The following is a 115343-nucleotide window of genomic DNA, read 5'->3' on the forward strand; positions in this document are numbered from 1 at the left end:
GAAGCAGGAACCCACCGAAGCGACGCACAGCAGCCTTGCGCCGCTGTGAGCGCCGTAGGAATCCCCTTTCTTTAGGGAGGGGAGGATGTCAACGACAGCGTAAGCTGATACGTGTCCGCGGTTGCTGATCGCATCAACTGGCCAACAACGATTTCGTAGGTTTTTTTCTGAGTCTTGAATTCGTACTTGTCACGCGCGTCCACCACGCCTGGTATGGAAAACATCGTGTTCCGATCCGTGGACGTGATGGCGACGCGTACGATTTGACCCTTGCGTGTCGAGAAGCGAAAGCATGCAGTTGCATCGGGATCAACCGAACCGGAAACGATTGCCGACGAAGCACCCGTCTTGAATTGAATGACTTTACAGGGTGCATCCGCCCACGCTGGCTGGCCGAGTGTTGAGGACGTAAATACGGCAACCATAATGGCCAGCGCGCGCGGGAGGGTTGCGCCGAATGCGGGTACTCGTGCATTACAAGTAGATCGGTGCGAAGGCGAGGGGGATTCGCGTTCAAACATAAAGGCACCTTCTGGAGCAGTGATTTTTCATGAGTGGCGGCAACGAAGTTTGTCTTGCTTTTCGTTTATTTGCCTGGCACAGGCCACCACCAAGCGACCGACGAGGCTTTGGATTCGGCAATTTCTTTGCAGTAGTCCGTCCCCGCAAACTTGCCTTCCGCGTTTTGCACCCGCACATTCCGCCATACAGCCGTAATATGCATGTGCCGGTTTGTCTCTTTGACTGCGTAGCTGGCGTCCTCCCGCTCCGCGTACGCTTTGATAGGTGGCCCGGATATTTTTCCATTATCAATTGGCCAGGCGCAGATCATTGCATAACGGGGCAGGTCTTCAATTTCAATGGGCAGTTTCACCGGGCGTAGCGCTCTGTGGGTCTGGGCAAACTGGATCGACGGTAGATACTCCACATATTGCAGTAGCCTGATGTCGCCGGAATCGAACCAGCCAAACGCTGCTGTGCCGCCCGCCGGTGCGTTCTGATCGGGCACCACAATATGTGATGACAGCGAAAAAGTATCGGTAGTTGGAACGGAGCGATGCTTCGTTTTCCAGTACGACACCAGAAGATGCATTTGCGCTCGCGGCTGATATACGGCGTGAGGAGAGTCACGCGCCGGTTCAGCACCGTATGCAGATGTGCCAAGCATGATTGCCGTGCAAAATAAGACGCCCCGAAGCGGATAGCGTCTTGTGTGGCCGGTTGCGTTGAAGCTCCGCATTGCGTGCATGGCCGCACCTCCTTGTCTCAGGCCCATGAGGGTGTCAGTCAGTCACATGACCAGGGTGTCGCGAAGCCATTTGTGAGCTGGTGCTGACGAGCATTATTTCTTCCTCGTACTGGTCTGGCGGGCGCCGCCGAAACGATGGACGCAGCCCTGTGCGCGCTCTGGCCCGAACTCCCCGCGCCGGGACTACGCGGCGGCAGCCGCGTAGCGGGAGGAACATTGTTGCCGCCGCCCACGGAGGCATATGCTTTGTCGCCTGTGGCCAACGCACCGCAGGAGTTGACATACCAGATCACCGCTTTGCATAGGCACGAGGCTGGTCGTGTATTTGTTGGCTGCGTGCACCAAGTATTTTTCATACCGTTCCGTTCTCCGGATGAAGCACTTCGCGACGGCGAAGGAGGGGAGCTTTGTCAATATAGTCGTGAGCCTGATCGCTGACCATCGGCTTAATGGGTGAAGCCGCCCATTCGCAAGATTGACCCGCCGCCGTCCTGCTGCTAGTGCACAGGCGCCCGATCGCGGCGTGGGTTTCAAGCGCCCGTTGTCGGGAAGCAATTGGTCGGCATTGCGTGGCAGACGAGAGGGCTTCAGGCCACCTAGGGCGCGTTCCTGGATCTTGTGGCCCAGTCGGCTCTCCAGCCACGTCCGATGATGATTGCCGGAGCGCATAAAAATGCTCATCCCGCAGCGCCCAGAGGTTTTCGGTGAGCAGGTCGGAAGTATAAGGTGGGTTCGTTTGTAGTATGGCCAGTATTCCAAGGAGAGAACACTTGCTATGCTATGGTTGACCGTTACGTACAGTAACGGGTTTGGGCGTGCTACGGGAGACTGCTGCGGCTCCTCTCCTCACGCCGTCTGGCGGTGATCGCCAGTAGCGTCCTGGGGCCTTTCAAGTAGTGGGAAGATGCATCATGGCTGATACAACCTCGAAACTCAATGTCGCGCTGTTTATCGATGCCGACAATGCGCCTTATGGCAAGCTTGAAAGCGTTTTGGCAGAATTGGCTTCGTTTGGCGCGGTGTCAATCCGTAGGGCCTATGGCAATTGGAGAAAGCCGCATCTGGATGCGTGGACGCAGGGGTTGCATGAACATGCGATTCAACCTGTACAGCAGTTCGATCTGATCAAAGGAAAGAATGCTACTGATATGGCAATGGCAGTTGATGCAATGGATGTATTGTTCAACAAGCCTGTAGACGTATTTTGCATTGTTTCTTCTGATTGTGACTTCACCCCCTTGGTTATGCGCTTGCGCGCTGAGGGCAAACAGGTTTTCGGTTTTGGTGAACGCAAGACACCAGAACCATTCGTGAATGCCTGTTCAAGATTCGTCTATTTGGATCCGCCAATTACTGCTGGTCAGGCCGAGATGCTGCAGCCTGCTCAAGATGGGATGCCAGAGGAAAAAGCGGCCTCCCATACCGGGGAAACGAAGCGTCCGGGGAATGCACTGAAGGGCGACACAAAGTTAATGAATTTGTTGCGCAACGCCGTGGCGTCGGCGGAAAACGAAGATGGGTGGGCTTCGCTTAGTGTGGTTGGGAGCCGCATTGGCAATCAGGCGTCTTTCGATTCGCGTAATTATGGCTACACTAGGCTCAGCGACCTCTTTGCTGCCATTGACCTGTTCGAGATGAAGAAAGTCGGCAATCATCCTCTGGTGAAGTATAAGCGCCGAGCGAACGGGGGATGATCATTGCTACTTTGTTTAATGATTCCTGAATTTTTCCGGTCGCTTTCCCATTTTTCCATCTGATTTTTCACGCTGGCGGTTCCGCCATTTCGAAAAACATCAAGGTCAACACCGGATCTCGATCCGTGTGGCTGCGCCATTGGTAATTCAGGAAGCCGTTGTCCCAATGAATCAAAATTACGCGCTGGTGTATGTTGAAAGAGTGCGATCAGCTCTACAGGGATGCGCCGAGCAGGGTTCCCGACACACGCGACGACAATCAGCCTATGCAATCCCACCCAAACCACGCGTCAACTGGCGTTCCACAAACAAAAACGCCTGACCGATCATGAAGGGTCAGGCGAAATTGAATGGTGGAACGAGGAGGATTGAACTCCCGACCTTCGCATTGCGAACGCATGAACCCCACTTCTATCTGAATTGCTATAGTCTATGCGTATCAACGGTTTAGGTGCGTATGTGGTACTGGCGTGGTGAACTCCAATAGCAAGCTTGGGGCGTCCATGTACGAGGGGATACCCACTAGTAGGTCCGATGTGTCAAGATCGTCTGCTTGTGGTGGTCTTGTGGGCAATCTGGAAAGTTACGGCCGATAGCGCAAGGCGGGAACGAAGCACTTCTTCACGACAGCTCCAGTTCTTCGATCAAGGCGGCCAGCTTCTGCCGCCCAGCGTCGTCCACGGCCTTGATCGGCAGGGGTAAGCTGGGGCTGTTGACCAGTCCCAGTATCTCTGCCGCCGCCGCTGTGGTGCGTAGACTCCCACCGTATTGGCGGAAAAGTGCCCAAAGGGGTGCCAGGCGTTCAGAAAGTAGTGTTGCGTCCTTGGTGTTTCCTGCTTGAGCGGCGCGCACGATGTTGAGCGCAGTCTTGGGAAACAGCCCACCGATTACCGAATACCAGGCCTCACAACCAGCATTCAGGCCTGTGCTGGCGAAAGCATCGCCGCTGACGCCAATCGTCACATGAGCGGGAATCAGCGCGCGCAAACGCTCAACCCTCGCGCGTGCAGCGTCAGGATCGGCTGGAACACCCGGAATTTTTATCGAAGCAACGTTGGGAAGCTGCGCAATCCGGCCGTGCAGTTCGTCACTGAACTCGAAATGCGTGGTGGAGGGGTTGTCATACACCACAAGCGGCACCGACAAGTGGCGCGTCACTGCATCGTAGAGGCCGAACACTTCTTCATCCGACAACTTCTGGTACGACACCGGTGCTAGCAAAACGCCATCCGCGCCGGATTTCTGCGCATCATCAGCCATTGCCAGCACATCGCGCGTACGTAATGCACCGATGCCGATGATGATCGGGACATCGCCTGCATGCTCGACTGCGATCCGTGCAACATGCAGTCGTTCCTTCAAGGTTAGATAGGCGTAGTTACCTGTCGAACCCAGTGCGCCGATGGAATCGACCCCTGCTGCGACGAGGCGCTCGATCAGTCGGATGAACGAGGCCTCATCAATGCTGGCCTCGTTCATTGGAGTCAGGGGAAAAGCACTTAAGCCGGATAGAAACATCATTGATCCTTTCATGTAGAAAACCTCTTCGTCTGGTCAGTACAGCGGAGATGCCAGCGGATGCGGATGTGTTGTCACGGACGCATTTCTTCGGATAGTCGTGCCCCTTGAAGGCCGCATCAGTCCGCTTCGCTATCACCAGAAGGCGGCCAGTCGTGGAAGTCAGGTGTATCTCGCGCACTGAAGATGGCTTCTCCGGCGACGACGACGGCCGCACCTTCCTCGATGGCGCTCGTAGTCGCCAGACATGTCCATCTACATGATCATAAAGCGCAACTCCATACGGGGCTTCTTGACGCAGGCGGTTGCGCAGCTCGCGTAGGAGCGCGAAGCAACGACGCACGCGCCAAATGGGGTAGAGCCGCAACGACGCACGCGCCAAATGGGGTAGAGCCGAGCCTGCAAGCCCACCCGAACCCCGCGCCAGCTGGCGCTCCACAAACAAAAACGCCTGACCGATAATGAATGGTCAGGCGAAATTGAGTGGTGGAGACGAGGAGGATCGAACTCCCGACCTTCGCATTGCGAACGCGACGCTCTCCCAGCTGAGCTACGTCCCCGAAAGACGATTATTCTAGCAAAATAAAAAAGCTGTTGTCCAGCACCGCTTTAGTCGTGATCGGGAGGGCGAACCGAACTCCCTCCAGCACCATACCGCCAGAAATGCAAGCGCTGCAGCAAGGCTGCGACCGCCACCATGGCACTGTCATCATGGCCCCATTTGCTTCGCCGAACTGACGGTGAACCAGGGCACAAGCTGATCCTGAAAGGATTGGTACAGACCGGCGATCGGTACGCTGACCATAAGGCAGGCCCCATCAACGCCCTTCCCAGAAGTAGGCGTTTCCACGCACCAGGACGACTGGCAGCGTACGCTCACGCTCCGACTCATGGTAATTCACACTTCTCTTGGATTTCTTTGTGTCGGTCACATGTTCCTCATGCGCCGGCGGTGGGCGGCATATAATGATGGGTTGCACGTGTACTTACCTACAAGGCCTTACACCCCCATGACAACCATTCTCGAAGACGTTCCCGTCGGCCAGAAGGTCGGCATCGCTTTTTCCGGCGGCCTGGACACCAGCGCGGCCCTGCTTTGGATGCGCAACAAGGGCGCCATCCCCTACGCCTACACGGCCAACCTGGGCCAGCCCGACGAAACGGACTACGACAGCATCCCCCGCCGCGCAAAAGAGTACGGCGCCAAGGACGCACGCCTGGTTGACTGCCGCGCCCAATTGGTGGCCGAAGGCATCGCCGCGCTGCAGTGCGGGGCATTCCATATCTCGACGGGCGGTGTCACCTACTTCAATACCACGCCTATCGGCCGTGCGGTCACCGGCACCATGCTGGTGGCGGCAATGAAGGAAGACGACGTCAATATCTGGGGCGATGGCAGTACGTTCAAAGGTAACGATATCGAGCGTTTCTACCGCTATGGCCTGCTCACCAACCCCGCGCTCAAAATCTACAAGCCCTGGCTTGACCAAGCCTTCATCGACGAGCTCGGCGGTCGCGCCGAAATGTCCGAATACATGCGCCAGAACGGCTTCGACTACAAAATGTCGGCGGAGAAGGCGTATTCCACCGATTCGAACATGCTGGGCGCCACGCACGAAGCCAAAGACCTCGAGCACCTCGATTCGGGCATCAAGATCGTGCAACCCATCATGGGTGTTGCCTTCTGGCGCGACGATGTCGCGGTCAAGGCTGAAGAAGTGCGCGTGCGCTTCGACGAAGGGCGCCCAGTGGCGCTCAACGGCGTTGAGTTTTCCGACCTGGTCGAGCTGATGCTCGAAGCCAACCGCATTGGCGGGCGGCACGGCCTGGGCATGAGCGACCAGATCGAAAACCGCATCATCGAGGCCAAGAGCCGCGGCATCTACGAAGCCCCGGGCATGGCGCTGCTGCATATCGCCTACGAGCGCCTGCTTACCGGCATCCATAACGAAGACACCATCGAGCAATACCGCATCAATGGCCTTAAACTTGGTCGCCTGTTGTACCAGGGCCGCTGGTTCGACCCGCAAGCCATCATGCTGCGCGAAACCGCCCAGCGCTGGGTGGCCGGTGCCATCACGGGCGAAGTCACGCTCGAACTGCGGCGTGGCAACGATTACTCCATTCTCAATACCGAGTCTGCCAACCTGACGTACAAGCCCGAGCGCCTGACGATGGAGAAGGGCGAATCGATGTTCTCGCCGCGCGACCGCATTGGCCAGCTCACCATGCGCAACCTGGATATCGTCGACACGCGCGAAAAACTGTTTACCTATACCAAGGCGGGCCTGCTGGCCCCCGCTGCGGGCGCCGCGCTGCCCCAGCTCAAGGGCAAGGGCGACAAATAAGCATTCGTGCGGGCGGGCGTTGCCCCGCCCAAGTGCGACAGGCAAAAAGCTCGGCCGATCTTTACAGATCGGCCGAGCTTTTTTTGGGGGTTATGTGCCTGGCGCGCTACACGGCTGCCCAGCCATCAAAAGCATGCGCATTGGCAGCGCAGCGCTGCGGCCGGTAATTGTGTTGGCAAAGCGCCCCGGGCTGCTTGTGTGCGAGGCCCGGATGATTGATCGTGGGATCAGCTTGCAACCTGCCCCAGCAGCAGGAACTCCATCAGCGCCTTTTGTACGTGCAGACGGTTCTCGGCCTCGTCCCATACCACGCTTTGCGGGCCGTCGATGACGTCGCCGGTAACTTCTTCGCCGCGATGCGCTGGCAGGCAATGCATGAAGACGGCATCTGGTGCGGCAACGGCCATCATGTCAGCGTCGACGCACCAGTCGGCGAATGCCTTTCGGCGTTCTTCGTTTTCGGCCTCGTAGCCCATGCTGGTCCAGACGTCTGTGGTGACTAAATGCGCCCCTTTGCAGGCCTGCATTGGGTCGGAGAACTCTTGCAGCGTATCAGCCGACGGCTGGCCGATGCGGTCGCGTTCGAGGCGGTAGCCGCTGGGTGCGGACACATGCAGCCTGAAGCCGAGCAACTCGGCAGCCTGCAGCCAGGTATAGGCCATGTTGTTGGCGTCGCCGATCCAGGCCACCGTTTTACCCTGTATGGGACCGCGGTGTTCGATGAATGTGAAGATGTCGGCCAGGATCTGGCAGGGGTGGAATTCGTTGGTGAGACCATTGATGACCGGCACACGCGAATGCGAGGCAAAGCGCTCGATGCGGGTTTGCTCGAATGTACGGATCATGACCAGGTCGACCATGCGCGAAATTACGCGCGCGGTGTCTTCGATGGGCTCGCTGCGGCCTAGTTGGGAATCGCCGGTGGTGAGGTGAATGACGGCGCCGCCCAGTTGATACATGCCAGCTTCGAACGATACGCGGGTGCGGGTGCTGGCCTTTTCAAACACCATGGCCAGGTTGCGGTCGTGCAGGGTGTGATGCGGCTCGTAGCGCTTGAACTTGTTTTTAATGAGCCGGGCGCGATCCAGTACATACTGGATTTCATCCCTGGTGAGGTCGCGAAATTGCAGGAAATGCCGCAGGGGGCCCGTTTGCGTCGAGGCGGACATAATAACCCTTGGGTAAAAGAACAATCTTACCTTGTCGGCTCCACACTGGCAAAGTTCGCGTTCCCGTATTCTGCACATTCAGGGGCGATCGGATACAATGCGGGCCGCAGCGATTGTTTTGGCGTGCCCCGGTTTATGGCGGTAAACACTCCGCGAATCTTTATGACACAACGTGTGCAGCAATTGGTTATTCATGGCATGACGCTCGAAGGTCAGCGTTTTCGTCCCAGCGACTGGGCCGAACGTCTGGCGGGGGTCATGTCCCAGTTCCGGCCCTCCGGCTCAGTGGGCAGCCCTCTCACCTATTCGCCTTATGTCGTGCCCGTCGTGATCGACGGCATCCGCTGCGTGGTCGTCGACCATCGCCTGCGCGAACTCGAGCCCCTGGCCTGGAAGTTCGTTTGCGGCTTCGCCGACGATAACCACTTACGAACGTCAGAGCAGTCTGTCGAGACACCGCCCCGCTCTTAGGGGCTTTTTTATTTTTGAGCCTAAAGTAGTATCCCCGTCGCGTCCAGCATCGCTGGCACAGCGCTTGCTGCCCCTTTGTCATCGCAACAGATCAGTGGGGAGGCCAGCAGTGTGGCAAAAACTATTCGGCGAGACGGCTACCACTAAAATCGGCGCTATCTTCCAGTCTGAACAGACAGCGCTTGATGCGGCCGCATCCATCAAGGCTGATGCAGGCTTGCAACCCGATCAGGTGCGTATTGTCCACCCGTTCGAAGGCGGCTACGACCGCAAGCTTGAACCCGAGGTTCGCGGGGTTGCACGTACCGCCGTGCGATCGCACCTGATACTGGGTGCCGCCGGCCTGCTGGTTGGCTTGGCTGCGTGTGCGGTGTTGTTTATGGCGGGGGTGGCTGCCATTGTTTCGTCACCCATGTTCAGCTTGGGCGCATTCCTGTTCTTTGGCGCCATTGGCGGCTTGCTGCTGGGCGGGCTGGTCACCGCCCGGCCTGATCACCAATGGGTGATCCAGCGTGTACAGGATGCCGCCAAGACTGGGCAGTGGGCGCTGGTCATCCACCCGCGCAACCCGACGCAGTGCGATGCAGTGCTGCGGGTTTTGTCTGAGCTCGACGTGGCGCCGATACGCAGCATCTAGGCAGGTTCAGAACAAGCCCAGCGCCCGCGCCATGATCACCAGAATGAGCACAGGCGACACGTACTTGAGGATGACAAAGGCCGTCATGCCCAGCCCGCGATTGGTGAGTGCGCCGTGATTGGACAGGGCTTCGCGGAATTTGCCGGCGCCCCAGACCCAGCCAATAAACACCGCGACCAGTATGCCACCCAGGGGCAGCACAATATTGGATGATACGTAATCGTAGAAATCGAACAGGCTCAGGCCGCCAAGTGTGACGCCGGCCAATACATTCTGGCTGAGCGCACCCGTTGCGCTGGGCAGGGCGAGCGCGGCAATAGTCAACCCCGTTGCGCGGCGGCGCGAGATGGCAAACCGCTCACTTAATATCGCCACCGGCACTTCAACGAGCGACAGCAGCGCACCCGTGGCCGCCACCGCGGTAAGAACAAAAAATATCGCCATCAGCGCCTGACCCAGCGGGATCTGTGCAAACACAGCGGGAAGGGTAATGAACACCAAAGAGGGCCCCGCCTCGGGGGCGAAGCCAAAGGTAAATACCGCCGGAAAGATCGCGATGCCCGCCAGCATGGACACGCATAGATCGGCGCACATAACGCGTACTGCTGTGGCGGGTATATTCTGGCCGCCCCCAAAATAGCTGCCGTAGGTGATCATGGTGCCCATCCCCAGCGACAGCTTGAAGAAGGCCAGTCCCATAGCCGTAAGCACCGCACCGGTGCTCAGTTTGCTCAATTCGGGCATGAACATGAAGGCCAGGCCCTCACCGGCTTTGTCCAGCGTGAGGCTTACCCCGCACAGTACAAGCAAGAGCAGGAACAGAAGCGGCATCAGGCGCTTGGTGACCGCTTCGATGCCTTTGGCCACTCCCAGCGCCAGAATGACGCCGATCATGGCCAACACTAGCCATTGCCACAGCAGCGATTGCCATGGGTCGCGGATAAGCGCCTCGAAAGCGGCGGCTGTTACTTGCGGATTGCTGCTGAGCAGGCCGCCACCCGCCGACTTTGCGATATAGGCAAACACCCAGGCGGCGACTTCGGAGTAAAACGACACAATCAGCATACTGCCCGCCATGCCCAGCACGCCCACCAGCCACCACGGGCCCGGCTTGGGCGCAAGCCGCTGCATCGCAGTCACCGGATTGGCATGCGCCTCCCGGCCAATTGCCAGCTCCGCCATCATCACCGGCAGGCCGATCAGCAACGTGGCGGCCAGGTACAGCACCAGGAAACCCGCGCCGCCGTTGGCGCCGGTGAGATACGGAACTTTCCAGATATTGCCCAGTCCAACCGCAGAACCGAGTGTGGCCGCCAATACGCCGAAACCGGAACTGAAGCCATCGCGTTTGGGGGCGGAAGTTGTTGTCATGATCTGTGCGGGCGTTTAAGCGCTGTCTGGGGCAATTGGCCAATTTTAATGTGCAGCGTTAATGTGCCGCGCGCCCCGCGTTCTGTTGCACATTTATGCTGCGTTTAGTCGCAGGCCCAGGCCTGTGTTCCCGGTGTTGTCATTCAGGCTTTGTCATCCTGCAACGCCATTCAACAGTTTCATAATCCGAAAAATTGCTGTATAATTTCATTATCTGGGGTCGATCCGGCTTCGACGTGGGTTTGAACCAGAGCAGGGCATGTCGAGCACCAGTAAGCTCGTAAATCCACTGGAAAACCATAAACGCCAACGACGAGCGTTTCGCTCTGGCCGCTTAAGCGGTGAGCCGCTGCACTGATTTGTCTTTGGGTCAGGTAGGGTAAAACTTACAGCAGCGTCATTTACAAAGAATCGGGTCTGGCCAGGTCACTGGGCCAGCTCTTAAATCCAAAGTGAATCGCCAAGGCAGGGCCAGTCGGCCGGCATGCGCCAAGGTTAAAACTTAAAATAGTCCGACTAAACATGTAGAACTGCCTGCAGATGGCTTGCGGACGCGGGTTCAATTCCCGCCGACTCCACCAATACTGAAACCCCAACCGTTCTCGGTTGGGGTTTTTTATTGCCTGATCGCGCCGCCTCCCGCGTGTTGTTGGGGCTTCCTGCGGAAGCCTGCGGACTTCGCCGGTCCGCTCTCGACCCGTTTCTGGGCATTTTCCACTCTCTCCGGGCCATTCCTCGCTCCGACCTCGCTCCCTGAAACTAGCCCGAAGTCCGCAAAGGCCGAAATTCAGACCTATACAGATCAAAGAGTTACGCGCGGACGAATCAAGCGGTTGGATTGCGGCATTGGTGGCAAAAGAAACAAAGACTGTTGTATTTCGTCGGTACTTATTGACTACTACCGACAAAATACAACATCATGGCGATATGGAAAGCTCTCACCAGACTATTCTGGATCTCGCTGCCCAACGTGGCCTTATACGCCCGCGCGATCTCAATAAACGCGGGCTGCCGACTGTCGCCCTGACGCGGCTAGTGCGCCAAGGGCTACTGCAGCGGGTGGGGCGTGGTCTGTACGCGATTCCGAACCGGCCCGTCTCGGAACACGGTGCGCTCGCCGAGTTAGCCCGAACGCATCCGCAAGCCATCATTTGCCTGCTATCAGCTCTGCGGCTACATGAACTCACCACGCAGTCGCCTTTCGAGGTCTGGCTGGCGATTCCAAATAAGGCGCGTGCACCGAAGATGGACCACCCACCGCTACGCATAGTCCGTTTCTCTGGCGCCGCACTGACGGAGGGGATCGAGGAGCGCGTCATAGATGGTGTGCTGGTTCGCGTGACCAACGTCGATCGGACGGTGGCCGATTGCTTCAAATTCCGCAAGAAGATCGGCCTTGATGTCGCTCTGGAGGCGCTACAAGAAGGCTGGCGCGCCAAGCGCTTAAGTATGAACGAACTCTGGCGCTATGCCACCCTGTGCCGCGTGGCCAATGTGATGCGCCCATATATGGAAAGCCTGTCATGAATCAATTCAATGTGGCGATCAGACCGTCGGCCACTTGCTGGATGCGAACGGCCCGCAGTGACGAAGCTTCGCGCAGGAGTCCATGAAGGCGCTGTTCCGCCGCCAAGCCAAGGCAATTCCCGAAGATCGGCCTACCCTGGTGAGTCGTTCAGCTCGTAGCTGGTGCTGCGTCCACCTGCATCTGATTTCCGCAGGACGCCACGGGCCAGCAGTTCAGTGATGTCTCGCAGCGCGGTGTCCGGCGAACACTTGGCGATCGCCGCCCATTTGCTGCTGGTGAGCTTGCCTTCGAAGCCATCAAGTAGCCGATTGACCAGCTTCACCTGTCGCTTGTTCAGCGGCGCTGAACTGGGTGCAGCCCAGCGCTGCCAGAACCGCGTCTTGGCCAGTACGGCGTCGAGCGTGTGCTGTGCCTGATCGACGGCCCGATGCAGGGTTTCAAGAAACCAGGCAAGCCACTCGGTGACATCGAGTGATTGCTTCTGGGTGCGTTCCAGGATGTCATAGTAGGCCTTGCACTCCCGCTGGATCTGCGCCGACAGGCTGTAGAAGCGCTGGGGGCTGCCATCAGCGCGGGCCAGGAACAGGTCGCCGACGGCGCGTGCGATGCGGCCGTTGCCGTCGTCGAACGGGTGCAGGGTGACGAACCACAAGTGCGCAAGCCCGGCCTTGATCAGCGGCGGCTCGTTTGACGCGCGGTTGGCCCAGTTGATAAAGCAGTCGGTCTCGGATTGAAGTCGATCGGCCGGCGGCGCTTCGAAATGCACGCGTTGGCGCCCCAGCGGGCCAGAGACCACCTGCATCGGACCGGTGGCATCGTCACGCCAGCCGCCCACATTGATCCGGACAAGGCCCGAGTAGCCGGTGGGGAAGAGCGCAGCGTGCCAGCCAAACAACCGTTCCCGCGACACCGACGCATGGCAGTTGGCGGTCGCGTCGAGCACCATCTCGACCACGCCTTCGACGTGACGGTCCACCGGGGCCAGGGCACCGATGTCGACGCCGAGGCGGCGGGCGATGGAGGAGCGCACAGACTCGACGTTGAGCTGTTCGCCCTCGATCTCGCTGGTCTTGATGACGTCCTCGGTCAGCGCCGACAGGCTGGCCTGGTCGCGCAGAGCCATTCCGACATCGGCCAGTCGTCCCATCAACAGACCCTGGGCGCGGCTGACGTCGGCCAACGTCTGGGCCAGGGCAGCCAGGTCGTAGCGCCAACTTGGCCAGTCGCTGGCCTGCCAGATGTAGGCGTAATCTCCGCTTTTCATGCGGAGATTATGGGCCATATTCTCCGCAAGCGCAAGATATTCGCCGCACATCATGCGGCGATCGACCGGCCTATTCGCCGCAGCGCTGCCGTTGCGGACACGGGTTCGATTCCGCAAAGGGGAATGAACTGACCGCATCCTCGGCAGAGTTGGGCTGCCGACATTGGCAGCCAGTCCGGCGACAAAACCGCTTGAACGTCTGCGCCCTGGAAGGGGATTCCGTTGTTTCCGCAGGAGTTCGCGCCAGCCCGCAGGGCTTGTATTGCGTACATTCAACGCGGTTTGGCACCGGTTACTATCCCACCACCAATACTGAAACCCCAACCACTCTCGGTTGGGGTTTGTTCTTATGTGCTCCCGCCAGGCCCCGCGAACATGCGCGGAACGCGCCAGCACACCAAAAGACATCTGGGTCGTCTGGGCTTTGTCTGCAATTTACGACTTGCCGCTGGGCAACACACTGACCTTCAAGGGCGGCACATCGCTGACCAAGGTGTACAAGGTCGTTGAACGCTTCTCTGAAGACATCGATCTGACTTACGACATCCGCGAGCTGGTGCCGGAGCCTGTCCAGATTCCCGGAACGCGGCAGCTAACCGTTGCTCCGAATCTCAGCCAATGTCTACTTTACAGGGGGCTTACGGTAAGACGGGCTTTATTCATGGATTTAGCCTATGCTGATAAGCAGGCGACTGCAAATGTGCTTTCGCCGAATGACACTGAGGTATTGAAATGGATAAGAAAGACAAAGCCCCCGAGAAAGCGAAGTCAGTAGCCGCGACACCAGCTCTGAAACCGGCTCGCTGGCCCGGACAGGGGACGAGTGGTGGTATTAAGAGCGCGAGGTCAGGGCACGACCGAAAGACGACAGGGCGGGGCGCCGCGCGCGGCAGGTGAGCCTCGCGGCTCATAGATGCTTTATCCATTGCTTGGGCTGATCTGGGCTTCACCATCGGCTCAAACGCTGCAACCTGACCGCCCAGCACCCGGACGACTTCATCTACTGGATCTGCACGCCGCCCGAGTGTGCGAGGCGGTTGCCAGCCATCGCCGATTGCTGAAGAACTCGCCCAAGACTGTTTTCGATTGAGTTCGCAATGGTTCGCAGCAGCCCGCAGGGCTTGTATTGCGTACATCCAACGCGGTTTTGCACCGGTTACTATCCCACACCATATTATCTGGGGTAAAAGCCTTCAAAAACCCGCATGAGCACTAGCTATGCGGGTTTTTTATTGCCAATTTCATCCAATCCAATCCATTAAAAACCAGCTAGGTTTCGGGGTCGGAATGCTCGGGAAGGCGCGCTATCGCTCGAGCCCCTGTACGATACATTTCGCCAGTTTCAGCAACGGGCGATGCAGTCTTTGCTCTACATCCATCATGGCTTCGCGACCTGACACGCTGACATTCAGTACGTGAACCGGATAATCGTCGAATACAAGCGGTGTAGCCAATGCCGATACCTCGGGTTGCCACGATGCCGCGCAGTAGCCTTGAGCGGCCACATTCTTCACTGCTTCCTTGATTTCCGCTTCGAGCTTCTTCCATTCACCGGCACGTCGGGCGCGCAGATGCGACATGATTTCTTCACGCTCCGCATTCGGTACTGCTGCAAGGTATGCCCGGCCAAGCGATGTGAGTTCGATGGGCACCCGCAGCCCCGCGACCACGTTGCGCAGCGACACCTTGCGGTTGTACCTGACGGATTCCAGGTAAATCATTTCATCGCGATCCCGGGTCGCCAGGCCGACATTAATACGGAGTTCTTCGGCGGTAGCGCGCATGAGTGGTGCGGCAATCCGTAACAAAGGCGACCCTGCCCGCATAGCCTGTCCAAAACTGAGGAGCGGAGCAGCCAGGCGGTAAGCGCGCTCGATACGATCGTAATCGAGCATGCCCGCGCGAACGAGCGTCTGCGTAAGCCGGCTGACGGTGGCAGTGGAGAGGCCCGTACGATCGGCAAGCTCGCTGTTTCCCAGCAGGCCCGCGCCAGGACGAAACGCACGCAGTATTTCGATTCCGCGCAGCAACGAACGGTTCTGGGCGGGCATTGTCAGCCGCAGCGACTCTTCTTTCCTGGCCATAACGTCCTCCTTTTCCATCAGGTTTTCAATTTCACAGAGTGAAATTGCGATGCGCTCATGCCGTAGTTTAGCTTCTACACTGAACTGACTTGATTTCGGGTCGGTGCATGCTTGCCAGGCCGAGACACCATAACTATTACCAAGGAGAAAAAACGTGAGAACGAGATTTATTTCAGTCATAGGCCGCCTTGTAATCATGGCGTTTGCGACGGCAGCATGTGCCGCGGGGGCGACGCCCGCATCCGCGGCCTTTCCCGAGCATCCGGTTCGCATAGTCGTTCCTTTCGCACCCGGCGGAGGGACGGATCTTATCTCCCGCCTCCTGGGAGATGGCATGTCCAAGGCGCTTGGCCAGCCAGTGATCGTCGAGAACAAGCCGGGTGCTGGAACAACGATTGGATCGGAGGAGGTGGCGCGCAGCAAGCCTGATGGCTACACCCTGCTGATGGCCACCTTCGCTCATGCAATCAACCCTAGCTTGCGCACTAACCTGCCCTACGATACGAACAAGGCATTCGCGCCGGTGATTCTGGTGGGGCATTCGCCCAGCGTGCTAGTGGTCCGTCCGGATAGCCCCTTCAAGTCTGTTCGAGATCTGCTTGATGCGGCTAAGAAGGCGCCTGGAACCGTTACGTATGCGTCTCAGGGCGTAGGAACTTCGGCGCACCTTGCAGGCGAACTGCTTGAGAAGCTCGGCAAGGTAGACATGTCACATGTTCCTTATCGCGGCGCTGGCCCGGCGCTCAATGATTTGCTCGGCGGCCATGTCGACATGATGTTTGGCACAGCGGCAGCGGTTGGATCAGCGCTCCAGGCAGGTACCTTGCGTGCCCTGGCAGTCACAACAGCCCAGCGATCGCCCGCCCTTGCTGATATACCCACCATTGCCGAAGAGGGCCTTGCTGGATATGTGTTGGACAGCTGGTATGGCCTGTATGCGCCTGCCGGTACGCCGTCGGAAGTGATCGCTCGCCTGAACAAGGCGGCGACCGAAGCGGCTCAGGCCGATGCATTTATCAGCAAGGTACAGCATGAAGGGTTGATGGTGACCCCGGGCACCCCTGAAGAGCTGGATAAGTACGTGAAGAGCGAACAGCGCCGATGGGCTGACATCGTCGCTTCAAGCAACATTTCCTCTAATTGATCCAAACAGACGCCGCAAAAAGCGGGAAATTTCATGACTGAAGAACTAATCAAGCTGGATATACAGTCCGGCATCGCGACCATTTATTTGAACCGGCCTGGGAAACGCAATGCTTTCAGCGATGATATGCGCGCTCAATACATTGCAGTTCTTCAGGAAGTTACTACCAACCGTGCGGTTCGGGCTGTTGTCTTGACGGGCAACGGCAAGGGGTTTTGTGCGGGCGGCGATGTCGCTGGAATGGAAAAGCGCATGCAAGCCGACCCCGGCGACGTCGGCTTCAATGGATGGACGCGCCAGCAGTACGTCCATCAATGTGTTTCGCTGCTGCATTCCATGCCGAAACCAACAATTGCGGCTGTCAACGGCGCTGCCTCGGGCCTCGGGGCGGATACAGCCATCAGCTGTGATTTTGTGCTGGCCAGCGAGGCTGCTTCGTTTACCTGGTCCTACATCAATCGGGGCCTGATTCCAGATGGAGGCGGTCTTTACTTCCTGCCGCGCCGCGTAGGCTTGGCCAAGGCAAAAGATCTCATTTTCAGTGGACGAAAAGTAGATGCCGCCGAAGCCTTGCAGCTCGGGATTGCAGATAGAGTGGTCGGGCACGATGGCTTGCTGTCGGCCGCATGGCGCTGGGCGGAGGATCTAAGTAGCGGCTCGGCCACTGCGCTGGCCTTGGGCAAGACAATCCTGAACCAGACATTTGAATTGAGCGCCAACCAGGTGTTTGCACAAGGCAGCCAGGCGCAGGCGGTTTGCTATACGACGCGAGAGCACAAACAAGCGGTACAGGCGTTCCTGAAACAGAGAGATGAGCGCCGCGCAGCGGTGGCCGAAGAGAAGGCTTGACGAATATGGATGCGATTTCACACTTGATCAGCCCTCGCAGCGTCGCGATCATCGGCGCATCCGGTGATCCGGCAAAAACATCGGGCAGGCCCGTCACCTATCTGCGCAAGCATGGCTTTGGTGGTGCGATTTACCCAGTCAATCCGAAGGTCGACACAATTGACGGCCTAAAGTGCTACCCCGACGTTGCCTCGTTACCCGAAACGCCTGATGTCGGCATTGTGCTGCTGGGAGCACACCGCGCGCACCATGCTGTACGGGAGCTGTCCCGGCGCGGAACCCCTGCGGCAATTGTATTGGCCAGTGGCTATACAGAGGCGGGGATAGCAGGGGCCCTGCGCCAGCGAGAGCTTTTGGAAGCGGCGGGCAACATGCGCATCCTGGGGCCGAATACAATCGGATTGGTCAATCTGACACAAGGTATTCCGTTGTCAGCCAGCAGTGCCCTGGAAATGGATCATTTTCCTGTGGGTACGATCGGCATTGTGTCGCAAAGCGGCGGCATTATCGGTTCATTGCTATCGCGGGCGGCCACACGCGGCATCGGGCTGTCGAAACTCGTTGCTACGAGCAATGAAGCCGATCTGGATTTGGCGGACTTTATAAGCTACTTGGCGGATGATGCGACAACTAATGTTATCGCTCTCTATGTGGAAACGATCCGGAATCCAGCAAAGTTCAGGGCCGCAGCACTGAAAGCCGCCAATGTGGGTAAGCCTGTGGTTGCCTTCAAAGTTGGACGAACCGAGTCGGGTGCACGGGCAGCGGTATCCCACACTGGGGCTATGGCGGGCACTGACAAGGCGTATGATGCGTTGTTCAAGCAGACCGGTGTCATCCGCGCCGAACGATTCAGCGATCTACTGGATATGCCGGCGGCGCTTTCAACAAACCGCACGCTGCACGGCAGACGCGTCGCCATTCTTACATCTACGGGCGGAGCCGGTACGCTGGTATCGGACGCGCTCGGCCTCAAGGGTTTCGAAACGCCTGCACCCGATGCCAAAACAGCTGGCCGGTTGCGCGCACTCCAGACGGGTGACCACGCTGCGCTGGATCGCAACCCCATCGACGTGACGCTCGCGGGCTTGCAGCCGGATCTCCTGCGGGGCGCAATTCGTGCGCTCTTGGAGAGCGACAGTTATGATGCTGTTGCGGTCATTGTTGGCTCATCCAGCCTCGCCGCGCCTGAGCTGATGGCAGGCGCTATCCGCGATTGCCTGCCCGAAAGCACCAAACCTGTCATTGCGTATGTAAGCCCTCATGCTCCCCACATCATCGCACTCTTGAACCAGCAAGGCGTTCCGGCGTTTACGGAACCAGAAAGCTGCGCGGTTGCACTCGATGCCATGCTGAGAGCGGCGAGCGGCGTGAAGGCCTGGCGGTTGCCTTCTCTGTCTCCAACTGTGAATGTCCCAACGTTTTCTGACGGCTCGCTTGACGAGTCCGAGGCTAAGCAGTTGTTTGCCTGCTTCGGCATTCCGTCGGTACGAGAAGTGATTGCGCGCGATGCGGTAACGGCAAAAGCGGCAGCCAGTACGCTGGGCCCTAAGGTTGTCCTCAAGCTTCTGTCGCGCGACATTGCACACAAGAGCGACGTGGGCGGTGTTGCGCTGGGTGTAACCGCCGATCAGATGGTTGAGCATGTGCAAAGAATGCGAGAAACAGTATTGGCCTGCACCGGCAACGCACCCGAACGGTATCTCGTACAGGAGATGGTTAGCGGCGGCGTTGAACTTATACTCGGCTTGCATCGGGATCCGGTAGGGGACGCAATTTTGCTCGGCATGGGCGGCGTTACCGCCGAACTGTTCAACGACACTACGATGCGCTTGCTGCCTGAGAAAGGTGGATTGACCCGCGAGGAAGCCATCCACATGATGCGCGAACTGAAGGCATGGCCGCTGCTCAATGGCTATCGCGGCCGTCCAAGGGCCGATACGGAAGCTCTTACGGACGCGATCGTGGCATTTTCGCATATGGTCTCCCAGATGGGAGAGTGTTTGCGTGAAGCGGAAATCAATCCGCTGTTCGTTCTCCCCGATGGCCAGGGGGTAAAGGCTGCGGACGGTATTGCGATAATTGGGCAGTCGCGGGCATTGATCGACGAGCGTTCCCATGTATGTGAGTGAACAGCTTGCGCGGGGCGCGACCGTCCTGCTGGCCAGGCCTTTGCCTGATTGGGTGATGCATCATGCCAAGCGAGCTGTCATCGACTGGTATGCCTCTGTGCTTCCCGGTACCCGGAACGAGGCGATAAGGTTGCTCGAACTGGCGGTCGCCGATGATCTGGATCATGGCCGCGCGCACCTTGTTCTTGGTCGGCGAGCCACGACGCGGGCTGCGGCATTGTTGAATGGTGCCGCCGCACACGCAGCGGAACTAGATGATAGCTTCCGCGATGCCATGTATCACCCAGGTGCCGCTACCATTGCCGCTGCGCTGGCCGCAGCGCAAGAAGCTGGCATATCCGGACGGGCGTTTCTTCGCAGTGTGGTTATCGGTTACGAGTTATCAACGCGGATAGGAATGGCAATGGGGCGCGCCCATTACCGCTTCTGGCATAGCACGGGGACAATCGGCGCGTTTGGCGCGGCGGCGGCGGCCGCCGCCGCATACCAGTTGGACACAAAATCGTTTGCGCATGCGTTAGCCACGGTTGCTACATTTTCCGCCGGGCTGCAGCAAGCCTTTCGCATGGACTCGATGTCCAAACCCTTGCACGCGGGGCGTGCGGCGGAGGCAGGCATTCTCGCCGCGCAGCTTGCCCGGCGCGGTGTAACCGGATCGCTGGACATCATGGAGGGAGAAACGGGGCTGGGGCGGGCCATGAGTGACGGCCCCTCGTGGTCTGGTATCGCTGAGACGCTGGGAGAAGATTTTCACATTGCACGTCTCACAGTCAAGAATCATGTGGGCTGCGGACACGTATTCCCGGCAGTGGACGGAGCGTTGGCGTTGAAACGGCAGTATGATGTCGCGCCCGCCGACATCCGGCAAATCAATATCGCCACTTACCAGCCCGCACTGGCTATTGCCTGCCATGAGAAGCCGGCAACAGCCAACGAAGCGCGTTTCAGCATGAAATATATGGTGGCCACCGCACTTATACACGGTGATGTTCGCCTGAGCGCCTACTCCGATGCACGGCTGTCGTGCCCCGCGACGCGGCAGTTGATGGGCCGTATTACGGCAGCGATTGATCCGGAGATCGACCGCAAGTTTCCTTGCGAGCGTGCCGCACGGATTGTCTTTACGCTGACGAACGGTCGTTGCCTGTCCCACCATCAGCCTGCTCGCAAAGGGGATCCCGAATTTCCGTTGAGCGACACTGAATTGGAAGCCAAATTCGGGGAGCTGGTTGGAGGCGTTGTTGGCGATGAGAGGGCGCATCGATTGTTACAAACACTCTGGGAGATGCAGGCGCATCAGATGGTGGCTTGGTCAGTGTGATGGCATCGTCTTCCTCTACTTTCTCGTCGAAGCTAATACGTTGACGTTGCAGCAGTTGATCAGGCTATGGATTTCGCCGCGCGCCCCCTTGTCAGGATGACGTGCGTATCAAACTATTTTGCGATTCTCCGCCGGGCGCAGTATGCTGGGCTTGAGGGTTCTGAACTCTGGCCGTAACGGTTTGTCCAAGTGCTAGAGTTGGATAACGAGGGTGAGCCGCCACCATTCCATCTGTATATGGCCGATGCTGGCAGGCAGCCTGGCTTCATACTGGAGGAAGCCGTGATCGATCGCAAGCAAGAAGCCGAACGGCAACGTTCTGAGTTTGTCGAATCGCTGGCAGACTATTCGCGCAAGCAGCAGGCGCAGCGATGGGAAGGCAGCTTCAACGACTATCTACGCGACATCGTCGCCGGCAACCCGGCGCGTGCCGCCCGTTCCAGCCATCAGTACATCTGGGACATGATCTGCTGGCGCGGCCTAGAGGCCCAGAAGCAAGGCCCTACGCGCTACAAATTGTTCGAAGATGATCTGTTCGGCATCGACCAGGCACTGGAGCGCGTCGCCAATTACTTCAAGGCCGCCAGCGAAGGCTCTGAGGTCGGGCGGCGTTTGTTGCTTCTGTTGGGGCCTCCGTCAGGCGGCAAATCCAGCTTGGTTACTTTGCTCAAGCGTGGGCTCGAGGCCTACAGCCGTACCGACGAGGGCGCGTTGTATGCCATCCAGGAAAGCCCCATCCAGGAATCGCCGCTGCTGCTTATCCCGCACGGCAAACAGGCTGACTTCAAAGAGTCCTACGGCGTCGACATCCGGGGCGAGCTCTCGCCCTTCACCCGCGCGCTGCTGGATGACAAGTACGGCGGAGACTTTGCGCGCGTGCCGGTGCATCGCATCTTTATCGATGAAGCGGCGCGTAAAGCGGTGGGTACTTATGCGCCGCATGATCCCACCACTGCGGATATCGCCGACCTGGTCGGCTCGGTCGATCTGTCGAAGGTGGCCGAATACGGTGATGAGGGCGATCCGCGCGCCTGGTCGTGGTCTGGCGCCGTGTACGCTGGCAACCGCGGGCTGTTGGAAATGATCGAAATCCTGAAGGTCAAGCGCGAGTTCCTGTATTTGTTGCTGACGCTGACGCAGGAACAGGTGGTGAAGGTATCTCGGTTCCCGCTCATCTATATCGACGAGACTATTGTCGCGCATACCAATATGGCCGAGTTTCGTCGCTTTCTGCAGGAAAAGGAGAACGAGGCGCTGCTGGATCGGATGGTGATTGTGCAGGTGCCCTATACCCTGTGCTACACCGATGAGGCGCGCATCTATCATAAGCTTACGTCGTCAACACCGTCGTTCCGGCGGGTTCACCTGGATCCGCACGCGTTGCGGGTGGCGGCGGTCTTTGCAATCTTGACGCGGCTGAAACCTTCCGAGCGCGCAGACCTGGACCTGAGCAAGAAGCTGCGCATTCACGCGCACGAAGCGGTGGAGGGGGTTTCCGACGCGGAAGCAGAGCGCATCATCCGCGAGCAGCCCGACGAGGGTATGGATGGTGTGTCGCCGCGCTTTATCGTGAATGCGCTTGCGGGCGCGATCAGCCAATCTGAAAGCAAGAGTCTGACTGCGATGGAAGTAATGCTGGCGCTCAAGGATGCGATTGAGTCGGATGCGCGCATGGATGCCAAAGTCAAGAAGCAGTGGACTGATTTTCTAGTGACCACGCGCAAGGAGTTCTATAACCGCTGGGTCAAGGAGGACGTGCACAAAGCCATGTTTGTGTCCTTCCAGGACGAGGCACAGGAGCTGCTGGACAAGTACCTCGATGAAGTCGAGGCCGTACTCGAAAGCCGCAAGGTCGAAGACCCCATCACGGGTGAGGAGCGCGATGCGGATGAGCGCTTCCTGCGCAGCGTGGAAACCAAGATCAGTATTTCCGATTCGGGCAAGACATCCTTCCGCCAGGAAATCGTGCGCAAGGCTTTGGGTGCCTATAAGCGCGGCGCCAAGTTTACGCTGGCCGAGCATGCGCGCCTGCGCGAGGCGATCGAGCAGTATCTGTTCGAGGAGCGGCGCGATGTGCTGCGCCTGGTCACTTCAAGGACGCGCGCCGATGCCGAGGCCATGAAGAAAATCTCAGCTGTTGAAGAGCGCCTGGTCAACGATTATGGCTACGACGCGCACAGTGCACACGAGGCGCTCAATTATGTAACCACGCTGCTGGCGCAGGAGTAGCCAGCGCATATGGGGCGCCGCCATGACTACGCCAGTTATTCGGAAGCTTTCCAACCTGGCGCAAGCGCACCGCTGGTACGACTTGTTCTCGCGCGGTGCCCGCGATTGGCTCAGGCACAATGAAAAGGTTCGCGACGCGGTGCGCGAGCAACTCCCTGAGTTGATTGCAGGGGCGGATATCCTGAGCCGTCCGTCCAGCCATACCGTGCAGGTGCCCATTCGTTTTCTGGAGCATTATCGCTTTCGTCTGAATTCGCCCAGTGAGCAATCGGGTGTGGGCCAGGGGGGCGGCCAGCCGCACGATGTCTATCGGCAAGGGCAGGGCGACGAGGGAGGCCAGGCCGGCGCAGGGGGCAGTGGCGGCGGCGAGCTGCGCTTCCTGCTGGAACTGCGGCTCGAGGACATCGTGGACTGGATCTGGGATGAGCTGCATCTGCCCGACCTTAAGCCGCGGGCCAGCGATGCGCTCAAAGACGAGGAACTGGTGCGCGAAGGCTGGAGCCGGCATGGCCCGCACGCACGCCTTGATCGACGCCTGACCATGAAAGAGGCGATCAAGCGCCGGCATGCACAGCCTGCGGGGGCGCCGCCGTTTTCCGATGACGACTTGAGGTTCAGGCAGCTGGCGCGCCGGCAGCGTCCCGCGACCGATGCGGTGGTGGCGCTGGTTCTGGATGTCTCCGGCTCAATGGATGCGGAACGGCGCAAGCTGGCCAAATCGTTTTTCTTTTGGGTGGTGCAAGGTTTGCGGCGGCAGTACGGCAGTGCGCTGGAGATCGTCTTTATTGCTCATACCGATCAGGCCTGGGAATTCACCGAAGAAGAGTTTTTCCAGGTGACTGCGACGGGTGGAACGATTGCGTCGAGCGCCTTCAGCCTAGCCCTGGATATATTCGCCAAACGCTATCCCACGCGGTGCTATAACCATTATCTGTTTTATGCTTCCGACGGCGAGAATTTTGCCGACGATCAGGAACTGGCTGGCAGCCTGCTGCGCAAACTGGGCGATATCGTCAATTTCATGGGGTTTGTGGAGACGCCGCAGAACCCGCATGAATCGGGGGTTTCGGCAACGGGCCGGCTGTTCCGCTCGATGGAGTCGCGCGATTATCCGGCGGGCACATACACCATGCACGATCGTGGCGACGTGTGGGAAGCGGTGCGTCGCTTTTTCCAGCGTGAGGCCAAGGCCTACGCGGACGGAGGAGGCTGAGATGCAGGTTGCCTATGCGCGAGGCCTGGACCAATTGACGCGCTATATGCCGAAGCTTGAAGCCTTGGCTGTGCGCAACAGGCTGGATTTTGATCCGGTTGATTTCGAGCTTGTGCCGAACACGTTCATGATGGAGGTTGCCGTCTATGGCCTGCCCATTCGAATGCCACATTGGTCCTTCGGCGTGCGCTACATCCATCAGCATGTGCAGCACCGCATGGGCGGTTCGCATATCTTTGAGGTTGTGTTTCCGGGCAACCCCAACCGCGCCTATCTGGTCACCGATAACGGGTTGGCGCAGAATACGCTGGTGACTGCGCACGTGCTCGGGCACGCGGATTTCTCCAAGAACAACGCGCTGTTTGCACGTATCCAGCAGCAGGTGGGGTATCACATCGTGACCGAGGCGGCCGAGCGTGCGCGCAGCATACAGGCCGCGATCGAAGAACACGGCCGGCGGCGCGTGGAACAGGTGCTTGATGCGGCGCTTGCGCTGGAGCAGCATATCGATGTAGACCAGCCTATTCATCGGCCGGACTACGAACCATATATATTGCCCAACCCGGCCTTGAAGCCTACCGGGTTTCGCGCGCGCTACGCGGCATTGCCGGGCGAGACGGAAAGCCCCGTCAGACAGCGCCAGCGGGCGCCCATCCCGCCGCACCCCGAGTCGGACCTGTTGTGGTTCATTGCCCGCTATGCGCCCGATATGGAAGGCTGGGAGCGTGACATCTTTCTGGCTGTTCGCGAAGAGTCGTTTTACTTTTATCCTGTGTTCGCGTGCCAGATCATGAACGAAGGGTGGGCCAGCTACTGGCATGCGCGTCTGCTGCGCGAAGCCGATTTCCTGCCGAATGATCTGTATCTGGATGCCATCAAGTCCCACTCGGATGTCATCCGGCCCTTCGCGACCGGCAAGGATATTGCCCTGGATCTGAATCCCTATCACGTCGGCTTTTCCATGTGGGAACACATCATCGAAAACGAAGGCCTGGAAGCCGCGCTGAAGATTCGCGCCGAAGAGGATGACTTCAGCTTTATCCGCAACCATCTGAACGAGGCGCTTGTCGAGCAGCTGCAATTGCTGAATTACCGCCAGGTCCGTGATTCCATGTCGGGGTCGCGCGTCGAAATCGAAGATGTGGACATCGACGTCATGCGGGAACGGTTGATCGCGCCCAAGTTCAACTTCGGCGCGCCGCATGTGCAGGCGGTTAGCTTAAGCAACGACGGGAGCCTGATGCTGCGGCAGGACCACGTTGCCGACGGTCGCGGCCTGGACCTGGATCGTGCGCAGAAAGTGCTGGAATACATCGCGCTGGTGTGGCGCCGCCAAGTGGCCCTGGAAACGATAGACGAGAACGGAAACGCGAAGACGCTGACCGTTGGTTGAGCGGCATGTACGTGCGTGTTGCGCGTTGCGTGCGCATTCATCAACGCGGTCTGTATGGGCGTTGTTGAGCCGGAAGCGTTCGGTACAGCGCGCAACCGGCCTTGACGGCCTGTGTGCGCGCATTCCGAAGTAGTCTTGTCCGTGCGTTCGGTCTTCAGCCGTACACGGGCTCTCCCAGATTGAGCATCAAGCGATTGGCCCAGGCAAAAATGGCCACGGCGTGCAGGGCGTCCAGGATTTCGGTGTTGTTCAGGCCGGCGCTGCGCAAGGCTTGCAGAGGCGCTGCGCCGAAGCGGCTGGGGGCATCGGTGAGGGCGACGGCCGCCTGGATCAATGCGCGCTCGCGGGCATTGGTGCCGGCGCTGTGTGGGTCATCGAAGATCTGCGCGATGACGTCATTGCGCTTGGCCAACTGTTCAAAGCGCTGGGCATGGACCGAAGCGCAGTAGACGCAGCCGTTGATGCGCGAAACCACCGTGCTGACCAGTTCGCGCTCGGCGCGCGCAAGGCCTCCGGGCGCATACATGATCGCATTGAAGACCACTGAGCGTTCCTGCAGGATCTCAGGCTGATGGATCAGTGCAAGGTAATAGTCGCTGGTTTTGGCGGATGGGTGGCTGGCTTCCAGGACGCGCAACTGCTCGGGCGTGGCGGCGTCAAGCCGCACCACCGGCACCCAGGCCTTCCAGCCCAGTGTCTGGCTGGTGAAACCGTTAATGTTCAACTGCTCGCCGGGTTTAGGCAGGTGATGTGGATGCACAAAGGCTTCATCGCCCGACGCCAGAGGCGCAGGGGCAAGCAGGTCGTCGCCCAGCGCGGTCAGGGCCTGCAGGCTGGCGACGATGCGCACCTGAAAGGTGAGAAAGGCGATCAACTGTGCCAGCGTAATGATATCGGCGGGGGCGACGCCTGCGGCGCCCAGTGCATCGATGCTGGCCTGGTCGCCATCCACCGGGTTTTGTGTCAGCAGCGTGGCAAAGCGCTGCAGGGCGGCTTCGCGCGCTGGCCGGGCGATGCGCTCGTCGATTCCGGCCAAGGCGTGCGTGTAATGGTGCTCAAGCAATGTGGCCCCCGAGAGCTGTGCCACAGTTTGCGCTACCCGCAGCCGTTCGCCCAAGCTCAGCCCAGGCAGGGCGGGGTCGAACAGGCAGCGGTAGCTGCCCGCGGTGGCAGCAACCACTTTGTCGCGCTGGTGGCGGATGGCCTTGACGGCGGGATACTGCTCCAATTGAGTCAACTGGTCGATCAGATCAAGGGAATCATTCACTGGTGCGTTGGTGGTCATGAATGCCTCAAAGCGTGGAGAAAGGAGATGAAGCCCGTGCCGCATGGGCGGCGCAGGCGCGTGCCAGAAATGCCTGTACCGCAGTCCAGGATTGCTCGTCGGCCTGGGCATTGATGGCCGGTGTGCCGCCCGACGTGCTGCGCCGGCCCGAAACGGGGTGCGCGTATTCCAACTGGGTTGTAGGTACGTAGGGGAAGACGATCGCGTGCCCGCCGCCCTCCCAGTCGTGGTGTTCAACGGGGTAGGGGTGTGAAAACTCGGACAACCTGTCCTTGATCATGCGGCTGTACAGCGAGGAGGGCCAGGAGCCGTCGTCGCTCCCTGAAAGCAGCATGACCGGGCCGTCGATACGTTCCACGCGAATGCGGGCACGCTCGACCGCGTCGGCGTCCTGAAGGCCTGTGAGGATGGCATGAGTATGGCGGCGGGGCTCGGGGCCGTGGTCCCAGGGTGCCCAGGTGGCCGTACGGTTGTTCTCCCAGAGGTGGGGCAGGGCCTGGCCGCGGAAGATCCAGGCTGGGCCGTCCCGGCCGGTGGCCGGGTTGCAGGCGTTCTGGGCGCAATGGACCACGGCGCCTGGCACGTAGCCGATAACCGCCTTGACCATGTCCGGAAACAGCGAACCCAGCAGCAGCACCAACTCGCCGCCGCGAGACTGGCCGCTCAGGGCTACAAAACCATCGCGTGGCTGCAGCATGCGGTGTATCCACTGCAGGGCGGTTTCGAAATACTCGAGATGAGTATCCGAGATATAGTCGGGCCGGCCAGGGCATTTGAAATAACCAACCGCCAGGGCCGCATAGCCGCGCGACGCATAGAGGGCGGCGCGCGGCTCGTTGATGCCGCCGCCGGAGCCGTTGAGCACCATGACCACTGGATGCGGGCCGGGCGTGGCTGGGGTGAACAAGGTAGCCGACAAACCTTCCTCGCGCACCTCGCGGCGGCGCACGCCCTCGGCGGCCAGCACTTGCACCAGCTCGGCATGGCAGATCGCCTGGCCGTCGATCAGCAGGCTGACCTCTGTGCGCAGGGGGGCGCTGGGTTCCGCTGCGAAGGTGTCGCGTGAGCTGCCCGATTCGCGCGGGCATTGCGACCAGATCAGCCCCATGGGCGATACGCCGCTGTAGCTGCCGCTGATGGGCGCGTCGCGGCCTAGGTCGACCGTGCCGGCGGCATCGGCGCTAAACTCGGCCGCCGACACCCACAGGACCCCCGGCCCGCGCACCGTGCGGGTCTGCAGACTGACGCGTTGGCCCGCACACAAACCGCGCACATGAATGCGGCGCGGCACATCGATCAGCGCGGTGGCGGGTTGGATATCAAGCAGGATAGACATGGCCAGCCTTACTTGGACGCCACCGGCGTAACCTGCAGGGCCGAGGTGCGGTCGCTGAGGATGGGCACCACTTTCAGGTCTTTGCGTGAGGCCCAGATGTTCTTGTAGTGGAACAGGGGGATCTGGCCGACGTCGTCGGTCACGAGTTTGGCGGCCTGGTGGAAGATCGCTTCGCGTTTCGGTGCGTCAAATTCAACGGTGGCGGTATCCAGCGCCTTGTCCACGTCCACATTGCTGTAGCGGCCCCAGTTGTTGGCGCCGCGCCCGGCTTTGGCATCGTTGGTGGCCAGGGTCTGCAGCAGGCCGTAGCCGGCCTCGCCCGTTCCGTTGCCCCAGGCGATAACGCTGACGGCATATTCGTTCTTTGAGGCCCGGCCGGCATACACCGACCAAGGTACGACTTCCACATTGGTCTTGATGCCGATCCGCGCCCAGAACTGGGCGACGGCCTGAATCGTCTCGGGCGCTTGTGGATAGCGATCGCCCGGTACGTGCACGGTCAATTGAAAGCCTTCGGGAAAGCCTGCCTCGGCCAGCAGCTTCTTGGCCCCCGCGGCGTCGTAAGGGATGGCAGGGATATCGGGGTTGAAGCCGAAAGAGCCCTTGGGCATCCATTGGTTGGCTTCAGTCACGGTGCCTTGCAGTATGCGGTCGGTGATCGCCTTGCGATTGATGGCCATGCTCAGCGCCCGGCGCACGCGCACGTCGCGCAGCGGGTTCTCGGCCAAGGGCTTGCCTGCGTTGTCGGTGATGAATTCATTGCTGCCCTGGCGGAAGCTGGGCTGAATCAGCAGTGCACGCAGGCCGGGATATTCATAGACGGTCACCGAGGGCGTTTTCTTGAGCTTGGCCACGTCGGTCACAGCCACTTTATCGATCACATCCACGTCGCCCGACAGCAGCGCGGCGGTGCGTGCGGCCCCGTTATTGATGAAACGGAAGTTGACCTTGTCCCAGGGCAGTTGCGTGCCGTGATACTTGGGATTGCGCTCCATCAGCGTGCGGTCGCCGGGCGTGTAGGAGACGAACTTGTAGGGGCCGGTGCCGATGGTGGCCTTGCCGCTGTTGTAGTCTTCGGTTTTGGCCTGTTCGCCGATATGTTTGCTCACCACATAGATCGAGGCGATCTCCAGCGGCAGCATGGGGTTGGGCACTTTGGTTTTGATGATGACGGTGTGCGGATCCTGGGCCGTGGTCGAGGCCACGTTGCGCAGGGCGCCGCGGTACGAGGCGACCGAGCCAGGCACGCTGCCGGCGCGCGTGAAGGAGAAAACGATATCGTCAGCGGTGAACGGCGTACCATCCTGCCACGTGATGCCCTTGCGCAGCTTGAACTCCCAGGTTTTGTCGTCCAGCGTCTTCCAGCTCTCGGCCAAGCCCGGTTCCAACTTGCCGCCGTCGCGGGAGTTGACCAGCGAATCCCAGAAGTGCAGGGCCAGCGAACGGTCCCCCGCGTGGTTGTTCAACTGCGGATCCACCGATGAAACAGGGTCGGCGAAACCGATGGTGAGATCCTGGGCGACAGCACCGGAGGCGGCCAGCAGGGCGGCTGCGGCGAGTGCGGAAAGCGAGAGTGTGCGCATGGGGTAGCCTTCTTTGATGAGGTTAGGAAAGGACAGGGTTGGACGGCGTGATGCTGGGTTGCATATCGTTCAGATGACAGGCACTGAGGTGATGGATGGGTATGCCCTTGAGCTGGGGCGCTTCGCGGCTGCAGCGGGGCATGGCATGGGGGCAGCGCGGATGAAAATGGCAGCCAGTAGGTGGTGCGATAGGGCTGGGAATCTCCCCGCGGATCGGCTGGAATGTTGCGCGGCGATTTTCGATGCGGGGTATCTCCGCCAGCAGCGCTTGGGTGTATGGGTGCCGCGGGTTGGCGAACAGTTCATCGATCGGCGCGGTTTCCACGATGCGGCCCAGGTACATGACCGCTACGCGATCGCACAGATGGCGGATCACACTCAAGTCGTGGCTGATGAAGAGGTAGGACAAGTCCAGCTCATCGCGCAGATCCATGAACAGATTCAGAACCTGTGCCTGGATCGAGACATCCAGCGCGGCGACGGCTTCATCGCAGACGAGCAGCCGGGGCTGCACGGCCAGGGCGCGTGCGATACCGATGCGCTGGCGCTGCCCGCCGCTGAACTGATGCGGGTAGCGGAAACGCAGGCTCGGATCCAGGCCGGCGCGTTCGAGTTGGGTACAGACGTAGTCATCCTCGTTCGCGGCATCCACCAAGCCATGCAGTCGCGCCGCTTCTCCAACGATGCGGTTGATACGCAGCCGCGGGTTCAGACTGGACTGCGGATCCTGGAAGATCATCTGCACACCCAGGCGTGCCTGCAGCGCCTCGTTGGCATTGTGCTGGCGACGCTGCTTGCCAAAGACCGTCACCTGGCCTTCGGACGGCGTCTGTAGCCCCGCCGCGATTCGGCCCAGGGTGGATTTGCCACAGCCCGATTCACCGACCAGGCCCACCACTTCGCCGGGCATCACGTGCAGGTCCACGCCAGCCAGTGCATGGACGACCGGTTGACGGTTGCGCAGGCCCAGGCGCTGCATCAACCGGCCCCAGCGCCCGTTTGCCGGGGCTTGGCCGAAACGTTGGTGGATGCCCCGCAGATCCAGGAGGGCTTGCGTTGCGGTGGCGTGCGTCATGCTGCGCTCCGAGGTAATACGGCAGGGGCGCCGGGAAAATGGCAACGCACGCTGTGTGGGCTGCCGCCTTGCGGTGTGGTGTCGTCCACATAGGTGACGGGTGGGGTCTGCGCACAGGCCGGCTCGGCGCGTGGGCAGCGCGGCGCAAAGGCACAACCCCGGGGCAGTTCCAGCAGATTGGGAGCCATGCCGGGTATCTGGCGCAGGCGGCCGCGATGCGTGACGGCACTGGGCAGGCTCGCGATCAAGCCCTGGGTATAAGGGTGGCTGGGGTGATCCAGCACAGCGTCCACACTGCCGTGTTCGACAATCCGCCCCGCATACATGACCGCGATTTCGTCGGCCAGCCCCGCCACCACCGAGAGATCATGACTGATCCAGATCATTGATGTTCCGGTCTCACGCACCAATTGCTGCATCTCGGACAGAATCTGCGCCTGTATGGTTACGTCCAGCGCCGTGGTTGGTTCATCGGCAATGATGAGCGTTGGTTCGTTGAGCAGTGCAATGGCAATGGCCACGCGCTGGCGCATGCCGCCGGACAACTGGTGTGGATAGGACCTGAGCCGCGCCTCGGGGCTGGGGATGCCCATGCGGGCCAGCGTACGCCGGCAATGCTCCAGCGCGTCGGCCTTGAGCATCTTGCGGTGGGCGCGGATAGCTTCGAGCATTTGCGCGTCGATACGCAGCACTGGGTTCAGCGTAGCCATGGGGTCCTGGAATATCATCGCTATGCGATTGCCGCGCAGGCTTCGCAGGGCGCGGCTGTCCAGCGCAGCCAAATCCTGGCCCTGGAACAATACCTGGCCGGCGGTGATCCGGCCCGGTGCATCGAGCAGCCCCATGATGGAGAACCCGGTGACCGATTTGCCCGAGCCAGACTCACCCACTAAGCCGAGCACTTTGCCGCGCGCCAGGCGAAAGCTCACCCCGTTGACCACCGGGAGCCGGCCGGCGCGGGTTTCGAATACCGTATGCAGGTCGCGTACATCCAGGACTAGCTCACCGTCGGGCGGCGGCGCGGCGCTGGGCGCGCTTGCAGATTGATCGTATGACATGGGTAGGCGTCTCATTTCTGCAGGCGGGGGTTAAGCACGTCGCGCAATTGGTCGCCGACCAGGTTGATGGCAACAATGGTGAGCAACAGTGCAGCGCCCGGATAGAAGCTGATCCAGTATTCGTTGGACAGCAGGAACTGGTAGCCATTGGAGATCAGCAGGCCCAGGGAAGGCTCCGTGATCGGCACGCCCAGCCCCAGAAACGACAGCGTGGCTTCCAGCGTGATGGCACGGGCCACCTGCAGTGCGGCAATCACCAGCAGCGGCGGCAGGCAGTTGGGCAGGATGTGACCAACGACGATGCGCCAGCGCGGTATGCCTTGGCCATAGGCCGCGTCCACGTACTCCCTGCGTGTTTCCACCAACGCCTGGCCACGAGCCGTGCGGGCGTAGTAAGCCCATTCCACCAGCACCAGAGTCAGGATCACATTGCCAACCCCCTTGCCCATATATGCCAGGATCATCAAGGCCATCAGAATCGTTGGAAAGGACAGCAAGAGGTCGACGACGCGCATGATCGCCGCATTTATCCTGCCGCCGGCATAGGCAGCGAGCAAGCCGACGAGGGTGCCGACAACGGCTGCGATAACGGCCGAGCCTACGCCCACCAGCAAGCTGATGCGCAGCCCATACACAATGGCTGAATAGAGGTCCCGGCCTTGCCCGTCGGTGCCCAGCCAGTAGGTATAGCCATGTTCCATGCTTTGCGAGCCGGGTGGCAGCCGGGCATCGAGCACGTCCAGCTGCAGCAGGTCGTACGGGTTCTGGGGGGTGATCCAGGGGGCGGTCAGGGCGGCCAGCACGATCAGCAGCAGGACGAGCAGGCCGAATACGGCCGGCCTCGCGCGCAGAAAGTCAGCCATCAGTTGGCGCCAGATCGAGGTGCCGCGCAGCGCTTGGCGCTTGTCCTTGGCGACCGTGGTTTGAAGTGCATGACTCATTGCGCGGCCTCCAGACGGACCCGCGGGTCCAGCAGTTTGTACAGCAGGTCTACGATCAGGTTCAGCGTGACGAAGATCACCACCACCACCATCAGGTAGGCCACGACCACCGGTCGGTCCAGTGCATTGATGCTGTCCAGGATGAGCTTGCCGGCGCCGGGCCAGGCAAAGATTGTTTCCGTTACGACGGCATAGGCGATCGTGGCGCCCAGTTCCAGGCCGAGCACGGTAACCAGCGGGATCAGGGTATTGCGCAGCACGTGCATGATCATGACCCGGGTCTCGGACAGGCCTTTGGCGCGGGCGAAACGGACGAAGTCCTGGGGCAGCACTTCGCGCACGCCGGCGCGCGTCAGGCGCAGCACCAGCGAGATCTTGAACAGCGCCAGGTTGAAGGCGGGCAGCAGCATATGATGCAGGCCGTCCAGAGTCAGGAAGGACCATTGCACGCCGAGCACGCTCACTGTTTCGCCGCGGCCGCTGGCTGGCATCCAGCCTAGTTGCACGCTGAAGATCATGATGAACATCAGGGCGACCCAGAAGGCCGGCAGTGAAAAGCCCAGTATGGAAGCGCTCATCAGCAGCCGGGACAGCGGGCTCTCAGGGCGCATGCCGGCATACAGGCCCAACGGGACGCCGATCAGGATGGCCAGTATCAGCGCGGCCACGGCCAGCTCCAGCGTGGCCGGCAGCCGGTCCAGAATCAGGCCAATGGCGGGCTGGTTGTAGACGAAGCTTACGCCCAGGTCGCCGGATACGGCATTGCGCAGGAATTGCCAGTATTGCTGGACGAGCGGCTTGTCCAGGCCAAGATGCGCAATAGCAGCCAGGCGCTCCTCTTGGTTCAAGTCTTCGCCGATCAGAATGTCCACAGGGTTGCCAATTGCATGCAGGCCCACAAACACAATCACCGTCATGGCCAGCACCACCAGCAAGGCCTGGCCTATGCGGCGCAGCAGCCAGCCTGTCATGCCTGCTCCCCCTCATAGGGTGGCAGGGGCGAGCAAACCCACTCGTTGCCCTCCAGTTCAGGCTCGCTGTAGCGCTCCATGGCCGCATAGTGCAGGGCAATGTCTTCCTGGTACAGTGCACCGGCCAGCCCCTGCGCCAACTGGCGCGCGCCGTCGCTGATCTGGGGAATATCGCCGGACACCGTGCCCATGGAAAGCGCCGCAGGGTAACAGAAGCAGTGGATGCGTTCGAGGCCAGGGCAGCCGCCGGGCGTCTTTTCCTGGAACTCGAAAAGCGGACCCAAGTCAGGCGAGAGGTCCAGTTCGCTGTCTTCCATGCCGGCTGGCGGCGTGTAGCGGTCTTGCCAGAGGCGGACATGGGGCGCCAGCGGTGCGAACTCGGGGCGCAGCTGCCAGTCGGGCCGGAAGCCGGTGCAGAAGATCACGAAATCCGCCGCGATCGGCCCCTGCCGTGTATCGAGATGGAGCTTGCCGTCGCCGCGCTGGCGCGCCTGTTCGATGGCGCAGTCCAGATGGAAGTAGGCATTGGCGTGGCGTGAGACGCGCAGCGTGCTGCCCTGGGGTGGCGGCACCTGCTGGCGGTTGATGTAATTGCGGATCCGCCATTTCCATGCATCGGGAAGCTTCTGAAAACCATGCGCGGCACCGGGGCTGCCGGCACCCTTGCCTTTGTTGATCGTGGGGAGTTCAGGGCGGCGGATCAGCAGGTGCACGGCGGCTGCACCGTCTTCCAGTGCGGTGGCGGCGCTGTCCATCGCTGAGGCGCCGCCGCCTATTACGACAACATGCTTGCCGCGCAGCGCGGCGCCGTCCCAGAGATCCGACGAGTGCGCCCAGCGGTCGGCCGGCAGGCTGTGCGCCCAATCCGGCACCCAGGCGCCGCCGAGCCCGTCACGGCCAGTTGCCAGCACAATGTGACGGGCCAGCACCTGATAGGGGCGCTGCTGTTGGCTGTCATCCACCAGGTCCAACTGCGCCACGCCGTCGGCGCGGGGATGCACCGCCACGACACGCTGGCGGTTGTGCAGCACCACGCCGGTGGCGCGGCGGTACCAGCGCAGGTAGTCCATCCACTGCAGGCGCGGGATTTTGTCCAGCGCGGCCCAGGCCTCGCCGCCCCACTGGGCCTCAAACCAGGCGCGGAATGTCAGCGAGGAAAACCCCAGGGCCGGGCCGGTCAGTTCCTTGGGTGAGCGCAGCGTTTCCATGCGGGCCGTGGTGGCCCAAGGACCTTCAAAGGATTCTGGCGCCTGGTCGAAGATCTCGGCGCGCAGGCCCAGGTGAGCCAGTGCGGTGGACAGGGACAGGCCCGCCATACCGCCGCCGACCACCGCTACGTCCAGTACGGGCTGCCCCCGATGCGTCAGCGCGGGCGTCCAGGGCTTGGCAGGCAGGGCGAGCAGTTGCAGGTCGCGTCGGTAGCGGGCCAGCAGTTGGTCCAGGCCTTCTTGGTCGGCGGGGGCTGCGGTGTGCGGGGGCAAAGTTGTCATCAATGTCATCGTGTCGAGTTTCAGGGGCGGCGCGCGGTGCCGTCAGGCGTGGCGTGGGTCAACTGGCCCATGGCGCCAGGGGCCAGGATTTTGCAGCCGTTCACGCCGGCGGCGCTTGTGCGCAACGCATCGAGCAGGCCTTGGGTCTGCGGGGAAATGGTTTTACCCTGGGCCGTGAAGGCGCCAAAGTGAAAGGGGATCTCTACATCCAGCGGGCGATACACCAAACCTTCGAGCGGCGCGCCGCGCAAGGTCACCGGGTCGAGTATGGCCACGCCCAAGCCAGCGCGGACCAAAGCCTGCGCATTCATGGACGAGTTGGTTTCCACACCTATGGGGGTGTTGCCCGCCAGGCTTTGTTGCCAGGCGGCGTCTACCAGCTGCTTCAGGCGCATGGGGTTGTGCATGCCGATCAGGCGTTCGCCGGCCAGGTCGCGCAGGCGGATGCGCGGCGCGGCGGCCAGGCGATGATCGGCGGGCAACACGGCCAGGCAGGGAGCCTGCGCCACCCAGTGCAGTTGCAGCGCTTGGTGGTCCAGCGGCAGGCTGCACACGCCCACGTGGGCCAGGCCATGCAGCACGTCGTGCACGACCTTTTCGGGGCGCATGGAAAGTAGTTCAATCTTGCAGGTCGACAGTGCGCTGGCGCAGTTGGCCAGCGCGGTCGCCACCACGCCCAGTGACAACGCCTGCGTTGCCGCGATCAGCAAGGGTTGAGTTTCGGTGCACGGTGCCGATCGCGCCTGGTGCTCAATACGCCGCACGCTGCCCAGGATGCGTTCGGCTTCCTCGTACAGCGTGAACCCCAGCGGAGTGGGTGACACGCGTGGGCCATTGCGCTGCAGCAGCACGCCGCCCAGGCCTGCTTCCAGTTCCTGGATCTGACGACTAATGGCAGGTTGCGAGCGGTTTAGCATCCTGGCGGCACCCGTGATGCTTCCAATCGTCATGACCGCGACAAAGGCCTCCAATTGGCGAATTTCCATGGGTGCTCCAATCATGCAAGAAACGGATGATGACTTATCTTTTATGCTTTTAGTAAATAATAAATTTTAATTTGCTTATTTTGAAGCCTGGGCTTTCCCGATGCCCTGGGTGCGTCTTGCGTTGCGGCAAGGCCTGGCTGGCGAAACGCGGTGTCGAGAAGGTATATAGTCAGCAAGGGTGCGTATTTGCGCTGAATGCCCCGGGAGGCCTCGTGATCGAAAAACTCTTCACCGCGATTCTTCCGTCCATCGAGCACTTCCATTTGCTCGGCTATTGGGTGGGTTTTCTTGCAGCGCTGCTGGAAACCGCCTTGGGGGTGGGCCTGTTGCTGCCTGGGTCCACACTGCTGTTGGTGCTGGGCGCCTTGTCGGCCGGCGGGTATCTGGATGTTGGCGATTTGGTGTGGTTCGCAGTGGCTGGTGCGGTGCTGGGCGATAACATAAATTACTGGCTGGGTCAGCGCTATGGTCAGAAATGGGCGTGCAGCGGGGTTTGGTTTTTGACACCTGGTCATTTCGAGAAGGCGCGCTGGTTCTTCGACAGGCACGGTGCGCGCAGCGTGTTTCTCGGCCGCTTCATTCCCAGCGTCAAAGAGATCGTCCCGTTTATTGCCGGCTCGGTAGGCATGCATTACCGCACGTTTCTAATCTGGAACGTATTGGGCGCTATCGGCTGGGGGCTGCAATGGGTGGTTGGCGGCTACCTCTTCGGGCAGTCGCTCAAGCTGGCGGAAGCCTGGATGTCGCGCGCTGGCATGTTGTTGGTGCTGGTGTTGGCGGTGTGGGTGCTGTTGTGGCTGGTGCAGCGCTTCGTCGAGCGCCAGGGTCGCGAGGTGTGGCGGGTTGTGGTGTCGTTGGGCCGTTCACTGCGGGCGGCGCTGAGCCACAATCCCTATGTGCGCCGGTGGGTGCGGCGCCATCCTCATACCGTGCGGTTCTTCGCGGCGCGCGTGGACCGCTCGCACTTTTATGGTTTGCCACTGACGCTGCTTGCGCTGGCATTTATCTATGTGCTCGCGCTGTTTGGAGGTATTGTCGAAGATGTCGTCAATTCCGATCCCATCGTGGCGGTCGATCATGCCAGCGCCCAGTTGGTCGCCGCGTTCCGCGCGCCATCGGTCATTCCTCCTTTTGTCTGGATCGCCAATGTGGCGGCGATGCCGCTGGTTGGCGCTATGCTGGCTGTGGCATGCCTGCTGCTCTGGCTGCTTAACCGGGCCTATGCGGCGGCGGGCTTGCTGCTTTCCACGCTGGGCGGGGCGGCCTTCGTCACCTTGAGCAAATGGGCCTTTCATCGGCCCAGGCCGGTCGAAGCGGCGATACTTGAAACGTCCTACTCTTTTCCAAGTGGTCACGCCACGTCGGTCGTTGCCTTCTACGGCTTTCTAGGCTACCTGATGATCCGCACCACCACCCGCTGGAATGTGCGGGTGCACTTGTTCTTTGTCGTGGCGGGGCTGGTACTGCTGATCGGCTTGAGCCGCATTCTTCTGGGGGTTCATTATCTCAGCGATGTCTGGGCGGGGTATCTGGTCGGGGTGCTATGGCTGATCGCGGGCATTAGCCTCAATGAGTGGCTGGCCGTCAGCGGCCGGCTCACGTGGGATGCGCCGACTGGGCCGCGCCGAAAAATTGCGGGGCTTACGCTGGCGGCGGTTTCTATCGCAGGGTTAATCGGGTATGCCGTCACTAACAAGCAGCCCGTACGAGTGCCGCCGCCGGAGCCCAGCATGCAACTTGTTCGTTCGTTGCCGGATATTTTGCGGGCCGATGCGCTCTTGCAGACGACGACCTTGCTCGGTGTGCCTGGACAGCCGCTGGCGTTCGCCATCGTCGCGCCCGACAAGCATGCCCTGATCGTCGATCTGCGGCAGGCCGGCTGGCAGGCGGCGGATAAACCGTCCCTGCGCAACATGCTGCGCCTGATGGAAGAAGGCCTGGGCTACACCACCGCGCCGCTTGCGCCTGCCTTCTGGCGAGGCACGGTGAACGACCTGGCCTTCGAGCGACCAGTGCACGAGGCGCAGAGCAGGGCGTTGGCTACGGTGCGCCTTTGGTCCACGCCATACCGGGTCGGAAGCGATCAGGTATTCGTGGGTGTGGCGCGTGAGTATGCCGGTATTCGCTGGGGCATCGCACACACGATATCGCCCGATGTGGACGCCGCAGCGGACAGTTTCATCACGTCCCTTCATGCATTGGGGCGGCCTGTTGCCGCTTGCCGGCAGGCACTGGTTGCGCCGATGATCGGCACCTACCTGATGGGCGACCGTTTCTTCACGCGCGGAGAAATCCGGCTGGTTGATCTGAATGCCGGTACAGGTACGGGGCGGCTGTGTGGGCCTGGCGGCGCCCAGCGCCCCTCAAGCGGAGCAGGTGCGCCGTGAGAGCGAGTGCTGCCTGCTTAGCCGCGCCAGGTGCGTACGCGGCCAGTATCCACGTGTACGAAATTGCTTCCGGGGTAATAGCCTACGCCGCCGGCCTTGAGCGCCAGGGCGGCATCGCGCAGCTCGTCCAGCGGCACGCCGGGCAGCCGGATGTCGACCGCCTTGCCGTCCATATGCAGGCTGCGCCGGGCCACGCCGCCGCCGCGCGTGGTGCGCAGCCGCTCGTTGGTTTGCGGTGAACGGTAGCCCGAGATAATTTGATAGGGCGTGTGCACTTTCAGCGACGCACGAAGTGCGTACATGATGTCGTACAAGCCAGTGTCCATATTGCCGATGTGCCCCGAATAATGATCGCGCAGGAAGTGATCGAGATCGTTGAGCGCTTTGGGCACGTAGTCGGGGCCGACGGCGTAAATCAGCTCGATTTTTTCGTGGGTGTGGGTATGGTCCATCGCCAGGTTTCTGGAGGCGGACGAGATGGTTTGATAGGTGGCCCGGGCCACCGTGGGCATCGCGCCCAGAACGGCTACGCCCGAGGCGGCCGACAAAAAACGCCGGCGCGCGGCGCTGGGGGGAGTACGCATTGGCAAATCCGAAAAGTTGGTGCGGACATGGCACCCGGGAGCCGGGTGCGGCCGCGAGCCCTGGGGATGTGGCGCACGTTGCTGTGCACAGGCGCATCCGTTAGCGGGCACGACCGACATCGCGCAACGCCTGCTCGAGACGCGCATCCTGCTGGTAGATGTCGGGTAAAAAGTACACTTTACCACCATTCTTGACAATTGCTGTGCTGTAGGCGATCAGTACCGGTATTGGTTCGTCCAGTTTGATCGTGCGGGACTTGCCCGCCTGCATGGCCTGTTCGATGCGATCTACGGTCCATTCGGGGCTATTGTGCAGCACAAATAAGGCTAGCTGCACGGGTTGTTCAATGCGTATGCAGCCGTGGCTGAAGTCTCGCCGCACCTTCGAAAACAACTCTGGCGCCGGGGTGTGATGCAGGTAAATGTTCTGGTCGTTGGGGAAGATGAACTTAATGTCGCCCAGCGCGTTGCGCGGCCCCGGTCGCTGCCGGATGCGCCACTCGCCCCGCTGGGTGGCTTCAATGGCCGCGCTGCTCAGCGTGTTGACCACTTTGCCGTCGCGCGTCACAAATTCAAACCCTTGCTGCGTGAAATAGGCGGGGTTGCGGCGCAGCTTGGGCAGTGTTTCGCCGCGGGCGATCGATGGGGGTACATTCCAGTAGGGGCTGAACTCGATGAAACGCATGTCATGTAAAAAAATCGGCGTTCGGGTATCCAGCGCACTCCCAACGATTACACGCATTTCCAGGTCCAGCTTCACCTTGCTGCCTTGCGTTTCATAGGCCCGCAGCACGAACTCGGGGATGTTGACGACGACCATGCGCGGGCCATGCAGCAGAGGAGTCCAGCGCAGACGCTCCAGGGTTAGCGCCATCTGCGTTACGCGTTGTGCCGGCGTGACGTTCAGTTGAGCCAGTGTGGTCGCGCCAATCACGCCATCGCTATCCAAACCATGGCGTTCCTGGAAGCGTCGTACGGCATCGACCAACGCTCCCTCATACAGGGCGGGCACGGATGTGGATGCGGGTAGGTCTCCCAAGGCGGCAAGCCTTGCGGCCAGGGTAGGAAGGCCTGAGTACGCGTTACCCGGCTTGAGCGAGCGCCCGGGTAGCGGAGGCAGCGCGGTCTGCCAGGCCGGCGCCGGGGCCATTGCCCGGTAGGCATTCATCGCCGTGCGCAGCGACTCGTACATGGGTACTTTGGGCGCTGCGTCATCCAATGCCTGCCGCAAGCGGTTTGCCTGACGCGCGTTGGCGACCAGGCCTCGTGCGTCGAACGTGGAGAGCGGTGGCGCGTTGAAGCGATGCTGGAGCGCGTTTGGGCTTAGGCGACCCTGGCGCAGATCGCGCAGATAGTGGACGAGCGCTTCGTTAAGGGCGTTGTCCAGTCTCGCTGTAGCGGCTGCGTCGGCCGGCCTCTGTTCGGCCTGCTGGAAGGCCTGTGCCAACTCGGCAGCATGGTAATCCCGCGGGTTCAAGCCCTGCGATTCGGCGTCGGCAAGTGTCTTGAGGGCAAGTTGTGCATCGCTGCCCGGACGGCCGTTTTCGAACCAGGAGGGTATCGGCAGTTCGCGCAGTAACTCGCCTTCGAGGAGATCGGGATTGGAGATATTGATGCCCGGGATAATTTGTGGCGCTGCCACAGATGGACGCTGCGCGCCAGACGGAGCCGCAGGCGCCTGCGCGCCCGCGGACAGGGTACAGAGCGCCAGGGCGGCCCCACACAACACATTGCGACAGGCTGACTTCCAGTTTGAACGCATCATAGGCCGGGTGCGAATGGCTAATGACCCATTGTCCCATAGCTGCGTTCAGTCTGCCCGGCGCGCTGGCTGTCTTCTGTGCTCGTCAACGCCGCCGGCCCAACAGCATGCGTGTCAGGGTGTTGTCCCCCAACAGGTAATGGTGATACAGCGCGGCCAGCGCGTGCAGGCCCACCAAGGCGTAGCCGAGGGAGGCAATCGATTCATGCACGTCTTTCAGGATGTCGGCCAGCGATTCGTTGGGGTTGAGCACAATGGGCAGGGGCATGCCCCAGGCGGACACGGCGTGACCGTCCGCGTTCAATGTCAGCCAGCCGGTAACCGGCAGGACGAGCAGCATCGCGTACAGCAGCGCGTGCAAAGCATAGGCCACGCTCTGCTGCCAGTGGGGCGGCGGAGGCTCAATCGCAGGGGCGCCCAGCAAGCTGCGCAGGGGCAGGCGGATCACCGTCAGCGCGAGGATCGTCGCGCCGATCGAATAATGCAGCGTCTTCATCCCTTCGCGGCCGGCGCTGCCTTTGGGGAAGATGTCCTTGAACTCCATCAGCGCATAAGCGCTCACGACGAGGATTACTGTGAGCCAATGCAAGGCGATGAGTAGACGGCTGTAGCGGGTAGATATTGGGCTGGATGACATATACGGTCTCCACGTGCTGAAAGCGCAACAGTTGATGGTTGCATCATCCCATTCGCTTCATGAATGCAGCATGAACGCTGCACAATAGCGGAATTGGACAGTTGAATAGCCGTATACCTCTGAGTCCCGTCCATCATGAATACAGCGCCGGCATCGAACAAAGGTATAACACCCGTCAAGGTTCCACCGGGTGTCTGGATCTTGGGCTTCGTCAGTATGCTGATGGACATTTCCTCGGAGATGATCCACAGCCTGCTGCCGCTGTTCCTGGTGGGTACGCTTGGGGCAAGCGCCTTTGTGGTCGGCATGATCGAAGGCCTGGCCGAGGCGACGGCCCTGATCGTCAAGGTGTTTTCGGGCGTGCTCAGTGATTACATCGGCAAGCGCAAGGGTCTGGCGGTGTTCGGCTATGCGCTGGGCGCTGTCACTAAGCCGTTGTTCGCGCTGGCGCCCACAGCAGGCGTTGTGTTGACTGCGCGGCTGCTGGATCGGGTAGGCAAAGGTGTGCGGGGCGCGCCGCGCGATGCGATGGTGGCCGACCTCGCGCCGCCGGAAATCCGCGGCGCGGCGTTCGGCCTGCGCCAGTCACTCGATACAGTAGGGGCTTTCCTGGGTCCGCTGCTGGCGGTTGGTTTGATGCTGCTTTGGGCCAACGATTTCCGCGCTGTGTTCTGGGTGGCAGTCATACCGGGCGTGCTGGCGGTGGCGCTGCTGGTCTTCGGAGTGCGTGAACCCGAGCGTCATGGCGGCGCAAAGCGCGGCAATCCGATCCGCCGCGAGAACCTGCGGCGCCTGAGCGGCGCCTATTGGTGGGTAGTGGGCGTCGGCGCCGCCTTTACCCTGGCGCGATTCAGCGAAGCCTTCCTGGTACTGCGCGCGCAGCAAAGCGGCGTGCCGGTGGCGCTGGTGCCGCTGGTGATGGTGGCCATGAATGTTGTGTATGCGGTGACGGCCTATCCGTTCGGCAGGCTGTCGGACCGCATGAGCCACCGGACACTGCTGGCGCTGGGCCTGGTGGTGCTGATTGCGTCTGATCTCGTGCTTGCGCTGGACAGGCATTGGCTGACGGTGCTGGGCGGCGTGGCCCTGTGGGGCGTGCATATGGGCATGACGCAAGGCTTGTTGGCAACCATGGTTGCCAACACGGCGCCCGCCGATCTGCGCGGCACGGCCTTCGGCCTGTTCAATCTGGTAAGCGGGCTTGCCATGCTGGTTGCCAGCGCTGTCGCGGGCCTGCTGTGGGACAAGCTGGGCGCGTCATTCACCTTTTACGCGGGCGCCGGTTTCAGCGTGCTGGCCCTGCTGGGTTTGCTTAGAAGGGTATAGCCGGCAGATTCAACCACCGCAGATGCGTTGTGGCGCCGGCCAAACCTTACATACAGGTATGCGCGGTCATTTCCAGTATCCGTTGGCGGCGGCAATGGTCTGAAAATTGATGGCCACGACCTGCGACGCGGCAATGAGGGCATCGGCATCCTCGCCGTATTCGGGCCTCAGACGATCGCGTACCTCGGCCGAGGGCTGCGTGTATTTCACCGCCATGCGCGAGAGTTTGATGGCCAGCTCGTAGCCTTCCTGAGGTGTGGGGGTGTGAAGGGACGTAAGCCAGGTATCTGCCATCTTGGGTCTCCTTGAGTGTTGAAGTTCTATGTCGGCGGGTCATTGTGACATACGCCCGTCTCACCGCTTCAATAACCCCAATGGCGTTGCCGTCATGGGCGGATTTGATTTATCTCATCGTTCCCGTATTGGGGTGTTGTGCTTGCATAAAGATATCTTTAATATGTATCTTCAATTCATGGCGGCTGGGCGCCGCACCTTTCATGTTTGTCGATCAAAAGGAAATATAGATGGAAACCGGAATGCTGAAACTGTCTGGCCTGAAGAACACCCAGTGCGCCGAGACGATTGCGCAGGCCATCAATGCGGTGGATGGCGTGAGTGACGTCAGGGTTTCGTTTGAAGCCAGCAGGGCAACGGTAACGTATGACGAGGGCAGGGTTTCCCTCGTCGGCCTGAAGCGCGTTGTAGAAGATGCAGGCTATCAGATCGCCAAGCCGGTGCACGGCGAAGATGGCGCCTGCTGCGGCGGCTGTGGCGGCTAAGCACTCGCGCAGTCGCAGTTTTCATCGGGGCGTGGCGCCCGCGCAATGCGGGCGCCACGGTTACTGTTCCGGCGCAGTAAACTTTTATGTTTTGCGCTGCCGGGACGTGTCATGCATAAATTGCTGCCCATCGCTTTATTGTTCATGTCCAACGTGTTCATGACGATTGCGTGGTATGGGCACCTCAGGTTTCCCCACAGTTCCCTTGTCAAGATCGTGTTGATCAGTTGGTCAGTGGCGCTGCTCGAGTACTGCCTGGCCGTGCCGGCCAATCGCATTGGCCACACTGTGTATTCGGCCGCCGAACTCAAGACGATACAGGAAGTCATCACACTGATTGTGTTCGCCGGGTTCTCGGTGTGGTACCTGAAAGAGCCGCTAACCGTGAACCATCTGCTGGGGTTTGTGCTGATTTCTGCGGGCGCCTACTGCATTTTCAAAGGGCCGTTCTGAGCCGTCCGCGGGTCGTCGCATGGGCCTTGACGCTTAGCCGCTCAATAATGGGGTGGAAGCTCGTCGCGCGGGTTGCGGGGCAGGGCTGGGCCGTCTGGTACTTGCTCGCGCAACACATGCAGCTCGCGCGCCAGCCATTCAATCTGCTGTTGCTGCCTGAAAATAGTCTGGTTCAGTTGGTCGAGCAGGTCGTCTGCGTAGGCGGCCTTGACCTCCAGCTCGGTCAGGCGTTTTTCGATGCTTGTGGTGTTGTCCATGGTCGGTGCGGATGGCGGGTTTCAGGATGTGCTGCGGGGGGCGGTGCTGGCCGCTGCGCCGGGCGTAGACTGTAGCGCGGTGGCCGCGCGGGCCGCGCGTTCTCGTTCGACGCGTTCTGTAACGTCGCGTGCCATGGCGACAGACCCCACCGCGGCGCCGCTGGCGTCGCTTACCAGTGCGAACGTCATTTCCACATAAAGCTTACTGCCGTCTTTGCGCAGGCCTCGCGTTAGGGTAGGCTTGCCCTGCAGCTTCAGTGTGCCGCGCGCCATGGCTGCATCGAAGCCGGCCCAGTGCGCGGCGCGCAGATGCTCGGGGATGATGATGTCCAGGCTTTGCCCTAGGGCTTCGGCGGCGCTGAAACCGAACAGCGCACGCGCTGCGCCGTTCCAACGGCGAATTACCCCTTTTGTATCCGCAAAAATCAGGGCATCGGAGGTTTGCTCGATGATCCATTCCGCGAGAGCAGGGGCGTTTGTCATGATCAGGTCCGGGTGGTTGAGGGGCGCGCGAGCCGTGCAAAGCCAGTGTACGGCAACTCATCGCAGGGTGTGCGTATTCCCCCTTGGTGCGCATCCCTCATCGCATTCGCATTCCGCGCATCGCTTGCATGCCAACAGAATCGGATGCATTCTGTCTTTTTTGTTTGTATGCATTGCGTTCCAGGTGGCGGGGCATGTGCCTGGCCTGCGGGAGGCCTTATGCGCAGAAAATGGGTTTATGTCGCCCTGGGGGGCGTAATTGTGGTGCCACTGCTGGCGGCGCCTTTCATCCTGGCGCCCGGCCCAGTGGCCGCGGGCGCACCAGCGGCGGTGGCCGTGGGTGCGGTGGAGCAGGCCGCTCTGATCGAAGCCATGCGCCCCGTGCGGCGCGGGCGGCCTGTCATTGCACTTGTGGCCAACAACCAGGGCACAGAGGTGGCGGATTTTCTGGTGGCCTACGGTGTGCTGCGCCATGCCGATGTGGCCGACGTCACCGTTGTTGCGCAGGATAGCAGCCCGGTACAGTTGTATCCGCCCAAGATCAGTATTGTGCCGCAGACGACGCTGGCCGCCTTCGATCAGCGCTACCCCAACGGCGCCGATTACGTCGTTGTCCCGGCGATGGAGCCGCCAGACGGCGCCGGCTTGACGCGTTGGGTCAGCGAGCAATACCGCAAGGGGGCGCACGTGGTGTCGATCTGCAATGGCTCGCGCACGCTGGCGGCTGCTGGCCTGCTTGATGGTCGGCGCGCCACCGCGCACTGGTACAGCAAGCGCGCATTGCGTGAAGAGCATCCCACGATGCGGTGGGTGTCTGACAGGCGCTATGTCACAGACGGCCGCATCACCACATCAACGGGCGTAACAGCGAATGTGCCGGTGATGATGGCGTTGGTGGAGGCGATTGGCGGCCGTGAAACTGCTACGCGCGTCGCCCATGAGTTGGGCGTAGCACATTGGGATGCGCGGCACCGCTCATCGGCATTCGTGCTCACTGCGGAGCACAAGAAAACCTTCATTCGCAACACCTTGGCGTTCTGGCAGCACGAAACGGTGGGGGTGCCGCTGCAGGCAGGGGTGGATGAGGTCGCGCTAGGCCTTACGCTTGATGCCTATGGCCGTACCGCGTTGGGCAAGACGGTGGCGGTGGGCGTGGATGACGGCGCTGTGCGCAGCCGTCATGGCCTGACGATACAGCCCGCGCGCACGGACAGTGGAAAGGTGGACTACCTGTTGCCGCCTCCTAGTGATAAGGCGCCGGCGAGTGTGATGGCGGGCCTATTGCCCGATATCCAGGCCCGCTATGGGCCGCATACGGCGGGCATTGTGGCATTGACCATGGAATATCCGTGGCAGCGCAGTGCATCCATGATGCAATGAAGCGGCAAAGCGGTGAAGCGGTGAAGCCACATTACCGTCCGATTATTTCGACTCTCCGCAGCGCAACTGCTCCACGTCCACTGCCCATGTTCGGCACGGCTAAGGGGCGCCCAGCAGCGAAATAAACCGCTGCGCGCTGATCGGCAGGCGGTTGTTTTTTAGCGTGATAAGGGTGAGCTGGGTGTTGATACCCGGGTCTACCAGTGGCACTAGAATGGGCATGCCCGCTAACCCCAGTTGGCGGAAGCTGGCGGGCGCGAATGCCACACCCATGCCGCGTTGCACCATCAGCAGCATGGGCAGGGTCTCGACCCCCCAGTAAATGACATCGGGCGTGTAACCCGCCACTTGGCAGGCGGCGATCAGGCTGTCGGCAATGCCACGGCCAGGCGGGGTCGTGTGCATCAAGAATTTCTCTTCGCGCAGGTCTCCGATGCGGATGCCTGAGCACCCAGCCAGTGGGTGGCCATGCGGCAACGCCACGCACAGGGGCTCGTCTGTCAGTATGCGCGTGTCCAGGTCGCTGGCTGCATAGAAGCTGCGGCAGATGGCAAAATCAAGCGCTCCGTCGCGCAAGCGCTGCATCAACGTGGCGGTTTCGCCTTCCTGTACCCGTACGTTGATGTCCAACGCGTCGCGGGCCAATTGCGTCATCACGTCGGGGATCAGAAACAGGCTGGCGGCCGTGGAGCAGCCCACCCTGACTGTGCCGCGCGCGCCGGCATGAACTTCGCCCAGTTCGCGTTGTATTGCGCTCATGGTGGTGAGTAATTCTTTGGCGCGCAGATAGAACAGCTCACCTGTTTGCGTGGGCACGAGGCGGTTCGCCTCGCGATCGAACAAGGTCACGCCCAACTCTTGCTCCAGCTTGCGGATCAGTACGCTGAGCGGTGGTTGTGTCATATGCAATGCTTCGGCGGCGGCCGAGACGCTGCCTTTTTCAAATACTGCGATGAAGCACTGAAGGCGTCGGCGATTCATACTATATTTTTAAAGTATAGAGATGCTATAAATTATATATTGGACACTATGCTGGACGATTCCTATACTGCTTTTCATCCGCCCGGAAGAGGCCGGGCCGGCAGAACCAGGAGACACCGTTCATGCAACCCCTTCGTCGTAAAGTAGTTGGTTTGATAATCACTGGCATGTTGGCCGCCGCGGCTGGCGTGCCGGCCGCGTACGCTGCCGATGCCTGGCCGTCACGCATGATTCGCGTGGTTGTGCCGTACCCGCCCGGCGGTTCGGCTGATTTGCTCGGGCGTTTGGTCGCCAAGAAGCTGAGTGAGGCTGAACCCGGCGCCAAGGTGGTGGTCGAGAATATCTCGGGTGGCGCAACGGTGCCCGGCGCGCTTTCCGTTCTTAAAGATCCGGCCGACGGGCACACGCTGTTCATGGCCAGCGACAACACGCTCAACCTGAACCACTGGCTGCTCAAAAACCCCGGCTACGACGCCGACAAGGATTTCACCCCGGTCACGGTGCTCAATACCTATCCCCACTGGCTGATTGTGAATCCTAACGGCAAACACAAGGATTTCGCCAGCTTTGTAGACTATATCCGCGCCAATCCGGGCATGGCCTCGATCAGCGTGAATACCGTGGGCGGATCGGCTTATCTGGCGCTGGATGCATGGCGCCGCGCCAACAAGCTGGATTTCATGATCGTGCCTTATCGCGGTTCGCCCCCGGCAGTCACCGACCTGATCGGCGGCCAGACCGATGCGCACGTGGACGTGGTGGGTTCGTCGGTGGCGCTGGCCCGCGGCGGCAAGGTTAAGCCCATTGCCGTGCTCCAAACGGATCCGCTGGACGAGTTCCCCGATGCCGCCACGCAGAATTACGATGATCCCAAAGCCTTGACAGTGCGCGCCAACCTTTCTGTTGTGGTGCGTAGCGGCGCACCCCAGCCGGTCATTGACAAGATCTACGCGATTCTCAACAAGGGCGTCAAGGATCCAGACTTTGTAAAAGCGCTGGCCGACTTGAAATATCCGGCCGTAATGATCGAACCGGCAAAGGCGCAAGCGTTTGTGCGCGGGGAAACCCAGCGCTACGGCAAGCTGGTGGCGGAATCTGGGCTTGAGAAGCAATAAATAACCTCACAGGCAGGTATTTGTTTTCCCCGGGAGTTCATTGATGAAATTCGCGATCGCCCTGATTCGCCACGAGACAAACACATTTTCTCCGCTACCTACCGAGCTGAAGGACTTCTGCCGAGGCACTGGCGGCCTGGACGGCCCGGTGTATGGCGAAGCGGCGCGCCTGGCGTGTGAAAACACCAACAGTGCAGCCGCCGCCTACTTGGATTTGGCGCACGAGTTGGGTGCGCAGGCCGAGTTTGCGGTGTGCGCCAATGCCGTGCCGAGCGGCATTGTGACGCGCGACGCTTTCGAAACCTTGTGCGACGCCGTGGTGAACACTGTACAGGGTTGCGACGCTGTGCTGCTGGATCTGCACGGTGCCATGGTAGCTGAAGGGTATCCGGACGCCGAGGGCGAGTTGCTGCGACGCGTGCGCGAAGCGATTCCGCCCAGCGTACCAGTCGGCGTGGCGTTGGATTTTCATGCCAATTTCAGCCCCGCGCTGATCAAGCATGCTTCTGTGATCGCCGGGTACTGCACTTACCCCCATATCGATGTCTACGAAACTGGCGCGCGTGTCGGGCGCAGCATTGTAAAAATGCTGCATGCAGAGGCGGCGCCGGTGCTGCTGTGGCGCCGCCTGCCCATGCTGACGCATATGCTGCGCCAGACGCCGCTGCAGCAGCCGATGCAGGACATCATGGCGCGTGCCATGCAGGCCGAAGCCGACGGTCTGGTGCTGAACGCATCTGTATTCGGTGGTTTCCCCTTGTCGGACATTCCGCACGCAGGCTTGTCGATTGTGATTGTGGCCGACGAAGGTAAAACCGCCGAGGCTCGCGCGTTGCTGGATGAGCTTGCGGAAATGGCCTGGGAGCGTCGGGAACAGTTCATTTTCCCGGTCGAACCGGTTCAGGCGTCCATTGCGCGCGCCAAGGCATTGGAAGAAGGCCCGGTACTCCTGATCGATCACGGTGACAACTGCGGCGCCGGTGGCATTACTGACGTCATGGATGTGCTGGAAGAAGTCCTGCGCCAGGGCTTGGAGGATGTGGTGGCCGGGCCCTTCCGTGATCCGGAAACGGTCGATGCGCTTTTTCGCGCTGGCATCGGTGCGCAGGTCACAGTACAGGTGGGCGGCAGGACGGATATGCCGGCGCTGGGTCTGAAAGGCCGGCCGCTGACGCTGAGCGGTACGGTGCACACCTTGACGGACGGCAACTATGTGGTGACTGGCCCCATGTTTACCGGCATGAAGCTATGCCTGGGCCGCACCGCAGTGCTGAAAGTCGGCTCAGTGCTAGTGTTCATTTCAGAGCGCGCACAGGAACCCTACGATACGGGCGTTTTTACGCACGCCGGGGTGGATCCCGCTGCTTGCAAGTATGTGTTGCTTAAGTCTCGCCAGCACTTCAGGGCCGGTTTTGGGCCGTTTGCGAGGCACGTGGTGCTGGTAAGCGGGCCTGGCGTCTGCAGTTCGGATTACAGCCTGTTCCCCTTCCAGCATCTGGCTCGGCCAATTTATCCGCTAGACGCCGAGACGACGCCCGATGATGGCGAAAGCTTGGTTTCGCCATCCGGCGTGCAGACCACGGCTGAATGATAACGGCGCCGGGATAATACCCGCGTCCATCCCGTAGGGTACAGCCTCCGCGCCCTGCGAGCAGTTTACTTCCAGAACGGCGGCAGGCTGGCGAGCTGCTTGAAGGCCCGGTGCGCCCGCGCCGCCGGGGTTTCCAGGCGGGCACAGATCCAGCCTACGGCAAACCAGGCGGAGGGCGTGCTCTCGGTGAGCGCTTGGTAGCCTTCGCGTGCCACAACCAAGTCATTGATCTCGCCCAGCTCATCCTGAATAACCGCCAACTGCTTCAGATAGCGCTTCATAGGGCCGCGCCGGAACAGGCCAGCCGTAAAGGCGAGCCCGTAACGCAAGCGTTTTACCCGCTTGCGCAATGTGTGCCGGGCGTCGTCATTCATTGCTTCGATGCGGATGCCGTCGTGAACGATATGTTTGTGCAGTGCGCGCAGCGTTTTTCTGGCCCGGCCTACGATATCGACGGACGCCACGTCGGGTGACCCAGGCTCATCGCCTGTGGTGGCCTGGCAAGGGGCTGCGGGGTTGGCAAGTGCCACGGCCCATTCCAGCAGATCAAGCTGCCACACCTGAAAATCCCTGGACCTGGCCGCATCGCGAGCATTGAATGAGTCGTCCGCCGGGCGCAGCGTGACGCTCGGCATACCGGCCGCCTCCAGTCGCGGCGCAATGCTGTCGCGCAGGACGTCATGGTCGCGTGCAGCGCTGAAACTGCGGAAATGCACCTCGGCTGCATCTTGCAGGGCGGTGGAGGGAGGTACAGGCCAGCCTTCGAATAACCGCCATGCCGAACGCAGCCGTCGAATGCCTACACGCAGCTGGTGCAGGTGCTCCGGGCCCGATTGCGGCGGCTGATCGATGCCGGTATCCACCTCGGCCAGCATGGCGGCATTACGCACAATCTGGTCGTAGCAGTTGCTGGCGATACGCGCTAGCGCCCGGGCAGGCTCGTCGCGGCGCGTCCAGGTGAACGCATCCGCCTGCCGCGGCGCCCAATAGCAGGCGGCGGCCAGTTGGAATGCCGGCGCTGGGTCTGCATCCTGTTCGTCGTTGAGGCAGGCATTGGCTTCGGCCAAGCGGTCACCGCGTTCGGCCTTGCTGCGTGCATCCAGCACCAAGCCATGGCGCGCCAGCCAGCGGCGCGCCAGGTCGAACACCGCCCGCGTGCTGCCGGACATACGTTCGAATTCGAGCTCGTCGACAGGCACCGCCAACTGGCCTGACTGGATGCGGCCTGTATCGTGGGCAAGCTCCACTTGGCCATGGCGGGTGCGGATCATACGCGTCAGGCGCAGCACATCGGTTTCGTACCGTACGGCGAGCTCGCCATCGAGCTCCGCCAGTATCTCTCCGGCCGGCGAGCCCTCGTATACACTGAGATCGAGGGTTGGCCCCGCGGCAGTATGATTGAGTTCGATGCGCGAAAGCGGGTCGGCGCCCGCCATCTTGAATGTTTGCACCCACTTGCGCCCTTCGAGGCGGATTCTGAGTGCGGCGTGCTTCCGCGCCAGCATCCGCTGCGGGGTATCGAAGTACAGCGCGCGCAGATGCGTTCTGCGTGGCCCCGGAAGCGCCGCCAACTGTGCATGCACAGACTTGCGCGCAGCCACCGGAATGTGCAGCTTGATTTCTTGTTCAAGCATATAGACCTTGCTCTTCTTGCCAATGGACACGGCGTTTTGCCCACCCCCGCGTTCAGGGCACTGCCCGTTGATTGCCGGCAGTTGTGGAAGTGGAATGCGCCCGAGCACGCATAAAGATAGTCTATGTCAGTTTTGTGTCAACCGTGTGAACACTGTAACAACTGGGTTGATGAGCCCATATTAGGGCATTTGGCCGAGGCAAGTAAGCCGAAGCGCATTAACGTTTAGCGATATACCCTATATAAAACTTAAGTTTTGTTAAGTTTAGAGACTAAAGGGATACACTGAAAACGTTTTCTATTAGTCTACGCGAGTGAACTTCTAACCAAAGCAAGTGTTGCCAGGGAGGGGGTCGGGATGCCAAGCCGTCGCGTCACCTATATTTACGCCACAAAAGGAGGGCGCCTCGCATTTATTGATGTCGCTGACGTGGACGACGGTGGCAGCGTAGTGCTGTTGCAAGGTTATATCGTCGAAAATGATGGGAATCAAACAATAAAGCGGGCGCAGCGCTGGGATGCCAGCGGCAAGGTCATCGATTCGGACAACTCCGGCGATGACCTGCTGGCGCAGGTGTAGGCGCACTCAACTGGCGCGTGCCTGAACTGGCCCTTGCAGCTCTGCCAGCCGGCGCTGCTGATGGATCAGATCGACAATGCCTGATTCTGGTTGATAGCCATCCACCAGGTTGAAAAACAATGTCCGCACCGTGGGGTAGTCGTGGTGCTTGATCGCACGGTCCAGCTGCGCCAGCGCCTGTATGAGTGCTTCCCACTCCAGGCGTTTTTCGTTCGCCCGCATGATCATGGGGTGCTCGGTTTCGGTGACGTTATCGCCGATCAGCAATTCTTCATACAGCTTCTCACCCGGACGCAGGCCGGTATATTCGATCATGATGTCGCCGTCGGGCCGCTGGGGCGTGCGCACAGTGAGGCCGGATAGCTGGATCAGTTTTTCGGCAAGTTGGGCAATTTTCACGGGCTGGCCCATGTCCAGTACAAACACATCGCCGCCTGCGCCCATTGAGCCTGCCTGGATCACCAACTGGGCAGCTTCGGGTATGGTCATGAAATAGCGCGTGATGTCGGGGTGCGTCACGGTGACCGGGCCACCCCTGCGGATTTGCTGGCGAAACAGCGGGATCACCGAACCCGACGATCCAAGCACATTGCCGAAGCGCACCATGGTAAAGCGCGTGTTGTTGCTCACCGGCGCCTGCCTGGCGCTGTCGTGCAGCGTGACGCGCCGCTCGGCGGCAAGCGCCTGCAGCACCAGTTCGGCCAGCCGCTTGGTGCTGCCCATGATGTTGGTGGGGCGCACCGCTTTGTCGGTGGAAATCAGCACAAAGTTGCTGACGCCGGCTTGCACGGCGGCCTGCGCCGCGTACAGCGTTCCGAAGGTGTTGTTGACAATGCCTTCCGCAATGTTGCGTTCCACCATGGGCACGTGCTTGTAGGCAGCCGCATGGTAAACCGTATCGACATTCCAGCTCTGCATGACCTCGAGCAGGCGGTGCTGGTTGCGCACCGACCCCAGCACAGGCACCAACTGTATCGCCTTGCCGGAGTGCCGCAGGTAATTTTCCAGTTCTTGCTGGATCTGGTATAGGCCATACTCTGAATGCTCGAACAGAATCAGGGTGCTGGGGGTGTTGCGCATGATCTGTCGGCACAGTTCGGCGCCGATGGAGCCGCCCGCGCCCGTTACCATCACTGTCTGGTCCTTGATGCAGCGCTCGAACAGGGCGATGTTGGGCTGCACGGGGTCGCGGCCGAGCAGGTCGTCGATGTCGACGTCGCGCAATTCCTCGACCTTGACGCGGCCGCTGGCCAGATCCATGATGCCGGGCAGCGTGCGTACAGATACTGGATAGCGCGTCAAAGCCTCGATGATGTCGTGTCGGCGGGTGCGTGGCGCCGAGGGGATCGCAAGCAGTATCTCGTCGGCATCGGTCTCGGCCAACATGCGGCCGAGATTGCGGGGGTGGTACACGGGCAGGCCCGACATTACCCGTTTTTCCAGATCCGGGTTGTCGTCCACAAAGGCGACCGGCACCATCTCGTGCCCCGAAAGCAGTGCCTGCACCAGTTGGTTGCCCGATGCACCCGCGCCATAGATGATCACCCGTGGCCGGTTGTCCCCGCGCCGTTTGTTGCGCGGTGTGATCGCCAGCAGGGTTTGCGGATCCGCATTGAAATACTGCCGCATCAGCGCGCGCAGTCCGCCCACGAAAAGCAGGCTGAGCATCCAGTAGATGATGACCACCGAACGCGGTATGACAGCGGGCGGGTTGCCGTAGATATAGATACTCAGCGCAAGCAGGGCGGCGCTGGTTGATACGGCCCGGAAAATCACGCTGAAGGCCTGGTTGCCGAGATAGCGCGTGACGGCGCGGTAAAGGCCGAAGCGATGAAACAACGGCAGAGCCAGCACGGGGGCGAGTATGAACAGCCAAGCGTGCCCGCCGAATGGTTCGATGCGTCCGGCATCGTCCAGCCTGATGTAGAAAGCAAGCCATAGCGCCAGCCAGATCAGCGCCACATCGGCGCACACCTGCAGCAGGCATTTCTGGCCGCGAGGCATTGAGACCAGGCGCCGGCGCATGTCCGGAACACCCTTGTGAGATTGCGTAATCACGGTATTCATCCCCTATTCACTGCCGCATGCATCACTTGTTCAAGTGCTGCGCATGTGCGGGCGATCTCATCCTCACTGAGCGTGGGATGGACCAGGAACATCAGCGAGGTCTCCCCCAGCTCGCGGGCCACCGGCAGGCGTTCACGCGGCCGCCAACTGGTATTGTCGAACGCCTTCTCCAGATAGATTTCCGAGCAGGAGCCGGCGTAGCACGGTACGCCCAGGGCATTGATCTCCTGGATGATGCGGTCGCGGCTCCAACCCTCTCGCAGCGCATCGGGCTCTGCGAACACATAGCATTTGTAGGCTGCATGTTCGATGTCTGCCGGTATATCGGGTACACGAAGGCCAGGCAGGGTGCGGGCGCAGTCCCATATTCGCTGGGCATTAGCGAGCCGCGCGGCCTGCCATTGCGGCATGCGTTCGAGTTGGATCAGCCCGATGGCGGCCTGGGTTTCCATCATCCGCCAGTTGGTGCCGAAGCCTTCATGCAGCCAGCGGTAGCCGGGCGGATGGTCGCGTTCGTAGACGGCGTCCCAGCTCTTGCCGTGATCCTTGTACGACCACATGCGTTTCCACAGACTGCTGTCCTGCGTGGTGGCCATGCCGCCTTCGCCCCCGGTTGTCATGATCTTGTCCTGGCAGAACGACCACGCGCCGATATCGCCGATACTGCCGACGGGCTGCCCCTTGTAATGCGCGCCGTGGGCTTGCGCGCAATCTTCAATCACCTTCAGGCCATGTTCGCGCGCCAGTTCCATGATGGGATCCATGTCGCATGGCCAGCCCGCAAGGTGAACGCAAATAATGGCGCGTGTACGAGGCGTGAGCACGGTGCGTATGGTATCGGCCGTGATGTTCTGCGAGTCGCGGTCGATATCGGCGAACACGGGTGCAGCCCCTGCGTTGACGATGGCCGAAGCTGAGGCCAGGAAAGTGCGGGGCGTGACAACAACCTCGTCGCCGGGTCCGATTTCCAGCGCCTTGAGCGCGACATCTAGGGCGAGTGTGCCGTTGGCCAGCGCAACCGCGTGGGCGGTTCCCGTCCATGTGGCGAACTCGCGTTCGAATTGGCGGCATCGTCCGCCCGTCCAGTAGTTGACACGGTTCGACAGGATGACATCTCGCACCGCATCGGCTTCGTCCGTAGTGAAGCTGGGCCATTCGGAGAACGCGGTATTCAGCATGAGGGGTTCCTTGCAAGTAATCGAGCGGGGTTGCCGGCGACAGTAGTGCCGGGCGCGACATCCCGGGTGACGACCGCGCCCATGCCAATGACGGCGCCGCGGCCAATCACCAGCGGTGCGCCGGGGCGACCCTGCCGGATGACCGCGCCCGCACCGATATAGGCATGGTCGTGGATATGAATATTGCCGTTGCACATGACGCCTGGCGCGAAGGTGACGTAGTCGCCGATTACGCAATCGTGCTCGACGTAGCTATACAAATTGGCGTGGAAATGGCGGCCGATACGGATGTTGCTGGTGAGCGTGACGAAAGGGCTGAGTAATGCGCCTTCGTCGATCTGTACATCGTCCATGACGACTGCATTATCCGCACGCACCGACCAGGGTTGGATGCCGTCCCGCGCGCAGCGCTGCGCCAGGGTTTCGCGCACCTGCCCCGAAGCAATGGCGAGCGCTGCATGGCGCGCATTGGCCGGGGTGGCGAGAAATTGCGCATAAGTCATGCAGCGCTGGCCATTGACGATTTCCGCCGCAGGGGCGTCGTCGATGAACACCAGGTGTGCGGGGTCTACGCCCTGCGATGCAAGCAGATGGCGTGCAAGCGGCATGATGCCGCGTCCGCAGCCGCTGGCGCCATAGATGGCATAGAGCGCGTGCGTATTGAGGCGGTCGAAGGGCGCTGTCATCGGTTCTCGGCCTCCATGGCGCCGCGGCGTGAGCCGGTGAACCGGGGCATGGTCGCTTCGCCTGCGGCACTGACGCCGTCGCGTGCCAGCACCTTGGCGGCTGTCATCCACAGTATCTTCAAATCCAGCGCGAACGACCGATTGCTCACATACCAGGTGTCCAGTTCGAATTTTTCTTCCCAACTGATGGCGTTGCGGCCATTGACCTGTGCCCACCCGGTAACGCCCGGGCGTACGGCGTGCCTGCGGTATTGCACTGGGGTATAGAGCGGCAGGTACTCCATCAGCAGCGGCCGGGGGCCCACCAGGCTCATGTCGCCTTTCAGCACATTCCAAAGCTCAGGCAGCTCGTCGAGGCTGGTGGCGCGGAGCATGCGGCCAAAAGGCGTCAGCCGCTCGGCATCGGGCAGGGGCGTGCCGCTTGCGTCATGGGCGTCGCGCATGGTGCGGAACTTGACCATGCGAAATGGCTTGCCATTGAGGCCGGGTCGCTCTTGCCGAAACAGCACTGGGCTGCCAAGTTTGGTGCGCACGCGCCAGGCAATCAGTGCTATCACAGGTGACAGCACCGCAAGCAATACGGTGGATATCAGAATGTCGAAGCTGCGTTTAAGCATGGTCGTGCGTGGCGTTGAGGTTGCGGGCGCGTGCGTGGGGGCGCCGGGGTGCCGGGGCGGCGGGTACCTGCATAGCGGTCAGCATGGCGGTGTTCACCTTTCGCACGTCGTATTTTTCGCGGGCGATGGAGAGCGAGCGTGCACCCATGCGTGCCGCCAGGGTAGGGTCGTCCAGAAAGCGCTGCATGGCTTGCGCCAACTCGGCTGCGGATTTCACCGAGACCAGGTAGCCGTTGTCGCCTTCTGTGACGGTTTCACGGCACCCCGGCGCATCGGTGGTAATGATCGCGCGGCTCATGGCCATGGCTTCCAGCACCGTGCGTGGCGTGCCTTCGCGGTAAGAGGGCAGTACATATACGGTGCTGTCGGCGATGGCTGGACGCACGTCGTCGAGCCGGCCCAGATAGTCGATCACACCGGTCTGGATCCAGTTATCCAATTCGTGCTGGCCGATGGCATCGGGGTTTTCGTCTATCCAACCCACCAGGGCGAAGCGAGCGTCGGGTTGCGTTGTCCGGATCATCCGTGCGGCTTCCGCATATTCACGCACACCCTTATCGCCCAGCAGCCGGCCTATCATCAGGAAGCACGGGGCGTCGGGCAGCGGTGCGGGCGTGTATTCGCGCACATCAACGCCGGATCCGTTCACGATCTGCGACGGCACCGTATCGGGCAGGATGCCCAGGCGGCAGAACAGATCCTGGTCATCGGGGTTCTGGAAGAACACGAGATGGGCGCGCGCCAGCGCGGCGGCATACAACCCTCGTACCAGGCGCAGCAAGCGCGCGCGTCGGTCATCGCCCTCATCGTCGTGCTGGAAGGCATAGCCCAGACCTGTGATCAATGCGCAACGGCGAGGTACGCGCGCGAGCCAGGCTGCAAGCGTGCCGTAGATGACGGGTTTTATGGTGTACGACAGCACATAGCCTGGCCTGATGCGGCGCATCAGCCTGAGTATCTGCCACAGGCTGCGCAGGTCCGCACCGGGGTTCATGCCGGTGCGTTGCAGAGTGATGTCGTGCACAGTGACGCCTTTGGCTTCCAACGCCTGCCGTACCGGATGCGCTGGGTTCAGGTCAGGCGCGGCGACGTGTACATCCATTCCGCGGTCGATCAGCGCATCGATCAGCGGTCCGCGAAAACGGACGATGGAATCGGCGAAGCTGGCGAGCAGTAGGAAGGTCGAAGTTTGTTTCATAATGCTGTGGTTCCTGTCTCAGGCAGGCGGCGCGGCTGCGTGTGTGGGGTAGGGGGAGAAGGCTGGGCGTGCCGAGCCGGACGCGGTTGGCGACGTTTGCCAAGTGCCGACAACAGCAGGAAAATCAACATGGGCGTGAACATCCATTTCTGCCGCACCGAGATACCCAGGTTCGCGGTGGTGATCGCTAGGATCAACCACGACAGCAGGACATACATCCACATGAATGCCCGGTTGCCGGGCAATATCCGCCGATTCTTGAGCAGCTTGAGCAGGCCAGCCACGAAAAGAAACAGCAGGACGAGGTTGTCGAGCGATGCAGCCAGGGTGAAGATGCTGCCGGCTTCGAACGGCAGCGGCCGGAACAGATAGCTATAAAGCTGCATGGGCGGGCTCATCGACGCAATGTCGATGCTGCTGCCGCCCTGTGTGTTGAGAGACTGGCGCTGCTCGACATAGCTGAGCAGCTCGCTGGCTCCCGCGTCTTCCCCCACACCCGCGTAATTCATGGCGAAAGGCACCATTACTGCGGTTGCCGAGAGCGCAGCCAGACCAAGAAAAACGCGCTGGGCGAAGGGCAGGCGCCGCTGGACCACCAGAGATCCAGCCAGGGCGATGACCATAATGCCGGCAATATGCGGGCGAACGAGCAGCATGATCATCACCCCGAACGCCAGCAACGTATTCTTTGGTCGTGCGCCGCTCACCGCCCACAGGGATAGGCCGGCAGCGAGAAAGGCCAGCGAATCTTTGCCCAGCGCGGACGACCAGAAGCTGACGGAAGGCAGAATCACGATCAGCGTCGCAAAGCGGCGCATCAGGCGCGATTTGTCGGCGGTGGCGGCCTGCAGCGCGGCGTCCATTGCCAGCAGGCCGACGCTGCCAAAGATGTTGAACAGCAGGCATGCGCCCAGGAACGACAGATTCAGGCTGGTGACGAACAGCGTGGCCAGGCTGACCACCGCACCCGTGCCGACCGACAACATCAGCTCACCGGCCTGTGCCTTGGCGTAGTACACCAGTGCGTCTGCGCCATTGGCGATCGCATATGACGCATAGGCGACACAGAATAGCGTGTGCCAGCCGTACAGTACCACCGTGCGCCGCGTTCCTGTGCCCAGCTTGCGGCCCGCATACAAGGCGGCGAACAGGCCCGCCAGCACCACGAACACCGCGCTGGCAAGTTGGAAAGGTGATCCGATCAGATTCATAGCCGATCTCAGGCGGCCTTCAGAGCCTGAGCCTGCATTTGCTCAGGTTTGAGGCGATTCTTGACGATCCGGAACTTGCCGCTAGCCTCGCGAGGGATGGCGTCCACCAGATTCAAGTTGATTGCCATCCGGCTACCCACACGCAGCCTCAAGGCGTTCACGAAGTTCCGCTGCTGCGTGGCGTCGAAGGCCTTGCCGGCAACCACAGAAAGCGTGATCACGTCGGGCTCATCCTGCACAACCTGGAAGCAGATGATGCCTTCGATATCCTTGGTGCTATTGCTCAAGTTGCCCAGGTTGACGCGGCCGTTCTCGGGCGACCACACGAAATCCGAGGTTCGGCCATCGATATATTCGACGACGGGAAAGGGCGAGCCGCATGGGCAGTGAAACGATTCATTCGCAAGCTTGATGCGGTCGCCGATGCGATAGCGGATGAGTGGCGTGCCGGTCGTGGTGAAGGAGGTTACCAGGATCTCGCCTTCCCTTGCCGGCTGCATATTCTCGTCCACCACTTCGAAGATGCCCGTCAACGGGTGGATGTGCAGATGGCCGTGTGGGCATTGCAGAATGAAGGGCGCGCCTTCCGAGGCTGCGTACTGGTCCACGACCTGGCAGCCCATCACGCGTGGGATAACATCGCGATACTCGGGTATCACCGTTTCCGCTGTTGGAAAGAAGGCGGTGACTTTACCCGGATACGTCAACCCGCGTTCCAACGCCATGACGCACAAGTCATAGACGCTGGACGGAAACCCCACCATATAGTCGGGCAGGAAATCGCACATCGCCCGCCAATAGGCGTCGAAGTTGGACTGGCTGATATGGAAGGTGGATAGAAAGCGGATGCGGTTGATGTAGTCGTCGCGATGTATGTTGCCGCGTGCAATATCCTGCGGTCGTACCAGGCCCTTGCCGCTGAACCATGCTGCTTTGCGGCCCAGGTGGTAGCCGTAGCGGCCACGAAAATGATCCTTGAGTGCAAAGCGCTCCTGCATATCGTTGTGCGCGTAGATCACTTTCATGGACGCGCCCGTCGTGCCGCCGGTCAGGCTGATGATGCCTTCCTTTTCGCCGATTGTACGGATGCTGTCCATGTGGGCCAGCAGCTCAGCTTTCTCGAGAATGGGAAACTCGCTCAACGGCTTGCCGCGGTGTTTTGCGTACCACGGCGAGTGCTGTGTGGCGTGTGCGAGAAAGGCCGCCAGGCGGCGTTTCGCTTCAGCGCGGACCGCGCCGGCGCCAGCGCGCTCGAACTTCTCGTAATACGCGCGCCAGTTGCGGTATTCGCCGTTATGCCGCTGGCGGTACAGCATTGTGTTGTAGACGCTGATCCCAGCGTTCTGGACGGGGACAGGGGCGTAGTTCAATATCAAGTCTTTCAGTGCCATGTCGGGTACTCCGCTTTCGTTGCGTGGTGAAGGGCCCGTCAGGCCCGCTCCATGTACAGGGCCTCGAATTTGCCCACGGCGTGGGCAAGCGTGAAGTTATGCTCAATGCGCCGGCGCGCGGCCTGGCCCAGCGCTTGCAACTGCTCGAGGTCGTGGGCAGCCAGTGCGTCGATGGCCTGCGCCAGGGCTTCGGTATCGCCAGGCGCCACCACCTTGCCGGTATCGCCGACCAGCACACGTGCGTCGCCCACGTCAGTGGTCACGCAGGGTAGGCCGACACTCATGGCTTCGCCCAGCACGTTCGGAAAGCCTTCAGTTCGCGAATGCAGGCAGAACACATCCAGCGCGCTCATGCACGCGGGCACGTCGGCCCGTTCGCCCAAGGTGAGAAACCGCTCCGGGAAACCGCTGGCCTGTATCAGCGTCATGATTTCCTGGTTGTCCGACGTCAGGTCGCGTCCAATCAGCACAAACCGCAGGCGCTCGTTCCGCCGACCAGCAAGGGTGGCAGCGCGGATGAAGCTGGCCTGATCTTTGGCGGGGCTGTAGCGGCCCACCGACCCCACTAGCACTGCATTGTTCGCAATGCCCCATTCTCCGCGCAGGCGCCGACGGTCCGATGCGTTGGGCTGGAACTGATCCGGGTCGTAGCCGTTATGAATGACCATCATGCGGCGCCTGTCATAGCCGGCGGCCGCATGCACAGATTGCGCCGAATGCGCTACGCAGACAATGCGCGTAGGTAGTGAGGAAGAACACATGGCGCAGAGCTTGCGTATGCCACGCTTCAGGCGAGTGCCACCCGACTCCAGGTGCGAGTTCCGTATGCCCCAAAGCACGGGCCGTATGCCCAATTGGCGGCCTGCAAGGCCTCCCAGCAGATCGGCGTAATACATCCAGCACTGCAGTACATCTGGCCGGTCGCACCTGAGTGCGCGAACCAAGCGCAGGTAAGTGCGCGGTGTATCGGCAATGCCGCGCATCGCCAGGTGCGTGACGGGCACGCCCATGGCCTCGAGTCGCGGCCCGAGCACGCCGCGGCTGGTAAGAGAAATCACGCGGTGGACATAGTCCGGGTTGCCCTGATGCGCCTGTATCAGCCGGAAGAGGAAGCGCTCGGCGCCGCCGATGTCCAGCCCCACGATGACATGTGTGATGCGAACAGGCTGCGCGCGAGCAGCCGGTTCGCGTGTAACCGGCATGGCAAACGCATTCCCGCGCCCTTGTGCGGCTTGCGGTTGGGCCGCTTGCGGCCGGTTGCGTTGCGCGGCGCTCATGCTCGTTCTCCGGCCAACCAAGCCTGGAACATCAACACATTCCACAGCTTGCCTGCGTTGTCGGACTTGCCCGCCAGATGGCGCTGCCAGGCGGCGCGTATCGGCCCTGGATGCAGATAGCCGTCGTTCTGCAGCCTGTCGTGCGCCAACAGTGACTCGGCCCATTCGCGCAGCGGCCCGCGCAGCCAGTCGCCCAGCGGCACCGAGAATCCTTTCTTGGGCCGTTCAATCAGTTCAGGTGGAACATGTTTGTACAGAATCTGGCGCAGCAGCCATTTGCCCTGGCCATTGCGTATCTTCATATGCAGCGGCATACGCCAAGCCAGCTCTGCAAAGCGATGATCGAGCATGGGCACGCGCACCTCCAGGCTGTTCGCCATGGCCGCTCGGTCCACTTTCACCAGAATGTCGTCGGCCATGTAAGACTGGGCACCCACAGCCATCATCCATTCTTCATAGCTGGCGTCGTCAGGCCACTGGCTTGGATCGCTATATGCGGTGGCTGGTTCGGATGCAGCGAGTGCAATATCTTCGGGCCGATCCCAATGGCTGCTCAATTGGCGAAAGAATGCCTCGCGGCTGCTCGAACGCAGCAGCGCTGCGAACTTTCCGGATGCCTCGGACGGCATCAGGTCCAGAGATCCTGCGACAGCGCGGCGCAGAGGCCCCGGTACACGACGCATTCGCTTCCACAGCGTCGGTACAAAGCGATAAGTGTTATAGCCGCCGCACAGTTCGTCGCCAGCGTCGCCGCTCAAGGCCACCGTCACATGCTCGCGCGCAAGCTTGCACACCAACAGAGTTGGCAACTGAGAGCTGTCGGCAAAGGGTTCGTCATAAATGCCCGGCAGATCAGGGATCATGTCCTGCGCGTCCTTGGGTCGCACGAACATTTGCGTATGCTGGGTGCCGAGGTGCCGGGCGACAGCGTCCGCGTGTTCTGCTTCGTTGTACCTGGGGTCGTCGAAGCCGATGGTGAAGGTGCGTACGGGTTGGCTGCTCTGGGCCTGCATCAGCGCCACGATGAGGCTGCTGTCGATGCCGCCGCTCAGGAATGCGCCCAGCGGTACATCCGAGAGCATCTGTCCGCGTATGCTGTTGTTCAGGCTATCCGTCATGGCTTGCACGGCCTCGTCGTCGCTGCCTGTGAACGGGTTCTCCCGTGCGTGCTCCATGGCTTGGCGCACGTGCCAGTAGCGGCGGGCTTGCTCGGGGCCGCCGACCCGAGCCTGCGCGAGGGCGTCGGTATACAGTGCTATCTGTACATAGCTGCCCGCCTGCAGTTTATGGATGCCGCGATAGATGCTGTGCGGTGCGCCGATATAGCCATGGCGCAGCAGCATGGCCACCGCATCGCGGTTAATGTCGGCGCGAAAAGCAGGGTGTGCCTTGAGCGCTTTGAGCTCCGAGCCGAAATACAGGTTTCCGCCGAGCCAGCCCCAGTACAGCGGTTTTTCGCCCAGGCGGTCGCGTGCGAGGGTAAGTGTTTGGTTTTGCTTGTCCCACAGGGCGATGGCAAACATGCCGATGGCTGCCTGCAGCGTTTTTTCGACGCCCCAAGCGGCGAAGCAGGCCAACAGAGTTTCGGTATCGGCGTGCCCGCGCCACGACGGCGCGGCGCCTTCGCGCGCAAGTTGCTCGCGCAGCGAGAGATGGTTGTAGATTTCGCCGTTGAACACTAAGGCATAGCGCCGGCACGCCGAGTGCATGGGCTGGTGGCCGGCCGGCGAGAGGTCAAGAATTGCCAGCCGCTTGTGTGCCAGCGTCAGGCCGCACCGGTCGTCCGACCAGATGCCTGTGTCGTCGGGGCCGCGGTGCGCGATCGCCTCCGCCATCATTAAGCCCGCCTGCTCGCGCGGGCAGCTTGTATCAGAGGTATAAAAGCCGGCCAGGCCGCACATATGCTACATCCTTTGTGTGCGAGGGTTTACAGAGTGCTGGGGATCCAGCACGGCGAGATAGGCATCGACGGCTTTATCGACGCTGAAGTCCTGCGCGCGCCTGCGCACATCGAAATCGGCACGAGTAGCGCCCAGCGTGTCGCGTACGGCGTCGGCCAGCGCGGGCGCATCGCCCACCGGCACCAGCCGGCCCCACTTTCCATGACCCAGGATTTCTTCGGGCCCGCTCGGGCAGGCGGTGCTGATCACCGGTGTACCGCAGGCCATAGCCTCGACCAGGACATTGCCAAACCCTTCCCAGCGTGAACTGAGCACAAACACCGATGCAGCGCGCATCCAGTTGTAGGGATTGGCTTGGAAGCCGGCGAGCAGAATGTCATCGCGGTACGGCGATGACTGCACTAGGGCTTCCAGGGCAGGGCGTTCTGTGCCTTCGCCCAGAATGGCCAGGCGCGCAGGCCGGCCCTCGCGCACGAGGTTGAAGGCTTGTATCAGCGTGCCGAAGTCCTTTTCGGGGCTCAGGCGGCCCGCGCCCACGATGAGCGGCGGACCGCCCGGCGTGAACCAGGGGTGAGATAGCGGCTCGCCGCTTTGCTTCACCAAGGCGACCGTCTCGATAGGGTTGTGGCAGGTGGCAATGCGGTCGCGCGGGTAGCCGATGCGACGCGCCAGATCGTCGGCCACGCCATTTGAAACGGCCACCACGGCATCCGCGCGCGGATAAGACAGGCGCATGATGCCCGGCAGTACGCGCGCCACCGGCCCGCCCGCATCGGCCATGGCCTGCGATAGGTTTGCGTGGTCGGAGAGCACCAGTCGCGTGCTCGCGCCCGACAGCGCGCGTGCCCAAACGGCAACCACATTCACATAATTCATCGCGGACAGCATTACGCGCGGATGCCGGGTGCGCAGGTAGCGTGCCAGGGCGAACACGGTGCCCAGCGTGCGCCGGGCGGACAGTACGATAACGTTGACACGTGCGTCCACCTGAGAGCGGTAGATGCCTTCGTTGGTGCGCAGCACCAGATCCACCGGCAGCCCCCGCGCTGCCAGGCCGTTGGCCAATGACACCATCACGCGTTCGGCGCCGCCGCCGTTGAGCGAAGGAATGAAGAGGGCAATGGCTTGTGTCATGACTGACTCCCGCTGGCCGGCGCGAGCACCGCGCGCACGAAATCGTCGCGCAGGCGCTGGCGCACGCCTTCAAGGCTGATGGGCCTTGCATTCAGCAGCGCGCGCGCGACATCTTGGGGGCGGTTTTCATGGAACCGCGCAAGGGGGGTGCAGGCCGACGGTTGCCGGCAATAGGCAAACAGTTCGCGTACCTTTGGATCCCACTCAAAGGCGATCACCGGCACATTCATGGCAATGGCGGTGACGGCGGCGTGCATGCGCCATGCGGCCAAAGCCTGATAGCCGCTGATTCGTTTGATCAGCGCATGGGGGCTGTCAATGTCCGCGCACACTGAAATGCCCGGCGCTACACGTTCGAGCGCCGTACCCAGTTCGTGCGCAAAGGTGTTGTCGGGTGGTGCGCCATTGGACAGGATCTCGATGCGGTGCGCGCCTTCGCGCGCTGCGAGCGCCTGTGCCACCTCTATCCACCACTGCACGGCGAAGCTGCGGTCGGCCATCGGATGATCAGGCATCAACGCGGCCAGCACATCCGGAGCGATGACGCCCAAGCCCAGCTTGCCCTGCGGTGCAGCGTTGCTGGCGCCACCCTCGATATTGCCATCGGTGTGGTGGCCAGTGCGCAACACGCTGCGCTCATGGGTGGGTTCATTAGCCGGGGCATCGATGCACGTCCCGGTGTGCATGTCATTCTTCGGGCGTGCGAGATAAAGCCCGCTGTCGTAACCCGCGGTGATTTTGGTCGCATCGTGCGGCCGAGCAGCTTGCGCGACCAGATTGCGCGAATGTTCGTCGCGGCAGACGATGGCGGTGACCGCCGGTGAGGCGGCGATGCGGGCCACGATCTTGCGGCACAGCCAGCTGTAGCGCTTGCCCGCGCCGACCGCAAACAGGGAAACCGGCACCTTGTGTCGTTCGCACTGCTGCACGATACGAAGGATCTGCAGTGGAAAGTTCAGGAAGTTGTCCATCAGCAGATTGCCGCCGCCGATAACCACGCGCTGGTATTGCCGCACGTCGTAGCCGGCGGCGATGCGCCGGTAGCGCGTCGCATAGAAGAGCAGGGCAATGGCATAGTTCACGGTGGGCGAGCGCAGAAGCCACTGTTTTAGGCCCACGCCTGTTTGCGCGGGCGCAGGGGCCGGTGCGCCCGACGTGCGCAAGCTGCTCGAGCCATCTGGACTGTCCGGCGTGCTGTGGTTGTGTGCGCCGCGGGCCGCGATCCCTGCACTGTGTGCGTCGGCCGTGTGGTCCAGGGCGGGTTTGCCGAAGAAGTCCCTGAACTCGGCAGCAACGCCATGATCAGCGCACAGCTTCTCAATGGCCAGACGAATGATGCCGTCGCCCACATTGCGCGAGGTGTATTCGCCGGCGAACAGCGTCTTGCCCAATGGCGCATGGGTCGTGTTCATGTCTGAACCCCCGCGCGCTTCTTGATCTGCCGGGCATGCAGCGCCAGCAGCTTGTTGCGGATCAGCACAAAACCCTCCACTGAAAGTAATTGCCCGGCGATTGCGTACGTAAGGATGAAGCAGGCGGAGCCTGCCGCCACCGCGAGCATTGGTGCGGCGTCGATACCGAGCAACAGGCCCCAGGCCAGCGCGGCTGCGACGGCCGAGGCGAACACTGGCTTGATGATGTCGCGCAACTGGAGGGCGAGGCGGTAACCCAGCAGCGTGTGCGAGTAGTACATGTAAGGCAGGCAGGACAGCGCGGCCGCCACCACCTGGCCGATCAGGATGGCCATGATGCCGAAGGGGGCGGTGGCGGCCAGCAATGCGAGGTGCAAACCTTTCTTCACCAGGCCCACATACAGCACGAGGTCGCTGCGTCCCTTGACCTTCAGCATATTCAGGTTGATGGTATGCACCGGGAAGACAACGCCCGCGATGCACAGCAGTTGAAGATAGGGCACCGCTGGCATCCAGCGTGGGTTGAACGCAAGCGCGAATAGCGGTTCGCTCAACAGCGTAAGCACGGCCAGGCATGGTGTGATCACGAAGAACAGCAGTTGCAGAATCGTTCGGTACATCATCCGCAGGCCGTCGGCCTCGTTCTGTATCTGTGCCATGGCCGGATACGTGGCTTGCTGGACTGCGGCATTCACCTGGTCAACCACCAGGTCGCGGATGCGTTTGGCGAAGTAATACAGGCCGGTGATCTCGGGCGTGAACAGTTTGCCGATAACCAGGATGTAGGCGTTCTCGTACAGGACGTTGAGCACGCCCTCGATAGTCAGCATGGAGCCGAAGCCGAACATCCGTCGCAGCGCCGCCCCACTGAAGTTCAACTGCGGACGCCAGGTGCTGTGCACCCACAGCAGCACGGTGGACACTGTGGCCATGGCGATAAATTGCGCCACCAGGCTCCAGACACCGAAGCCCGCATAAGCCATGGCCACGGCCAGCACACCCGCCACAATAGTTGCTGTCGAGTTGACGCGCATCAGCGTCTTGAAGTCCATATCGCGGTTCATCAGCGCAAGTTGCACCACCTTGAACGCATTGATGAACAACACCACACCGATGACGCGAAGCATCAGCGTCAGGTCCGCATGCCCGTAGTACTGCGCAACCCATGGCGCCGATACATAAAGCAAAGGGTAGAGCAGCAGGCTCAGAGCCAGGTTGGCGAAGAACGCGGTGGACAGGTCTTCGGGCGTGATCGACGGCTGTCGAATAATGGCCTGGCCGAAGCCAGACACCATGAGGGCGTCGGCGATGGCGTAGCAGATCGCGACCATCGCCATCAGTCCAAAGGCCTCCGGCGCCAGGAAGCGGGCCAGGAACAGGGTGAACAACACGGACGCGCCGCGGCTGACCAGCATATTAGCCACGTTCCAGACAATACCCGTGCCGATTTTCCTGTTCAGAGTAGTCACTGGCTGCGTCCTTCGGTGTCATACTCATAGTTGGTATAGCGGTAGTTGCTGTACTTGCCGCTGTACCGCCTTGAGGTCGCCACCAGGTCGTTGAAAATCACGCCTTTCACGTGGGCGCCGGCATTGCGCAGACGCTTGGCTGATTCCTCGATTTCACCCAGAGTCGTCGTGCCGGCTCGCGCCAGCAGGAATACCGTGCCCGCCCTGGGCGCAAGCACCATGGCATCCGATACGGCCAGTACCGGTGTGGTGTCGAGCAGCACCAGGTCGTAGTCATTCGACAGCTCGTCGATCAGCGTTGTCGCCGCCGAAGACATCAGCAGTTCAGCCGGATTGGGCGGCAGTGTGCCGGTGGTAATCAAGTCCACGTTGGGCATCACGTTGTGTCGTATCGCTTTCTCGCGGCTCAGGCTGCCGGCAATCAGTTCGCTCAAACCATCGCGGCGGTCCATGCCGAAGTACTGGTTCAGGTAGCCCTTGCGCAAGTCAGCATCCACCAGCAGCACACGCTTGTTGCCTGCGCCCAGGATGGCCGCGAAATTCACGCTGGAGAATGATTTGCCGATACCTGGAGTCGGACCTGTGAACAGCACGATGTTATTGGGCGCATCAAGCAGAATGAACTGCAGTGCGGTGCGCAGGCTGCGCAGGCTTTCCACGGCAGGATCCTTGGGCGAGGCAATCGCCAGCACGTGGTTCCCGGCGGCGCGGCTCGCGATCAACGACTGCAGGCTGTACTGCGGCGCCGAGTGCGGAATGGTCGCGTAAACATGCAGGCCCAGGGTCGATTCGATGTCCGACGGATCCTTGATGCCGGGCCGCAGCATGTTGCGCACCAGTGCAACACCTACGCCGACAATCAGCCCGGCGAGGATGGCTATGGCAATGACCAAGGGGCGGTCGGGCTTGATGGGGCTGATCGGCATGACTGCTTGGTCCACCACCCGAACGTTGCCGACCTTGCCCTCCTTGACCAGGCGCAGTTGCTGAGCACTGTTGAGCAGGTTCACATACAGCTCGCCATTAACCTTCACATCGCGCATCAGATCCAGCAGTTGCTGCTCCAGGTCCGGCAGCTTGCGGATCTGCGCTGATAGGGCGTCGAGCTCTTTCTTCACGGCGGCAATCTGCTCGTTCACGACCTGCATGGCTGGGTGCTCGGGTGTATATTGCGCCAGCAGCTCGCGGCGCTTCTGCTCCAGCGTGAACAATTGGTTCTGCAGCGACACCGACGTGTTGAGAGAGAGCGAGCCTTCCGTCGTCAGGTCGAATGTGCCATGGGCATCGCGGAACTTTGTGTAGCGCGTTGCCGCATCGTCCATCTTGCGCTTGAGCTCGGGCAGGAAGTCATCCAGGAAGGCCAGCGATTTTTCTGCTTCGGCTGCTTTGCGCTCGACGTTTTGCTTGACGTAGGCGTCGCCGACGGCGTTGAGGATGTTGGTGATCCGTTGCGGGTTGGTGCCCGCAAGCGTAATGGCCAGCACGCCCGACTGCTTGCCCCGCTCGGTGATCATGAGCTGGTCCTGCAGGCGCCGAACCATGGACAGGCGCGATTGCCGCACCAGCAAGAATTCCGCACCAGGCTTGCCCTTGAGAGACTCCACCTCAATCGTGCCCGCGTCCTCGCCATGCCCGTAGGTGACCTGCTCGCCTACGCGGCCCTCGGTCAGCACTTTGCCGTCGGGGTCATGCAGTGTGTAGCCGCGCTCGCTGGCGACCAGCGTGAGCGTCTGGCCTTCCAGGCGGGTGGGCACTGACAACGCGCGCAGCTTGATCGATTCATTGCCCGATACATAGCCGCCGAAGCCCAGCACCCCGGGATCGGAAAGTTCGGTCGAACGCGCCGCCAGCCACGGCCCGATGAACGGTGCATAGTTGGGCCGTGCGCTGATATAAAGCTTCAGGTTATCGACAGCCTGGCCCACGACCAGGCGCGAGTGCAGGATCTCGATCTCCGCAGTGGCGGGAGACTGCACGTCGAACATGCTGTACACCTCGCTGAGCACGTTTGAATTCACGGGCTGGTTCTGCTCCACTTGGATCAGGCTGTCGGCCTGATACACCGGCTGGCTCAGAAAGGCATACAAGGCGCCGAGCAGTGTGGTGATCAGCGTGATGATGCCGATCAGCCAGCGTGCTTCGACAATGACATCGAGCATGCTCATGAAGTCAATGTCGTCGCCTTCTTTCAGGTCGGCAAGGGAAGGGGTATTGCTGTCTGCTTTCGTCATTCTGCGATAGGCCCGCGAAGCTTAGCTGAGCTGCGCGATGCGCGCGGCCCAGTACCCGACATTGCGGGCAATGGTTGAGTGAGCGGTCTCGAAGGCCGCCAGCGGTTGGCGATAGGGGTCATCAATATCGATTGGCCCTTGCTGTTCGAAGTCGCCGAGGCAGCGTATCTTTCCCCTGGCAAGCGGGAACTTGCGTTCCAGGTCGCGCCGGTGGCGGTCCTCCATCACCAGGATCAGATCGGCCTCTTCGCACATCCATGCGCTGATCTGCTGCGCCCGATGCTCTGAGAGGTCGATGCCCTCGCGAGCGGCGACCTGCTGCGCCAATTTGTCGGCGGGCTTGCCCGACAGGGCGGCCAACCCCGCCGAGAATATTTTTTTGTCCGGCAGTGCCGTCTTGAGCATGGCGGCGGCCACCGGGCTTCGGCAGATATTGCCCACACATACAACGAGAATGGTGTTCATGATCCAGGCCCCTACTTGGTGCTGTTGTGGGTGTTGATGAACAGCGAGTCGTAGCTCGGCGTAATGTTGCTGATCACACGCTGCCAGCGCACCACCGGCGCGGGGTCGACAAACACCACATCGCGCGGCTGGAGCTGGAATTCATTGGCCAGCAGGAAAGCCGAGGGCGAGTTTGCGTTCAGGTGAAAGACCTTGGCATCGGTTACCGCCAACTCTTTCCCGCTGGGTGCAGGTGGTTTGCGGATGACATAGATCTGACTGGGCTCCGAGGTATAAGGGCTGACGCCAGCGGCTTCGCCCAGCGCCTCAGTCAAGGTCAGGCGGCCGTCGCGCATATCCAGCGCGCCGGGGGCCATCACTTCGCCTAGTACGAAAACCTTGGATTCGTTGCGATTCACCACCCGCACCAAGTCGCCGTTGTTGAGCATGATGCGGCTCGGATTCACGCCCAAGCGCGTCAGTCGCGGGATGTTGATCTCGACGGTTTTATCCTTGCGCGTCAGCACGATGGCGGATCGATCGGCCTGGGGCGTGAAACCGCCGGCGCGATTGATGGCTTCGGGCAGTGTCATCGGTATGTCGTCCATCACCTGCAGGCCGGGTGCGCGCACCTCCCCGTCGACATAGATGCGGAGGTGTCGGTACGCCTGCACACGCACGGTGATCTGCGGGTTTTGTACATACTTGGAAAGCAGGCGCGTGAGCTTGGCGCGTGCCTCACTTTCGGTCAGTCCGGCCAACTGCACAGCGCCGATAAAGGGATACTGCACGGTGCCGTCAGCGTTGACGTTGTAGCCGTTACCGACATCGGCTTGGCTGGACGAGCCTGTGCTGCGATTGGAGGTTGCCGGCGTCATGGCCAGTTCCGGGTGTCCCCAGACGACAATGTTGACGATATCGCCAGGTCCGATGCGATAAGTCTTGGGTTTGCCGAAAAGCTGCCGCACTTCCGCGCTGACTTCCTCGTCCAGTGCCGTCTTCTGTGTCGCAATCAATTCTGCGGTGATGGGCGTCAGCGCGCCTGCGGGTGCATCGTCGCGGGCCAGCTCCTTGGCTACGTCCGATGGGCGCCCCATATGCATTCCGGGTGTCAGCGCGCATGCCGACAATACGCACACGACAGCGAGCGTCAGGGATAGCCTGGCGGTACGAATTTTCCTGTCATAGGTTCCTGCGGGAACAGTTACTTTCATCGAATCAACTTTTTCGTGTTAGGCGCACAAGCTTGGTGACGGCGCGGTTTATTGGCGTTGGCGCGGCGAGTGCCAATAAATTGCGTGGGCAGGCGTTGCCGCATCTGCCGTCTTTCAAATAAAGACAATACTGAGAGTTACACGCAGATGCGTTTCTCTGCGAGGCAGGATGGCGGCGTTATGGCATCCCGAAGGAGGCATACCCGGCGGCCGCGCTAGGCTGGTTCAGGCGTGTCGCGGGTGTTTGCGATCAGCCGCCGCCGGCCGTTGAAATCCCTCGAAGGAGCGTTGGGTGCGCCGGGCTTGCCGCCGCTGACTGCGCATGTTGCGCTTGGATGATGTTGCCCGCTCGGGGATGCTCTGCCTGGACTGCTCAGCAAATCGTATCCGTCCTTTTGTCTGATACCGGGAATCCTGCAAAACCGGTATGGTTCGGGTTCGAACGACTGTACCAAAGCACGGCGGGCGGCCTGTAACAAACCGCGTTCTTCTACATCTGAACGAAAAGTTTTGTCGGCTTAAGGGATAGCCCTGATAAGTTCAGTTCTCATAGTTCCGGTCGTTAAGCGGGATAGTGCGCCGTCGGTACGGACAATAGACGTTTACATCTTCGCCACGGCTGCAACAAACTTGTAGTGTCAGTATGGTGAGGGTCCGGAATGCGGGTTTTCATCATCCGGATAAGCGCGCATGCTCACGAGGTAACAGTCCGTTTATAATCGGGTATCAAACGAAACTGGACGTGACAACCGTGAACATCAGTCACATTGATCTGCTACGCAAAGCGCCACGGCACGCTCTGCGATCCCCTGAGAGCAACCGCATGCGCGAGCGTCTCCCCGGGCTGGCATTGCATGGTGCGGCCGGTCTTCTCATTGCGGCTTTTCTGGCGCCCGAAGGCAGCGCGCTCACGCTGGCGGGCGTGGCCTGTGTGGCCGGCGGCAAGGCCATCTACGACTACGTCAATAAAAACGAAAACACGTTCGCCAATGCCGGGGCGCTCATCGCTGGCGGTGTAGTGGTTGTGCTGGCCAGCCTGCTGTTCTAGCCTGGCGCCACACGCCTCTTTCAGCTGCGTGGGTGGCCGCCTTGTTTGGGCGCCAAGGTACTCTTTGCCTTTTGCACAAATACATGGCACAACGACGCATGCAGCCTGATGCTGCATGCGTCGTTGTGCCATTGTTTATATAGGGCTGCCCACAAATCGGCTTAGCGCGCCTGGCCTAGGCTCCAGTGCTGCACAACAGGCCAAATCTCAGCGGGCGTGGCGGCAATCGCATCGGCCGCCCAGTTGTGCAGCGCCGTGTTGGCGCCACAATAGCCGTACGCGGCCACAATGGTTGCCATGCCCGCTGCCTTGCCCGCAATGATATCCCGCTCGTCATCGCCTATATATATACAGTCATGTGGCGCAAAGCCGGTTTCATGGGCTGCATGCAGGAGCGGCGCGGGGTGTGGTTTGGCATGCGCAGTTGTATCGCCGCCTACGGTGACTGCGCAATCGGCGTCCAGCCCCAAGTGTGCCACCAGCGGCTTGGCCAAGTATTCCATTTTGTTGGTGACGATGCCCCAGGCATAGCCTTGATCGCGCAGCGTTGCCAGCAGTTCTGCAATGCCCGGAAACAGCGCGGTATGCCGTGTCATGTCGTTTTCGTAGTCTTCAAGGAATTGGCGGCGTGAGCGTTCGTATTCATCGCTGCCCGGCGCGATGCCCAGCCCGGCCATTAGCAGCCCGCGGGCGCCAGCCGACGCATAGGGCCGCAACATTTCGTAGGGCAGAGGAGGCAGACCGCGCCGCGCGCGCTGTTTGTTGGCTGCGGCGGCCAAGTCCGGCGCAGTGTCGGCCAGGGTGCCGTCAAAATCGAACAGAACCAGTTTTTTCATGGAGTCAGGCTTCGCGCCGAGTGGCCATCAGGTAATTGACGGATGTGTCGCGCGACATGCGATAGATTTGTGTGAGCGGGTTGTATTCCATGCCGGCCATATGCGTGACCGATAGCCCCGCCTGTCTGGCCGAGGCTGCCAGCTCGCTGGGCTTGATGAAGTTTTCGTAGCTGTGTGTGCCTTTAGGCAGCATATTGAGCAGATACTCAGCCCCCACGATCGCGAACAGGAAGGATTTTGGGTTGCGGTTCAGGGTGGAGAAGAAAACGTAGCCACCCGGTTTGACCAGCGTGGCGCACGCCTGCACCACCGAGGCAGGTTCGGGCACGTGCTCCAGCATTTCCATGCAGGTGACGATGTCGAATGCGCCTGGTTCACGCGCGGCGAGATCTTCGGCACTGATCGCTTCATAGGCGACTTTGATGCCCGACTCCAGCCCATGAAGCTTTGCCACCTGCAGTGATTTGTGAGCCAGGTCGATGCCGGTGACCTGTGCGCCTTCGCGGGCGAGGCTTTCCGCCAATATGCCGCCCCCGCAACCGACATCGACAATGGATTTGCCTGCCAGTGAGCCGGCAATTTCCTTGATCCAGCCCAGCCGCAGCGGGTTGATCATATGCAGAGGCTTGAATTCGCTTTCGGCGTCCCACCAGCGCGAGGCCAGTGCGCTGAATTTATCGAGCTCTGCCTGGTCGGCGTTCTGACTTCCGGTGGAGGAAGAGGTGGCATTCATGCAAGGTTTCCGGGAAATAGTCGATGGGCGATCGAGGCCGGGCCATCGGGGCAGCCGCCGTCAAGCCAACGGCCGCATAAATGAATAAGGGCTCCCACAGGGGAGCCCTTATTGTAGCGTTTAACGTGCGGTAGAACCGCACGCTCCGCGCAGCGGTATTACTTGCGGCTACCGACGATCTCGATCTCGACGCGGCGGTTTTGTGCGCGACCTTCGCGGGTCTTGTTGGACGCGACAGGCTGCGTTTCACCCTTGCCTTCGGCGTAGATGCGATCTGCGGGGATGCCCTTGCCGACCAGGTAGGTCTTGACGGCATTGGCACGACGCTCGGACAGGCCCTGGTTGTACTTCTCGGTACCGATGGAGTCGGTGTGACCGGTGGCAATCAGGGTTTCCAGGTTCATGTTGCTGACCTGAGCGGCGACTTGATCCAGAATCTGACGGCCTTCGGGCTTGATGGTGGACTTGTCGAAGTCGAAGAACGTATCAGCGTTCAGCACGACTTTGGTGGCAGTCGGGGCGACCACGGGAGCTTGGGCCTGAGCGACTGGCACGCCATCACACCCGGGGATGCCGGTGGCGGGCGTCCAGAAGTTGTCGCGCCAGCAGAGTTCGCGGGTACCGTTCTTCCAGACGTCGCCGAACGGGTTGCGCCAGTTGTCGACGGTTTGCGCAGAAACTGCACCAGACGCCGTCACAGCGGCAATGGCGAGTGCGAGTGCGATTTTGGAGGGTTTGTTCATGTTTCTCCTCATTGAGCTTAATGCTGGTAAGTGACCGCAGCGAACCCCCGCCGCATCTTAAAAAACGGAGCCAGTATAGCAACGCTATGAATTAATCAAAGAATTGCGCTGGGTTTCATGCGTGTTAGAAGGAATCTTACGGCATTTCCGGGCCGCAGGTTAAGACTGAGTGATACATATTCGCCAGATTGACGGATTTCGCCGGGATACCCGCAAATAATGTTGGTTTTACGCGACAGGGCGCGGGGAGGATTAAAGTGCTTTATGAAGACTCCCAGGCATACCGAGGTATGCGGCTCTTGGGCGTTCGGGGGCTCCCGTGTATCAATGCGTCCTGGCGCAGCCCTGTATCTTCTTTCCTCTTATATATAGAGAGGTATATGCCGCAGGGGCGGGTAATGGCCCCGCTACGCGGCCATCCTGGGGGGAAGTGCTAGAATTTCTTATTCTGCCCGACATCGGCGGGATTCAATCGCTTCACTTATATAAATTCAAGACACTATATGGATTCCTTCGCCAAGGAGACTCTTCCCATATCGCTGGAAGAGGAAATGCGCCGCAGCTATCTCGATTACGCCATGAGCGTGATCATTGGCCGGGCGCTGCCAGATGTTCGCGACGGCCTCAAGCCGGTGCATAGGCGCGTGCTGTTTGCCATGCACGAATTAAATAACGACTGGAATCGCGCCTATAAGAAATCGGCGCGTATCGTCGGCGACGTCATCGGTAAATATCACCCCCATGGCGATTCCGCGGTGTACGACACCATTGTGCGCATGGCGCAGGATTTCTCCCTGCGCTATATGCTGGTGGACGGGCAAGGCAACTTCGGCTCCATTGACGGCGACAGTGCTGCCGCGATGCGTTACACCGAAATTCGCCTGAGCAAGATTGCGCATGAGCTGCTCGCAGATATCGACCAGGAAACTGTCAATTTTGGGCCCAACTACGATGGCGCCGAGCAGGAACCGCTGCTGTTGCCTTCGCGTCTGCCCAACCTGCTGGTCAACGGCAGCTCCGGCATTGCCGTTGGCATGGCCACCAATATCCCGCCGCACAACCTGGCCGAGGTGGTCGATGGCTGCTTGTATTGCCTGCGCAACCCCGAGTGCACGGTTGATGAACTGATCGAATTCATCCCCGCGCCCGATTTTCCCACCGGCGGCATTATTTATGGCCTGTCGGGCGTGCGCGAAGGCTACCGCACGGGCCGCGGGCGCGTAATCATGCGGGCCAAAACCCACTTCGAAGACATGGAAAGGGGTAACCGGCAGGCCATTATCGTTGACGCCATCCCTTACCAGGTCAACAAAAAGACGCTCCAGGAAAAAATCGCCGAGCTGGTCAACGAAAAGAAAATCGAAGGCATTTCCGATATCCGCGACGAGTCCGACAAGGACGGCATGCGCCTGGTGATCGAGCTCAAGCGTGGTGAGGTGCCCGAAGTCATCCTGAACAATCTGTACAAGAATACGCAGTTGCAGGATACGTTCGGCATGAACATGGTGGCACTGGTCGATGGCCAGCCGCGCCTGCTCAATCTCAAGCAGATGGTTTCGTACTTCCTGGCGCATCGACGCGAGGTTGTTACCCGCCGCACAGTGTTCCAGCTGCGCAAGGCGCGCGACCGGGGCCACGTGCTCGAAGGCCTGGCGGTGGCGCTGGCCAATATCGATGATTTCATTGCCATCATCAAGGCAGCCCCCACTCCCCCCGTGGCTCGTCAAGAACTCATGGCCCGGTCATGGGATTCGTCCTTGGTGCGCGAAATGCTGGTGCGCGCCGACGACAACAGTGCCGTGGGTGGGCGCGTTGCCTATCGCCCCGAGTCGCTGCCTGCCGAGTATGGTCTCCAGGAAGACGGCCTATATCGCCTCAGCGACGTGCAGGCCCAGGAAATCCTCAATATGCGCCTGCAGCGCCTTACCGGGCTGGAGCAGGACAAGATTGTCGGCGAATACAGAGACGTCATGGCCACGATCGCCGACCTGCTCGACATGCTTGCGCGTCCCGAGCGTATTACGCAGGTCATCTCCGACGAACTGCTGGCGATCAAGGCCGAATTCTCCACCGGCGCGAAAGACAGCCGCCGCTCCGAGATCGAGCGAAACGCCACTGAACTCGATACCGAAGATCTCATCACCCCCATGGATATGGTGGTGACCTTGTCGCAGTCTGGTTATATCAAGAGTCAGCCGCTTTCCGAATACCGTTCCCAGAAACGGGGTGGCCGGGGCAAGCAGGCCACGACCATGAAAGAAAACGATTGGATCGACCAGCTGTTTATTGCCAATACGCACGACTTCCTGCTGTGCTTCTCGGATCGCGGCCGAGTCTACTGGCTCAAAGTCTGGGAAGTGCCTCAAGGTTCGCGCAATTCGCGCGGCCGGCCCATCGTCAATATGTTCCCGCTGCAAGACGGCGAGAAGATCACTGTGGTGCTCTCGGTTCGCGAGTTCAGCGATGATCACTACGTGTTCATGGCCACGTCGCGCGGTACGGTCAAAAAGACCCCTCTTTCTGATTTCTCCAACCCGCGCAAAGCCGGCATCATTGCTGTTGCGCTCGATGAGGGCGACTTCCTGATCGGCGCCGACCTTACCGACGGCCAGCATGATGTCATGCTGTTCTCCGATGCGGGCAAGGCTGTGCGCTTCGACGAAAACGATGTGCGCCCCATGGGCCGCACAGCGCGCGGCGTGCGCGGCATGACGCTCGAAGAAGGGCAGTCTGTCATTTCGCTGCTGGTTGCCGGCGACGAAACGCAAAGCGTGCTCACCGCCACCGAAAACGGCTACGGCAAGCGCACCTCAATTGTCGAATACACGCGCCACGGTCGCGGCACCAAAGGCATGATCGCCATCCAGACCACCGCGCGCAACGGCAAGGTGGTTGGCGCCGTCCTGGTGCGCCCGTCCGATGAAATCATGCTGATCACCACCGGCGGCGTGCTGGTGCGCACCCGGGTTGCCGAGATCCGCGAAATGGGCCGCGCCACGCAAGGCGTCACGCTCATCAGCGTCGACGAAAACAGCATGCTGTCTGGCGTGCGCCGTGTCGTCGAAAGCGACGCCGACGACGAAGCAGGCGAAGACGAAGCCAACGGTGCCGGCCTCGATGCAGGCAGTGATACCAGCGAGGGCGCTGGCAATCCCGGCGCTGAAGGCAGCGATCAACAAGACACTGGTGAAGGCAAGGAATAATCCCGATGCGACCCTGGAATTTTTCGGCAGGCCCTTCAGCCATGCCTCTCGAAGTATTGCAGCAGGCGGCGGCCGAGATGACAGATTGGCATGGCAGCGGTATGTCTGTCATGGAAATGAGCCATCGCGGGCGGCAGTTCACGCAGATCCGCGATGAGGCCGTGGCCGATTTGCGCGAGCTGCTGGCCGTGCCCGATGATTTCGAGATCCTGTTCATGCAGGGTGGGGCAACGGCCGAAAATGCCATCGTGCCCATGAATCTGATCGGTCGCGATGGCCTGAACCGCGCCGACTACATTCTGACCGGAAGCTGGTCCGTCAAGTCGCACAAAGAAGCCCAGCGTTATGGCGATATTGCCGTGGCGGCCACGTCTGGCGTGGCGGCTACGATCGACGGCGTTGAGCAGACACCATATACCTGGTATCCGGCGCCCGACACCTGGCAGGTGCGCAAAAACGCGGCCTACCTGCACCTGTGCGCCAACGAAACCATAGGCGGGCTGGAGTTCGCCGATTGGCCCGATATGGCTGCGGTGGGCGCGCCTGATGTGCCGCTGGTGGCCGATGTTTCGTCGCATTTCCTGTCGCGCCCCATCGATTTCAGCAAGGTCGGCATGGTATATGCGGGCGCGCAAAAAAATGCGGGCCCCGCAGGCCTCACCGTTGTAATTGTCAACAAGCGCCTGATCGGCCATGCGTTGTCCATTTGCCCCTCGGCATTCGATTATGCCAACGTCGCCGAGGCGGGCTCTATGTTCAATACACCGCCTACCTATGCTATTTACATGGCGGGCCTGGTGTTCAAGTGGCTAAAGCGGCAGGGCGGTGTGGCGGCCATCGAGCAGGCCAATATCGCCAAGGCCCAGGCGCTTTACACCTATCTCGACCAGTCTTCGCTGTATGTAAACCGCATCCAGCCGTCGGCGCGCTCGCGCATGAACGTCCCGTTCCAACTGCGCGACGAATCGCTCAACAGCGCCTTCCTTGAAGGCGCCGAGGCCGCGGGGCTGCTGCAGCTCAAGGGGCACAAGTCCGTGGGTGGCATGCGCGCCTCCATCTATAACGCCGTGCCGCTCGAGGCCGTGCACGCCCTGATCGACTATCTGCGGGATTTCGAACGCCGCCATGGATAACACAGAGTCTTACAACGCCGGCACGGCCGAACTGCAGGCGCAGCTCAAGCCGCTGCGCGACCGCATCGATACAATCGACGAGCAGATTCTCGACCTGCTGAACCAGCGCGCCAACACCGCGCTCGAAGTCGGCAAGGTCAAAGAATCCTTCGACGTCGATGGGCCTATCCTCAAGCCCGAGCGCGAGGCTATGATCATCCGCCGTCTGCAGGCGCTCAATCCGGGCCCATTCACCGCCGAAGCGGTCGACGCGGTCTGGTCGCAGATCATTTCCACCTGTCGCGGCCTGGAGAGCGCGCTCACGGTGGCTTTCCTGGGGCCTCAGGGTTCGTTTTCCGAGCAGGCCGCACTCGAGCATTTCGGCCACGCCATCACGCGACTGCGCTGCGATTCATTCGACGAGGTCTTTCGCGCCGTCGAGGCCGGCCAGGCCGATGTCGGTATGGTGCCGGTCGAAAACTCGACCGAAGGTGCCGTCAACCGCACGCTGGACCTGCTGCTCAATACCTCGCTCAAGGTGCTGGCCGAGCGTTCGCTCAACATTCATCACAACTTGCTCACCAAGTCGGGCACGCTCGAAGGCGTAACGCGTGTGATGGCGCATCCGCAAGCGCTGGCGCAGTGCCAGGCTTGGCTTACTCAACATGTGCCACATCTGGTGCGTGATGCCGCATCCAGTAATGGCGAGGCTGCCCGCATCGCGGCGCAAGACCCAACCGTTGCGGCGATCGCTGGTGATACTGCCGCGATTGCCTGGGAGCTGGGCATTGTGGCGGCGGGCATCCAGGACGATCCGCAGAACCGCACGCGTTTCCTGGCGGTTGGCGCCATCGAAACCCTGCCCACCGGCAACGACAAGACCAGCATTATTCTTGCCGTTCCCAATCGCGCGGGCGCCGTATACGATATGCTGGCGCCGTTGGCGGCCAATGGCGTGTCCATGACGCGGCTCGAATCGCGCCCGGCCCGCACCGGGGCGTGGGAATACTACTTTTATGTCGATCTGCTGGGTCATCGCAGCGAACCCGCCGTGGCGCGGGCGCTGGCTCAGCTCAAGCAACAGGTTGCCTTCTTCAAGGTGCTGGGCTCGTATCCCCAGCAGCAGTAATCGCAACAGTAATAGCAATCGCCGTTTACGATTTCAGGGCACAACGTATGACTTCCGCTGTCAATAGCGCTTCCCGGGCCGCGCTGGTGCCCGACTACATTCTGGGCATTGCGCCATACCAGGCCGGCAAGCCTATTGAAGAACTCGCACGCGAGTTCGGGCTCGACCCCGCCGCCATTGTCAAGCTCGCCTCCAACGAGAATCCGCTTGGCTTTCCCGCATCCGCGCAGGCGGCGATGTTGGCCGCCGCAGCGACGCTGGCGCGTTACCCGGACGCCAATGGCTTCGACCTGAAGGCTGCGTTGTCCGCGCGCTATGACGTGCCGGCCGACTGGATCACGCTGGGCAATGGCTCCAACGACCTGCTCGAGATCATTTCGCTGGCACTGCTGCACCCCGGGGCAGACTGTGTCTATGCGCAGTATTCTTTCGCGGTCTACCGCCTGGCTACCCAGGCGCGCGGCGCGCGGCACGTCGTGGTGCCTGCCCGCGACTACGGCCACGATCTGGATGCCATGTTCGATGCGATCACGCCCGATACCCGGCTGGTGTTCATCGCCAATCCCAACAACCCTACGGGCACCTTTGTGCCGCATGCGGACGTTGCCCGTTTCCTGCAGCGCATGTACGACACACACGGCGAGCGCGTCACGGTGGTGCTGGACGAAGCCTATACGGAGTATCTCGACCCGGCATTGCGTTTCGACAGCGCCGCATGGGTGCGCCGCTATCCAAACCTCATCGTAACCCGCACATTCTCGAAGGCCTATGGGCTGGCGGGGTTGCGCGTGGGGTATGCGCTGGCACAGCCGCGCCTTACCGATCTGCTCAATCGGGTACGCCAGCCGTTCAATGTCAACACGCTGGCTCAGGCCGCCGCTATTGCTGTACTGGGTGATGCACCCTTCCTGCAGCGTGCCTACGAGGTCAACAAGGCCGGCAAGCAAGCGCTCACTGACGCATTTGCTCGGCTGGGCCTGCAGTATGTGCCCAGCTACGGCAATTTCGTGCTGGTCAAGGTGGGCGATGCGGCGGCCATCAATATGGCCCTGCTCAAGCGCGGCGTCATCGTGCGTCCGGTGACGGGCGACGGCCTGCCCGAGTGGCTGCGCGTATCTATTGGGCTGCCGGAGGAAAACGCGCGCTTCATCGAGGCGTTGACCGAAATTCTCAAGCCGGCATGAGCCAGAGCGCGTCGCGCGGCACAGTGCATGTGCCTGTACTCGCAGTCGTGGGCGTAGGGCTTATTGGTGGATCGTTCGCGGCAGCGCTCAAGCATGCTGGCGTTGTCGGCCGGGTACTAGGGGTGGGGCGCAGCGCCAAAGCGCTGGAGCAGGCGCATGCACTGGGCCTGATCGACGAGATTGCCACTGCCGAGCAAGCCGCGGCGCAGGCCGATGTCATCCTGCTTGCGACGCCTGTTGGCGCAGTGGGCGCGACGCTGGCCGCTATGAAGGCACACCTGCGGGCGCATACGATTATCACCGATGCCTGCAGCACCAAAGCAGATGTGATTGCCGCCGCGCGCCTCGCGCTGGGTGAACAGGTCAGCCAGTTCGTGCCGGGCCATCCCATTGCGGGCGCCGAGCAGACCGGCCCGGCCGCCGCCGACGCCCAACTGTATCGCGGCCGCAACGTCATCCTGACCCCTCTGCCTGAGAACGCCGCTGCTGATCGCGCGCTCGTGGCCCGGCTCTGGGAGGCTTGCGGAGCCAGGCTGCTCACGCTCGATGCCCAGGCGCACGACACTGTGCTGGCCTCGGTGAGCCACATTCCTCACTTCCTGTCGTCCGTGTTCATGTGGCAGGTTGCCATGGCGCCCGACGCCGATGTACGGCTGGCGTTGGCGGGCAGCGGTTTTCGCGATTTCACGCGGATTGCGGCGGGCTCCCCTGAAGTTTGGCGCGATATTTTCCTGAGCAACCGCGATGCCGTCCTGAGCGAACTGCAGGAGGTCCGCGCGGCGCTCGACCACGCCGAGCAGGCTTTGCGCGACGGCGATGGCCGCACGCTCGAAAATTTTCTTGAACGCGCGGCGCTGGCGCGCCGCCTATGGGCCAGCAGGAGCGGCTTGAAATGAATCACTCACAACATGCCGGTGAACTTTATCTTCCGCCCGTCGTCTCGGCCAGCGGCGTAGTGCAATTGCCGGGGTCCAAGAGCATCTCTAACCGCGTGCTGCTGCTCGCGGCGTTGGCCGACGGTCCCAGCAGGTTGCGCGGCGTGCTCGATTCCGACGACACACGCGTCATGATTGCGGCGTTGCGTGCCTTGGGTGTACGGATCGACGACGTCGCGCCCGGTGAAATGGTGGTGCATGGCGCCAATCCGTTTCCGGTGCGCCAGGCGGAATTGTTTCTGGGCAACGCTGGTACTGCGTTCCGACCATTAACCGCCGCGCTGGCGCTCATGGGCGGCAGCTACCATTTGTCGGGCGTGCCGCGCATGCATGAGCGACCCATCGGCGACCTGGTCGATGCCTTGCGTGCGCTGGGGGCGTCGATCGACTATCTTGGCAATCCTGGTTATCCGCCGGTGCGGCTGGGCGCGCAGGCCGAGGCTCCCACCGGGCCTGCGGATGTGCCCGCCAGTGTGAAAGTAAAAGGCTCCGTATCCAGCCAGTTTCTGACTGCCTTGCTAATGGCAGCGCCGCTGCTGGTCGCTCGCACCGGCCGCGCACTGGCCATTGACGTCGATGGCGAGCTGATCTCCAAGCCTTACATCCTGATCACCCTGCGCCTGCTGGAGCAGTTCGGCATCAACGTTGCCCGTGAAGGCTGGCAGCGTTTTGTGATCCCCGCAGACGCGCGCTATCGCGCGGTCGAGTGCCTGGATGTTGAAGGCGACGCCTCCTCGGCCTCGTATTTTATGGCTCTGGGCGCCCTGGGTGGCGGGCCGGTGCGTATCGAAGGGGCGGGTGCGGCCAGCATGCAGGGTGACATTGCCTTCGCCGACGTGGTCGAGGCAATGGGCGCCACGGTGGTGCGCCACGATGCCAGCATCGAAGTATCCGGGCCCCGTGTGGCGGCTGGCGAGCGGCTGCGCGCCTTCGATCGTGATTTCAACCTCATCCCCGACGCGGCCATGACAGCGGCGGCCATGGCCGTATTTGCCGACGGCCCCTGCACCTTGCGCAATATCGGCAGTTGGCGTGTCAAGGAAACCGACCGTATCGATGCCATGCATGCCGAACTGGAAAAGCTGGGAGCGCGTGTCGAGTCGGGCCCCGACTGGCTAACCGTGCATCCAATCCAGGCAGGGGGGTGGCGCCGAGCCAGCATCGCTACCTATGACGACCACCGCATGGCCATGTGCTTTTCGCTGGCGGCCTTCGGGCCTGAAGGGGTCACCATTGAGGATCCCGATTGCGTCGGCAAGACCTTCCCGGGATACTTCCCGGTGTTTCGCCAGTTGGTCAAAGCATAAGGCGTTTCCTATGAATGCATTCGTACCCGTCATTACCATCGACGGCCCGACCGCATCGGGCAAAGGCACAATCGCCCACCACGTGGCCAGCGCGCTGGGTTGGGGTGTGCTCGACAGCGGTGCGCTGTATCGCCTGAGTGCGCTGGCGGTCCGCCAGCAAGGCGTCGATCCCACCGACGAACTGGCCGTTGCCCGGGTTGCCCGCGATCTGGACGTTGCTTTTCGCGACCAGCGCATCTTCCTGGACGGTCGCGATGTGGGGGCGCTCATCCGTGAGGAAGAAATCGGCAATCTGGCGTCCCGTATTGCTGCCTACGCGCCGCTGCGTGAGGCCTTGCTCGAGCGTCAGCGGGCCTTTCGCAAGGCGCCGGGCTTGGTTGCCGATGGCCGCGATATGGGCACGGTCGTGTTCCGGGATGCTCCCCTCAAAATATTCCTGGTTGCCGATGTCCGGGCACGTGCTGAAAGGCGCTGTAAGCAGTTGAAGGAAAAGGGCTTTTCTGCTAACCTAGCAAACTTGCTGGAAGATATGCGTGCGCGCGATGAACGCGACCGCAGCCGGGTTAACGCTCCGCTTGTCGCGGCGGCCGATGCCCACACCATCGATTCGTCATGTTTGTCCATCGACGAAACGGTCAGCAAAGTGCTCGGCCTGTGGTCGGGCACCAGGGGCTCAGCGCCGGGGGCATAGCTCGTAAGCCAATGCCACGGCGCAGGGTTTTTCTCTCACTCCACTGGGGCAGGCAAACCTCCCTGGTGTGTTATTAACGGCCATCGTGGCCAAACGGATACTGTAATGTCCACCAACGTAACCCAAGCCGCTTTTGGCGGCGAAAGCTTCGCCGATCTTTTTGCCGAAAGCCTCAAAAACCAGGACATGAAGTCCGGCGAGGTCATTTCGGCTGAAGTTGTTCGTATCGATCACAATTTCGTCGTGGTCAATGCCGGTCTCAAGTCCGAGGCACTCATCCCCCTCGAAGAGTTCCTGAACGACCAAGGCGAAATCGAAGTCGAATCTGGCGATTTTGTCTCGGTGGCCATCGATTCGCTCGAAAACGGCTACGGCGACACCATCCTGTCGCGCGATCGCGCCAAGCGCCTGTCGGCCTGGCTGCAACTCGAACAAGCTCTCGAATCCGGTGATCTGGTCAACGGTACCATCACTGGCAAGGTCAAGGGCGGCCTCACCGTCATGACCAACGGCATCCGCGCCTTCCTGCCGGGTTCGCTGGTCGACCTGCGCCCCGTCAAGGACACTACGCCGTACGAAGGCAAGACCCTCGAATTCAAGGTCATCAAGCTCGACCGCAAGCGCAACAACGTCGTCCTGTCGCGCCGCGCCGTGCTCGAGGCCAGCATGGGCGAAGAACGCCAGAAGCTGCTCGAAACCCTGCACGAAGGTGCAGTGGTCAAGGGTGTGGTCAAGAACATCACCGACTACGGCGCGTTCGTCGACCTGGGCGGTATCGATGGCTTGCTCCACATCACCGATATGGCTTGGCGCCGTGTCCGTCACCCCTCCGAAGTCCTGCAAGTGGGCCAGGAAGTCGAAGCCAAGGTGCTCAAGTTCGACCAGGAAAAGAGCCGCGTCTCCCTGGGCGTCAAGCAACTGGGCGAAGATCCCTGGATCGGCCTTGCTCGCCGTTACCCGCAAGGTACGCGCCTGTTCGGCAAGGTCACCAACCTCACCGACTACGGCTCGTTCGTTGAAGTCGAAGCAGGCATCGAAGGCCTGGTGCACGTCTCCGAAATGGACTGGACCAACAAGAACGTCGATCCGCGCAAGGTTGTCACCCTGGGCGATGAAGTCGAAGTCATGGTTCTCGAAATCGACGAAGACCGTCGCCGCATCTCTCTGGGCATGAAGCAGTGCCGTCCCAACCCCTGGGAAGAGTTCTCGATCAACTTCAAGCGTGGCGACAAGGTCCATGGCGCCATCAAGTCGATCACCGACTTCGGTGTGTTTGTCGGCCTGCCTGGCGGCATCGACGGTCTGGTTCACCTGTCCGATCTTTCCTGGGCCGAAACCGGCGAAGAAGCGGTTCGCAACTTCAAGAAGGGCGACGAAATCGACGCCGTGGTTCTTGGCATCGACACCGAGAAAGAGCGCATTTCTCTGGGTATCAAACAGCTGGAAGGCGATCCGTTCAACAACTACGTCGCTACCTATGACAAGGGTGCCGTGGTCCAAGGCACGATCAAGTCCGTCGAGCCCAAGGGCGCCGTCGTGACGCTGTCGGTCGATGTCGAAGGCTACCTGCGTGCTTCCGAGATCTCCAGCGGCCGTGTCGAAGACGCCACTACCGTGCTCAAGGCCGGCGACAGCGTCGACGCCATGATCATCAACATCGATCGCAAGGCGCGCTCGATCCAGTTGTCGATCAAGGCGCGCGACAACGCCGAAACCGCGGACACCATCCAGCGCATGTCCGAAGCCAGCGCTTCGTCGGGCACGACCAATCTGGGCGCACTGCTCAAGGCCAAGCTCGACCAGGCGCGCGACGATAGCTGATTGTGACCAAGTCGGAACTCATCGCGATACTCGCCAGCCGCTACCCGCAGCTGGCGGCGCGCGATACGGACTACGCCGTCAAGACTGTGCTCGAAGCGATGACGCAGGCGCTGGCCAGCGGGCAGCGCATCGAAATCCGCGGTTTTGGCAGCTTTTCCCTATCGCAGCGTTTGCCTCGGGTAGGGCGCAATCCCAAGTCCGGTGAAAAAGTCATGGTGCCTGGCAAGCAGGTGCCGCACTTCAAGCCGGGTAAAGAATTGCGCGAGCGGGTCGATGCCGCTTTCGACGCGGCGCTCGATAAACCCGAAGCGCATCTGTTCGACATTCAGCCTGATCCGCATATCATGCACGGCTGATTGCGGGGCGCAGCCAATCGCGCCCCCGATACGTTGCACCGGCTTACCGGCACACTACAGGCTCTCCTCCGGAGAGCCTGTTTTTGTTTAGAGCACTGCCGCGCCGCTCACCTCGCCGTCATCGGCGTCCGATTCCCCTTACAATTAGCAGATTCCCGATCAATTGGAGTGCTCGACATGCGTTATCTCGTCTGGCTGTTGCGGCTGGTGGTATTTGTTCTGGTGTTGATGTTCGCGCTCAAGAACACTGAACCGGTCGACGTGAAGTTCTTCGCCGATCAGGTGATAACGGGTGTGCCGCTCATTGTGGTCATGTTGGTTGTGTTTGTGCTTGGCGTTGTGCTGGGCCTGTTGATCGCTGCGCCTGCGCTGCTGCGCGCACGACGCGAAAAGGCGCGTTTACGCCGCGAAATCTCGCGCCTCGAAGAAAAAGCGCGCCATCCGTCTCTCCCGGCCGAGCCCGCCGCTCCTGAAACAGTCGCCCCCATGGCGCCCTTGTAACCCAACCAGGATTCTTACCGTGGATTTTGAACCGTGGTGGCTCATTTTCGTGCCACTGGTCTTCGCGCTGGGCTGGATCGCCTCGCGCGTCGACATCAGGCAAATGCTGTCCGAAACCCGCACGCTGCCCAATTCCTATTTCAAGGGTCTGAACTTCCTGCTCAACGAAGAGCCTGACCGCGCCATCGACGCTTTCGTCGAAGTTGCCAAGCTCGATCCCGAAACCACAGAGCTCCATTTCGCGCTGGGCGGGCTGTTTCGTCGACGTGGCGAAATGGAGCGCGCCATACGCGTGCACCAAAGCCTGCTCTCGCGAGCGGATTTGCCGCAGTCCGATCGTGAAATGGCACAGCACGAACTGGCTCAGGATTTCCTCAAGGCGGGCCTGCTCGACCGCGCTGAGCAGGCGTTCGAGCAAGTGCTCGACACACGCTACGCTGTGCCCGCCATTCGGGCCCTGATCCGCATTTACGAGTCTGAACACGATTGGCCACGCGCTATCGACGCCGTCAAGCGTCTGCGCGCGCTGGTCGACGAGCCCGTGCCGCAGCTCGCCCACTACCAGTGTGAGCAGGCCGTTACGGCAATGATGGCTAAGCCGCCAGATATCAAGGCCGCCACGACGGCACTCGATGCGGCTGATTACGCCGCAGGCCCGCTGCGGGGGCGCAAGGAAGGCCAGGCGTCTGAAGCACGCATCGCCATGCTGCGCGCACAACTCGCACGGGTCGAGAACAAATCCGGCGATGAGCGTGCCTATCTGGCCTCTGTGCTCGATATCGCGCCCGATTACGCCAGCCTGATTGCCGCTGATCTACTCGAAAGCTATCGCAAGGCTGGGCAGCAGGCCGAGGGCTTGGCGCTGCTCATGGCCCACTATCAGCGCTATCCCTCGCTCGACACCTTCAATGTGGTGTTTCGCGAACTGCGGCAGCAGGGCCTGGTTCCGGCTTGGGCGTTTGCGCGGGCGTCGCTGCGCGCTCATCCCACGCTGCTGGGGCTGGATCGCCTGCTCGAAGCCGAACTGGCGACACGCGATGTACAGGCGGATCTCTCGGGGAGCGCTGCCAGCAGCCAGGCGGGTGCGCAGGGTCAAGCGCCCGTCGTCGGGCCGGTGATTCCCGCCGGCGAAGCCGCCACAGGCGCCGACCTCGGTCTGCTTCGTTCACTGATTCACAAGCATACGCAGCGGCTCGATCGCTACGCCTGCAATGTGTGCGGTTTTGAAGCCCGTCATTTCTATTGGCAGTGCCCCGGCTGCAACAGCTGGGAAACCTACGAGCCTCGGCGTCTTGAGGAGATCAAATAATGCCGTTTCCGGCAGACGCGGCGAGCCGCGCAAAAATACTGGTGGTTGGCGATATCATGCTCGACCGCTACTGGTTCGGCGAAGTCGACCGCATTTCGCCTGAGGCACCGGTCCCGGTGGTAAAGGTGGCCCGCCGCGAGGATCGCCTGGGTGGGGCCGCCAACGTTGCCCGCAACATTGTGGCACTGGGCGCGCAGGCCTCCTTGGTAGGTGTGGTGGGGGCCGACGAGGCCGGCGCCACGGTATCCAGGCTAGCGAGCGAGGCGGGCATCCATGCGGGCCTGGTTGCCGACGAGCACCTGCCGACCACGCTCAAAATGCGTGTGCTTGGGCGGCAGCAACAATTGTTGCGCGTCGATTTCGAGGAAACCCCTGCATCGGGGTGCCTGGAGGCCCTGCAGGCGCAATATCACAAACTGTTACCCTCACATGACCTGGTCGTGCTGTCCGACTACGCCAAGGGGGCGCTGGGCAACGTCGAAGCCTTGATCGCCATGGCGCGCGAGGCTGGCGTGCCGGTGCTTGTAGACCCAAAAGGCCATCAGTATCGTCGCTACGCGGGCGCCACCCTTATTACGCCCAATCGCGCTGAAATGCGCGATGCTGTAGGCGCCTGGCACGACGAAAACGACCTCACCACAAGGGCGCAGGGCTTGCGCGAGCAACTAGGGCTCGAAGCGCTGCTGGTCACGCGCTCGGAGCAGGGTATGACACTGTTCTCGGCGGCGGGGCGCGAACACATCAATGCACATGCTCACGAAGTATTTGACGTTTCGGGCGCGGGCGATACCGTGCTTGCCACCCTCGCCGTGATGCGCGCTGCCGGCTTGAGCTGGTCCGAATCCATGTCCTGGGCCAACCGCGCCGGCGGCGTGGTGGTTGGCAAGCTGGGCACCTCTGTCGTCACCGCAGGAGAACTCTCATGATCATCGTAACCGGCGGCGCCGGCTTCATAGGCAGCAACTTGGTGCGTGGCTTGAACGCGCGTGGCCATACCGACATCCTGGTCGTCGACGACCTCATGCAGGGTGACAAGTTCGTCAACCTCGTCGATGCGCAGATTGCCGATTACCAGCACAAAGACGATTTCCGTCAGCGTGTCGCCACGGGCGACCTGGGCAAGGTCGAGGCGATTTTCCATCAAGGTGCCTGCTCCGACACCACCGAGCGCAATGGTCACTACATGATGGACAACAACTACAGGGTCACGCTTGAGCTGTTCGAATACAGCCAGCGCGCCCGCGTGCCGTTCATCTACGCCTCGTCCGCTGCCGTATATGGTGCGGGGCCTGTATATGCCGAAGACGTGCGCAACGAAAAACCCCTGAACGTCTACGGCTATTCCAAATTCCTCTTCGACCAAGTGCTGCGCCGGCGCATGGATGGCTTGGTCGCACCCGTGGTGGGGCTGCGCTATTTCAACGTGTACGGCCCACGCGAACAGCACAAGGGCCGCATGGCATCCGTAGCCCTGCACAATATGCACGAATTCCAGCGTGAGGGGCACGTACGCCTGTTTGGTGGTTGGGATGGCTATCAGGATGGCGGCCAGATGCGGGATTTCATTCACATCGATGATGTTGTCTCGGTAAATCTACATTTCCTCGACAACCCCGAGGTATCGGGCATATTCAACTGCGGCACGGGGCGCGCCCAGCCGTTCAACGATGTGGCCGGCACCGTGGTCAACACCTTGCGCGCCCATCGCGGCGAACCGGCGTTGTCGCTCCAGCAACTGGTCAAGGCCCAACTGCTGCGCTACATTCCCTTTCCCGACGACCTCAAGGGCCGCTACCAAAGCCATACGCAGGCCGATCTCACACAGTTGCGCGCCGCCGGCTATACCAAGCCGATGCGCGACGTACAGACGGGTGTCGCCGAATACGTCAATACCTTGCTCGCCAGCGGCGCAGTCACGGCCTGATGGGCTTTGGTGTGCAATGGGTGCGTGGCTGCTTTCGCATTGCGGTGGGCCGCTGCAGGGCCAGCATGCCTGTTCGGCGTTTATTCGCAGTCCAATCGCAGCCCATGCGTAAGACTACGCATGGACGCCTTGTCGCCGCCGGGCTGGCAGCAGGATCGGGCGGCGGCGATCATCGATGCTCCATTCACATTCAGGAGCCAGATGATGAATCCTTTCACCGAATCCACCGTTGCCCAGCCGTTGCCCACTGAGACGCCGTTTCATCATCCAGCGCGCGTAGTGCATACACCATCGACGGGCCGGCACAGCATCCGTGCCAACAGAGGGCTCATGGTCGGAACCGCCATTGGCGTGCTGGCAGCCTTGCCTGCGCTGGCAGCGGTCGACCTCAATTCCGCCACAGTGGAACAACTGCAGACCCTCCGTGGCATCGGGCCTCGTACGGCCAGCGTCATTATCGAAGAAAGGCGTCGCGCGGGCCCGTTTACGTCTATTGAAGACTTGTCCGATCGCGTGCGGGGCATCGGTCTGCGCAAGGCGGCGGCGCTGGAGGCGTCTGGCCTGCGTGTTGGCCCGGCGTACCGTGTGCTGCAGCAAGACAATATGCCTGCTGCGGGCAAACCCGGCGTGGCGCGTTCGAGCCAGGTCAGTTCGACAGGCCGATGAATAGCGCGCGGGCCGGCTGCCGCGCCGCGGACGGGCTTCGGTGTCCGCCCACCGAACATTGCCTCGCAGGCAGGCAGTGCGCGCCGGCCCGCCGACAGGCCGGAGATACACGCCATCCGCCCCGTGCCGCGTGCCTGGCACCGTATAAGCTCCAGGCGCAAGCCCTGCGCCGCGTGTCTTGCGCTGTGTGGCGCCATGGGGCCGGCTGGCGGTAATATGCGATTCTGTACCACCCAAAGGCAAAACAACTTTCCCATGAAAAACTACCCCACTATTGAAGACACCATCGGCCACACGCCGCTGGTGCGGCTGCAGCGCATCCCCGGCGAGTTCGGTGCAGCGCGCGGCAATGTCATCCTGGCCAAACTCGAAGGCAATAATCCGGCGGGGTCGGTCAAAGACCGCGCCGCAAGCTCTATGATCCGCCGCGCCGAAGAGCGGGGGGAGATCAAGCCCGGCGATACGCTCATTGAAGCCACCAGCGGCAATACCGGTATCGCGCTGGCCATGACAGCCGCCATCCGGGGCTACAAAATGGTCCTCATCATGCCCGACAATCTGTCGGTGGAACGGCGTGCGTCCATGACAGCTTACGGCGCCGAGCTCATCCTCACGCCTGCCAGCCAGGGGGGGATGGAATACGCCCGCGACCTGGCCCTGAAAATGCAGGCCGAGGGCAAAGGCAAGGTCCTCGACCAGTTTGCCAATGCCGATAACCCGCGCGCCCATGTGGAAACCACGGGCCCTGAACTCTGGGAACAGACTGGTGGCGAGATCACCCATTTTGTCAGCGCCATGGGCACGACGGGCACCATCATGGGCGTGGGCACGTACCTGCGTTCGCGCAACCATGCCGTGCGCGTGATTGGCGCCCAGCCCGCCGAGGGCTCGCAGATCCCCGGCATCCGCAAGTGGGCCGAGGCATACCAGCCCGCTATCTATCATCCCGCCGAGGTCGATGAGTTCGAGTTGATCGAGCAAGCCGAGGCTGAAAACATGGCACGCCGTCTGGCCGCCGAAGAAGGCATTTTTGCCGGCATCTCGTCTGCTGGCGCTCTGGTGGCGGCGCTGCGCGTGGCGCAGCGTGTCGAAAACGCCACCATCGTCTTCATCGTGTGCGACCGAGGCGACCGCTACCTGTCGACCGGCGTCTTCAACTGACGCCCGTCTACGGCTTCAGGGCTTCTCCTCGCCCATGGCGTCCGCCAGCACTGCCGCCAGGTCGGCCACTGCGGTGGCGTAGAAATAGCTGCGGTTGTAGTGCGTGATCGCAAAGAAGTTTGGTGTGCCGATGCGGTATTCGGCGCGGTTGCGCGACTCATCCACCAGGTTCACCATGCCCAGCTTGTACCGCATCCAGGCGGGGGTAGGCATGCCAGTGGGGGTGATCGCCGCCGCGCCCTGGGCAGCAAGCTCAGCCCAACTGAGGGTGGGGGTGAGGCCACCCTTTACCAGCGATGCGGGGTCGCTCGGCAGCGTGGCGGGCGCAAATACGGGCAGCCCGGGTACCCAGCCGTGCAGGCGCAGAAAGCGCGCCACCGAGGCGATTGCATCGTACTCATTGAGCAGGTCTATATGGCCATCGCCGTTGCCGTCGGCGGCATAGCGTGCCAGGCTGCCTGGCATGAACTGAGGCAGGCCCATGGCGCCGGCAAACGAGCCGGTCGCGGCGTGCGCATCCAGGACCTTGCGATAATCCAGCTCGATAAGGTCGGCCAGTTGATCTCGAAACAACTGGCTGCGCTCGGGCCGGGTATCGTCGGGGTAACGGAAACCCAGCGTCGCGAGCGCGTCCAGTACCCTGAAGTTGCCCGTATTGCGGCCATAGACGGTTTCCACACCAATGATGGCCACAATAATGGATGCTGGCACGCCGTACTGGCGCGCAGTTCTATCCAGAAAGGCGCGGTTTGCCGTCCAGAATTCCTGCCCGGCCCTGATGCGGATGGGCTCGACAAAGCGTTGGCGGTAGACCGTCCAACTGCGGCGTATGCGCTGCCCGCTGGGCTTCATCAGGCGCGCCGCAGTGCTATCGTAGCTGACGGTGCGCAACAATGATTCGACATGCGCCAACGGCACGCCCCGTACCGATGAAACCTCGCCCGCAAAGGCTTTCAGGTCTGGCGTAAGCGAGCCGTCGGGCTCAAGCAGCGGGCCGCCGCTGGACGACGAGTGGCCGGCGGCGATGGGCGCGGGTGCCGGCGGCAAGGCGAGCGGTGCGGCAGCCTGTGGGCTGCTGTTACTTGCCAACGCGGGGCCAGGGCGAGCGGCAGGCGGCTTGGCGGCGTCGGGGCCGGCGGCCGTCTGCTGACTGGCACAGCCACCCAGCACCAGCGACAAAAGGCTAACTTGCAAGAAACGAATGGGTGTGAACATAATCAACCTTTATGGAGACACTTTATATTACCCACCCATCGTGCCGCTTGCATGAAATGGGAAGCTGGCATCCCGAATGCCCCGAACGGCTCGATGCCATTCATGATCGCCTGCTGGGCAGCGGTTTGATGGATTTTCTTGACGAGGCCGAAGCGGTGCCCGCCACCGATGCCGACCTGCTGCGGGTGCATACACCTGAACATCTGGCCTATCTTCGCCGCCACCTGCCCCTCGAAGGGTTGTACCCCATCGATACCGACACCCTGATGTGCCCGCGCACGCTCGATGCCGCTATGGCATCGGCAGGGGCGGGCATCACGGCGGTCGATGCGATCATGCGCGGCGAACACCGCAACGCCTTTTGCGCCGTGCGGCCGCCCGGCCATCATGCGCGCCGGGCGCAGGCAATGGGTTTCTGTTTTTTCAATAATATCGCGGTGGCTGCTGCTTACGCACTGGAACGCTATGGCCTCAAGCGTGTGGCCATCATCGACTTCGACGTACACCACGGCAATGGCACCGAGGAAATATTTGCTGGCGATCAGCGGGTGCTGATGTGCAGTTTCTTCCAGAATTCGATATTTCCGCATGGTTGGATTAACCCTTGCCCGGAAAACATGGTAAACATACCGGTTGACGCATACACGAAGGGCGATGCGCTGCGCATGCTGTTCGCCGATGTGCTGATGCCGCGCTTGCAAGCGTTCGAGCCTGAGTTTGTCTTCATTTCCGCCGGCTTCGACGGCCACCGCGAAGACGACTTGGGGCAACTGGGCATGGTCGAAGCCGATTACGGCTGGATCACCGAACGCATCACCGAAGTCGCCGACGCCAGCGCATCAGGCCGCATTGTCAGCTTTCTGGAGGGTGGTTACAACCTATCCGCCCTGGGCCGCAGCGCCGCCGCGCACATCAAGGTGCTGGCATCTGTGTAATGGGTCATCGGTGCCTGGTGATGTTCCGTGCGCGCCAGCCTTGCCGCCCCGGCGGTCCTGTGGCCGTGCGGCCGCGTCGTACCGTTGTAGAATTGAAAAATTTGCGTAAAACAGTATTCAGCCATTTTTGATTTTATATACTCTCCGGAGAAAGCTCGATGAAGGTGTTGGTACCTGTCAAGCGCGTCGTTGACTACAACGTCAAGGTACGCGTCAAATCCGATCAAAGCGGGGTGGACATCGCCAATGTGAAGATGTCCATGAATCCCTTCGATGAAATCGCTGTGGAAGAAGCCACGCGCCTGAAGGAGAAGGGCGTAGTCACCGAGGTCATCGCAGTGTCCTGCGGCGTGGCCCAAAGCCAGGAAACCCTGCGCACTGCCATGGCCATCGGCGCCGACCGCGGCGCACTGGTCCAAACCGACGCCGAGCTGCAGCCGCTGGCCGTGGCCAAGCTGCTCAAGGCACTGGTCGATAAAGAGCAGCCTCAGCTGGTCATTCTGGGCAAGCAGGCCATTGACGACGATGCCAACCAAACTGGCCAGATGCTGGCTGCGCTGCTGGGCTGGCCCCAGGCCACTTTCGCCAGCAAGGTCGAGGTCGCCGACGGCAAGGCAACGGTCACGCGCGAAGTGGATGGCGGCCTGGAAACCCTGTCGCTCACGCTGCCCGCAATTGTCACGACTGACTTGCGCCTGAACGAGCCGCGCTACGTCACCTTGCCCAACATCATGAAGGCCAAGAAGAAGCAGCTGGATGTGCTCACACCCGAAGAACTGGGCGTGGATGTCACCCCCCGCCTGAAGACGCTCAAGGTATCCGAGCCGCCCGCGCGCTCGGCCGGCATCATCGTGCCTGATGTCGCCACGCTGGTCGACAAACTCAAGAATGAAGCGAAGGTGGTTTGAACATGACGATTCTGGTTATTGCTGAACACGACAACGCCCATCTGAAGGGCGCTACGCTCAACACGATTGCCGCCGCAGCCAAGATCGGCGGCGACATTCACGTACTCGTCGCGGGCAACGGCGCGCAGGCGGTGGCAGATCAGGCCGCCAAGGCGGCCGGTGTGGCCAAGGTGCTGCTGGCCGACGCGCCGCAACTGGCCGACGGGCTGGCCGAGAACGTCGCCGCCCAGGTGCTCGACATTGCCGGCGGGTACAGCCACATCCTGTTCCCGGCCACTGCATCGGGCAAAAACGTGGCGCCTCGCGTGGCCGCCAAGCTGGACGTCGCCCAGCTCTCGGACATCATCGCCGTCGAATCGGCCGACACCTTCCAACGTCCTATCTACGCTGGCAACGCCATTGCAACCGTGCAGTCGTCGGATGCGGTCAAGGTCATCACTGTGCGGACCACGGGGTTTGACGCAGTTGCGGCCGAGGGCGGCAGTGCCGCCGTCGAATCGGTGGGTGCGGTGGCCGATTCGGGCCTATCCAGCTTTGTGGGCCGCGAAGTGGCCAAGAGCGACCGGCCCGAGTTGGCTGGCGCAGCCGTGGTGGTTTCGGGTGGCCGTGGCATGGGCAGCGCCGAAAACTTCAAGTTGCTCGAGCCACTGGCCGACAAGCTGGGTGCGGCGCTGGGCGCGTCGCGCGCGGCGGTCGACGCGGGCTACGCGCCCAACGACTGGCAGGTCGGCCAGACCGGCAAGATCGTGGCGCCACAGCTGTATGTGGCCATCGGTATCTCGGGTGCCATCCAGCACCTGGCCGGCATGAAAGACTCCAAGGTCATCGTCGCGATCAACAAAGATGCCGAAGCGCCTATCTTTGGTGTGGCCGACTACGGCTTGGTGGCTGATCTGTTCACGGCGGTGCCTGAATTGGTCGCTGCCCTGTAAGGCGTAGGCCCGGCGCTTTCGCGCCATACAGGCCGCGAAATCACGCTCCACGACACGCGTCCGCATCCATGCGGGCTGTCAGAGGGGCGGGTTTCGCGGCCTTTTTGCATGGTGCTGTCAGAATAGCAATGAGCAGTGGCGCCAGAGGCCTGCGGCAACGAGACGCTGGATTTCGTGCTGACAGATTTCAATGACGCGGTTCACGGCGGGCGTTAGCGGCAAGCTGTCGCTGGCGCATAGTACGAGCTCGCGCGACAGGTCGGTGGCCAGCAGGTGTGCCTTGATCAGACCGTCGATGATTTCAGGTTGTGCGGCCGAGTAAGGAAGAATGGTGGCCGCTGCGCCATTGCGAACGGCGGGGATGAGAATGGCCGAGGTGCTTGCCTCGGCATATAGGTTACTGGAGAAACCGGCTGTCAGGAACGCATGGTCGACGCGTGCGCGCAGCGTGTTGGGCAGGCTGGGAAGGATGAGCGGCAATGCGGCAATATCAGCGACCGCGAGGCGCCGCGATGGCAGGCGTGCGCTTGGATGGGTGAGCAGTAGCAGTGTTTCCCGAAGCAGAGGCTGGTGCGAAATGCCCGGCAGCGCCTGCTGGTCAGGAGATAGAGAGAAATCGATCCGCCCCTGCAGTACGAGCTTGGTGAGATCCGCACTGGGCACATCCACGATTTCCAGCACCACCGACGGTAGATCCGCCTTGACACGCTGCATGAGCGGCAGCGACAGAATCCGCGCCGTACTCGAGGCCAGCCCAATGGACACCGTCCCAGTAACTTCGTCGGTACCTCGCGTCAGCAGGCTGCGTGTGCTGTCCACCTGCCGGAGGATGGTTTGGGCATGGCGGTACAGCAGCAAGCCTTCGGCGGTCGGCTGTACGCCTTTGGGCCCGCGTACCAGGATGTCGACCCCTAGATCCTGTTCCAGCAGCGACATCTGTTGGCTGAGCGCGGGCTGTGCCACGTGCAGGCTTTCTGCGGCACGCGTCATGTTGCGCAGTTCGACCACGCGCACGAAATACTTGAGCTGGCGTAGATTCATAGCAATAAGTTTAACTTATCGTGGCATCGCGAAATAGTATTTTCTTATCTTGCGGGCTCTTCCTAGAATGAACGCACTCAATGAGGAGACGCAAGTAATGAGCCTGCCGCTAGCTGGATTGAAAGTGCTGGATCTCACCCGTGCATTGTCAGGGCCCTTCAGTACGATGATTCTCGCGGATCTCGGGGCTGAGGTGATAAAAGTCGAGCCTGCCCCCGGTGGCGATATGGTGCGCCAATGGGGCCCGTTTGATGAAGATATAAGTGTTTATTATCTTAGTGCCAACCGCAACAAAAAGGGCCTGGGTGTGGATTTTCGCCAACCTGAAGGCCTGGCGTTGATCCGCAAGATGGCACTCGCGTCTGACATTGTGGTCGAGAATTTCAAAGTAGGCACCATGGAGAATATGGGCCTGGGCTATGACGCGCTGCGTCAGGAACACCCGGGCCTGATTATGGCGTCGATCTCGGGTTTTGGCAGCAAGGGGCCGGCCAGTGGGTGGGCGGGGTTTGACCAGATCGCCCAGGGTTATTCGGGCTTCATGAGCTTGACCGGCACCACCGAATCAGGGCCGACGCGCGTGGGTACCGCCATCGGGGATCTCACTGCGGGCATGTGGCTGGCGATCGGCATATTATCGGCCGTTGTGCAGCGCCAGCATACAGGGGTGGGTCAGCATGTGGAAACCTCGCTGCTATCGGGGTTGATGGGCCTGCTGAGCGTGCAGGGGCAACGATACCTAAGTGTGGGCGAGGTGCCTGAGCCATGTGGCAATGTACATCCGGTCATCGCGCCTTACGGTACCTTTGAAACTGCCGACGGGCCGCTGAATCTCGCGCCCGCGACGCAACAGATGTGGGTCAAGCTGTGCGCTATCCTGGGCCTGGAACACCTGGTCACGGATCCACGCTTTGTGACCAATGCGGATCGCATGCAGCATCGTCATGCCCTGAAGGATGCGCTAGAACAGAGCCTGAAGCAGCGCAAACGCATGGAATGGACACCGCTGATGATCGAGCATGGCATCCCAGCCGGGCCGATCAACACGCTGGCAGACGTTTTTGCCGATCCGCAGGTACGGGCCTGCGGCCTGGTTCAATCCGTGCAGCATCCAATCGTGGGTGAACTGAAGCAAGTCGGCCTGCCGCTGAGCATGGATGCGATTGAGGACGGGATCAGCGTGCGCAGTGCGCCGCCGGTGTTCGGCCAGCACACGCGCGAGGTGCTGGCCGCCTATGGTATTGCGGATGGCGATGTAGAGGCCTTGCTGGCGCGCAGTGTCTTGCATCAGGCTCCACCATTCGACGGCGCGGTGTGTGCGCAAGCGGGCAGCCCCGAGACAGCCAAGGGGCACGCATGAACCAGAAAAACCACAGTACCGTCCCGGCCGATGTAAAAGATGGCCTCACGCCTGCCGGTGCGCCGGCGCTTGATATTTCGGGGCGTGTAGCGACCATAACGCTGGACAAGCCCAGTTATGCCAATCGGCTCAGCCCCGAAGATCTGGGTACCATTCGACGCCATATCCAGGCCGTCAATGAGGCTGAAGACGTGCTGGTGTTGCGCATCATGGCAACGGGAAAGTACTTCTGCAGCGGCTACGACATTTCCGCGCTTGCCGCGGACGATGCCCCCAGCTCGCTTTACTTCGGCGAGACCGTCGACATGCTCGAGGCGGCCCGCCCCGTCACCATCGCCGCCATTCACGGCGGAGTCTACGGGGGCGGTACCGATCTGTGCCTAGCCTGTGATTTCCGCATCGGCACCCCGCAGGCCAATATGTTCATGCCGGCAGTACGACTGGGCCTGCATTTCTATCCGGGCGGCATGGTGCGTTACGTGACCCGATTGGGCTTGGACAATGCCAAGCGCCTGTTCCTGACGGCCGAGAAAATCGACGCGGCAACGATGTTGCAGCTCGGCTTTCTGACCGAGCTGGCGCAGGAGGGCGATCTCGATGCGCGGGTACAGGCGCTCAGCGCCCAGTTGGCAGGGATGGCGCCCATTGCACTGACGGGGATCAAGCGGCACCTGAATCTGATCGCGCGCGGCCAGTTGGACATCGCCGATATTGAATCACTGGTGCTGCGGTCGGAGCGGTCCAGTGACATTGCCGAGGGCGCGCGGGCATGGAAAGAGAAGCGCGAGCCGATATTCATTGGCGGATAGGACGTACCGTGCGTGGCAATACGGACGGAAGGGCGGCGCAGAGCGTGGGGCGAAAACCAGGCAAGGAGCCGTTAACAAAGCCATTACTCATTACACAATACCCATGGAGACAATCATGAAACGCATTAAACAGTTCCTCGGCATGGCCCTTGCCACTGGCATTGCGTGCGGCTTACCCGCCACCAGTGCGCATGCGGCGCCCGCATATCCCGCCAAACCAATCACGTTGATCATCGGTTTTCCTCCCGGTGGCGGGGCCGATCATGTTGGCCGTGTATATGCCAATGCGTTGTCCAAGGTGCTTCAGCAGCCCGTCGTCGTCGAGAACCGCCCCGGTGCGGGTTCGACCATCGGTGCCAGTCATGCCGCGCGCGCCGCGGCGGATGGCTATACGCTGTATCTTGGCAACTCGAGCGTCATGGGCAGCGACAGTGTGCTTTACAAGGTGGATTACTCCGCCGACAGCTTCGTGCCGGTTGCCCAGTTGACCACCGGCCCCATGGTGCTGATTGCCAATGCCAAGCTCGGCATACGCACCGTACAGGACTTGCTCGATCGTGCCCGCAAAGCGCCTGGCAAACTCAATATGGCTTCGTCCGGCAACGGGGTAATCACCCACCTGGCTGGCGTGTCTTTCATGGAATTGGCAGGGGTGCAATTCATGCACGTTCCCTTCAAGGGCGGTGCGGCGGCCACGCAGTCCGTCGCCGCGGGCGATACGGATATCTCGTTTGCAACCGCGCCGTCTGCAAAAGCGGTAATCGACAGTGGCAAGGTGGTGGGCATCGCGGTGACATCGGCCAATCGGTCGAGTCTGGTCGATTATCCGCCGATTGCGGAAACGGTGGCCAAATATGATCTGGCCAATTGGTGGGGCATTTTCGCACCCAAGGGCACGCCTCAATCCGTGGTTGAAACGCTGTTCGCCGCCACTAACAAAGTGTTGGCGGATCCGGCGGTACGTAAAAGCCTTGAGTCAGGCTACGAGGAGGTGACGCCTTCTGCCTCGTCCACCGCATTTGTTGAGTTTGCACGCCGCGAAGGTGCCGAAGGGCTGCGATTGGCCAAGAAGAGCGTGGAAACGGCCAACTGAAAGGGGTAAGGTGGGTTGCGCGGCATGAATATGGCAAAATGAGCTGTCCAACGCTTTACGTAAACGTCAGAAAAACAGAGTGAAGACCATGACATACCGCGCACCTTTGCAAGACATCCGTTTCGTAATGAAAGAGCTGGCCGGGCTCGATGAGTTGCTGGCCATGCCCGGTTTCGAAGACGTATCCGACGACCTTATCGATGCGGTGCTGGATGAAAACGCGCGTTTTGTTGAAGAGGTCATCGCGCCGTTGAACCGGCAGGGCGATACCAAACCGGCAGCGTGGAACGACGGCCGGGTGCGAACGTCGCCAGGCTTCAAAGAGGCGTTTGAGCAATTTGCGCAAGGCGGTTGGCAGGGGCTGTTGCACGAGAAAGAGCTCGGTGGCCAGGGGCTGCCCAAGCTGCTGGGGGCTGTGTGCGGCGAAAACCTCAACGCCGCCAATCTTGCATTCGCCCTGTGTCCGCTTCTTACCGATGGCGTGATCGAGGCGCTGACCGCTGTGGGTTCGCCGGCCCAGCAGCAGCGCTACATTCCCCCCATGCTTGATGGGCGCTGGACGGGCACCATGAACCTCACCGAGCCCCAGGCCGGCTCGGATCTGGCACAGGTCGCCACCAAGGCAGTCAGGCAGGATGACGGCAGCTACCGGCTGTCAGGCCAGAAGATTTTCATTACCTATGGTGAGCACGACATGGCCGAAAATATCGTCCATCTGGTGCTGGCCCGCACGCCTGATGCCCCCAAGGGGGTCAAGGGCATTTCCTTGTTCATCGTGCCTAAATTCCTGGTCAACGATGACGGCTCGACGGGGGCGCGCAACGACGTCTGGTGCGGCTCCATCGAGCACAAGCTGGGCATACATGGCAGCCCTACGGCAGTGCTGCTGTACGGTTCGGGCAAGGGCGAGGTGGGCGAGGGCGCCGTCGGCTATCTGGTCGGCGAAGAGAACCGCGGCCTCGAGTACATGTTCATCATGATGAATGCCGCGCGCTATGCGGTGGGTATTCAAGGCATCGCAGTGTCCGAGCGGGCGCTGCAGCATGCCATGGCCTATGCCCGAGAACGTGTGCAGGGCCAGGCCCTCGAGGGTTCGACCGGCCCGGTGGCGATCGTGGATCACCCCGATGTGCAGCGCATGCTGCTGACAATGAAGGCGCTGACCGAAGGTGCGCGGGCGCTTGCGTATGTGGCTGCCGCCGCCAACGACAGCGCCCGTCATCATCCCGACACGGGGCGGTGCGCCCGCGACAAAGCGCTCTACGAATACCTGGTGCCGGTCGTCAAGGGCTTCTCCACCGAAATTTCTGTCGAAGTCGCCTCCTTGGGCATACAGGTGCATGGCGGCATGGGCTTTATCGAAGAAACCGGTGCGGCCCAGTACTACCGCGATGCACGGATCCTGCCGATTTACGAAGGCACGACAGCCATCCAGGCCAATGACTTTGTAGGGCGCAAGGTGTTACGTGACGGCGGCGCTGTGGCGACGGCGCTGGCCGAACGCATGGCGGCCACAGTGGCGCAGGTGCGCGAGGCGGCGGGGCAGGGCGGCGCCAATGCCGAAGGCCTTGCCTTGATCGCCACTCAATTGGAACAGGCGGTGCAGGCCTATCGCACGGCCAACCGCTACGTACTTGAAAACGCCAAAGAGAATTTGCGCGGTGTTTTCATGGGCAGCGTGCCCTTGTTGATGCTTGCAGGCATCGCCTTGGCCGGCTGGCAGATGGCGCGCGCGGCACTGGCCTGCGAGCGTGCCCTGGCCAAGGGTGATTCACCTTTTCATCGCCAGAAACTGGCCACCTGCGTGTTCTATGCCGCCAACCTGTTGCCGCGCGCCGGCGCACTGGCGGCGGCTATCACCACGGGCGGCACGGCGGCGCAATTTGCCGCCGCTGCCCTGGCAGAAGCTTAGAAGCCCATCGGGTAGCCATCTTTGCGGTGGTCCGAGGCGGCCATATAACCACCTTGCGCCAGCCGCATGGCCATTTGCGCGCAGCCAAACTCCAGGTCAAACCGCGGCGCCACATCGATGGCGTGCCCGCGTTCGTGCAGGCCTGCTACGGTTTCAGGCGGCATATTCCATTCAACCCGTACGGCCCGGTTGTCGTCGGCCACCCGCCAACGTGGCGCGTCGATGGCTGCCTGCGGGTTCTGATCGAAGTCGGCCACACGGCAGGCCATCTGCACGTGGCCCTGCGCCTGAATAGACCCGCCCATCAGGCCGAAACTGGCCAGCGGAGCACCGCCACGCATCAGAAAACCGGGGATGATCGTGTGGAAAGGCCGCTTGCCCGGGCCGACTTGGTTGGGGTGGCCTGCACGCGTGGAAAAGCCGCAGCCTCGGTTATGCAGCGCAATGCCGGTACCTGGCACCACCACACCAGAGCCAAAACCCTTGAAGTTTGACTGAATCAGCGACACCATCATGCCGCTGGCGTCGGCGGCTGTCATGTAGACCGTGCCGCCCTGGTGCGGGTTGCCGGGGCCCGGGTAGGCGGCGCGACGCGGGTCGATTTGTTTGGCACGCTCGCGCAGATAGGCCGGATCCAGCAGTTTTTCGGTCATGCCCGGCGCCATGGCTGCCGGGTCGCCCACGTAGGCGTGCAGATCGGCAAAGGCCAGTTTCATGGCCTCCAACTGCAAGTGGATGTAGTCGGCCGAATCGTGCTTCAGCTCGGCCATGTCCAGCGCGTCGAGCATGCCCAACGCCATCAATGCGCCGATACCCTGGCCGTTGGGGCCGATTTCCACCAATTCCAGGTCGCGGTAGCCGATGCGGATAGGGGCTACCCAGTCGGGCCGGTTGGCGGCCAAGTCCGCTTCGGTGATCAGCCCGCCCGTATTACGCGCATGGGCTGCGATGGCAGCCGCCAGTTCGCCGTGATAAAAAGCATCCCCGCCGCTGCGGGCAATTTTTTCCAGTGTGTCGGCCTGCCCGGGGCACACGAAGCGTTCGCCCGGAAGCGGTGCTCGCCCCTGGGGCGCGAAGGCATCCGCGTAGCCAGGTTGGCTGCTCAGCTTGCCTACCTGCTCCTGCCATTGGCGATGAACAGTGGGCGACACCAGGAAGCCGTCGCGCGCCAGCTTTACGGCTGGTTCGAATAAGTCTTCGAAGGGCAGGGTGCCGAAGCGATCGCACAACGCCCGCCAGCCGGCAACCCCGCCCGGTGTTGTTACGCTGCCCCATCCGATGCCCGGCATAGAGGGTTGGTCAGCGAATCGGTCTGGTGTCCAGGCTGCCGGCGCGCGCCCGCTGGCATTCAGGCCATGCATTTGCTTGCCGTCCCAGATCAGGGCGAACAGGTCGCCGCCGATACCGTTCATGCAAGGCTCGACCACTGTCAAGGCAATGGCCGTGGCCAGGGCGGCATCGACTGCGTTGCCGCCGCGCATCAGCATTTTCAGCCCCGCAGCAGCCGCCAGGGGCTGCGAAGTGCTGACAACGTTGTCGGCCAGCACCGGCACGCGTTGCGAGGTATAGGGAAATTGCCAATAGGTGGATTGGTCTAAAGCCATGGTGTCTCTACTCAAAAAACAATAAAACAGGGGGTCAGTTGCTGCGGATGTTTGCTTCCTTGACTACATTGCCCCAGAAAGCGTGCTCATTGTTTACCACCTTTGCCAGCGCATCGGGCGGGCCGTAGCGCAGTTCCGCACCCTGTGCTGCCATGGCAGTGATGAGCTTCGGGTTCTTCAATGATTGTTCCAGCGCCGCTGAAAGCGTTGCAATGATGTCCGGCGGCGTGCCTTTCGGCGCGAATAGGCCAAACTGATTATCCGCCACTACGTTCGCAATGCCGGATTCCTTCAGGGTGGGAACGTCGGGCAACAGGGAAACGCGCTGCCCCGAGGCCACCGCCAGATACTTGAGCTTGCCACCCTTCACCAACGGCATTGAGCCCGTGACGCTGTCAAACATCATGCTTGAAACGCCGCTGACAACGTCCGGCAGTGCCTGGCTGCTGCCTTTGTAGGGCACGTGGGTGATGTCCAGGGCGTTCTGGCGAGAGAACAGCGTGCCTTCGAGGTGAGACAGCGTACCCACACCTTGGGAGGCGTAGTTGTACTGGCCAGGCTTGGCCTTGATATAGGCGATTAGCTCAGCGACATTGCTGACCGGCAGGGAGGCCGGCACAACCAGCGCATGCGGCACAAAGCCGATCAAGCCGATTGGCACGAAGTCTTTGGCCAGATGCACGGGCTGGTCTTTATAGATCGCAGCGGCAATCGCTTGGTTGGTGGTGGCAGCCAGATAAAGCCCATATCCATTCGGCGCTTGCCGCGCGCCTGCCGCAAGCCCGATCGCTCCGCCGGCGCCCGTGCGGTTTTCTACAACGACCGATTGACCAAGCACTGCCCCCATCTGCTGGCCCAAAGCCCTTGCCAGCACATCGGTTGCACCCCCTGGGGGAAATGAAATGGTGACCTGTATCGGCTTGTCCGGAAAGGCGGCGAAGGCTGGCGCTGGCGCGACAGTGGCGGCGCCGATGGCCCCGGCCAGTGCCAGCATCTGTAAAAACGGCACCGTGCTGGGCCGGTTGTGCACTGCACCTGCAGTGCTGCGTACTGCTTTACACCATGAAGCGATTGATTTCATATGAATTTCCGAGGAGAGGTCAGAAACAGCTTCTTGAAAAAAGGGGGGTGAAAGCGAAGATCCCAGTTACGCCCCGCGCCCTGCGGAATGGGGCGGCGCTTGTATTGCATTCATATTACCGATATGGTTTGATCCAAACAATTTGATTTATTCATCATAATTAATCAAATATATCGATGGATACCATACGTTTTCTCCGTACCTTTCTCGCCGTTGCCCGCAGCAACACTTTTGCCGAGGCCGCGGACGTGGTCGCGCTTACCCAGAGTGCGGTGAGTTTTCAGATGCGGGCACTGGAGCAGCAATTGAACCGGCGGCTGTTCGAGCGCCAGGGCAGGTTGTCGGTGCTGACCGCGGAAGGGCGGGCCATGCTGCCCGAGGCGCAGGCGCTGCTGGATCAGTTCGAACGCTTGCGCGGCCCACAGCCCGGCCAGGAAGACGACATGGCCGGCGCTGTCACTTTCGGCGCCATTGTGTCGTGCATGGGACCGCTCTCCAAAGGTGTGTCTCGGCTCAAGGCACGCTATCCCAATCTCGAGGTGCGGCTAACGACAGGACGCTCCGGCGCATTGGCGGCGCAGGTCGAAAGCGATATGCTGGATGCGGCCATCATCGTGGCGCCGCCCCGCAAGCGATCCACCCTGAACTGGCTGCCTTTGCGGGAAGAGCCATTGGTTGTGGTTGCGCCGGCGCATGCAGCGGTCAAGAGTGCGCGCGACGCAGTCGAGCGCTACCCCTTCTTGCGTTTCGACCGGCGTGAGTTCACCGGGCGGCTGGTTGACCGCGCGCTCAAAAGGATGCATTGTCGCGTTAACGAGTTTCTGGAACTGAACTCGATGGATACGCTGGTTGCCCTGGTGCGCCAGGACGTCGGCGTTACCGTGCTGCCCATGCCCGTGGCGGTCGACTGGGCAAGCGATGCCAGCTTGCAGGTGCTGCCGTTGGGCGGCAAGGCGGGCGAGGCGGTGCGCCACATCGGCGCGCTTTCCAAGGCCGGCCATCCGCATCCGCGTCTCATTGATGCCTTCTGCGCAGTGTGCAAAGAGATGTTCTAGCGGTATTGCGCAGCTGCGCAGCGTGTTCGGCACCGCGCGGTGGTTGCCCGGCCACCATAAGTTTATGCATAAAGCTTATTTCCCTGGCCTGGTTTATGCTGACACAATATTTAGGTCTTTGTTCAACCCGTTACAAGTGAGCTGCCATGACTACATTGCGTCTGGGCGATACCGCCCCTGATTTCGAGCAGGATTCCTCGGTCGGCAAGATCCGTTTTTATGACTACCTCGGCGATAGCTGGGGGGTGCTGTTTTCGCATCCGGCCGATTTCACGCCCGTTTGCACGACAGAGCTGGGCTACACGGCACTGGTGTCGGGCGAGTTTGCCAAGCGCAACGCCAAGGTGATCGCCGTGTCTGTGGACGACGCCGAATCGCACCGTAAATGGATCGGGGACATTAATGACACGCAGAAATGCGAGGTCAATTATCCGATCCTGGCGGATGCGGATCACAAGGTCGCCAAGCTGTACGACATGATCCACCCCAATGCCAGTACCACCGTGACGGTGCGCTCGGTGTTTATCATCGACCCAAAGAAGAAAGTCCGTCTGATCATCACCTATCCGGCCAGCACCGGCCGCAATTTCGATGAAATCCTGCGAGTGCTCGACTCGCTGCAACTGACCGATAACTATAGTGTTGCGACGCCGGTTAACTGGAAGCAGGGCGATGATGTCATCATTGTTCCGTCGCTGCAGGACGAAGCCGTGCTGAAGCAAAAATTCCCCAAAGGCTACACGGTAGTGCGCCCTTACCTGCGCATCACGCCGCAGCCCGATAAATAATAGGGGGCGCCGGCAGGTTACCGCCGGTGCACGTGCTTGCGAAATAAGCAAAAGGGCCGGCCTTGTTCTGGTCCTTTTTTGTTGGCTGCCGACCCGGCGGCGCCTGAAGTAGGGCTCCCACAGCATCACCCGCGAGCGGCCACGTAAGAGGTAGGCTGTCTAGTCCCCCATCAGCACCCCTCGTAAGCGGTCACGTAACAAATAGGCTGTCCGGCCCCCCAGCAGCATTCCACGCGCGGTGGCCGATGCTCCGTTGAGTCCCTCCACCCCAGCGCCTCCAGTGTTGCATCACTGACGGCGCGAGCCAACTATACAAGTTCCGTTGGCCCGCAGGGGCAAAAGGGCGAGTTCGCACACGCCGCTGAAAGCGCGTGAATTTGACGGGAACCCCGAAGGGGAGAGCGATCGAAGCGACCAGCCTGCCCCGCCACGACGCGCCCCGGCCAAAGAGCCCAGATCTTCCGCCAGCAAAACAACCCCCGCCTAAAAACCCCCAGATCGCCGCACGTACAACCCCCCGGTGAGCAGCCCAATACCCCCAGGCACAACTCCACCCCCAAACAACACACAAAAAAAGCTTGCAAATAAAACTGATGTTTTATACAGTACTGTATATAGAGTCAGTATCCATATAACCAGCAAACGAGGCAAGCCATGCAAAACTCCACCTTTCCCCGTCGTCCCGCAGCAAAATGGCCATTTCCCGCCCGCCGCGCGCCAGCCCGGCAAAGCAAATTGTCGCGGGGCGCCATGCTGGTCGACGTTTGCCTGGTGCTTGCCTGGGGCGCTACCATCCCAGGCATGATGTGGCTGGGCGTCGCCGGCGGGTTCTGAATTGCTCGCTCCGCTGTCTCGGCCAGCCCTTCGGAGCGTCATCGGCATAAGCGCCGCTGCAAAAAAGCGCCGCTGCTATGACTGCCACGCCAAAAACACGCCCTAACAACGTGTGGGGCAAGCGGCTTTTCTAGATGCCCAATTGCTTGTACAATAGCAGGCTTTGCTAACTCATCCTCTGACGGCTTGCGTTGCGCGTTTGGCGCTCCTTCAATAAAAAAGCCTGCTCAAGATGAACTCTGGAGTCACTACCGTGAATCTGCTCGAAACCCTCGAACAAGAGGAAATCGCCCGTCTGACCGAAGGCAAAACCATGCCCGAATTCGCGCCCGGCGATACCGTCATCGTCAATGTGAACGTGGTCGAAGGCACCCGCAAGCGCGTGCAGGCCTACGAAGGCGTCGTCATTGCCAAGCGCAACCGTGGCCTGAACTCTGCCTTCATCGTGCGCAAAATCTCGTCCGGCGAAGCCGTCGAGCGTACGTTCCAGCTTTACTCACCGCAAATCGCCAGCGTCGAAGTCAAGCGTCGTGGTGACGTTCGCCGTGCTAAACTGTATTATCTGCGTAGCCGCTCGGGTAAAGCCGCACGCATCAAGGAAAAGCTCGTCCGCAAGGCGGACAAGGCTGCATAACACACAGCATCCTTGCGCAAACGGCAAAGGCACCCCGGCGGGTGCCTTTGTTGTTTTACGGACCACATGTCGGAAAGCTTACTTACATTTCGGTCTCCCCTACCAGTGGCGCCAAGCTTCGACCCCCGGCGTCAGCCTGTCGTTCCGGCGGCCAATCTGCCGCCCTTGCTGCAGGGCAGCATAGAGCTCGATTTCATTCGCTCCGCCTTTGGGGCCGCCATCGACTGGCAGGTCGAGCCCATCTTCACTCGCTCATTCAATATCGATCGCCTCAAGCTCGATGGGGTGCGCCAGGCCGCTGTGTTTTTTCCACTGGTGCAACGCCCGTCAGGGCTGCATGTTTTGTTTACACGCCGCGCATCGCATCTACACGATCACGCGGGCCAGATCAGTTTTCCAGGCGGGCGCATCGACCCTGCGGACCGCGACGAGATCGCTGCCGCGCTACGTGAAACCCAGGAAGAGATCGGCATCGGGCAAGAATTCATACAATTGATCGGTACACAGCCTGGGTTTCTGACATCTACCCGTTTCACCATGAAGCCAGTGATCGGCCTCGTGTTACCCGGCTTCACGCTCACCCCGAATGCAGCCGAGGTGGCCGAAGTCTTCGAGGTGCCGCTGGCGGTGCTTATGGATACCCGCTTGCACCGCCTGCACCGGGCCAACCTGCCTGATGGCGGCCATCGCCTGTATTTTTCCATCACCTGGCAGTCGTATTTCATCTGGGGGGCAACAGCCGCCCTGATCCGAAATTTTTATCACTACCTGGCGGCCGCGCAACTTGCCATGCCAGCCGGTACGCGGCAGGCCAGATAGCCGCAACAGCCTCAATAGCGCTGCTGGGTTTCGTTTTCTTCCAGAATCCGCTGGTACAGCGCATGCCGTTCGGGCTTGATGCGGCCGCTGGCAAGCGCTGCCAGCACGCCGCAGCCCGGCTCATGGCGGTGCGTGCAGTTGTAAAAACGGCAATGCTCGGCGGGTTCCGTAAACTCGGGAAACCCATGTTCGATCTCGGCGGGCGTCAGGTGATTCAGGCCAAAAGCCTGAAAACCGGGTGAGTCGATAATATCGCCTACGCCGTCTGGCAGGTGATATAACCGTGTGCTGGTGGTGGTGTGGCGGCCGGCGCCTAGCGCTTGGGAGTGTGCTTGCGTGCGCGCTTGCGCCTCGGGCACCAAGGCATTGAGCAGGGTAGACTTGCCCATCGCGCTCTGGCCTAGCAGCAGACTGCACCGCCCCTGCAGCCGAGGCAGCAACTGTGTAGCGACGTCGTCGGGAGACAGTGCGCTCAGGGCAATGACAGGAACGCCGCCGTCGGCCAGATGCGTAAGCCTCCGCTGCGCATCCGGCAGGCTGGCAGCGAGATCCGCCTTGTTCAGGACGATGAGCGCATCCAGATCAATTGCCCGCGCCGCGACCAGAGCCCGCCCCAGCAAGTCGTCGGAAAATGCCGGCTCGGGAGCCACAACAATCAGCAATTGATCAACATTGGCGGCAAACTGCTTGGTACGCATTTCATCTGAGCGGTACAGCAGGTTGCGGCGCTCGTGCACGCGCTGGATCACACCTTCATCCAGACCTTGCGGCAGGATCTCAACGCGATCGCCTACCGCCGCATCTGACTTTTTACCGCGTGGATAGCACATGCGCAGCGAACCATCAGGCAGTTCAACGGTAAAGTGCCGGCCATGCGCCGCAATAACCAGACCGTGCGCGGCTTCAGCGGTGTGCGCGCCGCCACGCTTGTTGAGCGTGCTGGACGCCTTAGCCATGTTTCAGGCGCCGTATGCGCAGCACCGCGGGGGGGTGGCTGTCGTAGAACGCCGAATGCATGGGGTCGGGCGTCAGGGTGGCCGCGTTGTCGTCATACAGTTTGACCAGCGCCGATATCAACCTTTCGGGTGGGCACCGTGCGGCGGCGTAGCGGTCGGCCTGGAATTCGTCACGCCGCGATAGCCAACTGGCCAGGGGCGTAACCCAGAACGTGAATACAGGTGTGGCGAGGAACATCAGGATTAACGCCAGCGCGTCGTTGGAACGGCCAAGTTGGGGCACTACGCCCAGCCCGGTATAAAACCAGGTCTGTTGCGATACCCAGCCCAACACCAGAAAAAACATAAGGGCGGCTCCAAAACTGATCAACATGCGCTTAATGATATGGTGGTGGCTGAAGTGCCCCAGCTCATGCGCCAGGACAGCTTCGATTTCATCGACATCCAGGCGCGACAGCAGCGTGTCGAAGAAGACGATGCGGCGTGAACGGCCGAAGCCGGTGAAATACGCATTGCCATGCGCCGAGCGTCGGGAGCCGTCCATGACGAACAGGCCGGTGAGGGCGAATCCGCACCGCTGCGCCAGCGCCTGGATGCGTGCCGAGATTTCGGCGTCTTTGAGCGGTGTGAAGGTATTGAACAGCGGGGCGATAAAGGTAGGAAACAGCCAGATCAGCAGGATATTGAACACCACCCACAGGCCCCAGGCCCACCATATCCAGCCCTGGCCCGTGTTGGCCATGACCCACAGCACGCCGGCCGCGAGGGGCGCGCCCAGCAGCAGGCTGAGCATCAGCGCCTTGGCGGTATCCACCATGAATAGGCGTGGCGTGACGCGGTTGAAACCATAGCGGGCCTCGATGCGAAACTTGCGCCACACCGCGAACGGCAGCCCCACTGTGCCGAGTATGGCAAGCACGCTGCCCAGCAGCGCGAGCTGACGCAGCAACTCGTGGTCAATCAGGCGAGCGAGCTGGACATCCAGGAATTGCAGGCCGCCCAGCAGCGTAAGACCAACCAGCACAGCAGCCTCGATCACCCGTTCGAACATGTTGAAGCGGGTCTTGTCCACCGTGTAGTCTGCCGCACGCTGATGGCTGTACAGGCGGATGCGGTCGGCGAACTCTTGTGGCACCTGGTCGCGATGGTGCAACACGTGCCGGATCTGGCGCGTGCCCAGCCAAAGCCGAAGCAAAACATCGGCCAACAGGAAGGTGGAAAACATCAAGGCGAACATAGGTAGTGGCAGTATGCGAAAATCACTCTTTTAAGGAAGGATTATATGGCGGCGAATGACCAGCGTCTGGTGTGGCTCGATATGGAAATGACCGGGTTGGATCCCGAGAAAGAACGCATTATCGAAGTGGCGGTGGTCGTTACCGAGGCGGATCTTTCTTTTGTCGCCGAAGGGCCGGTGCTGGTGGTTCACCAAAACGATGAATTGCTCAATGCCATGGATAAATGGAATCAGTCCACACATGGCAAGAGCGGGCTGATTGATAAGGTGCGCGCGTCTACGCTCACCGAAGCACAGGTTGAAGACCAACTGCTGGATTTCCTCTCGGCGCACGTGCCGGCCGGCAAGTCGCCGCTGTGTGGCAATACGGTGGGACAGGATCGCCGCTTCATGGTCAAGTATATGCCTCGGCTAGAGGCTTTCTTTCATTATCGCAATCTCGACGTCAGCACACTCAAAGAGCTGTCGCTGCGCTGGAAGCCCGAGGTCTACCGCAGTTTCGTCAAGCAGAGCCGCCACGAGGCCTTGTCGGACATCTATGAGTCTATCGACGAACTCAAGCACTATCGCGAGCACTTCATCAAGCTATAGCAAGCTTTTCGACGGGCTGCGGGCTTCAACAACCCGATCTGACTACAGCATCGCAATAGGGGCCCGGCCAATAGGAGCAGGGCGGCTCAATCCGCTGGCGCATCGGGCCGAGGCTGGCCGCCGGTAGACGCGATGCCGTCCAGCCGCCCGCCGAATCGCATACGTGCATGGGCCTGCAGCGGCCCGAAATGTTGCGCATCCTTGCCCAGCACCTGGGCCAGATGCACCTCGGCCTGATCGAATACCGCCCAGTAAAGCCGCCCACACAGTGCGCGTGCGGGCAGGCCGGGCCAATCGGCCGGCAGCATCTGCACGGGCAGTTGCGGGTCGTGCAGCACAATGCGGCGCCATTCATGCAGCGCCAGCGCGCGCACCGCAAAGGCATCCACAGGCTGCAAGCCGGGCGTTGCGGCGACCGCCATGGGGCCGAAGCGATCGATGAATGCCTGATATTGGCCGGATACCCGATCGAGATCCCAGCATTGTGAAACCAGCTCACCCAGGCGCAGCCCTGTGACGCCACCGGGCCCGGGGGAGGTGGCCTGGGTGATGTGGCCGTCGCCTCGCGTTGTCGGGTTCGTGTCGGTGCCCGGGAGGTCGGTTTGGTTAGAGCCAGCGTCCGTGACGCCAAACGCGTTCAGATCGCGCGTGTCCAGGATTAGTGCATGATTCTCCAGCTTGAGCTGCCGAAGCACCTGTCGTGCGCGTCCCGCGTGACAGCGGGGTAGCGCGAATACCCCCGGCGCGATGGCGCCGAAGCCTGCCCAGATCAGTTGACGACGAAGTTCGCCGCGCCGGTCGAGGCTGCTATTGCCGAAACGGGGCAGCACGACCAGCGTCCATTGGCCATCCCAGCGTGCCTGCGTGCCGTCGTAAATACGTGCTGAGGCATCGCGAGTGAGTCCTTGTCCGCGCTCGCTCAAGCGATACAAGCTGCGCCGGCCATGGCGCTCGGAGGTCAACAAACCTTGCGCAACCAGCCTGAAGACGCTGGTGCGCAGCAGCCTTTCATTGATGCCCAGCGGGGTGACAAGCTCGATCAGGTCGCTCAGCCACACTGCGCCGCCATGCGGTTCGATGGCGTCGCCGAGCAAGGTCATGCAGAGCGATTTGGCTCGCGGCGGATCGCGCTCGAGCGCCGCCTGGAGTAGCGCGTTGAGGGTGGGGCAGGCCTGCGTCATGGGTTCGGCACCAACAGAAGGGGAAGCCTAATTTGATACTAAAACTTCGTTGACAGCAATATTTTTGTATTAAATAATGAGGCATAAAGAGAACGGAGACAAGCATGTATGCCCAACTTGTAGAGACTGGCGCCAAGCAGGTGCGCGGGCTCGAGCAAATGAGCGGGGCCGAGCGCGCGTTTCAGCAGCGCATCGACGACGGCGTGCGCATCGAACCCAAAGACTGGATGCCCGAGGCTTATCGCAAGACGCTCGTGCGTCAGATATCCCAGCATGCACACTCCGAGATCGTCGGCATGCTGCCCGAAGGCAATTGGATCACTCGCGCGCCCACCCTCAAGCGCAAGGCCATCCTGATGGCCAAGGTGCAGGACGAGGCTGGGCATGGCCTGTATTTGTACAGTGCGGCTGAAACCCTGGGTGTATCGCGCGACGAACTCATCGCCGAGCTGCATGCCGGCAAGGCCAAGTATTCCAGCATCTTCAACTATCCGACACTCAGCTGGGCCGATATAGGCATGATCGGCTGGCTGGTGGACGGCTCGGCCATCATCAACCAGATACCGTTGTGCCGATGTTCTTTTGGCCCGTATGCGCGGGCCATGGTGCGGGTTTGCAAAGAAGAATCCTTCCATCAGCGCCAGGGTTATGACTTGCTCCTGCAGATGTGTCTGCATGGCACGCCCGAGCAGAAGGCAATGTGCCAGGATGCGCTCAACCGGTGGTGGTGGCCGGCCTTGATGATGTTCGGCCCCCCCGATGCGGATTCGGTCAATAGCGCCCAATCCATGCAATGGCGCATCAAATTGTTTTCCAATGATGAGCTGCGTCAGAAAATGGTGGACCAGACCGTCCCGCAGGCTGAGTACCTGGGGCTGACGCTGCCCGATCCGGACTTGCGCTGGAACGAGGCGCGCGGGCATTACGATTTTGGCGCCATCGATTGGGACGAGTTTCACGCGGTGCTCAAGGGCAATGGCCCTTGCAACCGCGAACGCCTGCAGGCACGGGTGGATGCCCACGAAGCGGGCGCCTGGGTGCGCGAAGCCTTCAACGCCCACGCCGAGAAACGGCAGGCGCGCCAGGTGGCATAGCCAGTTACACCGCACAGCAATCGGGGAGCAGCAATGAACAGCAAAGAATGGCCTCTGTGGGAGGTCTTTATCCGCAGTCAGCACGGCCTGGCGCATAAACATGTGGGCAGCTTGCACGCCAGCGACGCCGAGATGGCCATCAACAACGCACGCGATGTCTACACCCGGCGCAACGAGGGTGTCAGTATCTGGGTGGTGAAATCGGCCGATATCGCCGCCAGCAGCCCAGGTGACCGTGAAGCATTGTTCGATGCGGCGCGCAGCAAGGTGTACCGGCATCCCACGTTTTATCCCATGCCGGAAGAAGTCAAGCACATATAAGGAGGCGTCCGTGGATCAAGCCCTGTTCCATTATCTGCTGCGCCTGGGTGACACCACCCTTGTACTGTCGCAGCGCCTGTCTGAATGGACGGGCCACGGGCCAGTGCTGGAAGAAGACCTGGCGCTGACCAACACTGCGCTTGACCTGCTGGGCCATGCCCGCATGTGGCTGACCTTGGCGGGAGAGGTGGAAGGCGCCGGCCGCGATGAGGATAAACTGGCCTATCTGCGCGATGCGCACGAATACCGCAATTACCTGCTGGCCGAACGCGTCAACGGGGACTATGGCATGACGATGATGCGCCAGTTCCTGTTCGACGCCTGGCATTATTTTCTGCTTGAGCGGCTTGCGCAATCCTCGGACGAGCGCGTAGCCGCTGTGGCGGGCAAGGCGATAAAAGAAGTCGCCTACCATGCCCGGCGATCGGCCGATGTCGTGGTGCGGCTGGGTGATGGCACAGATGAAAGCCACCGGCGCATGCAGGCTGCGCTGGATGATGCCTGGCGTTTTACCGGTGAACTTTTCATTGACGACGACGTAACGGCGGCGCTGCATGCGCGCGGGGC

Annotated in this window: 102 protein-coding genes, 1 tRNA gene, 1 other RNA gene and 1 pseudogene (1 of these 105 running past the window's edge); 54 read left to right on the forward strand and 51 right to left on the reverse strand. The window is 61.1% G+C overall.

Features of this window, described 5'->3' with window-relative positions; translation table 11 throughout:
* Window positions 1-71: 71 nt before the first annotated feature.
* Window positions 72-521 carry a hypothetical protein gene (locus LOL23_RS00005; protein ID WP_160975864.1) on the reverse strand — a complete coding sequence of 150 codons (450 nt, stop codon included), beginning with the start codon at window positions 519-521 and terminating at the stop codon, window positions 72-74.
* Between the two features lie 65 nt (window positions 522-586).
* Window positions 587-1249 (reverse strand): hypothetical protein, encoded by a 663-nt coding sequence (locus tag LOL23_RS00010; protein WP_237172944.1) that lies wholly within the window; start codon window positions 1247-1249, stop codon window positions 587-589.
* Window positions 1250-2160: 911 nt separating this feature from the next.
* On the opposite strand from LOL23_RS00010, the gene LOL23_RS00015 reads away from it, so the two are divergent.
* Window positions 2161-2943, forward strand: coding sequence for an NYN domain-containing protein (locus tag LOL23_RS00015; protein ID WP_160975868.1), 783 nt, complete (start codon window positions 2161-2163; stop codon window positions 2941-2943).
* A gap of 621 nt (window positions 2944-3564) precedes the next feature.
* Here the strand turns inward: LOL23_RS00015 and LOL23_RS00020 are convergent.
* The 3 genes and pseudogenes from LOL23_RS00020 to LOL23_RS00030 all read right to left on the reverse strand — a co-directional run bounded on the left by LOL23_RS00020 (window position 3565) and on the right by LOL23_RS00030 (window position 5021).
* The gene (locus tag LOL23_RS00020) at window positions 3565-4464 is read right to left on the reverse strand and encodes a dihydrodipicolinate synthase family protein (protein WP_160975870.1); all 900 of its coding nucleotides are present in this window, start codon (window positions 4462-4464) and stop codon (window positions 3565-3567) included.
* Between the two features lie 116 nt (window positions 4465-4580).
* Window positions 4581-4807: pseudogene (locus LOL23_RS00025) on the reverse strand (YggS family pyridoxal phosphate-dependent enzyme); the annotation flags it as partial.
* Between the two features lie 138 nt (window positions 4808-4945).
* Window positions 4946-5021, reverse strand: a tRNA-Ala gene (locus LOL23_RS00030).
* 450 nt (window positions 5022-5471) lie between these two features.
* Between LOL23_RS00030 and argG the strand changes: the two genes are divergently transcribed.
* The gene (gene argG / locus LOL23_RS00035; RefSeq protein WP_160975872.1) at window positions 5472-6809 is read left to right on the forward strand and encodes an argininosuccinate synthase; all 1338 of its coding nucleotides are present in this window, start codon (window positions 5472-5474) and stop codon (window positions 6807-6809) included.
* Window positions 6810-7036: 227 nt separating this feature from the next.
* On the opposite strand, the gene argF is transcribed toward argG, so the two are convergent.
* Complete coding sequence (argF, locus tag LOL23_RS00040; RefSeq protein ID WP_202411562.1) at window positions 7037-7978, reverse strand: ornithine carbamoyltransferase; 942 nt, start codon at window positions 7976-7978, stop codon at window positions 7037-7039.
* A 162-nt stretch (window positions 7979-8140) separates the two neighbouring features.
* On the opposite strand from argF, the gene LOL23_RS00045 reads away from it, so the two are divergent.
* A complete protein-coding gene (locus LOL23_RS00045; protein ID WP_160975874.1) occupies window positions 8141-8449 on the forward strand; it encodes a DUF3579 domain-containing protein in 309 nt (102 codons plus the stop codon).
* 109 nt (window positions 8450-8558) lie between these two features.
* The gene (locus tag LOL23_RS00050) at window positions 8559-9086 is read left to right on the forward strand and encodes a hypothetical protein (RefSeq protein ID WP_160975876.1); all 528 of its coding nucleotides are present in this window, start codon (window positions 8559-8561) and stop codon (window positions 9084-9086) included.
* Between the two features lie 6 nt (window positions 9087-9092).
* Here LOL23_RS00050 and LOL23_RS00055 read toward each other — a convergent pair whose 3' ends face one another.
* Window positions 9093-10457, reverse strand: a complete 1365-nt coding sequence (locus LOL23_RS00055; protein WP_160975878.1) for a sodium-dependent transporter — start codon at window positions 10455-10457, stop codon at window positions 9093-9095.
* A gap of 216 nt (window positions 10458-10673) precedes the next feature.
* On the opposite strand from LOL23_RS00055, the gene ssrA reads away from it, so the two are divergent.
* Together ssrA and LOL23_RS00065 are read left to right on the forward strand one after the other, a co-directional pair.
* Window positions 10674-11038: a transfer-messenger RNA gene (ssrA, locus tag LOL23_RS00060) on the forward strand.
* Window positions 11039-11384: 346 nt separating this feature from the next.
* Entirely contained in the window at window positions 11385-11984 is a 600-nt protein-coding gene (locus LOL23_RS00065; protein ID WP_160976868.1) for a type IV toxin-antitoxin system AbiEi family antitoxin domain-containing protein, read from the forward strand.
* A 131-nt stretch (window positions 11985-12115) separates the two neighbouring features.
* Here the strand turns inward: LOL23_RS00065 and LOL23_RS00070 are convergent, their stop codons facing one another.
* Window positions 12116-13249, reverse strand: coding sequence for a Fic family protein (locus LOL23_RS00070; protein ID WP_237173173.1), 1134 nt, complete (start codon window positions 13247-13249; stop codon window positions 12116-12118).
* Window positions 13250-13598: 349 nt separating this feature from the next.
* Here LOL23_RS00070 and LOL23_RS00075 point away from each other — a divergent pair, with 349 nt between their 5' ends.
* Window positions 13599-14024, forward strand: coding sequence for a nucleotidyl transferase AbiEii/AbiGii toxin family protein (locus LOL23_RS00075; protein WP_160975908.1), 426 nt, complete (start codon window positions 13599-13601; stop codon window positions 14022-14024).
* A 529-nt stretch (window positions 14025-14553) separates the two neighbouring features.
* Here the strand turns inward: LOL23_RS00075 and LOL23_RS00080 are convergent.
* Window positions 14554-15513: an IclR family transcriptional regulator gene (locus LOL23_RS00080; RefSeq protein WP_439652059.1), complete on the reverse strand. Its 960-nt coding sequence runs from the start codon at window positions 15511-15513 to the stop codon at window positions 14554-14556.
* A 16-nt stretch (window positions 15514-15529) separates the two neighbouring features.
* Here LOL23_RS00080 and LOL23_RS00085 point away from each other — a divergent pair, with 16 nt between their 5' ends.
* The 7 genes from LOL23_RS00085 to LOL23_RS00115 all read left to right on the forward strand — a co-directional run bounded on the left by LOL23_RS00085 (window position 15530) and on the right by LOL23_RS00115 (window position 25614).
* Window positions 15530-16477: a Bug family tripartite tricarboxylate transporter substrate binding protein gene (locus LOL23_RS00085; protein ID WP_160976874.1), complete on the forward strand. Its 948-nt coding sequence runs from the start codon at window positions 15530-15532 to the stop codon at window positions 16475-16477.
* Between the two features lie 33 nt (window positions 16478-16510).
* Entirely contained in the window at window positions 16511-17326 is an 816-nt protein-coding gene (locus LOL23_RS00090; RefSeq protein ID WP_160975910.1) for an enoyl-CoA hydratase/isomerase family protein, read from the forward strand.
* 5 nt (window positions 17327-17331) lie between these two features.
* Window positions 17332-19458, forward strand: coding sequence for an acetate--CoA ligase family protein (locus LOL23_RS00095; RefSeq protein ID WP_202411563.1), 2127 nt, complete (start codon window positions 17332-17334; stop codon window positions 19456-19458).
* Window positions 19445-20779 (forward strand): MmgE/PrpD family protein, encoded by a 1335-nt coding sequence (locus LOL23_RS00100; protein ID WP_160975914.1) that lies wholly within the window; start codon window positions 19445-19447, stop codon window positions 20777-20779. The genes LOL23_RS00095 and LOL23_RS00100 overlap by 14 nt, the downstream gene beginning before the upstream one ends.
* Before the next feature lie 189 nt (window positions 20780-20968).
* Window positions 20969-23008, forward strand: coding sequence for a serine protein kinase (locus LOL23_RS00105; protein ID WP_237172945.1), 2040 nt, complete (start codon window positions 20969-20971; stop codon window positions 23006-23008).
* Between the two features lie 22 nt (window positions 23009-23030).
* Window positions 23031-24221: a DUF444 family protein gene (locus tag LOL23_RS00110; protein WP_160975916.1), complete on the forward strand. Its 1191-nt coding sequence runs from the start codon at window positions 23031-23033 to the stop codon at window positions 24219-24221.
* Between the two features lies 1 nt (window position 24222).
* On the forward strand, window positions 24223-25614 hold the full coding sequence (locus tag LOL23_RS00115; RefSeq protein ID WP_160975918.1) for a SpoVR family protein: 1392 nt from the start codon (window positions 24223-24225) through the stop codon (window positions 25612-25614).
* 154 nt (window positions 25615-25768) lie between these two features.
* Here the strand turns inward: LOL23_RS00115 and LOL23_RS00120 are convergent, their stop codons facing one another.
* The 9 genes from LOL23_RS00120 to LOL23_RS00160 are packed head-to-tail and all read right to left on the reverse strand — an operon-like array spanning window position 25769 to window position 36339.
* Window positions 25769-26899 (reverse strand): CMD domain-containing protein, encoded by a 1131-nt coding sequence (locus LOL23_RS00120; RefSeq protein ID WP_202411564.1) that lies wholly within the window; start codon window positions 26897-26899, stop codon window positions 25769-25771.
* A gap of 7 nt (window positions 26900-26906) precedes the next feature.
* Window positions 26907-28235: an acyl-CoA thioester hydrolase/BAAT C-terminal domain-containing protein gene (locus LOL23_RS00125; RefSeq protein ID WP_202411565.1), complete on the reverse strand. Its 1329-nt coding sequence runs from the start codon at window positions 28233-28235 to the stop codon at window positions 26907-26909.
* An 8-nt stretch (window positions 28236-28243) separates the two neighbouring features.
* Window positions 28244-29818: an ABC transporter substrate-binding protein gene (locus LOL23_RS00130; protein WP_160975920.1), complete on the reverse strand. Its 1575-nt coding sequence runs from the start codon at window positions 29816-29818 to the stop codon at window positions 28244-28246.
* Between the two features lie 22 nt (window positions 29819-29840).
* Window positions 29841-30893 carry an ABC transporter ATP-binding protein gene (locus LOL23_RS00135; protein ID WP_237172946.1) on the reverse strand — a complete coding sequence of 351 codons (1053 nt, stop codon included), beginning with the start codon at window positions 30891-30893 and terminating at the stop codon, window positions 29841-29843.
* The gene (locus LOL23_RS00140) at window positions 30890-31951 is read right to left on the reverse strand and encodes an ABC transporter ATP-binding protein (protein WP_160975924.1); all 1062 of its coding nucleotides are present in this window, start codon (window positions 31949-31951) and stop codon (window positions 30890-30892) included. The genes LOL23_RS00135 and LOL23_RS00140 overlap by 4 nt, the downstream gene beginning before the upstream one ends.
* An 11-nt stretch (window positions 31952-31962) precedes the next feature.
* Window positions 31963-32892: an ABC transporter permease gene (locus LOL23_RS00145; RefSeq protein WP_237172947.1), complete on the reverse strand. Its 930-nt coding sequence runs from the start codon at window positions 32890-32892 to the stop codon at window positions 31963-31965.
* Complete coding sequence (locus LOL23_RS00150) at window positions 32889-33863, reverse strand: ABC transporter permease (RefSeq protein WP_160975928.1); 975 nt, start codon at window positions 33861-33863, stop codon at window positions 32889-32891. Before LOL23_RS00150 ends, LOL23_RS00145 begins: the two co-directional genes overlap by 4 nt.
* On the reverse strand, window positions 33860-35353 hold the full coding sequence (locus LOL23_RS00155) for an FAD-dependent oxidoreductase (protein ID WP_160975930.1): 1494 nt from the start codon (window positions 35351-35353) through the stop codon (window positions 33860-33862). Before LOL23_RS00155 ends, LOL23_RS00150 begins: the two co-directional genes overlap by 4 nt.
* 20 nt (window positions 35354-35373) lie before the next feature.
* A complete protein-coding gene (locus LOL23_RS00160) occupies window positions 35374-36339 on the reverse strand; it encodes a LysR family transcriptional regulator (protein WP_160975932.1) in 966 nt (321 codons plus the stop codon).
* A gap of 212 nt (window positions 36340-36551) precedes the next feature.
* On the opposite strand from LOL23_RS00160, the gene LOL23_RS00165 reads away from it, so the two are divergent.
* Window positions 36552-38726: a bifunctional DedA family/phosphatase PAP2 family protein gene (locus tag LOL23_RS00165; protein WP_160975934.1), complete on the forward strand. Its 2175-nt coding sequence runs from the start codon at window positions 36552-36554 to the stop codon at window positions 38724-38726.
* 17 nt (window positions 38727-38743) lie between these two features.
* On the opposite strand, the gene mepK is transcribed toward LOL23_RS00165, so the two are convergent.
* The 3 genes from mepK to LOL23_RS00180 form a co-directional block, all read right to left on the reverse strand.
* Entirely contained in the window at window positions 38744-39310 is a 567-nt protein-coding gene (mepK, locus tag LOL23_RS00170; protein ID WP_160975936.1) for a peptidoglycan L,D-endopeptidase MepK, read from the reverse strand.
* Window positions 39311-39410: 100 nt separating this feature from the next.
* Entirely contained in the window at window positions 39411-40952 is a 1542-nt protein-coding gene (locus tag LOL23_RS00175; RefSeq protein WP_237172948.1) for a L,D-transpeptidase family protein, read from the reverse strand.
* A gap of 205 nt (window positions 40953-41157) precedes the next feature.
* The gene (locus LOL23_RS00180; protein WP_160975938.1) at window positions 41158-41709 is read right to left on the reverse strand and encodes a cytochrome b; all 552 of its coding nucleotides are present in this window, start codon (window positions 41707-41709) and stop codon (window positions 41158-41160) included.
* Between the two features lie 135 nt (window positions 41710-41844).
* On the opposite strand from LOL23_RS00180, the gene LOL23_RS00185 reads away from it, so the two are divergent.
* Window positions 41845-43035 (forward strand): MFS transporter, encoded by a 1191-nt coding sequence (locus tag LOL23_RS00185; protein ID WP_160975940.1) that lies wholly within the window; start codon window positions 41845-41847, stop codon window positions 43033-43035.
* A 66-nt stretch (window positions 43036-43101) separates the two neighbouring features.
* Here the strand turns inward: LOL23_RS00185 and LOL23_RS00190 are convergent, their stop codons facing one another.
* The gene (locus LOL23_RS00190) at window positions 43102-43329 is read right to left on the reverse strand and encodes a hexameric tyrosine-coordinated heme protein (protein WP_160975942.1); all 228 of its coding nucleotides are present in this window, start codon (window positions 43327-43329) and stop codon (window positions 43102-43104) included.
* A gap of 242 nt (window positions 43330-43571) precedes the next feature.
* Here LOL23_RS00190 and LOL23_RS00195 point away from each other — a divergent pair, with 242 nt between their 5' ends.
* Together LOL23_RS00195 and LOL23_RS00200 are read left to right on the forward strand one after the other, a co-directional pair.
* Entirely contained in the window at window positions 43572-43814 is a 243-nt protein-coding gene (locus LOL23_RS00195) for a heavy-metal-associated domain-containing protein (protein WP_237172949.1), read from the forward strand.
* Between the two features lie 111 nt (window positions 43815-43925).
* The gene (locus LOL23_RS00200) at window positions 43926-44267 is read left to right on the forward strand and encodes a DMT family protein (RefSeq protein WP_160975946.1); all 342 of its coding nucleotides are present in this window, start codon (window positions 43926-43928) and stop codon (window positions 44265-44267) included.
* Between the two features lie 41 nt (window positions 44268-44308).
* Here the strand turns inward: LOL23_RS00200 and LOL23_RS00205 are convergent, their stop codons facing one another.
* Complete coding sequence (locus tag LOL23_RS00205) at window positions 44309-44524, reverse strand: SlyX family protein (protein WP_160975948.1); 216 nt, start codon at window positions 44522-44524, stop codon at window positions 44309-44311.
* A 21-nt stretch (window positions 44525-44545) separates the two neighbouring features.
* Window positions 44546-45007 (reverse strand): PAS domain-containing protein, encoded by a 462-nt coding sequence (locus tag LOL23_RS00210; protein WP_160975950.1) that lies wholly within the window; start codon window positions 45005-45007, stop codon window positions 44546-44548.
* A gap of 219 nt (window positions 45008-45226) precedes the next feature.
* On the opposite strand from LOL23_RS00210, the gene LOL23_RS00215 reads away from it, so the two are divergent.
* Entirely contained in the window at window positions 45227-46387 is a 1161-nt protein-coding gene (locus tag LOL23_RS00215) for a DJ-1/PfpI family protein (RefSeq protein WP_237172950.1), read from the forward strand.
* A 99-nt stretch (window positions 46388-46486) separates the two neighbouring features.
* Here LOL23_RS00215 and LOL23_RS00220 read toward each other — a convergent pair whose 3' ends face one another.
* Window positions 46487-47368 (reverse strand): LysR family transcriptional regulator, encoded by an 882-nt coding sequence (locus LOL23_RS00220; protein WP_160975954.1) that lies wholly within the window; start codon window positions 47366-47368, stop codon window positions 46487-46489.
* Window positions 47369-47490: 122 nt separating this feature from the next.
* On the opposite strand from LOL23_RS00220, the gene LOL23_RS00225 reads away from it, so the two are divergent.
* Both LOL23_RS00225 and LOL23_RS00230 read left to right on the forward strand, forming a co-directional pair.
* Window positions 47491-48483, forward strand: a complete 993-nt coding sequence (locus tag LOL23_RS00225; RefSeq protein ID WP_160975956.1) for a Bug family tripartite tricarboxylate transporter substrate binding protein — start codon at window positions 47491-47493, stop codon at window positions 48481-48483.
* Window positions 48484-48526: 43 nt separating this feature from the next.
* Window positions 48527-50074, forward strand: a complete 1548-nt coding sequence (locus LOL23_RS00230) for a M81 family metallopeptidase (RefSeq protein ID WP_160975958.1) — start codon at window positions 48527-48529, stop codon at window positions 50072-50074.
* Between the two features lie 65 nt (window positions 50075-50139).
* Here LOL23_RS00230 and LOL23_RS00235 read toward each other — a convergent pair whose 3' ends face one another.
* Window positions 50140-51738 (reverse strand): CYTH and CHAD domain-containing protein, encoded by a 1599-nt coding sequence (locus LOL23_RS00235; protein WP_237172951.1) that lies wholly within the window; start codon window positions 51736-51738, stop codon window positions 50140-50142.
* Between the two features lie 327 nt (window positions 51739-52065).
* On the opposite strand from LOL23_RS00235, the gene LOL23_RS00240 reads away from it, so the two are divergent.
* Entirely contained in the window at window positions 52066-52287 is a 222-nt protein-coding gene (locus LOL23_RS00240) for a hypothetical protein (protein WP_160975960.1), read from the forward strand.
* Between the two features lie 6 nt (window positions 52288-52293).
* Here the strand turns inward: LOL23_RS00240 and LOL23_RS00245 are convergent, their stop codons facing one another.
* From LOL23_RS00245 to LOL23_RS00315, 15 genes are read right to left on the reverse strand one after another with little or no spacing between them, the layout of a single operon-like run.
* The gene (locus LOL23_RS00245) at window positions 52294-54354 is read right to left on the reverse strand and encodes a polysaccharide biosynthesis protein (protein WP_160975962.1); all 2061 of its coding nucleotides are present in this window, start codon (window positions 54352-54354) and stop codon (window positions 52294-52296) included.
* On the reverse strand, window positions 54351-55532 hold the full coding sequence (locus LOL23_RS00250) for a DegT/DnrJ/EryC1/StrS family aminotransferase (RefSeq protein WP_160975964.1): 1182 nt from the start codon (window positions 55530-55532) through the stop codon (window positions 54351-54353). The genes LOL23_RS00245 and LOL23_RS00250 overlap by 4 nt, the downstream gene beginning before the upstream one ends.
* Window positions 55526-56218, reverse strand: a complete 693-nt coding sequence (locus LOL23_RS00255; RefSeq protein ID WP_160975966.1) for an acetyltransferase — start codon at window positions 56216-56218, stop codon at window positions 55526-55528. The genes LOL23_RS00250 and LOL23_RS00255 overlap by 7 nt, the downstream gene beginning before the upstream one ends.
* Window positions 56215-56835: a sugar transferase gene (locus tag LOL23_RS00260; protein ID WP_160975968.1), complete on the reverse strand. Its 621-nt coding sequence runs from the start codon at window positions 56833-56835 to the stop codon at window positions 56215-56217. The genes LOL23_RS00255 and LOL23_RS00260 overlap by 4 nt, the downstream gene beginning before the upstream one ends.
* Entirely contained in the window at window positions 56828-58033 is a 1206-nt protein-coding gene (locus LOL23_RS00265) for a glycosyltransferase family 4 protein (RefSeq protein WP_160975970.1), read from the reverse strand. The genes LOL23_RS00260 and LOL23_RS00265 overlap by 8 nt, the downstream gene beginning before the upstream one ends.
* Window positions 58030-59244, reverse strand: coding sequence for a hypothetical protein (locus LOL23_RS00270; protein ID WP_237172952.1), 1215 nt, complete (start codon window positions 59242-59244; stop codon window positions 58030-58032). Before LOL23_RS00270 ends, LOL23_RS00265 begins: the two co-directional genes overlap by 4 nt.
* Window positions 59245-59252: 8 nt before the next feature.
* A complete protein-coding gene (locus tag LOL23_RS00275; RefSeq protein ID WP_237172953.1) occupies window positions 59253-60635 on the reverse strand; it encodes a phenylacetate--CoA ligase family protein in 1383 nt (460 codons plus the stop codon).
* Between the two features lie 38 nt (window positions 60636-60673).
* Window positions 60674-61912: a glycosyltransferase family 4 protein gene (locus tag LOL23_RS00280; protein WP_237172954.1), complete on the reverse strand. Its 1239-nt coding sequence runs from the start codon at window positions 61910-61912 to the stop codon at window positions 60674-60676.
* Complete coding sequence (asnB, locus tag LOL23_RS00285) at window positions 61909-63813, reverse strand: asparagine synthase (glutamine-hydrolyzing) (RefSeq protein ID WP_160975976.1); 1905 nt, start codon at window positions 63811-63813, stop codon at window positions 61909-61911. Before asnB ends, LOL23_RS00280 begins: the two co-directional genes overlap by 4 nt.
* 3 nt (window positions 63814-63816) lie before the next feature.
* Window positions 63817-64947 (reverse strand): glycosyltransferase, encoded by a 1131-nt coding sequence (locus LOL23_RS00290; protein ID WP_237172955.1) that lies wholly within the window; start codon window positions 64945-64947, stop codon window positions 63817-63819.
* Complete coding sequence (locus LOL23_RS00295) at window positions 64944-66359, reverse strand: polysaccharide pyruvyl transferase family protein (protein ID WP_160975980.1); 1416 nt, start codon at window positions 66357-66359, stop codon at window positions 64944-64946. Before LOL23_RS00295 ends, LOL23_RS00290 begins: the two co-directional genes overlap by 4 nt.
* Window positions 66356-67828, reverse strand: a complete 1473-nt coding sequence (locus tag LOL23_RS00300; RefSeq protein WP_160975982.1) for a lipopolysaccharide biosynthesis protein — start codon at window positions 67826-67828, stop codon at window positions 66356-66358. Before LOL23_RS00300 ends, LOL23_RS00295 begins: the two co-directional genes overlap by 4 nt.
* On the reverse strand, window positions 67825-70059 hold the full coding sequence (locus tag LOL23_RS00305; RefSeq protein ID WP_237172956.1) for a polysaccharide biosynthesis tyrosine autokinase: 2235 nt from the start codon (window positions 70057-70059) through the stop codon (window positions 67825-67827). Before LOL23_RS00305 ends, LOL23_RS00300 begins: the two co-directional genes overlap by 4 nt.
* Before the next feature lie 21 nt (window positions 70060-70080).
* Complete coding sequence (locus LOL23_RS00310) at window positions 70081-70524, reverse strand: low molecular weight protein-tyrosine-phosphatase (protein ID WP_202411567.1); 444 nt, start codon at window positions 70522-70524, stop codon at window positions 70081-70083.
* An 11-nt stretch (window positions 70525-70535) separates the two neighbouring features.
* Window positions 70536-71600, reverse strand: a complete 1065-nt coding sequence (locus tag LOL23_RS00315) for a polysaccharide biosynthesis/export family protein (protein WP_237172963.1) — start codon at window positions 71598-71600, stop codon at window positions 70536-70538.
* Between the two features lie 940 nt (window positions 71601-72540).
* Between LOL23_RS00315 and LOL23_RS00320 the strand changes: the two genes are divergently transcribed.
* Window positions 72541-72765: a hypothetical protein gene (locus LOL23_RS00320; RefSeq protein WP_160975988.1), complete on the forward strand. Its 225-nt coding sequence runs from the start codon at window positions 72541-72543 to the stop codon at window positions 72763-72765.
* Window positions 72766-72926: 161 nt separating this feature from the next.
* On the opposite strand, the gene gph is transcribed toward LOL23_RS00320, so the two are convergent.
* The 3 genes from gph to ompA all read right to left on the reverse strand — a co-directional run bounded on the left by gph (window position 72927) and on the right by ompA (window position 75077).
* Complete coding sequence (gph, locus tag LOL23_RS00325) at window positions 72927-73601, reverse strand: phosphoglycolate phosphatase (RefSeq protein WP_160975990.1); 675 nt, start codon at window positions 73599-73601, stop codon at window positions 72927-72929.
* Between the two features lie 4 nt (window positions 73602-73605).
* A complete protein-coding gene (gene ubiG, locus LOL23_RS00330; protein ID WP_160975992.1) occupies window positions 73606-74334 on the reverse strand; it encodes a bifunctional 2-polyprenyl-6-hydroxyphenol methylase/3-demethylubiquinol 3-O-methyltransferase UbiG in 729 nt (242 codons plus the stop codon).
* Window positions 74335-74492: 158 nt separating this feature from the next.
* On the reverse strand, window positions 74493-75077 hold the full coding sequence (gene ompA / locus LOL23_RS00335; RefSeq protein WP_160975994.1) for an outer membrane protein OmpA: 585 nt from the start codon (window positions 75075-75077) through the stop codon (window positions 74493-74495).
* Between the two features lie 503 nt (window positions 75078-75580).
* Here ompA and gyrA point away from each other — a divergent pair.
* The 15 genes from gyrA (at window position 75581) to cysM (ending at window position 92376) form a co-directional block, all read left to right on the forward strand.
* Window positions 75581-78280 (forward strand): DNA gyrase subunit A, encoded by a 2700-nt coding sequence (gyrA, locus tag LOL23_RS00340; RefSeq protein WP_237172964.1) that lies wholly within the window; start codon window positions 75581-75583, stop codon window positions 78278-78280.
* Entirely contained in the window at window positions 78280-79413 is a 1134-nt protein-coding gene (gene serC, locus LOL23_RS00345; protein WP_237173174.1) for a 3-phosphoserine/phosphohydroxythreonine transaminase, read from the forward strand. Before gyrA ends, serC begins: the two co-directional genes overlap by 1 nt.
* Window positions 79406-80521, forward strand: a complete 1116-nt coding sequence (gene pheA, locus LOL23_RS00350; protein WP_160976000.1) for a prephenate dehydratase — start codon at window positions 79406-79408, stop codon at window positions 80519-80521. Before serC ends, pheA begins: the two co-directional genes overlap by 8 nt.
* Window positions 80522-80568: 47 nt before the next feature.
* The gene (hisC, locus tag LOL23_RS00355; RefSeq protein WP_237172965.1) at window positions 80569-81705 is read left to right on the forward strand and encodes a histidinol-phosphate transaminase; all 1137 of its coding nucleotides are present in this window, start codon (window positions 80569-80571) and stop codon (window positions 81703-81705) included.
* Window positions 81702-82601, forward strand: coding sequence for a prephenate dehydrogenase (locus tag LOL23_RS00360; RefSeq protein WP_160976004.1), 900 nt, complete (start codon window positions 81702-81704; stop codon window positions 82599-82601). The genes hisC and LOL23_RS00360 overlap by 4 nt, the downstream gene beginning before the upstream one ends.
* On the forward strand, window positions 82598-83947 hold the full coding sequence (gene aroA, locus LOL23_RS00365; RefSeq protein WP_237172966.1) for a 3-phosphoshikimate 1-carboxyvinyltransferase: 1350 nt from the start codon (window positions 82598-82600) through the stop codon (window positions 83945-83947). Before LOL23_RS00360 ends, aroA begins: the two co-directional genes overlap by 4 nt.
* Before the next feature lie 10 nt (window positions 83948-83957).
* The gene (gene cmk / locus LOL23_RS00370) at window positions 83958-84638 is read left to right on the forward strand and encodes a (d)CMP kinase (RefSeq protein WP_237172967.1); all 681 of its coding nucleotides are present in this window, start codon (window positions 83958-83960) and stop codon (window positions 84636-84638) included.
* Window positions 84639-84743: 105 nt separating this feature from the next.
* Window positions 84744-86459 carry a 30S ribosomal protein S1 gene (rpsA, locus tag LOL23_RS00375; protein ID WP_160976010.1) on the forward strand — a complete coding sequence of 572 codons (1716 nt, stop codon included), beginning with the start codon at window positions 84744-84746 and terminating at the stop codon, window positions 86457-86459.
* A 2-nt stretch (window positions 86460-86461) separates the two neighbouring features.
* A complete protein-coding gene (locus LOL23_RS00380; protein WP_160976012.1) occupies window positions 86462-86815 on the forward strand; it encodes an integration host factor subunit beta in 354 nt (117 codons plus the stop codon).
* A 177-nt stretch (window positions 86816-86992) separates the two neighbouring features.
* The gene (locus tag LOL23_RS00385; RefSeq protein WP_160976014.1) at window positions 86993-87316 is read left to right on the forward strand and encodes a lipopolysaccharide assembly protein LapA domain-containing protein; all 324 of its coding nucleotides are present in this window, start codon (window positions 86993-86995) and stop codon (window positions 87314-87316) included.
* A 19-nt stretch (window positions 87317-87335) separates the two neighbouring features.
* Complete coding sequence (gene lapB / locus LOL23_RS00390; RefSeq protein ID WP_237172968.1) at window positions 87336-88625, forward strand: lipopolysaccharide assembly protein LapB; 1290 nt, start codon at window positions 87336-87338, stop codon at window positions 88623-88625.
* Window positions 88622-89551 (forward strand): D-glycero-beta-D-manno-heptose-7-phosphate kinase, encoded by a 930-nt coding sequence (rfaE1, locus tag LOL23_RS00395; protein WP_369414082.1) that lies wholly within the window; start codon window positions 88622-88624, stop codon window positions 89549-89551. Before lapB ends, rfaE1 begins: the two co-directional genes overlap by 4 nt.
* The gene (gene rfaD, locus LOL23_RS00400; RefSeq protein WP_160976018.1) at window positions 89548-90549 is read left to right on the forward strand and encodes an ADP-glyceromanno-heptose 6-epimerase; all 1002 of its coding nucleotides are present in this window, start codon (window positions 89548-89550) and stop codon (window positions 90547-90549) included. The genes rfaE1 and rfaD overlap by 4 nt, the downstream gene beginning before the upstream one ends.
* Window positions 90550-90753: 204 nt before the next feature.
* Window positions 90754-91215, forward strand: a complete 462-nt coding sequence (locus LOL23_RS00405) for a ComEA family DNA-binding protein (protein ID WP_237172970.1) — start codon at window positions 90754-90756, stop codon at window positions 91213-91215.
* Between the two features lie 255 nt (window positions 91216-91470).
* On the forward strand, window positions 91471-92376 hold the full coding sequence (gene cysM / locus LOL23_RS00410; RefSeq protein ID WP_160976020.1) for a cysteine synthase CysM: 906 nt from the start codon (window positions 91471-91473) through the stop codon (window positions 92374-92376).
* Between the two features lie 15 nt (window positions 92377-92391).
* Here cysM and mltB read toward each other — a convergent pair whose 3' ends face one another.
* Window positions 92392-93591 carry a lytic murein transglycosylase B gene (mltB, locus tag LOL23_RS00415; RefSeq protein ID WP_160976022.1) on the reverse strand — a complete coding sequence of 400 codons (1200 nt, stop codon included), beginning with the start codon at window positions 93589-93591 and terminating at the stop codon, window positions 92392-92394.
* Window positions 93592-93602: 11 nt separating this feature from the next.
* On the opposite strand from mltB, the gene LOL23_RS00420 reads away from it, so the two are divergent.
* The 3 genes from LOL23_RS00420 to LOL23_RS00430 all read left to right on the forward strand — a co-directional run bounded on the left by LOL23_RS00420 (window position 93603) and on the right by LOL23_RS00430 (window position 96366).
* Window positions 93603-94526: a histone deacetylase family protein gene (locus LOL23_RS00420; RefSeq protein ID WP_160976024.1), complete on the forward strand. Its 924-nt coding sequence runs from the start codon at window positions 93603-93605 to the stop codon at window positions 94524-94526.
* A 158-nt stretch (window positions 94527-94684) separates the two neighbouring features.
* Window positions 94685-95434 carry an electron transfer flavoprotein subunit beta/FixA family protein gene (locus tag LOL23_RS00425; RefSeq protein WP_160976026.1) on the forward strand — a complete coding sequence of 250 codons (750 nt, stop codon included), beginning with the start codon at window positions 94685-94687 and terminating at the stop codon, window positions 95432-95434.
* Between the two features lie 2 nt (window positions 95435-95436).
* The gene (locus LOL23_RS00430; RefSeq protein WP_160976028.1) at window positions 95437-96366 is read left to right on the forward strand and encodes an electron transfer flavoprotein subunit alpha/FixB family protein; all 930 of its coding nucleotides are present in this window, start codon (window positions 95437-95439) and stop codon (window positions 96364-96366) included.
* A 117-nt stretch (window positions 96367-96483) separates the two neighbouring features.
* Here the strand turns inward: LOL23_RS00430 and LOL23_RS00435 are convergent, their stop codons facing one another.
* Window positions 96484-97407, reverse strand: coding sequence for a LysR substrate-binding domain-containing protein (locus tag LOL23_RS00435; protein WP_237172971.1), 924 nt, complete (start codon window positions 97405-97407; stop codon window positions 96484-96486).
* 97 nt (window positions 97408-97504) lie between these two features.
* On the opposite strand from LOL23_RS00435, the gene LOL23_RS00440 reads away from it, so the two are divergent.
* From LOL23_RS00440 to LOL23_RS00455, 4 genes are all read left to right on the forward strand, one after another.
* Window positions 97505-98767 (forward strand): CaiB/BaiF CoA transferase family protein, encoded by a 1263-nt coding sequence (locus LOL23_RS00440; RefSeq protein WP_160976032.1) that lies wholly within the window; start codon window positions 97505-97507, stop codon window positions 98765-98767.
* The gene (locus tag LOL23_RS00445; RefSeq protein WP_160976034.1) at window positions 98764-99576 is read left to right on the forward strand and encodes an enoyl-CoA hydratase/isomerase family protein; all 813 of its coding nucleotides are present in this window, start codon (window positions 98764-98766) and stop codon (window positions 99574-99576) included. The genes LOL23_RS00440 and LOL23_RS00445 overlap by 4 nt, the downstream gene beginning before the upstream one ends.
* A 115-nt stretch (window positions 99577-99691) precedes the next feature.
* The gene (locus LOL23_RS00450; protein ID WP_160976035.1) at window positions 99692-100669 is read left to right on the forward strand and encodes a Bug family tripartite tricarboxylate transporter substrate binding protein; all 978 of its coding nucleotides are present in this window, start codon (window positions 99692-99694) and stop codon (window positions 100667-100669) included.
* 88 nt (window positions 100670-100757) lie between these two features.
* Window positions 100758-102581, forward strand: coding sequence for an acyl-CoA dehydrogenase (locus tag LOL23_RS00455; RefSeq protein ID WP_160976037.1), 1824 nt, complete (start codon window positions 100758-100760; stop codon window positions 102579-102581).
* On the opposite strand, the gene ggt is transcribed toward LOL23_RS00455, so the two are convergent.
* Both ggt and LOL23_RS00465 read right to left on the reverse strand, forming a co-directional pair.
* Complete coding sequence (gene ggt / locus LOL23_RS00460; RefSeq protein WP_160976039.1) at window positions 102578-104185, reverse strand: gamma-glutamyltransferase; 1608 nt, start codon at window positions 104183-104185, stop codon at window positions 102578-102580. The two genes, LOL23_RS00455 and ggt, sit on opposite strands and share 4 nt — an antisense overlap.
* A gap of 34 nt (window positions 104186-104219) precedes the next feature.
* Window positions 104220-105266 carry a Bug family tripartite tricarboxylate transporter substrate binding protein gene (locus tag LOL23_RS00465; RefSeq protein WP_237172972.1) on the reverse strand — a complete coding sequence of 349 codons (1047 nt, stop codon included), beginning with the start codon at window positions 105264-105266 and terminating at the stop codon, window positions 104220-104222.
* A 176-nt stretch (window positions 105267-105442) separates the two neighbouring features.
* Between LOL23_RS00465 and LOL23_RS00470 the strand changes: the two genes are divergently transcribed.
* The 5 genes from LOL23_RS00470 to LOL23_RS00490 all read left to right on the forward strand — a co-directional run bounded on the left by LOL23_RS00470 (window position 105443) and on the right by LOL23_RS00490 (window position 109396).
* On the forward strand, window positions 105443-106321 hold the full coding sequence (locus tag LOL23_RS00470; protein WP_160976041.1) for a LysR substrate-binding domain-containing protein: 879 nt from the start codon (window positions 105443-105445) through the stop codon (window positions 106319-106321).
* A gap of 146 nt (window positions 106322-106467) precedes the next feature.
* The gene (locus LOL23_RS00475; protein ID WP_160976043.1) at window positions 106468-107109 is read left to right on the forward strand and encodes a peroxiredoxin; all 642 of its coding nucleotides are present in this window, start codon (window positions 106468-106470) and stop codon (window positions 107107-107109) included.
* A gap of 654 nt (window positions 107110-107763) precedes the next feature.
* Window positions 107764-107943 carry a hypothetical protein gene (locus LOL23_RS00480; RefSeq protein ID WP_202411610.1) on the forward strand — a complete coding sequence of 60 codons (180 nt, stop codon included), beginning with the start codon at window positions 107764-107766 and terminating at the stop codon, window positions 107941-107943.
* 253 nt (window positions 107944-108196) lie between these two features.
* Window positions 108197-108577 (forward strand): 50S ribosomal protein L19, encoded by a 381-nt coding sequence (gene rplS / locus LOL23_RS00485; RefSeq protein ID WP_160976892.1) that lies wholly within the window; start codon window positions 108197-108199, stop codon window positions 108575-108577.
* A 66-nt stretch (window positions 108578-108643) separates the two neighbouring features.
* Window positions 108644-109396, forward strand: a complete 753-nt coding sequence (locus LOL23_RS00490) for a CoA pyrophosphatase (RefSeq protein ID WP_160976045.1) — start codon at window positions 108644-108646, stop codon at window positions 109394-109396.
* Between the two features lie 11 nt (window positions 109397-109407).
* Here LOL23_RS00490 and rsgA read toward each other — a convergent pair whose 3' ends face one another.
* Window positions 109408-110352 (reverse strand): ribosome small subunit-dependent GTPase A, encoded by a 945-nt coding sequence (rsgA, locus tag LOL23_RS00495; RefSeq protein WP_237172973.1) that lies wholly within the window; start codon window positions 110350-110352, stop codon window positions 109408-109410.
* Window positions 110345-111589, reverse strand: coding sequence for a M48 family metallopeptidase (locus LOL23_RS00500; RefSeq protein WP_160976049.1), 1245 nt, complete (start codon window positions 111587-111589; stop codon window positions 110345-110347). The genes rsgA and LOL23_RS00500 overlap by 8 nt, the downstream gene beginning before the upstream one ends.
* A 45-nt stretch (window positions 111590-111634) precedes the next feature.
* Here LOL23_RS00500 and orn point away from each other — a divergent pair, with 45 nt between their 5' ends.
* Window positions 111635-112180, forward strand: coding sequence for an oligoribonuclease (gene orn, locus LOL23_RS00505; RefSeq protein WP_160976051.1), 546 nt, complete (start codon window positions 111635-111637; stop codon window positions 112178-112180).
* A gap of 86 nt (window positions 112181-112266) precedes the next feature.
* Here the strand turns inward: orn and LOL23_RS00510 are convergent, their stop codons facing one another.
* Window positions 112267-113361: a PaaX family transcriptional regulator gene (locus LOL23_RS00510; protein ID WP_237172974.1), complete on the reverse strand. Its 1095-nt coding sequence runs from the start codon at window positions 113359-113361 to the stop codon at window positions 112267-112269.
* Window positions 113362-113465: 104 nt separating this feature from the next.
* Between LOL23_RS00510 and paaA the strand changes: the two genes are divergently transcribed.
* The 3 genes in view from paaA to paaC are tightly spaced (at most 33 nt apart) and all read left to right on the forward strand, a layout consistent with a single transcriptional unit that may run on beyond the window.
* Window positions 113466-114455, forward strand: a complete 990-nt coding sequence (gene paaA, locus LOL23_RS00515) for a 1,2-phenylacetyl-CoA epoxidase subunit PaaA (protein ID WP_160976055.1) — start codon at window positions 113466-113468, stop codon at window positions 114453-114455.
* 33 nt (window positions 114456-114488) lie between these two features.
* Window positions 114489-114776, forward strand: a complete 288-nt coding sequence (gene paaB, locus LOL23_RS00520) for a 1,2-phenylacetyl-CoA epoxidase subunit PaaB (RefSeq protein WP_160976057.1) — start codon at window positions 114489-114491, stop codon at window positions 114774-114776.
* 10 nt (window positions 114777-114786) lie between these two features.
* Window positions 114787-115343: the 5' portion of a 1,2-phenylacetyl-CoA epoxidase subunit PaaC gene (gene paaC / locus LOL23_RS00525; RefSeq protein ID WP_237172975.1), read on the forward strand. Its footprint extends 208 nt past the window's final position; only the first 557 of its 765 coding nucleotides appear in the window; its start codon is at window positions 114787-114789; the stop codon falls past the right edge of the window.

It is taken from the genome of Paracandidimonas lactea (assembly GCF_021653995.1).
GTDB lineage: Bacteria > Pseudomonadota > Gammaproteobacteria > Burkholderiales > Burkholderiaceae_B > Allopusillimonas > Allopusillimonas lactea.

Coding starts and splice junctions, on each gene's coding strand:
- LOL23_RS00005 (WP_160975864.1), bottom strand. CDS start 521: ATGTTTGAACGCGAATCCCCCTCGCCTTCGCACCGATCTACTTGTAAT.
- LOL23_RS00010 (WP_237172944.1), bottom strand. CDS start 1,249: ATGCACGCAATGCGGAGCTTCAACGCAACCGGCCACACAAGACGCTAT.
- LOL23_RS00015 (WP_160975868.1), top strand. CDS start 2,161: ATGGCTGATACAACCTCGAAACTCAATGTCGCGCTGTTTATCGATGCC.
- LOL23_RS00020 (WP_160975870.1), bottom strand. CDS start 4,464: ATGATGTTTCTATCCGGCTTAAGTGCTTTTCCCCTGACTCCAATGAAC.
- argG (WP_160975872.1), top strand. CDS start 5,472: ATGACAACCATTCTCGAAGACGTTCCCGTCGGCCAGAAGGTCGGCATC.
- argF (WP_202411562.1), bottom strand. CDS start 7,978: ATGTCCGCCTCGACGCAAACGGGCCCCCTGCGGCATTTCCTGCAATTT.
- LOL23_RS00045 (WP_160975874.1), top strand. CDS start 8,141: ATGACACAACGTGTGCAGCAATTGGTTATTCATGGCATGACGCTCGAA.
- LOL23_RS00055 (WP_160975878.1), bottom strand. CDS start 10,457: ATGACAACAACTTCCGCCCCCAAACGCGATGGCTTCAGTTCCGGTTTC.
- LOL23_RS00065 (WP_160976868.1), top strand. CDS start 11,385: ATGGAAAGCTCTCACCAGACTATTCTGGATCTCGCTGCCCAACGTGGC.
- LOL23_RS00070 (WP_237173173.1), bottom strand. CDS start 13,249: ATGAAAAGCGGAGATTACGCCTACATCTGGCAGGCCAGCGACTGGCCA.
- LOL23_RS00075 (WP_160975908.1), top strand. CDS start 13,599: ATGTGCTCCCGCCAGGCCCCGCGAACATGCGCGGAACGCGCCAGCACA.
- LOL23_RS00080 (WP_439652059.1), bottom strand. CDS start 15,513: ATGACTGAAATAAATCTCGTTCTCACGTTTTTTCTCCTTGGTAATAGT.
- LOL23_RS00085 (WP_160976874.1), top strand. CDS start 15,530: ATGGCGTTTGCGACGGCAGCATGTGCCGCGGGGGCGACGCCCGCATCC.
- LOL23_RS00090 (WP_160975910.1), top strand. CDS start 16,511: ATGACTGAAGAACTAATCAAGCTGGATATACAGTCCGGCATCGCGACC.
- LOL23_RS00095 (WP_202411563.1), top strand. CDS start 17,332: ATGGATGCGATTTCACACTTGATCAGCCCTCGCAGCGTCGCGATCATC.
- LOL23_RS00100 (WP_160975914.1), top strand. CDS start 19,445: ATGTATGTGAGTGAACAGCTTGCGCGGGGCGCGACCGTCCTGCTGGCC.
- LOL23_RS00110 (WP_160975916.1), top strand. CDS start 23,031: ATGACTACGCCAGTTATTCGGAAGCTTTCCAACCTGGCGCAAGCGCAC.
- LOL23_RS00115 (WP_160975918.1), top strand. CDS start 24,223: ATGCAGGTTGCCTATGCGCGAGGCCTGGACCAATTGACGCGCTATATG.
- LOL23_RS00120 (WP_202411564.1), bottom strand. CDS start 26,899: ATGACCACCAACGCACCAGTGAATGATTCCCTTGATCTGATCGACCAG.
- LOL23_RS00125 (WP_202411565.1), bottom strand. CDS start 28,235: ATGTCTATCCTGCTTGATATCCAACCCGCCACCGCGCTGATCGATGTG.
- LOL23_RS00130 (WP_160975920.1), bottom strand. CDS start 29,818: ATGCGCACACTCTCGCTTTCCGCACTCGCCGCAGCCGCCCTGCTGGCC.
- LOL23_RS00135 (WP_237172946.1), bottom strand. CDS start 30,893: ATGACGCACGCCACCGCAACGCAAGCCCTCCTGGATCTGCGGGGCATC.
- LOL23_RS00140 (WP_160975924.1), bottom strand. CDS start 31,951: ATGTCATACGATCAATCTGCAAGCGCGCCCAGCGCCGCGCCGCCGCCC.
- LOL23_RS00145 (WP_237172947.1), bottom strand. CDS start 32,892: ATGAGTCATGCACTTCAAACCACGGTCGCCAAGGACAAGCGCCAAGCG.
- LOL23_RS00150 (WP_160975928.1), bottom strand. CDS start 33,863: ATGACAGGCTGGCTGCTGCGCCGCATAGGCCAGGCCTTGCTGGTGGTG.
- LOL23_RS00155 (WP_160975930.1), bottom strand. CDS start 35,353: ATGACAACTTTGCCCCCGCACACCGCAGCCCCCGCCGACCAAGAAGGC.
- LOL23_RS00160 (WP_160975932.1), bottom strand. CDS start 36,339: ATGGAAATTCGCCAATTGGAGGCCTTTGTCGCGGTCATGACGATTGGA.
- mepK (WP_160975936.1), bottom strand. CDS start 39,310: ATGCGTACTCCCCCCAGCGCCGCGCGCCGGCGTTTTTTGTCGGCCGCC.
- LOL23_RS00180 (WP_160975938.1), bottom strand. CDS start 41,709: ATGTCATCCAGCCCAATATCTACCCGCTACAGCCGTCTACTCATCGCC.
- LOL23_RS00185 (WP_160975940.1), top strand. CDS start 41,845: ATGAATACAGCGCCGGCATCGAACAAAGGTATAACACCCGTCAAGGTT.
- LOL23_RS00190 (WP_160975942.1), bottom strand. CDS start 43,329: ATGGCAGATACCTGGCTTACGTCCCTTCACACCCCCACACCTCAGGAA.
- LOL23_RS00195 (WP_237172949.1), top strand. CDS start 43,572: ATGCTGAAACTGTCTGGCCTGAAGAACACCCAGTGCGCCGAGACGATT.
- LOL23_RS00200 (WP_160975946.1), top strand. CDS start 43,926: ATGCATAAATTGCTGCCCATCGCTTTATTGTTCATGTCCAACGTGTTC.
- LOL23_RS00205 (WP_160975948.1), bottom strand. CDS start 44,524: ATGGACAACACCACAAGCATCGAAAAACGCCTGACCGAGCTGGAGGTC.
- LOL23_RS00210 (WP_160975950.1), bottom strand. CDS start 45,007: ATGACAAACGCCCCTGCTCTCGCGGAATGGATCATCGAGCAAACCTCC.
- LOL23_RS00215 (WP_237172950.1), top strand. CDS start 45,227: ATGCGCAGAAAATGGGTTTATGTCGCCCTGGGGGGCGTAATTGTGGTG.
- LOL23_RS00220 (WP_160975954.1), bottom strand. CDS start 47,368: ATGAATCGCCGACGCCTTCAGTGCTTCATCGCAGTATTTGAAAAAGGC.
- LOL23_RS00225 (WP_160975956.1), top strand. CDS start 47,491: ATGCAACCCCTTCGTCGTAAAGTAGTTGGTTTGATAATCACTGGCATG.
- LOL23_RS00230 (WP_160975958.1), top strand. CDS start 48,527: ATGAAATTCGCGATCGCCCTGATTCGCCACGAGACAAACACATTTTCT.
- LOL23_RS00240 (WP_160975960.1), top strand. CDS start 52,066: ATGCCAAGCCGTCGCGTCACCTATATTTACGCCACAAAAGGAGGGCGC.
- LOL23_RS00245 (WP_160975962.1), bottom strand. CDS start 54,354: ATGAATACCGTGATTACGCAATCTCACAAGGGTGTTCCGGACATGCGC.
- LOL23_RS00250 (WP_160975964.1), bottom strand. CDS start 55,532: ATGCTGAATACCGCGTTCTCCGAATGGCCCAGCTTCACTACGGACGAA.
- LOL23_RS00255 (WP_160975966.1), bottom strand. CDS start 56,218: ATGACAGCGCCCTTCGACCGCCTCAATACGCACGCGCTCTATGCCATC.
- LOL23_RS00260 (WP_160975968.1), bottom strand. CDS start 56,835: ATGCTTAAACGCAGCTTCGACATTCTGATATCCACCGTATTGCTTGCG.
- LOL23_RS00265 (WP_160975970.1), bottom strand. CDS start 58,033: ATGAAACAAACTTCGACCTTCCTACTGCTCGCCAGCTTCGCCGATTCC.
- LOL23_RS00270 (WP_237172952.1), bottom strand. CDS start 59,244: ATGAATCTGATCGGATCACCTTTCCAACTTGCCAGCGCGGTGTTCGTG.
- LOL23_RS00275 (WP_237172953.1), bottom strand. CDS start 60,635: ATGGCACTGAAAGACTTGATATTGAACTACGCCCCTGTCCCCGTCCAG.
- LOL23_RS00280 (WP_237172954.1), bottom strand. CDS start 61,912: ATGAGCGCCGCGCAACGCAACCGGCCGCAAGCGGCCCAACCGCAAGCC.
- asnB (WP_160975976.1), bottom strand. CDS start 63,813: ATGTGCGGCCTGGCCGGCTTTTATACCTCTGATACAAGCTGCCCGCGC.
- LOL23_RS00290 (WP_237172955.1), bottom strand. CDS start 64,947: ATGACACAAGCCATTGCCCTCTTCATTCCTTCGCTCAACGGCGGCGGC.
- LOL23_RS00295 (WP_160975980.1), bottom strand. CDS start 66,359: ATGAACACGACCCATGCGCCATTGGGCAAGACGCTGTTCGCCGGCGAA.
- LOL23_RS00305 (WP_237172956.1), bottom strand. CDS start 70,059: ATGACGAAAGCAGACAGCAATACCCCTTCCCTTGCCGACCTGAAAGAA.
- LOL23_RS00310 (WP_202411567.1), bottom strand. CDS start 70,524: ATGAACACCATTCTCGTTGTATGTGTGGGCAATATCTGCCGAAGCCCG.
- LOL23_RS00315 (WP_237172963.1), bottom strand. CDS start 71,600: ATGGGGCGCCCATCGGACGTAGCCAAGGAGCTGGCCCGCGACGATGCA.
- LOL23_RS00320 (WP_160975988.1), top strand. CDS start 72,541: ATGCGCGAGCGTCTCCCCGGGCTGGCATTGCATGGTGCGGCCGGTCTT.
- gph (WP_160975990.1), bottom strand. CDS start 73,601: ATGAAAAAACTGGTTCTGTTCGATTTTGACGGCACCCTGGCCGACACT.
- ubiG (WP_160975992.1), bottom strand. CDS start 74,334: ATGAATGCCACCTCTTCCTCCACCGGAAGTCAGAACGCCGACCAGGCA.
- ompA (WP_160975994.1), bottom strand. CDS start 75,077: ATGAACAAACCCTCCAAAATCGCACTCGCACTCGCCATTGCCGCTGTG.
- gyrA (WP_237172964.1), top strand. CDS start 75,581: ATGGATTCCTTCGCCAAGGAGACTCTTCCCATATCGCTGGAAGAGGAA.
- pheA (WP_160976000.1), top strand. CDS start 79,406: ATGGATAACACAGAGTCTTACAACGCCGGCACGGCCGAACTGCAGGCG.
- hisC (WP_237172965.1), top strand. CDS start 80,569: ATGACTTCCGCTGTCAATAGCGCTTCCCGGGCCGCGCTGGTGCCCGAC.
- LOL23_RS00360 (WP_160976004.1), top strand. CDS start 81,702: ATGAGCCAGAGCGCGTCGCGCGGCACAGTGCATGTGCCTGTACTCGCA.
- aroA (WP_237172966.1), top strand. CDS start 82,598: ATGAATCACTCACAACATGCCGGTGAACTTTATCTTCCGCCCGTCGTC.
- cmk (WP_237172967.1), top strand. CDS start 83,958: ATGAATGCATTCGTACCCGTCATTACCATCGACGGCCCGACCGCATCG.
- rpsA (WP_160976010.1), top strand. CDS start 84,744: ATGTCCACCAACGTAACCCAAGCCGCTTTTGGCGGCGAAAGCTTCGCC.
- LOL23_RS00385 (WP_160976014.1), top strand. CDS start 86,993: ATGCGTTATCTCGTCTGGCTGTTGCGGCTGGTGGTATTTGTTCTGGTG.
- rfaD (WP_160976018.1), top strand. CDS start 89,548: ATGATCATCGTAACCGGCGGCGCCGGCTTCATAGGCAGCAACTTGGTG.
- LOL23_RS00405 (WP_237172970.1), top strand. CDS start 90,754: ATGAATCCTTTCACCGAATCCACCGTTGCCCAGCCGTTGCCCACTGAG.
- cysM (WP_160976020.1), top strand. CDS start 91,471: ATGAAAAACTACCCCACTATTGAAGACACCATCGGCCACACGCCGCTG.
- mltB (WP_160976022.1), bottom strand. CDS start 93,591: ATGTTCACACCCATTCGTTTCTTGCAAGTTAGCCTTTTGTCGCTGGTG.
- LOL23_RS00420 (WP_160976024.1), top strand. CDS start 93,603: ATGGAGACACTTTATATTACCCACCCATCGTGCCGCTTGCATGAAATG.
- LOL23_RS00425 (WP_160976026.1), top strand. CDS start 94,685: ATGAAGGTGTTGGTACCTGTCAAGCGCGTCGTTGACTACAACGTCAAG.
- LOL23_RS00430 (WP_160976028.1), top strand. CDS start 95,437: ATGACGATTCTGGTTATTGCTGAACACGACAACGCCCATCTGAAGGGC.
- LOL23_RS00435 (WP_237172971.1), bottom strand. CDS start 97,407: ATGAATCTACGCCAGCTCAAGTATTTCGTGCGCGTGGTCGAACTGCGC.
- LOL23_RS00440 (WP_160976032.1), top strand. CDS start 97,505: ATGAGCCTGCCGCTAGCTGGATTGAAAGTGCTGGATCTCACCCGTGCA.
- LOL23_RS00445 (WP_160976034.1), top strand. CDS start 98,764: ATGAACCAGAAAAACCACAGTACCGTCCCGGCCGATGTAAAAGATGGC.
- LOL23_RS00450 (WP_160976035.1), top strand. CDS start 99,692: ATGAAACGCATTAAACAGTTCCTCGGCATGGCCCTTGCCACTGGCATT.
- LOL23_RS00455 (WP_160976037.1), top strand. CDS start 100,758: ATGACATACCGCGCACCTTTGCAAGACATCCGTTTCGTAATGAAAGAG.
- ggt (WP_160976039.1), bottom strand. CDS start 104,185: ATGGCTTTAGACCAATCCACCTATTGGCAATTTCCCTATACCTCGCAA.
- LOL23_RS00465 (WP_237172972.1), bottom strand. CDS start 105,266: ATGAAATCAATCGCTTCATGGTGTAAAGCAGTACGCAGCACTGCAGGT.
- LOL23_RS00470 (WP_160976041.1), top strand. CDS start 105,443: ATGGATACCATACGTTTTCTCCGTACCTTTCTCGCCGTTGCCCGCAGC.
- LOL23_RS00475 (WP_160976043.1), top strand. CDS start 106,468: ATGACTACATTGCGTCTGGGCGATACCGCCCCTGATTTCGAGCAGGAT.
- LOL23_RS00480 (WP_202411610.1), top strand. CDS start 107,764: ATGCAAAACTCCACCTTTCCCCGTCGTCCCGCAGCAAAATGGCCATTT.
- LOL23_RS00490 (WP_160976045.1), top strand. CDS start 108,644: ATGTCGGAAAGCTTACTTACATTTCGGTCTCCCCTACCAGTGGCGCCA.
- rsgA (WP_237172973.1), bottom strand. CDS start 110,352: ATGGCTAAGGCGTCCAGCACGCTCAACAAGCGTGGCGGCGCGCACACC.
- LOL23_RS00500 (WP_160976049.1), bottom strand. CDS start 111,589: ATGTTCGCCTTGATGTTTTCCACCTTCCTGTTGGCCGATGTTTTGCTT.
- orn (WP_160976051.1), top strand. CDS start 111,635: ATGGCGGCGAATGACCAGCGTCTGGTGTGGCTCGATATGGAAATGACC.
- LOL23_RS00510 (WP_237172974.1), bottom strand. CDS start 113,361: ATGACGCAGGCCTGCCCCACCCTCAACGCGCTACTCCAGGCGGCGCTC.
- paaA (WP_160976055.1), top strand. CDS start 113,466: ATGTATGCCCAACTTGTAGAGACTGGCGCCAAGCAGGTGCGCGGGCTC.
- paaB (WP_160976057.1), top strand. CDS start 114,489: ATGAACAGCAAAGAATGGCCTCTGTGGGAGGTCTTTATCCGCAGTCAG.